The organism is Streptomyces sp. NPDC107498 (assembly GCF_055582805.1).
This window is the reverse complement of the sequence record NZ_JBVJPE010000005.1, coordinates 54938-167373: the sequence shown is the minus strand read 5'-3', so window position 1 is coordinate 167373 and position 112436 is coordinate 54938. Positions and strand designations below refer to the sequence as shown.

104 protein-coding genes (2 of these 104 running past the window's edge) are annotated in these 112436 nt (G+C 72.7%); 77 read left to right on the top strand and 27 right to left on the bottom strand.

The genetic code is table 11. The features are described from left to right. From rplE to truA, 18 genes are all read left to right on the top strand, one after another. Positions 1-453 carry the 3' portion of a 50S ribosomal protein L5 gene (gene rplE, locus ACZ66Z_RS11170; RefSeq protein ID WP_093874534.1) on the top strand. Its footprint begins 105 nt before the window's first position, so 453 of the gene's 558 nt are visible here — the last part of the coding sequence; its start codon lies off the left edge, out of view; it ends in the stop codon at positions 451-453. A gap of 5 nt (positions 454-458) precedes the next feature. After that, positions 459-644 carry a type Z 30S ribosomal protein S14 gene (locus ACZ66Z_RS11165; RefSeq protein WP_003948630.1) on the top strand — a complete coding sequence of 62 codons (186 nt, stop codon included), beginning with the start codon at positions 459-461 and terminating at the stop codon, positions 642-644. Between the two features lie 222 nt (positions 645-866). Further along, positions 867-1265 (top strand): 30S ribosomal protein S8, encoded by a 399-nt coding sequence (rpsH, locus tag ACZ66Z_RS11160; RefSeq protein ID WP_015035585.1) that lies wholly within the window; start codon positions 867-869, stop codon positions 1263-1265. 21 nt (positions 1266-1286) lie between these two features. After that, a complete protein-coding gene (gene rplF, locus ACZ66Z_RS11155) occupies positions 1287-1826 on the top strand; it encodes a 50S ribosomal protein L6 (protein ID WP_469933698.1) in 540 nt (179 codons plus the stop codon). 3 nt (positions 1827-1829) lie between these two features. After that, positions 1830-2213 carry a 50S ribosomal protein L18 gene (gene rplR, locus ACZ66Z_RS11150; protein ID WP_030687809.1) on the top strand — a complete coding sequence of 128 codons (384 nt, stop codon included), beginning with the start codon at positions 1830-1832 and terminating at the stop codon, positions 2211-2213. Between the two features lie 45 nt (positions 2214-2258). Continuing rightward, on the top strand, positions 2259-2861 hold the full coding sequence (gene rpsE / locus ACZ66Z_RS11145) for a 30S ribosomal protein S5 (protein ID WP_007265914.1): 603 nt from the start codon (positions 2259-2261) through the stop codon (positions 2859-2861). Further along, a complete protein-coding gene (rpmD, locus tag ACZ66Z_RS11140) occupies positions 2861-3043 on the top strand; it encodes a 50S ribosomal protein L30 (protein WP_015035589.1) in 183 nt (60 codons plus the stop codon). Before rpsE ends, rpmD begins: the two co-directional genes overlap by 1 nt. A gap of 1 nt (position 3044) precedes the next feature. Continuing rightward, a complete protein-coding gene (gene rplO / locus ACZ66Z_RS11135) occupies positions 3045-3500 on the top strand; it encodes a 50S ribosomal protein L15 (RefSeq protein WP_093874532.1) in 456 nt (151 codons plus the stop codon). Between the two features lie 213 nt (positions 3501-3713). Beyond that, on the top strand, positions 3714-5033 hold the full coding sequence (gene secY, locus ACZ66Z_RS11130; RefSeq protein WP_469933697.1) for a preprotein translocase subunit SecY: 1320 nt from the start codon (positions 3714-3716) through the stop codon (positions 5031-5033). Continuing rightward, complete coding sequence (locus ACZ66Z_RS11125; RefSeq protein ID WP_469933696.1) at positions 5033-5680, top strand: adenylate kinase; 648 nt, start codon at positions 5033-5035, stop codon at positions 5678-5680. The genes secY and ACZ66Z_RS11125 overlap by 1 nt, the downstream gene beginning before the upstream one ends. Before the next feature lie 96 nt (positions 5681-5776). Then, positions 5777-6628: a type I methionyl aminopeptidase gene (gene map / locus ACZ66Z_RS11120; RefSeq protein ID WP_469933695.1), complete on the top strand. Its 852-nt coding sequence runs from the start codon at positions 5777-5779 to the stop codon at positions 6626-6628. A gap of 491 nt (positions 6629-7119) precedes the next feature. Continuing rightward, the gene (gene infA / locus ACZ66Z_RS11115; protein ID WP_003956442.1) at positions 7120-7341 is read left to right on the top strand and encodes a translation initiation factor IF-1; all 222 of its coding nucleotides are present in this window, start codon (positions 7120-7122) and stop codon (positions 7339-7341) included. A gap of 61 nt (positions 7342-7402) precedes the next feature. Beyond that, a complete protein-coding gene (gene rpmJ, locus ACZ66Z_RS11110) occupies positions 7403-7516 on the top strand; it encodes a 50S ribosomal protein L36 (protein WP_003956441.1) in 114 nt (37 codons plus the stop codon). A 191-nt stretch (positions 7517-7707) separates the two neighbouring features. After that, positions 7708-8088 carry a 30S ribosomal protein S13 gene (gene rpsM / locus ACZ66Z_RS11105; protein ID WP_015035595.1) on the top strand — a complete coding sequence of 127 codons (381 nt, stop codon included), beginning with the start codon at positions 7708-7710 and terminating at the stop codon, positions 8086-8088. 66 nt (positions 8089-8154) lie between these two features. Then, positions 8155-8559, top strand: coding sequence for a 30S ribosomal protein S11 (rpsK, locus tag ACZ66Z_RS11100; protein ID WP_003956432.1), 405 nt, complete (start codon positions 8155-8157; stop codon positions 8557-8559). A 131-nt stretch (positions 8560-8690) separates the two neighbouring features. Beyond that, on the top strand, positions 8691-9713 hold the full coding sequence (locus tag ACZ66Z_RS11095; protein WP_004946635.1) for a DNA-directed RNA polymerase subunit alpha: 1023 nt from the start codon (positions 8691-8693) through the stop codon (positions 9711-9713). Positions 9714-9859: 146 nt separating this feature from the next. After that, positions 9860-10330: a 50S ribosomal protein L17 gene (gene rplQ / locus ACZ66Z_RS11090; protein ID WP_469933694.1), complete on the top strand. Its 471-nt coding sequence runs from the start codon at positions 9860-9862 to the stop codon at positions 10328-10330. Positions 10331-10412: 82 nt separating this feature from the next. Continuing rightward, on the top strand, positions 10413-11270 hold the full coding sequence (gene truA, locus ACZ66Z_RS11085) for a tRNA pseudouridine(38-40) synthase TruA (protein WP_469933693.1): 858 nt from the start codon (positions 10413-10415) through the stop codon (positions 11268-11270). On the opposite strand, the gene ACZ66Z_RS11080 is transcribed toward truA, so the two are convergent. Beyond that, positions 11241-12209, bottom strand: coding sequence for a hypothetical protein (locus ACZ66Z_RS11080; protein ID WP_469933692.1), 969 nt, complete (start codon positions 12207-12209; stop codon positions 11241-11243). The two genes, truA and ACZ66Z_RS11080, sit on opposite strands and share 30 nt — an antisense overlap. 56 nt (positions 12210-12265) lie before the next feature. Between ACZ66Z_RS11080 and ACZ66Z_RS11075 the strand changes: the two genes are divergently transcribed. From ACZ66Z_RS11075 to glmM, 4 genes are all read left to right on the top strand, one after another. Then, on the top strand, positions 12266-13888 hold the full coding sequence (locus ACZ66Z_RS11075; protein ID WP_469933691.1) for an ABC-F family ATP-binding cassette domain-containing protein: 1623 nt from the start codon (positions 12266-12268) through the stop codon (positions 13886-13888). A gap of 390 nt (positions 13889-14278) precedes the next feature. Then, a complete protein-coding gene (gene rplM, locus ACZ66Z_RS11070; protein WP_041130788.1) occupies positions 14279-14722 on the top strand; it encodes a 50S ribosomal protein L13 in 444 nt (147 codons plus the stop codon). Positions 14723-14766: 44 nt separating this feature from the next. After that, positions 14767-15279, top strand: coding sequence for a 30S ribosomal protein S9 (rpsI, locus tag ACZ66Z_RS11065; protein WP_015035601.1), 513 nt, complete (start codon positions 14767-14769; stop codon positions 15277-15279). Between the two features lie 130 nt (positions 15280-15409). After that, positions 15410-16768, top strand: coding sequence for a phosphoglucosamine mutase (gene glmM, locus ACZ66Z_RS11060; protein ID WP_469933690.1), 1359 nt, complete (start codon positions 15410-15412; stop codon positions 16766-16768). 86 nt (positions 16769-16854) lie between these two features. Here the strand turns inward: glmM and ACZ66Z_RS11055 are convergent, their stop codons facing one another. Together ACZ66Z_RS11055 and coaA are read right to left on the bottom strand one after the other, a co-directional pair. Next, a complete protein-coding gene (locus ACZ66Z_RS11055; protein WP_469933689.1) occupies positions 16855-17805 on the bottom strand; it encodes a DUF389 domain-containing protein in 951 nt (316 codons plus the stop codon). A gap of 18 nt (positions 17806-17823) precedes the next feature. Next, entirely contained in the window at positions 17824-18891 is a 1068-nt protein-coding gene (gene coaA / locus ACZ66Z_RS11050) for a type I pantothenate kinase (RefSeq protein WP_469933688.1), read from the bottom strand. Between the two features lie 174 nt (positions 18892-19065). Here coaA and ACZ66Z_RS11045 point away from each other — a divergent pair, with 174 nt between their 5' ends. The 9 genes from ACZ66Z_RS11045 (at position 19066) to ACZ66Z_RS11005 (ending at position 27853) form a co-directional block, all read left to right on the top strand. Next, positions 19066-19830 (top strand): hypothetical protein, encoded by a 765-nt coding sequence (locus ACZ66Z_RS11045; protein ID WP_469933687.1) that lies wholly within the window; start codon positions 19066-19068, stop codon positions 19828-19830. Between the two features lie 93 nt (positions 19831-19923). Further along, positions 19924-21771, top strand: coding sequence for a glutamine--fructose-6-phosphate transaminase (isomerizing) (gene glmS, locus ACZ66Z_RS11040; RefSeq protein WP_469933686.1), 1848 nt, complete (start codon positions 19924-19926; stop codon positions 21769-21771). 7 nt (positions 21772-21778) lie between these two features. Further along, entirely contained in the window at positions 21779-22147 is a 369-nt protein-coding gene (locus ACZ66Z_RS11035; protein ID WP_190157440.1) for a holo-ACP synthase, read from the top strand. A gap of 64 nt (positions 22148-22211) precedes the next feature. Continuing rightward, complete coding sequence (locus tag ACZ66Z_RS11030) at positions 22212-23663, top strand: NAD(P)H-hydrate dehydratase (RefSeq protein WP_469933685.1); 1452 nt, start codon at positions 22212-22214, stop codon at positions 23661-23663. A 144-nt stretch (positions 23664-23807) separates the two neighbouring features. Then, on the top strand, positions 23808-24704 hold the full coding sequence (locus ACZ66Z_RS11025; RefSeq protein WP_469933684.1) for a L,D-transpeptidase: 897 nt from the start codon (positions 23808-23810) through the stop codon (positions 24702-24704). A gap of 20 nt (positions 24705-24724) precedes the next feature. Further along, a complete protein-coding gene (gene alr, locus ACZ66Z_RS11020; RefSeq protein WP_469933683.1) occupies positions 24725-25873 on the top strand; it encodes an alanine racemase in 1149 nt (382 codons plus the stop codon). A 6-nt stretch (positions 25874-25879) separates the two neighbouring features. Beyond that, on the top strand, positions 25880-27031 hold the full coding sequence (locus ACZ66Z_RS11015; RefSeq protein WP_469933682.1) for an alpha/beta fold hydrolase: 1152 nt from the start codon (positions 25880-25882) through the stop codon (positions 27029-27031). A gap of 10 nt (positions 27032-27041) precedes the next feature. Further along, positions 27042-27584 (top strand): tRNA (adenosine(37)-N6)-threonylcarbamoyltransferase complex ATPase subunit type 1 TsaE, encoded by a 543-nt coding sequence (gene tsaE / locus ACZ66Z_RS11010; protein ID WP_469933681.1) that lies wholly within the window; start codon positions 27042-27044, stop codon positions 27582-27584. 110 nt (positions 27585-27694) lie between these two features. Further along, on the top strand, positions 27695-27853 hold the full coding sequence (locus ACZ66Z_RS11005; protein ID WP_469933680.1) for a hypothetical protein: 159 nt from the start codon (positions 27695-27697) through the stop codon (positions 27851-27853). A gap of 73 nt (positions 27854-27926) precedes the next feature. On the opposite strand, the gene ACZ66Z_RS11000 is transcribed toward ACZ66Z_RS11005, so the two are convergent. Further along, positions 27927-28469, bottom strand: a complete 543-nt coding sequence (locus tag ACZ66Z_RS11000) for a hypothetical protein (RefSeq protein ID WP_469933938.1) — start codon at positions 28467-28469, stop codon at positions 27927-27929. A gap of 120 nt (positions 28470-28589) precedes the next feature. On the opposite strand from ACZ66Z_RS11000, the gene tsaB reads away from it, so the two are divergent. The 8 genes from tsaB to ACZ66Z_RS10960 all read left to right on the top strand — a co-directional run bounded on the left by tsaB (position 28590) and on the right by ACZ66Z_RS10960 (position 34540). Then, positions 28590-29246: a tRNA (adenosine(37)-N6)-threonylcarbamoyltransferase complex dimerization subunit type 1 TsaB gene (tsaB, locus tag ACZ66Z_RS10995; RefSeq protein ID WP_469933679.1), complete on the top strand. Its 657-nt coding sequence runs from the start codon at positions 28590-28592 to the stop codon at positions 29244-29246. 32 nt (positions 29247-29278) lie between these two features. Then, complete coding sequence (gene rimI, locus ACZ66Z_RS10990; RefSeq protein ID WP_469933937.1) at positions 29279-29743, top strand: ribosomal protein S18-alanine N-acetyltransferase; 465 nt, start codon at positions 29279-29281, stop codon at positions 29741-29743. After that, complete coding sequence (tsaD, locus tag ACZ66Z_RS10985) at positions 29743-30840, top strand: tRNA (adenosine(37)-N6)-threonylcarbamoyltransferase complex transferase subunit TsaD (protein ID WP_469933678.1); 1098 nt, start codon at positions 29743-29745, stop codon at positions 30838-30840. Before rimI ends, tsaD begins: the two co-directional genes overlap by 1 nt. Then, entirely contained in the window at positions 30837-31106 is a 270-nt protein-coding gene (locus ACZ66Z_RS10980; protein ID WP_469933677.1) for a hypothetical protein, read from the top strand. Before tsaD ends, ACZ66Z_RS10980 begins: the two co-directional genes overlap by 4 nt. 46 nt (positions 31107-31152) lie before the next feature. Continuing rightward, entirely contained in the window at positions 31153-32001 is an 849-nt protein-coding gene (locus ACZ66Z_RS10975; RefSeq protein ID WP_469933676.1) for a polysaccharide deacetylase family protein, read from the top strand. Between the two features lie 143 nt (positions 32002-32144). Next, positions 32145-32510, top strand: coding sequence for a YciI family protein (locus tag ACZ66Z_RS10970; RefSeq protein WP_469933675.1), 366 nt, complete (start codon positions 32145-32147; stop codon positions 32508-32510). Positions 32511-32574: 64 nt separating this feature from the next. After that, positions 32575-33804, top strand: coding sequence for an RNA polymerase sigma factor (locus ACZ66Z_RS10965; RefSeq protein WP_469933936.1), 1230 nt, complete (start codon positions 32575-32577; stop codon positions 33802-33804). Between the two features lie 262 nt (positions 33805-34066). Continuing rightward, positions 34067-34540, top strand: a complete 474-nt coding sequence (locus ACZ66Z_RS10960; RefSeq protein WP_469933674.1) for a hypothetical protein — start codon at positions 34067-34069, stop codon at positions 34538-34540. Here the strand turns inward: ACZ66Z_RS10960 and ACZ66Z_RS10955 are convergent. Beyond that, the gene (locus ACZ66Z_RS10955) at positions 34479-35669 is read right to left on the bottom strand and encodes a THUMP-like domain-containing protein (protein WP_469933673.1); all 1191 of its coding nucleotides are present in this window, start codon (positions 35667-35669) and stop codon (positions 34479-34481) included. The two genes, ACZ66Z_RS10960 and ACZ66Z_RS10955, sit on opposite strands and share 62 nt — an antisense overlap. Positions 35670-35799: 130 nt before the next feature. Between ACZ66Z_RS10955 and ACZ66Z_RS10950 the strand changes: the two genes are divergently transcribed. The 4 genes from ACZ66Z_RS10950 to groL all read left to right on the top strand — a co-directional run bounded on the left by ACZ66Z_RS10950 (position 35800) and on the right by groL (position 39252). Beyond that, entirely contained in the window at positions 35800-36711 is a 912-nt protein-coding gene (locus ACZ66Z_RS10950) for a polysaccharide deacetylase family protein (RefSeq protein WP_469933935.1), read from the top strand. Then, positions 36708-37055, top strand: a complete 348-nt coding sequence (locus ACZ66Z_RS10945) for a hypothetical protein (RefSeq protein ID WP_469933672.1) — start codon at positions 36708-36710, stop codon at positions 37053-37055. Before ACZ66Z_RS10950 ends, ACZ66Z_RS10945 begins: the two co-directional genes overlap by 4 nt. A gap of 146 nt (positions 37056-37201) precedes the next feature. Further along, the gene (gene groES, locus ACZ66Z_RS10940; RefSeq protein ID WP_017239619.1) at positions 37202-37510 is read left to right on the top strand and encodes a co-chaperone GroES; all 309 of its coding nucleotides are present in this window, start codon (positions 37202-37204) and stop codon (positions 37508-37510) included. A 119-nt stretch (positions 37511-37629) separates the two neighbouring features. Beyond that, positions 37630-39252 carry a chaperonin GroEL gene (gene groL, locus ACZ66Z_RS10935; RefSeq protein ID WP_469933671.1) on the top strand — a complete coding sequence of 541 codons (1623 nt, stop codon included), beginning with the start codon at positions 37630-37632 and terminating at the stop codon, positions 39250-39252. 64 nt (positions 39253-39316) lie between these two features. On the opposite strand, the gene ACZ66Z_RS10930 is transcribed toward groL, so the two are convergent. From ACZ66Z_RS10930 to ACZ66Z_RS10905, 6 genes are all read right to left on the bottom strand, one after another. Further along, positions 39317-40015, bottom strand: coding sequence for an ester cyclase (locus ACZ66Z_RS10930; protein ID WP_469933670.1), 699 nt, complete (start codon positions 40013-40015; stop codon positions 39317-39319). A 126-nt stretch (positions 40016-40141) separates the two neighbouring features. Further along, entirely contained in the window at positions 40142-41161 is a 1020-nt protein-coding gene (locus ACZ66Z_RS10925) for a hydroxyacid dehydrogenase (protein ID WP_469933669.1), read from the bottom strand. 18 nt (positions 41162-41179) lie between these two features. Then, positions 41180-42031: a carbohydrate ABC transporter permease gene (locus ACZ66Z_RS10920; protein WP_469933668.1), complete on the bottom strand. Its 852-nt coding sequence runs from the start codon at positions 42029-42031 to the stop codon at positions 41180-41182. Further along, positions 42028-42972 (bottom strand): carbohydrate ABC transporter permease, encoded by a 945-nt coding sequence (locus ACZ66Z_RS10915; RefSeq protein ID WP_469933667.1) that lies wholly within the window; start codon positions 42970-42972, stop codon positions 42028-42030. Before ACZ66Z_RS10915 ends, ACZ66Z_RS10920 begins: the two co-directional genes overlap by 4 nt. Positions 42973-42976: 4 nt before the next feature. Beyond that, entirely contained in the window at positions 42977-44290 is a 1314-nt protein-coding gene (locus ACZ66Z_RS10910; protein WP_469933666.1) for an ABC transporter substrate-binding protein, read from the bottom strand. Between the two features lie 100 nt (positions 44291-44390). Then, entirely contained in the window at positions 44391-45524 is a 1134-nt protein-coding gene (locus ACZ66Z_RS10905; RefSeq protein WP_469933665.1) for a substrate-binding domain-containing protein, read from the bottom strand. 296 nt (positions 45525-45820) lie between these two features. Here ACZ66Z_RS10905 and ACZ66Z_RS10900 point away from each other — a divergent pair, with 296 nt between their 5' ends. Beyond that, complete coding sequence (locus ACZ66Z_RS10900) at positions 45821-47641, top strand: DUF2264 domain-containing protein (RefSeq protein WP_469933664.1); 1821 nt, start codon at positions 45821-45823, stop codon at positions 47639-47641. Positions 47642-47652: 11 nt separating this feature from the next. Here ACZ66Z_RS10900 and ACZ66Z_RS10895 read toward each other — a convergent pair whose 3' ends face one another. After that, on the bottom strand, positions 47653-48426 hold the full coding sequence (locus tag ACZ66Z_RS10895; protein WP_469933663.1) for an SDR family NAD(P)-dependent oxidoreductase: 774 nt from the start codon (positions 48424-48426) through the stop codon (positions 47653-47655). A gap of 62 nt (positions 48427-48488) precedes the next feature. Next, the gene (locus ACZ66Z_RS10890) at positions 48489-49163 is read right to left on the bottom strand and encodes an MOSC domain-containing protein (protein ID WP_469933662.1); all 675 of its coding nucleotides are present in this window, start codon (positions 49161-49163) and stop codon (positions 48489-48491) included. Positions 49164-49243: 80 nt separating this feature from the next. On the opposite strand from ACZ66Z_RS10890, the gene ACZ66Z_RS10885 reads away from it, so the two are divergent. After that, positions 49244-50137, top strand: coding sequence for a LysR family transcriptional regulator (locus tag ACZ66Z_RS10885; protein WP_469933661.1), 894 nt, complete (start codon positions 49244-49246; stop codon positions 50135-50137). A 153-nt stretch (positions 50138-50290) separates the two neighbouring features. Here ACZ66Z_RS10885 and ACZ66Z_RS10880 read toward each other — a convergent pair whose 3' ends face one another. Next, complete coding sequence (locus tag ACZ66Z_RS10880) at positions 50291-50656, bottom strand: WhiB family transcriptional regulator (protein ID WP_469933660.1); 366 nt, start codon at positions 50654-50656, stop codon at positions 50291-50293. A 433-nt stretch (positions 50657-51089) separates the two neighbouring features. On the opposite strand from ACZ66Z_RS10880, the gene ACZ66Z_RS10875 reads away from it, so the two are divergent. The 4 genes from ACZ66Z_RS10875 to ACZ66Z_RS10860 all read left to right on the top strand — a co-directional run bounded on the left by ACZ66Z_RS10875 (position 51090) and on the right by ACZ66Z_RS10860 (position 55467). Beyond that, positions 51090-51701 carry a response regulator transcription factor gene (locus ACZ66Z_RS10875; RefSeq protein WP_003948568.1) on the top strand — a complete coding sequence of 204 codons (612 nt, stop codon included), beginning with the start codon at positions 51090-51092 and terminating at the stop codon, positions 51699-51701. A 243-nt stretch (positions 51702-51944) separates the two neighbouring features. After that, positions 51945-52547, top strand: a complete 603-nt coding sequence (locus tag ACZ66Z_RS10870) for a sigma-70 family RNA polymerase sigma factor (protein ID WP_469933659.1) — start codon at positions 51945-51947, stop codon at positions 52545-52547. 187 nt (positions 52548-52734) lie between these two features. Continuing rightward, positions 52735-54237 carry an IMP dehydrogenase gene (gene guaB / locus ACZ66Z_RS10865; protein WP_469933658.1) on the top strand — a complete coding sequence of 501 codons (1503 nt, stop codon included), beginning with the start codon at positions 52735-52737 and terminating at the stop codon, positions 54235-54237. A 105-nt stretch (positions 54238-54342) separates the two neighbouring features. Next, the gene (locus ACZ66Z_RS10860) at positions 54343-55467 is read left to right on the top strand and encodes a GuaB3 family IMP dehydrogenase-related protein (RefSeq protein ID WP_093874493.1); all 1125 of its coding nucleotides are present in this window, start codon (positions 54343-54345) and stop codon (positions 55465-55467) included. A 111-nt stretch (positions 55468-55578) separates the two neighbouring features. On the opposite strand, the gene ACZ66Z_RS10855 is transcribed toward ACZ66Z_RS10860, so the two are convergent. The 3 genes from ACZ66Z_RS10855 to ACZ66Z_RS10845 form a co-directional block, all read right to left on the bottom strand. Further along, a complete protein-coding gene (locus tag ACZ66Z_RS10855; protein ID WP_469933657.1) occupies positions 55579-56070 on the bottom strand; it encodes a hypothetical protein in 492 nt (163 codons plus the stop codon). Between the two features lie 114 nt (positions 56071-56184). Then, positions 56185-56448: a hypothetical protein gene (locus tag ACZ66Z_RS10850; RefSeq protein ID WP_469933656.1), complete on the bottom strand. Its 264-nt coding sequence runs from the start codon at positions 56446-56448 to the stop codon at positions 56185-56187. A gap of 112 nt (positions 56449-56560) precedes the next feature. Beyond that, the gene (locus tag ACZ66Z_RS10845; protein ID WP_469933655.1) at positions 56561-57802 is read right to left on the bottom strand and encodes a nucleotide sugar dehydrogenase; all 1242 of its coding nucleotides are present in this window, start codon (positions 57800-57802) and stop codon (positions 56561-56563) included. A 371-nt stretch (positions 57803-58173) separates the two neighbouring features. Between ACZ66Z_RS10845 and ACZ66Z_RS10840 the strand changes: the two genes are divergently transcribed. The 6 genes from ACZ66Z_RS10840 (at position 58174) to ACZ66Z_RS10815 (ending at position 71565) form a co-directional block, all read left to right on the top strand. Further along, complete coding sequence (locus tag ACZ66Z_RS10840; RefSeq protein WP_469933654.1) at positions 58174-59880, top strand: glycerol-3-phosphate dehydrogenase/oxidase; 1707 nt, start codon at positions 58174-58176, stop codon at positions 59878-59880. A gap of 189 nt (positions 59881-60069) precedes the next feature. Beyond that, a complete protein-coding gene (locus ACZ66Z_RS10835; protein WP_469933653.1) occupies positions 60070-62688 on the top strand; it encodes a serine/threonine-protein kinase in 2619 nt (872 codons plus the stop codon). A 157-nt stretch (positions 62689-62845) separates the two neighbouring features. Beyond that, entirely contained in the window at positions 62846-65965 is a 3120-nt protein-coding gene (locus tag ACZ66Z_RS10830) for a protein kinase (RefSeq protein WP_469933652.1), read from the top strand. A 166-nt stretch (positions 65966-66131) separates the two neighbouring features. After that, positions 66132-67889: a serine/threonine-protein kinase gene (locus tag ACZ66Z_RS10825; protein WP_469933651.1), complete on the top strand. Its 1758-nt coding sequence runs from the start codon at positions 66132-66134 to the stop codon at positions 67887-67889. Between the two features lie 153 nt (positions 67890-68042). Then, a complete protein-coding gene (locus tag ACZ66Z_RS10820; RefSeq protein WP_469933650.1) occupies positions 68043-69710 on the top strand; it encodes a succinic semialdehyde dehydrogenase in 1668 nt (555 codons plus the stop codon). 43 nt (positions 69711-69753) lie between these two features. Continuing rightward, on the top strand, positions 69754-71565 hold the full coding sequence (locus ACZ66Z_RS10815; RefSeq protein ID WP_469933649.1) for a GMC oxidoreductase: 1812 nt from the start codon (positions 69754-69756) through the stop codon (positions 71563-71565). 749 nt (positions 71566-72314) lie between these two features. Here the strand turns inward: ACZ66Z_RS10815 and ACZ66Z_RS10810 are convergent. Continuing rightward, the gene (locus tag ACZ66Z_RS10810; protein ID WP_469933648.1) at positions 72315-72617 is read right to left on the bottom strand and encodes a chorismate mutase; all 303 of its coding nucleotides are present in this window, start codon (positions 72615-72617) and stop codon (positions 72315-72317) included. A 362-nt stretch (positions 72618-72979) separates the two neighbouring features. Here ACZ66Z_RS10810 and guaA point away from each other — a divergent pair, with 362 nt between their 5' ends. The 4 genes from guaA (at position 72980) to ACZ66Z_RS10790 (ending at position 77637) form a co-directional block, all read left to right on the top strand. After that, positions 72980-74581: a glutamine-hydrolyzing GMP synthase gene (gene guaA / locus ACZ66Z_RS10805; RefSeq protein WP_469933647.1), complete on the top strand. Its 1602-nt coding sequence runs from the start codon at positions 72980-72982 to the stop codon at positions 74579-74581. A gap of 151 nt (positions 74582-74732) precedes the next feature. Then, positions 74733-75521, top strand: coding sequence for a class II aldolase/adducin family protein (locus ACZ66Z_RS10800; protein ID WP_469933646.1), 789 nt, complete (start codon positions 74733-74735; stop codon positions 75519-75521). A gap of 186 nt (positions 75522-75707) precedes the next feature. Continuing rightward, positions 75708-76940 carry a hypothetical protein gene (locus tag ACZ66Z_RS10795; protein WP_469933645.1) on the top strand — a complete coding sequence of 411 codons (1233 nt, stop codon included), beginning with the start codon at positions 75708-75710 and terminating at the stop codon, positions 76938-76940. 91 nt (positions 76941-77031) lie between these two features. Further along, positions 77032-77637 carry a DoxX family protein gene (locus ACZ66Z_RS10790; RefSeq protein WP_469933644.1) on the top strand — a complete coding sequence of 202 codons (606 nt, stop codon included), beginning with the start codon at positions 77032-77034 and terminating at the stop codon, positions 77635-77637. Between the two features lie 156 nt (positions 77638-77793). Here the strand turns inward: ACZ66Z_RS10790 and ACZ66Z_RS10785 are convergent, their stop codons facing one another. After that, a complete protein-coding gene (locus tag ACZ66Z_RS10785; protein ID WP_469933643.1) occupies positions 77794-79134 on the bottom strand; it encodes a PspC domain-containing protein in 1341 nt (446 codons plus the stop codon). 156 nt (positions 79135-79290) lie between these two features. Here ACZ66Z_RS10785 and ACZ66Z_RS10780 point away from each other — a divergent pair, with 156 nt between their 5' ends. Further along, positions 79291-80553, top strand: coding sequence for a PspC domain-containing protein (locus ACZ66Z_RS10780; protein WP_469933642.1), 1263 nt, complete (start codon positions 79291-79293; stop codon positions 80551-80553). Continuing rightward, the gene (locus tag ACZ66Z_RS10775) at positions 80550-81266 is read left to right on the top strand and encodes a LuxR C-terminal-related transcriptional regulator (protein ID WP_469933641.1); all 717 of its coding nucleotides are present in this window, start codon (positions 80550-80552) and stop codon (positions 81264-81266) included. The genes ACZ66Z_RS10780 and ACZ66Z_RS10775 overlap by 4 nt, the downstream gene beginning before the upstream one ends. 8 nt (positions 81267-81274) lie before the next feature. Here the strand turns inward: ACZ66Z_RS10775 and ACZ66Z_RS10770 are convergent, their stop codons facing one another. Beyond that, positions 81275-82390, bottom strand: coding sequence for a C40 family peptidase (locus ACZ66Z_RS10770; protein ID WP_469933640.1), 1116 nt, complete (start codon positions 82388-82390; stop codon positions 81275-81277). A gap of 343 nt (positions 82391-82733) precedes the next feature. Here ACZ66Z_RS10770 and ACZ66Z_RS10765 point away from each other — a divergent pair, with 343 nt between their 5' ends. Then, the gene (locus ACZ66Z_RS10765) at positions 82734-83087 is read left to right on the top strand and encodes a hypothetical protein (protein WP_469933639.1); all 354 of its coding nucleotides are present in this window, start codon (positions 82734-82736) and stop codon (positions 83085-83087) included. Positions 83088-83155: 68 nt separating this feature from the next. Continuing rightward, entirely contained in the window at positions 83156-85603 is a 2448-nt protein-coding gene (gene pcrA / locus ACZ66Z_RS10760; protein ID WP_469933638.1) for a DNA helicase PcrA, read from the top strand. 84 nt (positions 85604-85687) lie between these two features. Here pcrA and ACZ66Z_RS10755 read toward each other — a convergent pair whose 3' ends face one another. Both ACZ66Z_RS10755 and ACZ66Z_RS10750 read right to left on the bottom strand, forming a co-directional pair. Beyond that, a complete protein-coding gene (locus ACZ66Z_RS10755) occupies positions 85688-87241 on the bottom strand; it encodes a M23 family metallopeptidase (protein WP_469933637.1) in 1554 nt (517 codons plus the stop codon). Between the two features lie 222 nt (positions 87242-87463). Further along, positions 87464-88255, bottom strand: a complete 792-nt coding sequence (locus tag ACZ66Z_RS10750) for an esterase/lipase family protein (RefSeq protein WP_469933636.1) — start codon at positions 88253-88255, stop codon at positions 87464-87466. 300 nt (positions 88256-88555) lie between these two features. Here ACZ66Z_RS10750 and ACZ66Z_RS10745 point away from each other — a divergent pair, with 300 nt between their 5' ends. Then, entirely contained in the window at positions 88556-88963 is a 408-nt protein-coding gene (locus ACZ66Z_RS10745; RefSeq protein WP_469933635.1) for a cobalamin B12-binding domain-containing protein, read from the top strand. Between the two features lie 155 nt (positions 88964-89118). Here ACZ66Z_RS10745 and ACZ66Z_RS10740 read toward each other — a convergent pair whose 3' ends face one another. Both ACZ66Z_RS10740 and ACZ66Z_RS10735 read right to left on the bottom strand, forming a co-directional pair. Beyond that, positions 89119-90924: a DUF5691 domain-containing protein gene (locus ACZ66Z_RS10740; protein ID WP_469933634.1), complete on the bottom strand. Its 1806-nt coding sequence runs from the start codon at positions 90922-90924 to the stop codon at positions 89119-89121. Positions 90925-90962: 38 nt separating this feature from the next. Next, complete coding sequence (locus ACZ66Z_RS10735; RefSeq protein ID WP_469933633.1) at positions 90963-92309, bottom strand: SWIM zinc finger family protein; 1347 nt, start codon at positions 92307-92309, stop codon at positions 90963-90965. Positions 92310-92553: 244 nt separating this feature from the next. Between ACZ66Z_RS10735 and ACZ66Z_RS10730 the strand changes: the two genes are divergently transcribed. The 5 genes from ACZ66Z_RS10730 to sucD all read left to right on the top strand — a co-directional run bounded on the left by ACZ66Z_RS10730 (position 92554) and on the right by sucD (position 99832). After that, the gene (locus ACZ66Z_RS10730) at positions 92554-93711 is read left to right on the top strand and encodes an ATP-binding protein (RefSeq protein ID WP_469933632.1); all 1158 of its coding nucleotides are present in this window, start codon (positions 92554-92556) and stop codon (positions 93709-93711) included. Continuing rightward, positions 93708-96152: a DUF5682 family protein gene (locus tag ACZ66Z_RS10725; protein WP_469933631.1), complete on the top strand. Its 2445-nt coding sequence runs from the start codon at positions 93708-93710 to the stop codon at positions 96150-96152. The genes ACZ66Z_RS10730 and ACZ66Z_RS10725 overlap by 4 nt, the downstream gene beginning before the upstream one ends. Beyond that, a complete protein-coding gene (locus ACZ66Z_RS10720) occupies positions 96149-97303 on the top strand; it encodes a VWA domain-containing protein (protein ID WP_469933630.1) in 1155 nt (384 codons plus the stop codon). The genes ACZ66Z_RS10725 and ACZ66Z_RS10720 overlap by 4 nt, the downstream gene beginning before the upstream one ends. A 444-nt stretch (positions 97304-97747) precedes the next feature. Then, complete coding sequence (gene sucC / locus ACZ66Z_RS10715) at positions 97748-98926, top strand: ADP-forming succinate--CoA ligase subunit beta (RefSeq protein WP_469933629.1); 1179 nt, start codon at positions 97748-97750, stop codon at positions 98924-98926. A gap of 21 nt (positions 98927-98947) precedes the next feature. Beyond that, positions 98948-99832: a succinate--CoA ligase subunit alpha gene (gene sucD, locus ACZ66Z_RS10710; RefSeq protein WP_190157390.1), complete on the top strand. Its 885-nt coding sequence runs from the start codon at positions 98948-98950 to the stop codon at positions 99830-99832. Between the two features lie 121 nt (positions 99833-99953). Here sucD and ACZ66Z_RS10705 read toward each other — a convergent pair whose 3' ends face one another. Then, positions 99954-101378 carry a sigma factor-like helix-turn-helix DNA-binding protein gene (locus ACZ66Z_RS10705; protein WP_469933628.1) on the bottom strand — a complete coding sequence of 475 codons (1425 nt, stop codon included), beginning with the start codon at positions 101376-101378 and terminating at the stop codon, positions 99954-99956. Positions 101379-101497: 119 nt separating this feature from the next. Between ACZ66Z_RS10705 and ACZ66Z_RS10700 the strand changes: the two genes are divergently transcribed. After that, a complete protein-coding gene (locus tag ACZ66Z_RS10700; protein WP_469933627.1) occupies positions 101498-103201 on the top strand; it encodes a cell division protein PerM in 1704 nt (567 codons plus the stop codon). A gap of 10 nt (positions 103202-103211) precedes the next feature. Here ACZ66Z_RS10700 and ACZ66Z_RS10695 read toward each other — a convergent pair whose 3' ends face one another. Next, positions 103212-103964 (bottom strand): hypothetical protein, encoded by a 753-nt coding sequence (locus ACZ66Z_RS10695; protein WP_469933626.1) that lies wholly within the window; start codon positions 103962-103964, stop codon positions 103212-103214. Between the two features lie 220 nt (positions 103965-104184). Here ACZ66Z_RS10695 and purN point away from each other — a divergent pair, with 220 nt between their 5' ends. The 3 genes from purN (at position 104185) to ACZ66Z_RS10680 (ending at position 107933) form a co-directional block, all read left to right on the top strand. Continuing rightward, positions 104185-104814: a phosphoribosylglycinamide formyltransferase gene (gene purN, locus ACZ66Z_RS10690; RefSeq protein WP_469933625.1), complete on the top strand. Its 630-nt coding sequence runs from the start codon at positions 104185-104187 to the stop codon at positions 104812-104814. Beyond that, positions 104789-106354, top strand: coding sequence for a bifunctional phosphoribosylaminoimidazolecarboxamide formyltransferase/IMP cyclohydrolase (purH, locus tag ACZ66Z_RS10685; RefSeq protein ID WP_469933624.1), 1566 nt, complete (start codon positions 104789-104791; stop codon positions 106352-106354). The genes purN and purH overlap by 26 nt, the downstream gene beginning before the upstream one ends. 145 nt (positions 106355-106499) lie before the next feature. After that, on the top strand, positions 106500-107933 hold the full coding sequence (locus ACZ66Z_RS10680) for a DUF2079 domain-containing protein (protein ID WP_469933623.1): 1434 nt from the start codon (positions 106500-106502) through the stop codon (positions 107931-107933). A 66-nt stretch (positions 107934-107999) separates the two neighbouring features. On the opposite strand, the gene ACZ66Z_RS10675 is transcribed toward ACZ66Z_RS10680, so the two are convergent. Then, positions 108000-108581 carry a hypothetical protein gene (locus tag ACZ66Z_RS10675; protein WP_469933622.1) on the bottom strand — a complete coding sequence of 194 codons (582 nt, stop codon included), beginning with the start codon at positions 108579-108581 and terminating at the stop codon, positions 108000-108002. Between the two features lie 250 nt (positions 108582-108831). On the opposite strand from ACZ66Z_RS10675, the gene ACZ66Z_RS10670 reads away from it, so the two are divergent. The 4 genes from ACZ66Z_RS10670 to ACZ66Z_RS10655 all read left to right on the top strand — a co-directional run. Then, positions 108832-109692, top strand: coding sequence for a bifunctional methylenetetrahydrofolate dehydrogenase/methenyltetrahydrofolate cyclohydrolase (locus ACZ66Z_RS10670; protein ID WP_469933621.1), 861 nt, complete (start codon positions 108832-108834; stop codon positions 109690-109692). 22 nt (positions 109693-109714) lie between these two features. Beyond that, positions 109715-110248: a DUF3017 domain-containing protein gene (locus ACZ66Z_RS10665; RefSeq protein ID WP_469933620.1), complete on the top strand. Its 534-nt coding sequence runs from the start codon at positions 109715-109717 to the stop codon at positions 110246-110248. A 338-nt stretch (positions 110249-110586) separates the two neighbouring features. Continuing rightward, entirely contained in the window at positions 110587-111576 is a 990-nt protein-coding gene (locus ACZ66Z_RS10660; protein ID WP_469933619.1) for a malate dehydrogenase, read from the top strand. 196 nt (positions 111577-111772) lie between these two features. After that, positions 111773-112436: the 5' end (the start) of a hypothetical protein gene (locus tag ACZ66Z_RS10655; RefSeq protein WP_469933618.1), read on the top strand. Its footprint extends 1079 nt past the window's final position; 664 of the gene's 1743 nt are visible here — the first part of the coding sequence; the start codon lies at positions 111773-111775; its stop codon lies beyond the right edge, outside the window.

Here is a 112436-nt window from a genome sequence, read left to right as displayed (position 1 = left end):
CTCGTGAAGATCGTGGTCAACATGGGTGTCGGCGACGCCGCCCGTGACTCGAAGCTCATGGACGGTGCCGTCCGTGACCTGACCACCATCACCGGTCAGAAGCCGGCCGTCACCAAGGCCCGCAAGTCCATCGCGCAGTTCAAGCTGCGCGAGGGTCAGCCGATCGGTGCCCACGTCACCCTCCGTGGCGACCGCATGTGGGAGTTCCTGGACCGCACCCTGTCGCTCGCGCTCCCGCGCATCCGCGACTTCCGTGGTCTGTCCCCCAAGCAGTTCGACGGCCGTGGCAACTACACCTTCGGTCTCACGGAGCAGGTCATGTTCCACGAGATCGACCAGGACAAGATCGACCGTGTCCGGGGTATGGACATCACCGTGGTGACCACGGCGACCAACGACGACGAGGGCCGTGCCCTTCTGCGTCACCTCGGCTTCCCGTTCAAGGAGGCGTAAGCGAGATGGCGAAGAAGGCTCTCATCGCGAAGGCTGCCCGCAAGCCCAAGTTCGGCGTGCGTGGCTACACGCGCTGCCAGCGCTGTGGTCGTCCCCACTCCGTGTACCGCAAGTTCGGCCTGTGCCGCGTGTGCCTCCGTGAGATGGCTCACCGTGGCGAGCTGCCGGGCGTGACCAAGAGCTCCTGGTAATCCCCTTCTGTCCTCAGGACGTTAGGGATTCCCGGAGTCTCTCGGTAAGCATTGGGTCGGCGGAGGCCCACCCCCGCATGCCTTAGGCTTGTGGGGTTGGGCGTCCGCCGCCCGTACGACTTACTACGCCGTAGGTCCCCGCGCCGCACCCGTCCCACCCCTGTGTGGGGAGAGGGATGGCGCATACAGGAAACCCCGGCGAGAGAGGCCGAAGGCCAATTCATGACCATGACTGATCCGATCGCGGACATGCTGACTCGTCTGCGTAACGCGAACTCGGCATACCACGACTCCGTGACGATGCCGCACAGCAAGATCAAGTCTCACATCGCGGAAATCCTCCAGCAGGAGGGCTTCATCACGGGCTGGAAGGTCGAGGACGCCGAGGTCGGCAAGAACCTCGTCCTCGAGCTCAAGTTCGGTCCGAACCGTGAGCGCTCCATCGCGGGCATCAAGCGGATCTCGAAGCCCGGTCTCCGGGTTTACGCGAAGTCCACCAACCTGCCGAAGGTCCTCGGCGGCCTGGGCGTGGCGATCATCTCCACGTCCCACGGTCTCCTGACCGGCCAGCAGGCAGGCAAGAAGGGCGTAGGTGGGGAAGTCCTCGCCTACGTCTGGTAGTCGGGAACGGAGGAATAGCTAATGTCGCGTATTGGCAAGCTGCCTATCCAGGTTCCCGCCGGCGTGGACGTCACCATCGATGGCCGCACGGTCACGGTCAAGGGTTCCAAGGGCACCCTGAGCCACACCGTCGCCGCTCCGATCGAGATCGTTAAGGGCGAGGATGGCGTGCTCAACGTCAACCGTCCGAACGACGAGCGTCAGAACAAGGCCCTGCACGGCCTGTCCCGCACGCTGGTGGCCAACATGATCACCGGTGTGACCCAGGGTTACGTCAAGGCGCTCGAGATCAGCGGTGTCGGTTACCGCGTGGCCGCGAAGGGCTCCGCTCTGGAGTTCCAGCTCGGCTACAGCCACCCGATCCTGGTCGAGGCGCCCGAGGGCATCTCGTTCAAGGTCGAGTCGCCGACCAAGTTCTCGGTCGAGGGCATCGACAAGCAGAAGGTCGGCGAGGTCGCCGCCAACATCCGCAAGCTTCGCAAGCCCGACCCCTACAAGGCCAAGGGCGTGAAGTACGCGGGCGAGGTCATCCGCCGCAAGGTCGGAAAGGCTGGTAAGTAAGCCATGGCATACGGTGTGAAGATCGCCAAGGGCGACGCCTACAAGGGCGCCGCCAAGAAGCGCCGCCACATCCGCATCCGCAAGAACGTGTCGGGTACGGCGGAGCGTCCGCGCCTCGTCGTGACGCGTTCCAACCGCGGTATCACCGCCCAGGTCATCGACGACCTCAAGGGTCACACCCTTGCGTCGGCGTCGACCCTGGACGCGTCGATCCGCGGCGGCGAGGGTGACAAGTCCGCGCAGGCCAAGCAGGTCGGCGCCCTGGTCGCCGAGCGCGCCAAGGCCGCCGGCGTCGAGGCTGTCGTGTTCGACCGTGGTGGCAACAGGTACGCCGGGCGCATTGCCGCTCTGGCTGACGCCGCCCGCGAAGCCGGGCTGAAGTTCTAAGCCCCGGTTCCGGGACTAACGGACGTAACAGAGAGAGGTAATCCAATGGCTGGACCCCAGCGCCGCGGAAGCGGTGCCGGTGGCGGCGAGCGGCGGGACCGGAAGGGCCGCGACGGTGGCGCTGCCGCCGAGAAGACCGCGTACGTTGAGCGCGTTGTCGCGATCAACCGCGTCGCCAAGGTTGTCAAGGGTGGTCGTCGCTTCAGCTTCACCGCGCTCGTCGTGGTGGGTGACGGTGACGGCACCGTAGGTGTCGGTTACGGCAAGGCCAAGGAAGTTCCCGCGGCCATCGCCAAGGGCGTCGAGGAAGCCAAGAAGAACTTCTTCAAGGTTCCCCGCATCCAGGGCACCATCCCTCACCCGATCCAGGGCGAGAAGGCCGCGGGCGTCGTCCTGCTCAAGCCGGCTTCCCCCGGTACCGGCGTCATCGCCGGTGGCCCGGTGCGTGCCGTGCTCGAGTGCGCCGGCGTTCACGACATCCTGTCGAAGTCGCTCGGCTCCGACAACGCGATCAACATCGTGCACGCGACCGTGGAGGCCCTGAAGGGCCTGCAGCGTCCCGAGGAGATCGCGGCTCGCCGTGGTCTGCCCCTCGAGGACGTCGCTCCCGCGGCTCTGCTCCGTGCGCGTGCTGGGGCGGGTGTGTGATGGCTCGCCTCAAGGTCACGCAGACGAAGTCGTACATCGGCAGCAAGCAGAACCACCGCGACACCCTGCGCTCGCTCGGCCTCAAGAAGGTCAACGACGTGGTTGTCAAGGAGGACCGCCCCGAGTTCCGCGGCATGGTGCACACCGTCCGCCACCTCGTGACGGTCGAGGAGGTTGACTGACATGGCGGAGAACAACCCGCTGAAGGCCCACAACCTCCGTCCGGCCCCCGGCGCCAAGACCGCCAAGACCCGTGTGGGTCGTGGTGAGGCGTCGAAGGGTAAGACGGCCGGTCGTGGTACGAAGGGCACGAAGGCCCGCTACCAGGTTCCGCAGCGCTTCGAGGGTGGGCAGATGCCCCTCCACATGCGCCTGCCGAAGCTGAAGGGCTTCAAGAACCCCTTCCGCACCGAGTACCAGGTCGTGAACCTGGACAAGCTCACCGCGCTCTACCCGCAGGGTGGCGAGGTCACGGTGGCCGACCTGGTCGCCAAGGGTGCCGTTCGCAAAAACCAGCTCGTCAAGGTCCTGGGCCAGGGCGAGGTCTCCGTGGCGCTGCAGGTGACGGTCGACGCCGTCTCCGGCTCCGCCAAGGAGAAGATCGCCGCCGCCGGCGGCACCGTCACCGAGCTCGTCTGAGACGACTCGATGGCTTGAACATCCGACCGGGGATGCCTCTCAAAAGGGGCATCCCCGGTTGGTCGTTCCTAGGGGGGCATGGTCGCCGGTAAGGTGGCGTGCACTGTCTAGGCTCCGTGCGGTATGCCCGCACGGAATTGATGACCGATACCCAATCGTCGAACCTCAAGACCGTCACCCTTGACGCATAGCGCGGGGGTCGCAGGAGGCACCGTGCTCACCGCGTTCGCCCGGGCGTTCAAGACGCCCGACCTGCGCAAGAAGCTGCTCTTCACGCTCGCCATCATCGTGCTGTACCGCCTCGGGGCCCACATCCCGGTGCCCGGCGTCAGCTACGAGGCCGTCCAGCAGTGTGTCAAGCAGGCCAGCGAGGGCAACAACAGCCTGTTCGGCCTGGTCAACATGTTCAGTGGCGGAGCGCTGCTGCAGATCACCATCTTCGCGCTCGGCATCATGCCGTACATCACGGCGAGCATCATCCTGCAGCTGCTGACCGTCGTGATCCCGCGCCTCGAAGCCCTCAAGAAGGAGGGTCAGTCCGGCACTGCCAAGATCACGCAGTACACCCGGTACCTGACCGTGGCCCTCGCCATCCTCCAGGGCACCGGTCTCGTCGCGACCGCCAAGAGCGGTGCGCTCTTCAGCGGCTGCATCGTCGCCGACCAGGTCGTGCCCGACCAGTCGATCTTCACCATCGCCACGATGGTCATCACGATGACCGCGGGCACCGGCGTCGTCATGTGGCTCGGTGAGCTGATCACCGACCGCGGCATCGGCAACGGCATGTCGATCCTGATGTTCATCTCGATCGCCGCGGGCTTCCCCGGCGCCCTGTGGGCGATCAAGGAGAGCGGCAAGCTCGCCAAGGGCTGGATCGAGTTCGGCACCGTCATCCTCATCGGCTTCGTGATGGTGGCCCTCGTGGTCTTCGTCGAGCAGGCCCAGCGACGCATCCCCGTCCAGTACGCGAAGCGCATGATCGGCCGACGCTCCTACGGCGGAACGTCCACTTACATCCCGTTGAAGGTGAACCAGGCGGGTGTGATTCCTGTCATCTTCGCGTCGTCGCTGCTCTACATTCCGGCCCTGGTCGCGCAGTTCTCGAACTCCACCGCGGGCTGGAAGACCTGGATCGAAGCCCACTTCGTCAAGGGTGACCACCCCTATTACATCGCCGCCTACTTCCTCCTGATCGTGTTCTTCGCCTTCTTCTACGTGGCGATCTCGTTCAACCCCGAGGAAGTCGCGGACAACATGAAGAAGTATGGTGGCTTCATCCCGGGTATCCGGGCTGGTCGACCTACTGCCGAGTATCTGAGCTACGTGCTCAACCGGATCACTTGGCCGGGCTCGCTGTACTTGGGTCTGATCGCTCTTGTGCCGACGATGGCGTTGGCAGGCTTCGGTGGCGCCAATGCCAACTTCCCCTTCGGCGGGACGAGCATCCTCATCATCGTGGGTGTGGGGCTGGAGACCGTGAAGCAGATCGAGAGCCAGCTCCAGCAGCGCAATTACGAAGGGTTCCTCCGCTGATGCGAATCGTCCTCGTCGGACCGCCCGGTGCGGGCAAGGGCACGCAGGCCGCGTACCTCGCCAAGAACCTGGGCATCCCGCACATCTCTACGGGCGACCTGTTCCGTGCCAACATCTCGCAGGGCACGCCGCTGGGCGTAGAGGCGCAGTCGTACATGAAGGCCGGCCAGCTCGTGCCGGACTCCGTGACGATCGGGATGGCCGAGGACCGCATGCGCCAGGCGGACGCCGAGGGCGGCTTCCTGCTCGACGGGTTCCCGCGGAACGTGGCCCAGGCCCAGGCCCTGGACGCGTTCCTCAAGTCCGACGGCATCGAGCTGGACGCGGTCCTGGACCTCGAGGTCCCCGAGGACGAGGTCGTGAAGCGGATCGCGGGTCGCCGCATCTGCCGCAAGGACTCCTCGCACGTGTTCCACGTGACGTACAACGCCTCGAAGACCGAGGGCGTCTGCGACGTCTGCGGCGGCGAGCTGTACCAGCGCGACGACGACACGGAGGAGACCGTCCGCAAGCGCCTGGCGGTCTACCACACCGAGACCGAGCCGATCATCGACTACTACCGGGCGCAGAACCTGGTCGAGACGATCTCGGCGCTCGGCAAGGTGGACGAGGTCACGGCCAAGGCGATGGCCGCGCTCAAGAAGTAACCCCGGTTCGTTCGACACGGCCGCGGTGCCCCTCGGGGGCGCCGCGGCCGTATCGTTGTTCTGTTCCCCGTACTCGATGGAAAGGCCGCGGCCACGATGGTGCAGATCAAGACCCCCGAGCAGATCGCGAAGATGCGCGAGGCGGGGCTGGTCGTCGCCGCCATCCACGCGGCGACCCGTGAGGCGGCCGTGCCGGGCGCCACGACGAAGGACCTCGACGAGGTCGCGCGGAAGGTCATCGCCGATCACGGGGCGAAGTCGAACTTCCTCGGGTACGGCGGCTTCCCCGCGACGATCTGCACCTCGGTGAACGAGGTCGTCGTCCACGGCATCCCCGACGAGAAGACCGTCCTCAAGGACGGCGACATCATCTCGATCGACTGCGGCGCGATCGTGGACGGCTGGCACGGCGACGCGGCCTACACGGCCTTCGTCGGCACCGGTCACGCCCCGGAGCTGATCGAGCTCTCCCGGGTGACCGAGGAGTCGATGTGGGCGGGCATCGCGGCGATGAGGCTCGGCAACCGTCTGGTGGACATCTCGCGGGCGATCGAGACGTACATCAAGCGGCAGCCGCGGCCGGCCGTGGGCGACCACAGCCTGGGCCGCTACGGGATCATCGAGGACTACGGCGGCCACGGCATCGGCACCGAGATGCACATGGACCCGCACCTGCTGAACTACGTCTCCCGCAAGCGCGGCAAGGGCCCGAAGCTGGTCCCCGGCCTCTGCCTGGCGATCGAGCCGATGGTCTCCCTGGGCACCCCGCACACGGAGGTCCTGAAGGACGACTGGACGGTCATCACGACCGACGGCACCTGGTCCTCCCACTGGGAGCACTCCATCGCCCTGACGGAGGAGGGCCCGCTGGTCCTCACGGCCGTGGACGGCGGCAAGGCGAAGCTCGCCGAGCTGGGCGTGACGGCGGCGCCGGACCCGCTGGCGTAGGCGGCTGCCGGCCGGCCGGGTCCGAGTGGGCCGCGGTCGGGTTCCGTCCGGCGGACGGAGTCCGGCGCAGCGGGTCGAAGCCCGTGAGGCGCCCCGGGCGCCGAGCCCGCGAGGGCCGCGTCGGGGATCGGGTCGGCGGCAAGGCGAAGCTCGCCGAGCTGGGCGTGACGGCGGCGCCGGACCCGCTGGCGTAGGCGGCTGCCGGTCGGCCGGTCCGAGTGGGCCGCGGTCGGGTTCCGTCCGGCGGACGGAGTCCGGCGCAGCGGGTCGAAGCCCGTGAGGCGCCCCGGGCGCCGAGCCCGCGAGGGCCGCGTCGGGGATCGGGTTCGTGGCGTCGGGGTTGCTGGGGTAAGGATCTTCCGCCTTGGGCAGACTTCCCGATTCGTCTTTTCCTGGGGCCTGACGTAGACTGATGCGTCGGCTCTCGTGTACCCGTGTGCCTGCACACGGCGGCGGGAGTCGATCAAGGTAGCCGATTCGAAAGGCGAAGCGTGGCCAAGAAGCAAGGTGCCATCGAAATCGAGGGCACCGTGATCGAGTCCCTCCCGAACGCCATGTTCAAGGTGGAGCTCCAGAACGGTCACAAGGTCCTCGCGCACATCTCCGGCAAGATGCGGATGCACTACATCCGAATCCTCCCGGACGACCGGGTCGTCGTGGAGCTCTCTCCGTACGACCTGACGCGTGGCCGGATCGTCTACCGCTACAAGTAGATCTTGCCCGCACCCGCCTTCCGCGCGGGTGGTGGCACTGACCCGGAGAACCTCACATCCCATGAAGGTCAAGCCGAGCGTCAAGAAGATCTGCGACAAGTGCAAGGTGATCCGCCGTCACGGCCGGGTCATGGTCATCTGCGACAACCTGCGCCACAAGCAGCGCCAGGGCTGACGCACGCCGACCGACCTGCAACTTCGCAGTTCTTCGCGCGACGCATAGCAATACGTACATACGCAGAGCCCGTCGGGCCGTTTCTCAACGGTTGACGGCACCTCCGGCGGGGGCCGGGGACCCGACCTGTACCTCATACGGCAGCCGGGAACGGTTCTGTAGCAGACCCCCGAGAACACAGGAGCCATTGAATGGCACGCGTTTCCGGTGTTGACATCCCGCGCGAAAAGCGTGTGGTGGTCGCACTCACCTACGTCTTCGGCATCGGGCGTACCCGGTCCGAGGAGATTCTCGCCGCGACCGGCGTGAACCCGTCCACCCGTGTCCGCGACCTCGCCGAGGAAGACCTCGTCAAGATCCGCGAGTACGTGGACGCCAACCTCCAGACCGAGGGTGACCTCCGCCGCGAGATCGCCGCCGACATCCGCCGCAAGGTCGAGATCGGCTGCTACCAGGGCCTGCGTCACCGTCGTGGCCTGCCCGTCCGCGGTCAGCGCACCAGCACGAACGCCCGTACCCGCAAGGGCCCGCGTCGCGCCATCGCCGGCAAGAAGAAGCCGGGCAAGAAGTAGTCCTCAGCGGACGCTTGACCAAGCGGTCTTCGCTGTAGGACCGACCACCTCCCGTAGGAGTAAGAGATGCCCCCCAAGGGACGTCAGGGCGCTGCCAAGAAGGTGCGCCGCAAGGAAAAGAAGAACGTCGCTCACGGCCACGCGCACATCAAGAGCACGTTCAACAACACGATCGTCTCGATCACGGACCCCTCGGGCAACGTGATCTCCTGGGCCTCCGCCGGCCACGTCGGCTTCAAGGGCTCGCGCAAGTCCACCCCCTTCGCCGCGCAGATGGCCGCCGAGTCGGCCGCCCGCCGCGCGCAGGAGCACGGCATGCGCAAGGTCGACGTCTTCGTCAAGGGTCCCGGCTCCGGCCGTGAGACCGCGATCCGTTCCCTCCAGGCCACGGGCCTCGAGGTCGGTTCGATCCAGGACGTCACCCCCACGCCGCACAACGGCTGCCGTCCCCCCAAGCGCCGCCGCGTCTGACGCACGGGCTGCTTGAGCAGGACCTTTCGGGCGGTGCGTCCCTTCGCGGGACGTACCGCCCGTACCCTTGCAGTACGCAGTACCCCGAGGACGTCAAATAGTGGGCGTCCACGACTGAAGGACACACAGACATGCTTATCGCTCAGCGTCCGTCGCTGACCGAAGAGGTCGTCGACGAGTTCCGCTCCCGGTTCGTGATCGAGCCGCTGGAGCCGGGCTTCGGCTACACCCTCGGCAACTCCCTCCGCCGTACCCTCCTCTCCTCGATCCCGGGTGCCGCCGTCACCAGCATCCGCATCGACGGCGTCCTGCACGAGTTCACCACCGTGCCGGGCGTCAAGGAGGACGTCACCGACCTCATCCTCAACATCAAGCAGCTGGTCGTCTCCTCGGAGCACGACGAGCCGGTCGTGATGTACCTGCGCAAGCAGGGCCCGGGTCTGGTCACCGCCGCCGACATCGCGCCCCCGGCCGGTGTCGAGGTGCACAACCCCGACCTCGTCCTGGCGACTCTGAACGCCAAGGGCAAGCTGGAGATGGAGCTGACCGTCGAGCGCGGTCGCGGCTACGTCTCCGCCGTCCAGAACAAGCAGGTCGGCCAGGAGATCGGTCGCATCCCGGTCGACTCGATCTACTCGCCGGTCCTCAAGGTCACCTACAAGGTCGAGGCGACCCGAGTCGAGCAGCGCACCGACTTCGACAAGCTCATCGTCGACGTCGAGACCAAGCAGGCCATGCGCCCGCGTGACGCCATGGCGTCCGCCGGCAAGACCCTGGTCGAGCTGTTCGGTCTGGCGCGCGAGCTCAACATCGACGCCGAGGGCATCGACATGGGCCCGTCCCCGACGGACGCCGCCCTCGCCGCCGACCTGGCGCTGCCGATCGAGGAGCTCGAGCTCACCGTTCGTTCGTACAACTGCCTCAAGCGCGAGGGCATCCACTCCGTGGGTGAGCTCGTCGCCCGCTCCGAGGCGGACCTGCTCGACATCCGCAACTTCGGTGCGAAGTCGATCGACGAGGTCAAGGCGAAGCTGGCCGGCATGGGCCTCGCGCTCAAGGACAGCCCGCCCGGGTTCGACCCCACCGCCGCCGCCGACGCCTTCGGCGCCGACGACGACGCGGACGCCGGTTTCGTCGAGACCGAGCAGTACTAGTCGCAGTCTTGCTGCGGGCCGGTTCCGGCTGGCCGCGCAGTTCCCCGCGCCCCTTTCGGGGCGCGGGGTCTCCGACGGGTGACCGCCCGCTCGGACACTGACACCGGTACCTCATACGGCCGGTGCAGATCACAAGGAGAAACACCATGCCGCGTCCCGCGAAGGGTGCCCGCCTCGGCGGTTCCGCCGCGCACGAGAAGCTGCTCCTCGCCAACCTGGCGAAGTCGCTCTTCGAGCACGGCCGCATCACCACGACCGAGGCCAAGGCCCGTCGCCTGCGTCCGGTCGCCGAGCGTCTGATCACCAAGGCGAAGAAGGGCGACATCCACAACCGTCGCCTGGTGCTGCAGTCGATCACCGACAAGGGCATCGTCCACACGCTCTTCACCGAGATCGCCCCGCGCTACTCGGAGCGCCCGGGTGGCTACACCCGCATCACCAAGATCGGCAACCGTCGTGGCGACAACGCCCCGATGGCCGTGATCGAGCTGGTCGAGGGCGAGATCGCCAAGAAGGCGACCGTCGCCGAGGCCGAGGCCGCCACCAAGCGCTCCGTCAAGGAGGCCGACGAGGCCGCCGCCGTCGAGGCGACCGAGGACGAGGCGAAGGACGCGTAAGCGTTCCGCCGACGTTTCTCGTGAGCGGGCCCGTACCCCCTGGGGTGCGGGCCCGTTCCCGTGTGTTTGAGAGGATCTCCGCGTGAGCGATGACGTGCAGGACGGTTTCGTACGGGTTCGGCTGGACCTCTCGTACGACGGCAAGGACTTCTCCGGCTGGGCCAAGCAGGCCCGGGGACAGCGGACCGTGCAGGGAGAGATCGAGGACGCCCTGCGGACCGTGACCCGGTCGAAGGAGACGTACGAGCTGACCGTCGCCGGCCGGACCGACGCCGGGGTGCACGCGCGCGGCCAGGTCGCCCACGTCGACCTCCCCGTGGAGGTGTGGGAGGAGCACCGCGACAAGCTGCTCCGGCGGCTCGCCGGGCGGCTCTCGCACGACGTGCGGGTGTGGTCCGTCGCCGAGGCCCCCGCGGGCTTCAACGCCCGGTTCTCCGCCGTCTGGCGCCGCTACGCCTACCGCGTCACCGACGACCCCGGCGGCGTCGACCCGCTGCTCCGCGGGCACGTGCTGTGGCACGACTGGGCCCTCGACATGGACGCCATGAACGAGGCCGCCACCGCGCTCGTCGGCGAGCACGACTTCGCCGCGTACTGCAAGAAGCGCGAGGGCGCCACCACCATCCGCACGCTCCAGGTGCTGCGCTGGGAGCGGCGCGAGGACGGGGTCCTGGAGGCGACCGTCAAGGCGGACGCCTTCTGCCACAACATGGTCCGCTCGCTGGTCGGCGCCCTGCTCTTCGTCGGCGACGGCCACCGGCCGGTCGACTGGCCCGGCAAGGTGCTCGCCGCCGGCGTCCGCGACTCGGCCGTCCACGTCGTGCGGCCGCACGGCCTCACCCTCGAAGAGGTCGGCTACCCGGAGGACGCGCTGCTCGCCGCCCGCAGCAAGGAGGCCCGCAACAAGCGGTCACTCCCGGGGAGCGCCGGCTGCTGCTGAGGCCTGGGCGCGGCCCCGGGCGTAGATCTGGTTGAAGGCGAAGGTGCCGAGGTCGTCGCTGGCCCGGAAGACGGCCTGGTCGGCCTTGGTGACCTTCTTGCCGTTGCCGAACCCGGCCTGGGTGAAGTACGCGTACCGGCCGATCGCGTTCGAGCGGCGCAGACAGACCGTGGCGTGGCAGAAATCACCCACGCCCGCGCCCGTCAGGGGCGCGATGCCGCCGGTGGCCTGGTCCTTCGCCTTCTGGGCCGTCGCCTCGGACGGGAAGACGGCGACGCCGACGGTGATCGCCACGCCGTCCTTCACATAGGTCGCGCGGAGCACCCGCTGGCAGCCGTTCCGCTGCAGGACGCCGCCGAGGCCGCCCTGCGTGACGGCCGCGCAGTTCGTCGTGGCGGAGGTCGCGCCCTTCTTGTACGCGCGGCCGCTCATGGTCAGCTTCTTGCCCGGGAAGAGGCCCTCGGCGCTGAGCGGGGCCTTGTCCTTCTTCGGGTCCGAGATGTAGTCCTTCGGGTTCGGCGGGGGCGGCGGGGCCACCGAGGAGAAGGTCGGCTCGGGGGACGGCGTGCCGGTGGGGGAGACCGTGCCGGTGGGGAGCGGGCCGTTCTTGGCCTCGTCGTTCTTCCTGTCGGCGCTCACGACGGCTGTCGCCACGATCGCGCCCACGGCCACCGTGGCCAGGACCCCGCCGCCGACCAGCAGGAGGCGTCGGCGGCGCCCGCGCGAGGCCGAGGCGTCGGCCAGGGCGCTCCAGTCGGGCGTCTCACCGCTGCCCTGCGCACCCGGGAACGGGTTCGGCTGCACCGGCTGCCCAGGCCCCGGGTACCCGTACCCCTGCTGCTGTCCCGGTGCCTGCTGTCCGTACCCGGGCTGCCGTCCGTACCCCTGCTGCCCCTGCTGCTGCGGCTCCTGCGGCCACTGCGGTCCCCCAAAGCTCATGCCGCGCATCCTAAACCGGTTGGGCGGGGCCCCGGCGGGCGGTGACAATGCATCCCATGGGACACGTCGAGGCCGCGCATCTGGAGTACTACCTTCCCGACGGGAGGGTCCTGCTCGGGGACGCCTCCTTCCGGGTCGGGGAGGGCGCCGTCGTCGCCCTCGTCGGGGCCAACGGCGCCGGCAAGACCACACTGCTCCGGATGATCGCCGGGGAGATCCAGCCGCACGGCGGCACCGTCAGGGTCAGCGGCGGCCTCGGCGTGATGCCGCAGTTCGTTGGTTCCGTACGGGACGGGTCCACCGTCCGCGACCTGCTCGTCTCCGTCGCCCAGCCCCGGATCCGGGAGGCCGCGAAGGCGGTCGACGAGGCCGAGCACCTGATCATGACGGTCGACGACGAGGCCGCGCAGATGAAGTACGCGCAGGCCCTCAGCGACTGGGCCGAGGTGCAGGGGTACGAGGCCGAGACCCTCTGGGACATCTGCACCACGGCCGCGCTCGGCGTCCCGTACGAGAAGGCGCAGTTCCGGGAGGTCAGGACGCTCTCCGGCGGCGAGCAGAAGCGGCTCGTCCTGGAGTCGCTGCTGCGCGGCCCCGACGAGGTGCTGCTCCTCGACGAGCCGGACAACTACCTCGACGTGCCCGGCAAGCGGTGGCTGGAGGAGCGGCTGCGGGAGACCCGCAAGACCGTGCTCTTCATCTCCCACGACCGTGAGCTGCTCTCCCGGGGCGCCCAGAAGATCATCGCGGTCGAGCCCGGCCCGGCAGGCTCGGACGTCTGGGTGCACGGCGGCGGCTTCGACACCTTCCACGAGGCCCGGCGGGAGCGGTTCGCCCGCTTCGAGGAGCTGAAGCGGCGCTGGGACGAGAAGCACGCCCAGCTGAAGAAGCTGGTGGTCACCCTGCGGCAGGCGGCCGCGGTCAGCCACGAGATGGCCTCCCGGTACGCCGCCGCGCAGACCCGGCTGAAGAAGTTCGAGGAGGCGGGACCGCCGCCGGAGCCGCCGCGCGAGCAGGACATCCGGATGCGACTGCGCGGCGGACGGACCGGGGTGCGGGCCGTGACCTGCGAGAACCTTGAGCTGACCGGTCTGATGAAGCCGTTCTCGCTGGAGATCTTCTACGGGGAGCGGGTCGCGGTCCTCGGCTCGAACGGCTCCGGGAAGTCGCACTTCCTGCGGCTGCTCGCGGGGGACCCGTCGGTCGCGCACACGGGCGACTGGAAGCTCGGCGCCCGGGTCGTGCCGGGGCACTTCGCGCAGACCCACGCGCACCCGGAGCTGACCGGACGGCCGCTCGTCGACATCCTGTGGACCGAGCACGCCAAGGACCGGGGGGCGGCGATGTCGATGCTGCGGCGGTACGAGCTGGAGCGGCAGGGGGACCAGTCGTTCGACAAGCTGTCGGGCGGGCAGCAGGCGCGGTTCCAGATCCTGCTCCTGGAGCTGGCGGGCACGACGGCGCTGCTGCTCGACGAGCCCACGGACAACCTGGACCTGGAGTCGGCGGAGGCGCTCCAGGACGGTCTTGAGTCGTACGACGGGACGGTCCTCGCGGTCACGCACGACCGGTGGTTCGCGAAGAGCTTCGACCGGTTCCTGGTCTTCGGCTCGGACGGGGTCGTACGGGAGACGCCGGAGCCCGTGTGGGACGAGCGGCGGGTCGAGCGGGTGCGGTGACCTCGGCGGGCGGCGGGCGGCGGGCGGAGTCCGGCGCAGCCGTGCGAGCGCGGCGTCGGGGAGAGGCCGAGCGGGTCCGGCAGGTGGTCGCGGGGCGGGCCGGGGCGCGGGAGGCGCGTCCGGGGCCGTGCCCACCCGTTCCGCCCCGCGGAACGATCGCCCACGGCCGGGGCACCGGCCGTTTTGACCCTGGCGGGGGCGCGCGGGTACTGTTGCGGTTTGTTATGCGTATCGGCTTCGACGTTCTCGTGCGAACGGCCCTTACGTAAGTTCCCTGGAGCAGTTACCAGTGGCTCGCATACGGGCGGTGTCCCGGCAGTGCAGGCCCCAGCTGCATGATCGCTTCAGGTGTGTCTGGACTCCATCCACTGAAGAAGCGAAGGCTACGAAGTGCGTACGTACAGCCCCAAGCCCGGCGATGTCACTCGCCAGTGGCACATCATCGACGCGCAGGACATCGTCCTGGGCCGTCTGGCGACGACGGCTGCGAACCTCCTGCGAGGCAAGCACAAGCCGGTCTACGCCCCGCACATGGACATGGGCGACTTCGTCATCATCATCAACGCCGACAAGGTCCACCTGTCCGGCAACAAGAAGACCCAGAAGATGGCCTACCGCCACTCTGGCTTCCCGGGTGGTCTGCGCTCCGTCCGTTACGACGAGCTGCTCGACAAGAACCCCGAGAAGGCCGTCGAGAAGGCCATCAAGGGCATGATCCCCAAGAACTCCCTGGGCCGTCAGATGCTCTCGAAGCTGAAGGTCTACGCGGGCGAGAACCACCCGCACGCTGCCCAGCAGCCGGTCCCGTTCGAGATCACCCAGGTCGCGCAGTAGTTCCGGCCACACCCCCTAAGAACGAAAGAAATCTGAGGAGAATCGTGGCCGAGACCACCCCCGAGACCCCCGTCGACGAGTTCGAGGGCGTCGAGGAGTACACCACCGAGACCGAGCTCGTCGAGGGTGAGTACACCTCCGAGTCGCTCGCGTCCCGCTTCGGCGACCCGCAGCCGGCCGCCGGCCTGGGCCGTCGCAAGAACGCCATCGCCCGCGTCCGGATCGTTCCGGGCACCGGCAAGTGGAAGATCAACGGTCGCACCCTTGAGGACTACTTCCCCAACAAGGTGCACCAGCAGGAAGTCAACGAGCCCTTCAAGGTGCTCGAGCTCGACAACCGCTACGACGTCATCGCCCGCATCGCGGGTGGCGGTGTCTCCGGCCAGGCCGGCGCCCTGCGCCTCGGCGTGGCCCGTGCGCTGAACGAGGCGGACGTCGAGAACAACCGCCCGGCGCTGAAGAAGGCCGGCTTCCTCTCCCGTGACGACCGTGCGGTCGAGCGGAAGAAGGCCGGTCTCAAGAAGGCCCGCAAGGCTCCGCAGTACAGCAAGCGTTAATCGCCTGCGGTCTGCTTTCGTACGCCCCGGCGGCACTGCCCGTGCCGTCGGGGCGTACGTTTTTTCATAACCTCTTGCGTCACCTCTTTCACCTTTCATCAGCTTGGGCACGTATTTTCGGAGGACAGCTGTGGGACGACTCTTCGGCACGGACGGCGTACGCGGCGTCGCCAACGCGGACCTGACGGCGGAGCTGGCGCTCGGCCTGTCGGTCGCGGCCGCGCACGTGCTCGCCGAGGCGGGCACTTTCGAGGGCCACCGGCCGACCGCCGTGGTCGGGCGGGACCCGCGCGCCTCCGGAGAGTTCCTCGAGGCGGCCGTCGTCGCGGGCCTCGCCAGCGCCGGCGTCGACGTGCTGCGCGTCGGCGTCCTGCCCACCCCGGCCGTGGCCCACCTCACCGGCGTCCTCGGCGCCGACCTCGGCGTGATGCTCTCCGCCAGCCACAACGCCATGCCCGACAACGGCATCAAGTTCTTCGCGCGCGGCGGCCACAAGCTCGCCGACGAGCTGGAGGACAAGATCGAGGCCGTGTACGAGGAGCACCGCACCGGCGCCCCCTGGGAGCGTCCGACCGGTGCCGGCGTCGGCCGCGTCCGCGACCACCAGGAGGGCTTCGACACGTACGTCGCCCACCTCATCGCCGTCCTGCCCAACCGCCTCGACGGCCTGAAGATCGTCCTGGACGAGGCCCACGGCGCCGCCGCCCGCGTCTCGCCCGAGGCCTTCGCACGGGCCGGGGCCGAGGTCGTCACCATCGGTGCCGAGCCGGACGGCCTCAACATCAACGACGGCTGCGGCTCCACCCACCTGGAGCTGCTCAAGGCCGCCGTCGTCGAGCACGGCGCCGACCTGGGCATCGCCCACGACGGCGACGCCGACCGCTGCCTCGCCGTGGACGCCTCCGGCGAGGAGGTCGACGGCGACCAGATCCTCGCCGTGCTCGCCCTCGCCATGCGCGAGGCCGGCACCCTGCGCGGCGACACCGTCGTCGCCACCGTCATGTCCAACCTGGGCTTCAAGCTCGCCATGGAGCGCGCGGGCCTGAACCTCGTCCAGACCGCGGTCGGCGACCGCTACGTCCTGGAGGCCATGAAGGAGAACGGCTTCGCGCTCGGCGGCGAGCAGTCGGGTCACGTCATCGTGCTCGACCACGCCACCACCGGCGACGGCACCCTCACCGGTCTGATGCTGGCCGCCCGCGTCGCCGCCACCGGCAAGTCGCTCGCGGACCTCGCCGGGGTCATGGAGCGGCTGCCGCAGATCCTCATCAACGTCAAGGACGTCGACAAGTCCCGGGTGACCACCTCCGGCGAGCTCGCCGCCGCCGTCACCGAGGCCGAGCGCGAGCTCGGCTCCACCGGCCGCGTCCTGCTGCGCTCCTCCGGCACCGAGCCGCTGGTCCGCGTCATGGTCGAGGCCGCCGACATCGAGCAGGCCCGCGCGGTCGCGCAGCGCCTCGCGGACGTCGTGAAGTCCGCGCTGGGCTAGCCTTCCCGAGGCGCCGTCCCGCTCAGGGGAGAGGCCCCGCCGTACCGGACTCCGGTACGACGGGGCCTCTTCGCGTCGGGCCGGGATCAGCCCCTGCGCAGGCGGCGCTTCAGACGGCCGCGCTGGGTCCGCCACAGCCTCTTCTGCAGGGACAGGGTCGCCGTCCCCGCCAGCATGATCCCCAGCAGGTTGAGCAGCAGCTGCTGGATCGACCCCCACATCTGCCCGACCTCGCCGTAGCTGAGCGCCACCGCCGCGTTCGCCGCCGCCGGGACCGTCGTCACCGAGATCGCCACCCCCACCAGGGCGCCCGACTTGGACGAGGTCAGCGAGAGCGTGCCGGCGGCGCCCGCGAGGAGCGCCACCACGAAGGAGAACGGGTCCGGCTGCCAGATGAAGCTGGTCTGCGGCCGCTGCGCGTCGAGCATGGACTGGCTGAACAGGCCCATCCAGTCCATGAGCAGGCTGAACAGGGTGGTCACCAGGATCGCCGACGCGAAGCCGACGAGGAGCGCCACCAGCGAGCGTGCCGCCAGTCTCGACGCCCGTTGCACGATCGCCGTGCACACTCCGGCGAGCGGGCCGAACTCCGGGCCGACCGCCATGGCGCCCACGATCAGGATCGCGTTGTCCAGGACGACACCGCAGGCCGCGATCATCGTCGCCAGGCCCATGAAGGAGAAGTACGTGAAGGAGAGCGTCGACTCCTCGTGGGTCGCCTCCGCCAGCTGTTCCCAGAGGACGGCGTCCGCGCCCTCGCCCGGGGCCTCCTCCTCGGCGGTGTCGGCCCGGGTGGACAGCGACAGGTCGATGTTCTCCACCGCGATCGAACCGTCCCGGTCGATCCCCAGTTCCCGCAGTCCGTGCAGCAGTTCGTCCCCCGCCTCGCGGGCCGCGTCGCACAGCACCAGGTCGCCCGCGGGGTCCCGGGCGGCTCCGGGCAGCACCACCAGATGGGTGGTGCCGACCGTCGACTCGATCAACCGGACCGCGGCGGAGGTGCGGTCGGACGGGACGATCATCCTCAGATGCAGCATGGGGAGAGCGTACGGAGGTCAGAGCTTCCGGAGGCTCAGACGCTGCACCTTGTGGTCGGGGCCCTTGCGGACGACGAGGGTCGCCCGGCCGCGGGTCGGGGCCACGTTCTCCAGCAGGTTGACCTTGTTGATGGTCCGCCACATCGTGCGGGCGTAGTCGAAGGCCTCCTCCTCGGAGACCTGCGTCCAGCGCCGGAAGTACGAGGACGGGTCCTGGAAGGCCGTGTCGCGCAGCTTCCGGAAGCGGTTCAGGTACCAGCGCTCGATGTCCTCCGGCCGGGCGTCCACGTACACCGAGAAGTCGAAGTAGTCGGCGAGGCCGACGCGGGTGCGGCCGTCCTTGCCGGGGAGCGCGGGCTGGAGGACGTTCAACCCCTCCACGATGAGGATGTCCGGGCGGCGGACGACGAGCCGCTCGCCGGGCACGCGGTCGTAGATCAGGTGCGAGTAGACCGGGGCCGAGACCTCGTCCTTGCCCGCCTTGACGTCCGCGACGAAGCGGGTCAGGGCCCGGCGGTCGTACGACTCGGGGAAACCCTTGCGGGACATCAGACCGCGCGCCTTCAGCTCCTCCATCGGGTACAGGAAGGCGTCCGTGGTCACCAGTTCCACGCGCGGGTGCTCCGGCCAGCGGGCGAGCAGCGCCTGGAGGAGCCGGGAGACCGTCGACTTGCCGACCGCCACCGAACCGGCGACCCCTATGACGAAGGGGGTGCCGCGCTGCTCGGCGCTCTCGCCGAGGAAGGTGTTCAGCGCGCCGCGCAGACCACTGGTGGCCTGCACGTACAGGTTGAGCAGCCGGGACAGCGGGAGGTAGACGTCCCGCACCTCGTCGAGGTCGATGACGTCCCCGAAGCCGCGGAGCCGCTCGACCTCGTCGGCGGTCAGCGGGAGCGGCGTCTTGTCGCGCAGGGCGCTCCACTCGGCCCGGGTGAGGTCGACGTAGGGGGTCGCCTCGGACGGCCGGCGCTGCCCGGTCCCGTTCCGGGGGCTCCCGTGGCCGGCGGCCTCTCCGGTCCCGGCACCGTTGCCGGGGTCCGGGTCGGGGCCGTCCCCGTTGGCGCTTCGTGGCGGCGAAGTGATCACCCCGCCATTGTCGGGGGTCGGCGGGCCGTGTGGGCCGTGGGGTCGGTCACGCCGCAAAAGCCGTTGTCACACCCCTGTCCTGAGGTGATCATGCTGATGCCGCGTGGGCTCCTGTCCTTCACGCGGGGGGAGCCGCCCCGAGGCGGCACGAAGAGAACAGAGAGCCGTTCACCGATGCGTACGTCCATCCGCAGCACCGCCGTCGCCGTCACCGCCGTCTCCCTCGCGCTGCTGGTCACCGCCTGCGGCGGCGGGGAGAAGAGCGACGGGAAGGACACCGGCGGGGCCGCCGCCCCGAGCGCCTCCGCCACGAGCAGCGCCCCGGCCGCGAAGGCGCTGTCCGCCGCCGAGCTGGAGAAGCTGATCGTCGAGCAGGCCGACCTGCCGGGCCACCAGGTCCAGAAGGCCAAGGCCGCGGACGTCGTGAAGGCCGACGCCGTCTCCGCCGACAAGGCCTCCTGCACGCCCCTCGCCCACGCGATGTCGTCCGTCGCCACCGGAGACCCGGGCGCGTCCGCGCAGCGCAAGACCATCGAGGTGCCGAAGGGCGAAGGGGCCTCGGCCTCGCCGAAGGACGCCCTCGGGGCGCTGGCCGCGCCCGTGACGAGCGTGACCCTCGGCTCGTACGACGGGCGGGGCGCCCAGGAGGCCTTCGCCTCCCTGAAGGCCGCCGGCACCGACTGCGCGGGCGGCTTCACGCTCCTCGGCGGCGGAGAGAAGACGAAGATCGCCGAGGTCGCGCCGGAGGCGGTGTCGGCCGGTGAGGAGTCGCTCGCCTGGACGGTGACCACCGACGTGGACGGCGAGCCGTTCGTCACCAAGCTGGTCGTCTTCCGCAAGGGCAACACCCTGGCCTCGTTCTCCACCCTCAGCCTCGGCGGCACGGTCAAGGCCCTGCCGAAGGCCGTGATCGACGCGCAGGCCGCCAAGCTCGGCTGACCCCGGAGCCCCGGCGCGCCCCCGCGACACGGGCGGAGGCGCGCCCCGCGTCGACTCCGGCCGGCGGGAGGGGTTCCGGCGTAGCCTGCCGTCATGTGCGGAATCGTGGGTTACGTCGGCGGGCAGTCGGCGCTTGATGTGGTGGTCGCGGGCCTCAAGCGGCTCGAATACCGGGGCTACGACTCGGCCGGTGTCGCGGTGCTCTCCGACGGGGGGATCGCCGCGGCCAAGAAGGCGGGCAAGCTCGTCAACCTGGAGAAGGAGCTCGCCGACCGGCCGCTGCCCGGCGGCTCCGTCGGCATCGGACACACCCGCTGGGCCACCCACGGCGGGCCCACCGACGCCAACGCGCATCCGCACCTGGACAACGCCGGGCGCGTCGCCGTCGTCCACAACGGCATCATCGAGAACTTCGCCGCCCTCCGGGAGGAGCTCGTCGAGCGCGGTCACGCGCTGCTCTCCGAGACCGACACCGAGACCGTCGCCCACCTCCTCGCCGAGGAGTTCTCCTCCGCCGGGGACCTCGCCGAGGCCATGCGGCTCGTCTGCCGCCGCCTCGACGGGGCCTTCACCCTCGTCGCCGTCCACGCCGACCAGCCCGACGTCGTCGTCGGCGCCCGCCGGAACTCGCCGCTCGTGGTCGGCGTGGGGGAGGGGGAGAACTTCCTCGCCTCCGACGTCTCCGCGTTCATCGCCCACACCCGCTCCGCCATCGAGCTCGGGCAGGACCAGGTCGTCGAGCTGACCAGGGACGGCGTCACCGTCACCGACTTCGACGGCGTGCCCGCCGACGTCCGGGCCTACCACGTCGACTGGGACGCCTCCGCCGCCGAGAAGGGCGGCTACGCCTCCTTCATGCTCAAGGAGATCGCCGAGCAGCCCAAGGCCGTCGCCGACACCCTCCTCGGGCGGATCGACGGCTCCGGCCGGCTCGCCCTCGACGAGGTGCGCATCCCCGACGCCGTGCTCCGCGAGGCCGACAAGGTCGTCATCGTCGCCTGCGGCACCGCCTTCCACGCCGGGCTCATCGCCAAGTACGCCATCGAGCACTGGACCCGCATCCCCTGCGAGGTCGAGCTCGCCAGCGAGTTCCGCTACCGCGACCCGATCCTGAACCGGCGCACCCTGGTCGTCGCGATCTCCCAGTCCGGCGAGACCATGGACACCCTCATGGCGCTCCGGCACGCCCGGGAGCAGGGCGCGAAGGTGCTCGCCGTGTGCAACACGAACGGCTCGACCATCCCCCGGGAATCGGACGCGGTGCTCTACACGCACGCCGGGCCCGAGGTCGCCGTCGCCTCCACCAAGGCCTTCCTCACCCAGCTCGTCGCCTGCTACCTGCTCGCCCTCTACCTCGGCCAGGTGCGCGGCACCCAGTGGGGCGACGAGATCCACGCCGCCGTCCGCGACCTCGCCCGGATCGGCGACGAGGTCGAGCGCGTCCTGGAGACCATGGAGCCGGTACGGGCCCTCGCCCGGTCCCTCGCCGACAAGGACACCGTGCTCTTCCTCGGCCGGCACGTCGGCTACCCGGTGGCCCTGGAGGGCGCGCTCAAGCTCAAGGAACTCGCGTACATGCACGCCGAGGGCTTCGCGGCGGGCGAGCTCAAGCACGGGCCGATCGCGCTCGTCGAGGAGGGCCTGCCGGTCGTCGTGGTCGTGCCGTCGCCGCGCGGGCGTTCCGTCCTCCACGACAAGATCGTCTCCAACATCCAGGAGATCCGGGCGCGGGGGGCGCGGACCATCGTCATCGCGGAGGAGGGCGACGAGACCGTCGTCCCGTACGCCGACCACCTCGTCCGCATCCCCGTCACGCCTACGCTGCTCCAGCCGCTGGTCGCCACCGTGCCGCTCCAGGTCTTCGCCTGCGAGCTCGCCACCGTGCGGGGCAACGAGGTCGACCAGCCGCGCAACCTGGCCAAATCGGTGACCGTGGAGTGAGTGGGAAATGATCATTGGGGTGGGGATCGACGTGGCGGAGATCGACCGCTTCGCCGCGTCCATCGAGCGGACACCGGGGCTGCTCCAGCGCCTCTTCGTCGAGCGCGAGGTGCTCCTCCCGAGCGGCGAACGGCGCGGGCCCGCCTCGCTCGCGGTGCGCTTCGCCGCGAAGGAGGCGCTCGCGAAGGCGCTCGGCGCGCCGGGCGGACTGCACTGGACGGACGCCGAGGTGTACGTCGAGGGCAGCGGGCAGCCGCGGCTGCGGGTCCGGGGGACGGTGGCGGCGCGGGCGGCGGAACTGGGCGTTCGGCACTGGCACGTGTCGCTGAGCCATGACGCGGGGGTGGCGTCGGCGGTGGTGATCGCGGAGGGGTGAGCCCGCGCGGCGGGGACGGGCGGGGGTGCGGGAGGATCGTCCGCGTCGCGGGCAGACTGCTGGCATGCGTACCGCTTATCGCGTGGAGACCGTCCGGGCCGCCGAGGCCGACCTCATGGCCCGCCTGCCGCACGGCGCCCTCATGCAGCGCGCCGCCGCCGGCCTCGCCGCCGCCTGTTGCTCGCTGCTCGGGAAGGGGCGGGTGTACGGCGCCCGGGTCGTCCTGCTCGTCGGCAGCGGCGACAACGGCGGCGACGCCCTGTACGCCGGGGCCCGGCTCGCCCGGCGCGGCGCCGGCGTCACGGCGGTGCTGCTCGGGGAGCGGGCGCACGACGGCGGGCTCGCGGCGCTCCGGGCCGCCGGGGGCCGCGTCGCCGACGAGCCGTTCGCCCCGCTCGCCGGCGCCGACCTCGTCCTCGACGGCATCACCGGCATCGGAGGACGCGGCGGCCTGCGCCCCGACGCGGTGCCCGTTGCCCGGGCCGCGCGCGGCTCGGACGCCGTCGTCGTCGCCGTCGACCTGCCGAGCGGCGTCGACGCCGACACCGGCGAGGTCCACGGCGAGGCGCTGCGGGCCGACGCGACGATCACGTTCGGGGCGTACAAGCCGGGCCTGCTCGTCGACCCGGCCCGGGAGTACGCGGGGGCGCTGCGCCTCGTCGACATCGGGCTCGGCGCCGCGCTTCCCGGAGTGCCGGACCTGGAGGCCCTCCAGCACGAGGACCTGGCACGGCTGCTGCCGGTACCGGGCGCCGAGAGCGACAAGTACCGGCGGGGCGTCGTCGGCGTCCTCGCCGGCTCCGCCCGCTACCCCGGCGCCGCCGTCCTCGCCGTGGCGGGCGCGCTGCGCGGCGGCGCGGGGGCGGTGCGGTACGTGGGCCACGCCGGCGACGCCGTGATCGCCGCGCACCCCGAGACGCTGGTGCACCCCGGACCCCCCGACAGGGCGGGGCGGGTCCAGGCGTGGGTCGTCGGACCCGGTCTCGGGGAGGGCCCGGGCGCCGGGGTCGCGGTCTCGGAGGTCCTCGCCTCCGACGTTCCCGTGCTCGTCGACGCGGACGGCCTGCGGGGGCTCGCGCCGGACGCCGTCCGGGCCCGTACGGCTCCGACCCTGCTCACCCCGCACGCCGGCGAGGCGGCGGCGCTGCTCGGCGTCGCGCGGGAGGAGGTCGAGGCCGGGCGGCTCGCGGCGGTGCGCGAACTGGCGGGCCGCTTCGGGGCGACGGTCCTCCTCAAGGGGTCGACGACGGTGGTGTGCGGGCCGGACGGCGGGCCCGTGCGGGTCAACCCGACCGGGACGTCCTGGCTGGCGACGGCCGGCAGCGGCGACGTCCTCTCCGGACTCGCCGGCTCCCTCCTCGCGGCGGGCCTCCCCGCCCTGGACGCGGCCTCCTGCGCGGCCTACCTGCACGGACTCGCGGCGCGGCGGGCGTCGGAGGGGGGCGCGCCGGTGACGGCCACGGAGGTGGCGGACGCCCTGCGGAGGGCGTGGCGGGACGTGACGGCGGGGGCGTAGGAGCGGGCCCCGGAGGACCGGCCGGGGCCTCTGGGGGCACCCCGCGGGACCGGCCCGGGCCCGACCCCCACTCGGGCGAACGCCGTTGACCCAGCCGTGGGTTACCGCGTGCAGGCGGGGCGCGGGGCGGATTGGGTGGGTGGGGTGACCAGTTGGAGAACTCGTACCGCGCCCGTGTTGCTCGTCCTCGCCGCCTCGCTCGCGCTGGGCCCCGTCGCCCTCGCCGCCCCGTCCGTCCCCGGAGCCGCTTCCCCCGCCGCCCCTCCCGGCGGCGATCCCGATCCGCTCGTGCCCGGGGTCGTCGGGGGCGGGCGGGTCGAGTACCCGATGGACACGCCCGATCAGGTCCTGCCGCCCCTGCGGACGGAGGAGGACGTGGCCGTGCCCGAGCCCGAGGAGGAGGTCGACGAGCTGGTCGAGTACCTGCCGCGCAGCGCCGTCGGGTCCGTCGGCGCCGCCTGCACCGCGAAGGCGAGCGCCTACCAGCGGCAGGTCGAGCGGCTGCTCGGACTGCGGGTCGACGGGAAGCAGTCCACCGCCGACTGCCGGGCGATCCGCGCCTTCCAGGTCAAGGAGAAGATCAAGCCGGCCGTCGGCTACGCCGGGCCCGTCACCTGGGCCCGCGCCGAACTGCTCGCCGCCCGGAAGAACCTCGACCCGGGCCGGCGCTGCCCGGTGAAGACGTACGCCGTCGCCTGCGTCGACCTCGACCGCCAGCTCATGTGGGTGCGAAAGGGGAAGAAGGTGACGTACCCGGTCGTCAACGTACGGACCGGACGGCCCGGTTACGCCACCCGCACCGGCTGGCACACCGTCTACTGGCGCCACAAGGACCACTGGTCGTCCCTCTACGACACCCCCATGCCGTACGCCCAGTTCTTCAGCGGGGGCCAGGCCTTCCACGCCGTCTACGGGCAGCTCGCCACGCCCGGTGGCAGCCGTGGCTGCGTCAATCTGAGCCACGGCGACGCGCGCAGGCTCTGGGACGTCCTCCGCAAGGGTGACCGGGTCTACATCTGGGGAAAGCGGCCCGGGAGCTGACACCTGAGAGACTGGGCGCGATGACTGAGACACCTCCGCCCCCCAGGGCTCGCGCCGAGATCGACCTCGGTGCGCTGCGTGCGAACGTCCGCACGCTGCGCGCCCGTGTCGCCCCCCACGTCCGGCTCATGGCCGTGGTCAAGGCCGACGCGTACGGACACGGCGCGCTGCGCTGCGCCCGCGCCGCCCTGGAGGCCGGCGCGGACTGGCTGGGCACGGCCACCCCGCACGAGGCGCTCGCGCTGCGCGCCGCCGGGATCACCCACGTGCCCGTGCTGTGCTGGCTGTGGACCCCCGGCGACCCCTGGGACCGGGGCATCGAGGCCGGGCTGGACATGTCCGTCAGCGGGATGTGGGCCCTGCGGGAGGTCACCGAGGCGGCCAGGGCGGTCGGCGCGGCCGCCCGGATCCAGCTCAAGGCCGACACCGGCCTGGGCCGCAACGGCTGCCAGCCCGCCGACTGGCCCGAGCTGGTCGCCGCCGCGCTGAAGGCCGAGGCCGACGGGCTGGTCAAGGTGACCGGCCTGTGGTCGCACCTCGCCTGCGCCGACGAGCCGCACCACCCCTCCATCGCCGCCCAGCTCGCCCTCTTCGGCTCGATGCTGGAGCACGCCGAGCAGGCGGGCGTGCGGCCCGAGGTCCGGCACATCGCGAACTCCCCGGCCACCCTGACCCTGCCCGGGGCCCACTTCGACCTGGTCCGGCCGGGCATCGCGATGTACGGCCTCTCGCCCAGCCCCCAGCTCGGCACCTCCGCCGAGCTGGGCCTGCGGCCCGTGATGTCGCTCAAGGCGGGCGTGGCGCTGGTCAAGCAGGTGCCCGCCGGGCACGGGGTGAGCTACGGCCACCACTACGTCACCGAGGAGGCCACCACCCTGGGGCTGGTCCCGCTGGGCTATGCCGACGGGGTGCCCCGGCACGCCTCCGGGCGCGGCCCGGTCCTGGTCGGCGACCGGCTGCGCACGGTGGCCGGGCGGGTGGCCATGGACCAGTTCGTGGTCGACCTCGGCGGGGACACCCCCGAGCCCGGCACCGAGGCGGTCCTCTTCGGCCCCGGCGACCGGGGCGAGCCGACCGCCGAGGACTGGGCGGCGGCCGCCGACACCATCGCCTACGAGATCGTCACCCGGATCGGGGCGCGCGTCCCGCGGGTCTACCTGGGGGAGTAGCCCGCCATGGCGGAGTCGAGCGGGAGCAGTTGGAGGCGTGCCGGGGGGTTCGCCGGTGCCGCGATAGGCGTCCTCGCCGCCGGAGCGGCCGCCGGGGTCGCCGTCGAGCGGCTCACCGTCGGCCGTTCCGTACGGCAGAAGGCACGGCTCGCCCTGGACGCCACCGGCCCGTACGGCGGGCTGCGCGGCACGCCCGGCCGAGCGCTCACCGACGACGGGACCGTCCTCCACTACGAGGTGGACGAGGTCGAGCCGGACGCCCCGCCGGCCCGTCGGCGGAGGCTCTTCGGGCGCCGGGAACCCGCCCCCGTCACCGTCGTCTTCAGTCACGGCTACTGCCTCAACCAGGACTCCTGGCACTTCCAGCGGGCCGCCCTGCGCGGGCTCGTCCGCACCGTCCACTGGGACCAGCGCAGCCACGGCCGCTCCGGGGCCGGGACCGACGGGGCGCCCGTCTCCATCGACCGGCTCGGGCGCGACCTCAAGACCGTCCTCGACGTCGCCGCGCCCGAGGGGCCGCTCGTCCTCGTCGGGCACTCCATGGGCGGCATGACGGTGATGGCGCTCGCCGAGCAGTACCCGGAGCTGATCCGCGACCGGGTCGTCGGCGTCGCCCTCGTCGGCACCTCGGCGGGGAAGCTGGCGGAGGTGTCGTACGGGCTGCCGATCGCCGGCGTCAACGCCGTCCGGCGGGTCCTGCCGGGCGTCCTGAGGGCCCTCGGCTCCCAGGCGGAGCTGGTCGAGCGCGGGCGCCGGGCGACCGCCGACCTCTTCGCGGGGCTGATCAAGAAGTACTCGTTCGCGTCGAAGGACGTGGACCCGGCGGTCGCCCGCTTCGCGGAGCGGATGATCGAGTCGACCCCGATCGACGTGGTCGCCGCCTTCTACCCGGCCTTCGCCGAGCACGACAAGGCCGCCGCCCTCGCCGTCTTCGGCGAGCTGCCGGTGCTCGCGCTCGCCGGGGACAACGACCTGGTCACCCCCAGCTCGCACACCGAGGCCATCGCCGCCCTGCTGCCGGACGCGGAGCTGGTCATCGTCCCGGACGCGGGCCACCTGGTGATGCTGGAGCACCCCGAGGCGGTCACCGACCGGCTCGCCGACCTGCTGGTGCGGGCCGGGGCCGTCCCGGCCGGGGAGTCCTTCCCCACGAGCTAGATTTGCCGTCATGGAAGCAGCGCACCCGCCCGTTCCCGGCGCCGACCCGTCCGTCTCCGAGACTTCGCAGCCCGTCTCCGAGACCACCCTTTCCGTCGAGTCCCCGCAGCAGATGCAGGAGCTCGGCCGCCGGCTCGCGAAGATCCTCCGCCCCGGCGACCTCGTCATGCTCACCGGCGAGCTCGGCGCCGGGAAGACGACCCTGACCCGTGGCCTCGGCGAGGGGCTCGGCGTGCGGGGCGCCGTCACCTCCCCGACCTTCGTCATCGCCCGCGTCCACCCGTCCCTGGCCGGCGGCCCGGCGCTGGTCCACGTCGACGCGTACCGCCTCGGCGGCGGCCTCGACGAGATGGAGGACCTGGACCTGGACGTCTCGCTGCCCGAGTCCGTGGTCGTCGTCGAGTGGGGCGACGGCAAGGTCGAGGAGCTGACCGACGACCGGCTGCACCTCCTCATCCACCGGGTGACCGGCGACACCGACGACGACCGGCGCACGGTCGTGCTGCGCGGGATCGGCGGGCGCTGGGCCGAGGAGGACCTCGCACTGGTCTGAACGCACGTAGGTTCCGACAACCTGTCGGGAAAATGTTGCGTGGGTCCCACGAGCCGTGGTCACATGGAGGCACGAGCTGGTTAGGTGTACCTAACCTACGGGAGGCATGCATGGCGACGCCCGAACGCGCGGAACCCGCCCGGGACCACGTCCCGATGAGTGAGCTGCTCGCGTCCTGCGCGGCCGCCCGGACCCTCTCGACCCCGCCGCCGGAGCCGCCGGGGCAGGGGGAGGAGGACGCCTCCGCCGTGCGGGACGAGGCCGCCTAGACCGTCGCCGGGACCAGGGCCGCCCGGACCGGAACGTCGTCGGAACCGGAGGCCGTCCGGGCCGTCCCGGGGGTCAGGCGACGACGACGACCTTCGCGCCGATCACCGCGAACGTCCACATCGCGTCGCCGTCGGCCCGCTTCATCCGGATGCCGCCGGTCTTCCGGGCCGGGTCCGGGGACGGCGTCGAGCCGTCGACCGCCGCGCTGAAGCCGATCGCCACGTCCTGGGCCGTCGCGAACCGCACCACGTGCTCGATCTGCACCCCGTCGGAGCCGCGCACCGAGCCCGAGCGCGAGCTCACCGCGTACGAGCCGGGGACCGGGTCGACCGTGCTCGGCCACACCGTGAACGTACGGGTCGCCCGGCCCGCCCCGTCCACGAGCCACACCCGGCGGTCGGCGAGCGAGTACACCACCCGCTCGCCGCTGCCCGAGCCCACGGGGACGGCGAGGGGGTCCTTGGCCGGCTGCTTCGGGCCGCCGCTCGGCGAGGCGGAGGGGGCGGCCGTGCCCGAGGTCCGCGGCTTCGTCGACAGGTCGGCCGGTGCGTTCGCCGAGGCCTGGTAGGCGAGGACGCCGACCGCGACGACGGCCGCCGCGGTGAGCCCGGCCACGAATCCCGAGCTGCTCCTTGCCACCGTGCCCACCTCTCGTACGTACGTATCGAAGGGTGACGGTAGCAGCCGCTGCCCCGAGGTTCGGGGCAGCATGCCCGGGAGCCGTAGGCTGTTCGCGTGCTGTTGCTCGCCATGGATACCGCCACCCCCGCCGTCACCGTCGCCCTCCACGACGGCGAGGCCGTCGTCGCCTCGTCGAGTCAGGTCGACGCCCGCCGCCACGGGGAGCTGCTGCTGCCCGCCGTCGACCGGGTCCTGAAGGAGGCCGGGCTGAAACTCGACGCGGTCACCGGGATCGTCGTCGGCGTCGGCCCCGGCCCGTACACCGGCCTCCGCGTCGGCCTCGTCACGGCCGCGGCCTTCTCGTCGGCGCTCGGCGTGCCGGTGCACGGCCTGTGCACCCTCGACGGCCTCGCGTACGCCTCCGGGATCGACGGGCCCTTCGCCGTCGCGACGGACGCGCGCCGCAAGGAGGTCTACTGGGCGCGGTACGAGGACTCCCGCACCCGCGTGGGCGACGCGGCCGTCGACCGGCCCGCCGACATCGCGGGGCAGCTCGCCGGGCTCCCCGTCGTCGGCGCGGGCGCCCGCCTCTACCCCGAGGCGTTCCCCGACGCCCGCGACCCCGAGCACCAGTCGGCCGCCGCGCTCGCCGGGCTCGCCGCCGAGAGGCTGGCCGCGGGCGGCGACGGCTTCCTCGACCCGCTGCCGATGTACCTGCGGCGCCCCGACGCGCAGGTGCCGAAGAACTACAAGGTGGTCACCCCCAAGTGAGCGCCGCCGTGACCGGGGCCGTGCTGCGCGAGATGCGGTGGTGGGACATCGGGCCCGTGCTCGCGCTCGAAGCCGAGCTGTTCCCCGAGGACGCCTGGTCCGAGGGGATGTTCTGGTCGGAGCTCGCGCACGCCAGGGGACCGCGGGCCACCCGCCGCTACGTCGTCGCGGAGGACCCGTCCGACGGCCGTCTCGTCGGGTACGCCGGGCTCGCCGCCGCCGGCGGACTCGGCGACGTGCAGACGATCGCCGTCTCCCGCGACCAGTGGGGCACGGGCCTCGGCGCCCGGCTCCTCACCGACCTGCTGAAGGAGGCCACCGCCTTCGAGTGCGAGGAGGTCCTCCTCGAAGTGCGCGTGGACAACACCCGGGCCCAGAAGCTCTACGAGCGCTTCGGCTTCGAGCCCATCGGTTTTCGGCGCGGCTACTACCAGCCGGGCAACGTCGACGCGCTCGTGATGCGACTGATCGTTCAAGGAACTGGGACTGAGATCTGATGGCTGCTGACGAACCGCTGGTACTCGGCATCGAGACCTCCTGCGACGAGACCGGCGTCGGCATCGTCCACGGGACCACGCTCCTCGCCGACGCCGTCGCCTCCAGCGTCGACACCCACGCCCGCTTCGGCGGCGTCGTGCCCGAGATCGCCTCCCGCGCCCACCTGGAGGCCATGGTCCCGACGATCGAGCGCGCCCTGAGGACGGCCGGGGTCTCCGCGAAGGACCTCGACGGCATCGCCGTCACCGCCGGCCCCGGCCTCGCGGGCGCCCTGCTCGTCGGCGTCTCCGCCGCCAAGGCGTACGCCTACGCCCTGGGCAAGCCGCTCTACGGCGTCAACCACCTGGCCTCGCACATCTGCGTCGACCAGCTGGAGCACGGCAAGCTGCCCGAGCCGACGATGGCCCTGCTGGTCTCCGGCGGACACTCCTCGCTGCTGCTCTCCACCGACATCACCTCCGACGTGCGGCCGATGGGCGCCACCATCGACGACGCGGCCGGCGAGGCCTTCGACAAGATCGCCCGGGTCCTCGACCTCGGCTTCCCCGGCGGACCGGTCATCGACCGGCTCGCCAAGGAGGGCGACCCCGCGGCGATCGCCTTCCCGCGCGGCCTCAGCGGCTCCCGCGACCCCGCCTACGACTTCTCCTTCTCCGGCCTCAAGACCGCCGTGGCCCGCTGGATCGAGGCCAAGCGGGCGGCCGGCGAGGACGTGCCCGTACGGGACGTCGCCGCGTCCTTCCAGGAGGCGGTCGTCGACGTGCTCACCCGCAAGGCCGTCCGGGCCTGCAAGGACGAGGGCGTCGACCACCTGATGATCGGCGGCGGCGTCGCCGCCAACTCGCGGCTGCGGGCCCTCGCCGAGGAGCGCTGCGAGCGCGCCGGGATCCGGCTGCGGGTGCCCCGGCCGGGCCTGTGCACCGACAACGGCGCGATGGTCGCGGCCCTCGGCTCCGAGATGGTCGCCCGGGGCAGGGCGGCCTCCGACCTGGAGCTGTCGGCGGACTCGTCCCTGCCGGTGACGGACCCGCACGTCCCGGGGGCGCACGGCCACGACCACGTGCACGAGGTCAGCAAGGAGAACCTGTACTCGTGAGGCTCGCGCTCATGTGGGAGGCCAGGGCCGCCCAGGGCCGGGGCGCCGAGCTCCTGGAGTGGGCGCGGTCCCGGGTCCTCGTCCGTGAGCCGGTCCGCCGGGAGGTCTTCCGGGCCCCGCAGGACCGGGTCCTCGTCCTCACCTGGTGGGAGGCGGAGGCCTTCGACGCCGAACTGCCCGAGCTGCCGGAGCCGGACGCGGAGCTGATCTCCCGTCCGGTCCACCGCTGGCGCTTCGAATCGGTCGAACAAGAATCGGTCGAATAAGCGGGGACCGGGCAACCTTTCGACTCCCTGGGGCATCCCACAGCGCGTGAAGAAGACGATCGCGCTGTGGGCGGCCCTGACCACCGTCGCCCTCCTGGTGACCGGCTGCACGGTGGAGGAGCCCTCCGCGGCCGCCGCCCCGACGGCTTCCCCGGCCACCCCGCCCACCAGGGAGGCCGGGCGCAAGGCGCCCGAAGCCCCGGGAGCCGCCGCTGCCGCCGCGTACCGGAGATGGGGCCTGAAGCCCCTCGCCGCCCCGCCCGCCCCGCCCGCGGTCAAGCCCGTGGTCCGCGCGGCCGGCGGACCGGTGCCCGTCATCAGCGAGATACCCACCCACGAGAAGATCGTCTTCCTCACGATCGACGACGGGGCCGAGAAGGACCCCGAGTTCGTCCGGATGATGAAGGACCTCGACGTCCCCTTCACGATGTTCCTCACGGACGCCGCCGTACGCGCCGACTACCGGTACTTCGAGCCGCTCCTCGCCCAGGGCCACGGCCTCGCCAACCACACCCTCACCCACCCCGACCTGCGCACCCTCTCCCCGGAGGCCCAGCGCCGGGAGATCTGCGGCCAGCAGACGAAGCTGAAGCAGCGGTACGGCACCACCCCGCGGCTCTTCCGGCCGCCGTACGGCAACTGGAACGAGGCCACGCGCGCGGCGGCGGGGGAGTGCGGGCTCGACGCGATCGTGCTGTGGCGCGAGTCCATGCAGATCAAGAACATGCAGTACCAGCGCGGCGACCGGAAGCTGCGCCCCGGCGACATCGTCCTGGCCCACTTCCGGGGCCCGTCCGAGCTCAAGGGCCGGACGATGACCGAGATGACGGCGACGCTGCTGCGGAAGATCCAGGAGCAGGGCTTCACGGTGGCGCGCCTGGAGGACTACGTCTAGGGGGCGTCCTGCCGGCCCGGCCCGGCCGGCAGGACACCCCCCCCGGAAATTCTCCGGGCGCGGTGTCGATGCGGACGGACCCCGTTCGACGTATGTGTGGACGGCGGGGAACGGCCCCGCCCACCGCACCCCGAGGAGTCGTCATGCCCCGCTTCCTGTCCCTCGTCCGCATCGAGGAGAACACCATCGACATGGAGAGCGCCGACCCCGGCTTCGAGCAGCGCATGGGCGCCCTCTTCGAGGAGATCACCAAGGCCGGCGCCATGGTGGACACGGCCGGTCTCAAGCCGACCGCCGAGGCCACCCGGATCACCTGGTCGGACGGGGCGCTGTCGTTCACCGACGGCCCGTTCACCGAGACCAAGGAGGTCGTCGGCGGCTACGCGATGCTCCAGTGCAAGGACATGGCCGAGGCCGTCGAGTGGGGGAAGCGGTTCCTGGCCGTCCACCCGACGCACTGGAAGGTCGGTCTGGAGGTCCGCGAGGTCGAGGAGATGCCGGAAGGCTGACCCGGGCCGTGCTGTCATGTGAGACGTGACGGTGGTGGAGAGCACGCTGGAGACGGTCTTCCGGATGGAGTCGGCGCGGATCATCGCCACGGTGGCGCGGATCGTCCGGGACGTCGGCATCGCCGAGGAGCTCGCGCAGGACGCGCTCGTCTCCGCCCTGGAGCAGTGGCCGCGGTCGGGCGTCCCGGACAACCCGGGGGCCTGGCTGACGACCGCCGCGAAGCACCGCGCCGTCGACCTCGTGCGGCGCCGCGAGACATACGCCCGGAAGCTCGCCGAGGTGGGCCGGACGCTCGACCTCGGCGAGGTGTCGTACGACCCGGAGCCGTCCGGCCCGGGCGACATCGACGACGACGTCCTCCGGCTCGTCTTCACCACCTGCCACCCGGTGCTCTCCGCGGACGCCCGCGCGGCGCTCACCCTGCGGCTCGTCGGCGGGCTGCGGACGGACGAGATCGCCCGCGCGTTCCTGGTGCCGGAGGCGACGGTCGCGGCGCGGATCACCCGCGCCAAGCGGACGCTCGCGAAGGCGGGCGTGGAGTTCGAGGTGCCGTACGGGCGGGAGCGGGCGGCCCGGCTCGGCTCCGTCCTGGAGGTCGTCTACCTGATCTTCAACGAGGGGTACGCGGCGACCGCCGGCGACGACCTGCTCCGCCCCGGCCTGTGCGAGGACGCGTTGCGGCTCGCCCGGGGCCTGTCCGCCCTGATGCCGGGGGAGAGCGAGGCGCACGGCCTCTGCGCGCTCCTCGAACTCCAGGCCTCCCGCACCGCCGCCCGCACCGGCCCCGACGGGCGGCCGGTGCTCCTCGCCGACCAGAACCGCAGCCGCTGGAACCGGCTGCTCGTGCGCCGCGGGTACGCCGCCCTCGCCCGTGCCGGGGACGGCCGCTCCTACGGGCCGTACGCCCTCCAGGCCGCGATCGCCGCCTGCCACGCGCGGGCCGCCTCGTACGAGGAGACGGACTGGGCGACCATCGCCGCGCTCTACGGACGGCTCGGCACCCTCGCGCCCTCCCCGGTGGTCGAACTGAACCGCGCGGTCGCCGTCTCGATGACCGAGGGTCCCGCCGCGGCCCTCGCCCTCGTCGACGCCCTCGCCGCCGAACCGTCCCTCGCCCGCTACCACTTGCTCCCGAGCGTCCGCGGCGACCTGCTCGCCCGCCTCGGGCGGACGGAGGAGGCCCGCGCGGAGTTCGTGCGCGCGGCCACCCTCACCCGGAACGAGAGCGAACGGGAACTGCTGCTCGGGCGGGCCCGGAAGTCGGACGGGGCGCAGGGGAGCCGGGCGCGGTGACGGGAGCCCGCGGAGGAGACACCGGGGGCGTCCGGCCGTCCCGGCAGGACACCCCCTAGGGTGCTGGGCATGTCCCCGCGCGCCCCGCTTCCTCCCCCCGCCTCCGCCCGCCGAACTCCAGAGCTGGCCCGACCGGGAGGCACGGCTCGCCGACCGGGCGCTGGCGCTCGACGAACTCGGCAGGCGGCTGCTCGGCGGCGGGCGACTCGCGCTGTTCCTGCTCTGGTTCCTCCTGCTCGAACTGGGCTGGTCGCTGATCGGCGTGCTGCTCGTCGCGATCGGCGCGCCGCTCCCCGACCCGATGACGACGATGTTCGGGCTCTTCGCGGCGGTCCCCGGCATCGGGATCCTCGTCCCGGCCGTGTGGCTGACCGTCCGCAGCCTGCGGCGCGACCGGACCGTCCGTGAGCGCCTCGTCCTGTGGGCGGCCCTCGACCGCCACGGTCCGACGGACGCCCGGCTGCGCGCCCCCGTCCTCAGCGTCTGCTGGCTGCTGCTGTCCTTCGTGATGTGCGGGGCCGGCCTCTGGCTGGGCTTCGCGGTCCCGGCGCGCGCCGACCGGGAGGACGGTTACGGCGTGGTCGCGTACGGCATGGGCGTCGCCCTGCTCCTCTGGGTCACGGGGCTGACCGGCCTGGCGAAGGCCGTCGGCCACTACCGCTTCGCGGTGCGGCTCACCGGCCCCCGCCCGCCGGCCGACCGATCAGCATCGTCGGGGCTCCCGCGACCCGAGTGAGCAGGACCGTCGCCGCGTTGGGGCCCTTCGGCTTCACCTTGCGGCGGATCTCCTCGGGTTCGACCGCCGAGCCGCGCTTCTTCACGGTGAGGGTGCCGACCTCGCGCTCCCGCAGCAGAGCCTTCAACTTCTTCAGGTTGAAGGGGAGTTCGTCGGTGATCTCGTACGCGGCGGCGTACGGCGTGGCGACGAGCGCGTCCGCCGTCACGTACGCGATCGTCTCGTCGATCAGACCGCCGTCCACCTCCCCGGCCACCTCGGCGACGAGGTGCGCGCGGATCACGGCGCCGTCCGGCTCGTACAGATAGCGGCCGACCGGGCGGACCGCCGGATCGGGCAGCCCCCGGCCGACGAGTCCGGCGCCGGAGGGCAGCAGAGTGGCCCGGCGCGCGCCCGGCTCCGTGCCGAACCAGAGCACGGCCTCCTTCACGTCCCCGCCGTCCGAGATCCACTCCGCCTCGGCCTCCTCGGGGACCGCCTCGTGCGGGATGCCCGGCGCCACCTTCAGCGCGGCGTGCGGCGCCCGGCGGGCCGCGCCGGTCGCCCAGGAGAGCGGCGGGGAGTACGCCTCGGGGTCGAAGATCCTGCCCCGGCCACCGCGCCGCGCCGGGTCGACGAAGACCGCGTCGTACGGGCTCGTGTCGATCCCGGTCACGTCCGCGCACCGCACCTCGATCAGGTCGGACAGGCCGAGCGCCTCGGCGTTGGCCCTCACCGCCTCGGCGGTCAGCGGGTCCCGGTCGACGGCGAGGACGGAGATCCCGGCGCGGGCCAGCGCGATCGCGTCGCCGCCGATCCCGGAGCAGAGGTCCGCGACGCTGCCGACGCCGAGCGCCTTCAGCCGGGCCGCCCGGTACGTGCCGACCGAGGCGCGGGTCGACTGCTCGACGCCGTGGGGCGTGAAGTACATCCGGTACGCGTCCTCGGCGCCGAACTTCGCCACCGCCCGCTGCCGCAGCCGCGCCTGGCCGAGGGCCGCGGTGACGAGCTCGGCGGGGTGGTCGCGGCGCAGCCGGGAGGCGACCGCCAGCTCCTGGGCGGGGTCGTAGTCGCGCAGGGCGGCGAGGAGCGCCTGCCCCTCGGGGGCGAGCAGGGCGGCGAAGGAGGCGAGGTCGGTCACCCGTCCCATTCTGGCCCCTGGGCGGGTGTGGGCCGGCCGGGGGACGGCGGGCGCGGTACGGCGGTGTCGCGGCCCGGAAGGGGCTCCCGCGCTGACAGGATGCGGCGCCATGCAGCTCGTACGACAAAAGGACCAGATGATGGCAAAAGGTGCGCATCGCTCCCGTCGGACGCTCGGGGCGGCGCTCGCCGCGACCGCCCTCGCCTCCGCCGCCACGGCCTGCTCCGGCGGCGCCGCACCCGAGCGCGGCGCACCCGCACCCGCCGCCGGACAGCAGGCCCCGGCCGCCGGAGCCCTCGACGCGTACGTCGAGAGGGTCCGCGCGCAGCGGGCCGCCCGCGTGCTCGCCGCCAGGAAGTGGGGCCTCGCCAAGCCCCCGCTCGAAGCCCCCGCCCCACCCGCCGTCAAACCGAGGATCACCACCCGCAAGGGCTTCGAGACGGACGGGGAGGGCCTGCCGCCCGTCTTCACCACCGTGCCGACCAAGCAGAAGGTCGTCTTCCTGACGATCGACGACGGCGCGGAGAAGGACCCCCGGCTGCTCGCGATGATGAAGGAGCTGCGGATCCCCTACAGCGCCTTCCTCAGCGACTACGTCGTCAAGGACGACTACGGCTACTTCGCGAAGATGCAGAAGTCGCAGGAGTCCGGCGTCTCCCTGCACAACCACACCCTCCACCACCGCTACCTGCCCGCGCTCTCGTACGCCGAGCAGAAGCACGAGATCTGCGACATGCAGGACGTCATCGAGAAGCGGTTCGGCAAGCGGCCCCCGCTCTTCCGCCCGCCGTACGGCAACTACAACGAGGACACCCTGCGCGCCGCGAAGAGCTGCGGCGTCAAGGCCGTCCCGCTCTGGGCCGCCGAGGCCTTCCCCGACCACATGGAGTGGCGCGAGTGGGACCGGGACCTGCACCCCGGCGACATCGTGCTCACCCATTTCCGCGGCAAGGAGGACTGGAAGGGCACCATGCCGGACATGATCCGCCGTGTGATGAACGTGATCACGGCCAAGGGGTACGCGGTGGCGAAGCTCGAGGACTACGTATGACCCGAGGGCCGCGCACGACCCGGGGGCCGGGTGCGAGGTGGGCCGCCGCCCTCGCCGTGACCGGCGCGCTCCTCGCCCTCCCGGCCTGCGCCTCCTCGGTCGACCCGATCGAGCGGCTCGGACGGAAGGCGGCGGAACGGGTGGGCCCCCACCCCTCGCCGGTCCGGCGCGCGCGGGCGGCGGTGGACGCGAAGCGCTGCGAAGAGACCCGGGCGCCCCGGGCGGTCCCGCCCGCCGCCGCACCCGCCGCGCCGCCCGTCGTCAGGCCCGTCCTCGGGCCCGCGGGCCCGCCCGTCGTCACGCCACGGGGCGATGAATTGGCACTCCGCTTGACCGAGTGCTAATCGCGGTCATAGTCTCGGCTCTGGCACTCCCCACCGGAGAGTGCCAACACAGCGACGGGCAGGTCCGGCACCCGCGACGACGGATCCACCTGGTCGCCACCTCAGACAGTTAACCCCGTGAGATCTCCGAAGGGGGAGGTCGGATCGTGACGACCACCAGCTCCAAGGTTGCCATCAAGCCGCTCGAGGACCGCATCGTGGTCCAGCCGCTCGACGCCGAGCAGACCACCGCCTCTGGCCTGGTCATTCCGGACACTGCCAAGGAGAAGCCCCAGGAGGGCGTCGTCCTGGCCGTGGGCCCGGGCCGCTTCGAGAACGGCGAGCGTCTGCCGCTCGACGTCAAGACCGGCGACATCGTGCTGTACAGCAAGTACGGCGGCACCGAGGTGAAGTACAACGGCGAGGAGTACCTCGTCCTCTCGGCTCGCGACGTGCTCGCGATCGTCGAGAAGTAATTCTCCGAAGTACCGAAGTACCTGAAGCAGATGCTTTGAGCTGCGCCCCGAGGCCCCTTTCCCAGGCGCCCCGGGGCGCGGTTCGTTCCACCTGAATCCGAGAGGGCTGAACCGCTCCCATGGCGAAGATCCTGAAGTTCGACGAGGACGCCCGTCGCGCCCTTGAGCGCGGCGTCAACAAGCTTGCCGACACGGTGAAGGTGACGATCGGCCCCAAGGGCCGCAACGTCGTCATCGACAAGAAGTTCGGCGCCCCCACCATCACCAACGACGGTGTCACGATCGCCCGCGAGGTCGAGATCGAGGACCCGTACGAGAACCTCGGCGCCCAGCTCGTGAAGGAGGTGGCGACCAAGACCAACGACATCGCGGGTGACGGCACCACCACCGCCACCGTGCTCGCCCAGGCCCTGGTCCGCGAGGGTCTGCGCAACGTCGCCGCCGGCGCCTCCCCGGCCGCCCTGAAGAAGGGCATCGACGCCGCCGTCAAGGCCGTCTCCGAGGAGCTCCTCGCCACCGCGCGCCCGATCGACGACAAGTCCGACATCGCCGCCGTCGCCGCGCTCTCCGCGCAGGACCAGCAGGTCGGCGAGCTCATCGCCGAGGCGATGGACAAGGTCGGCAAGGACGGCGTCATCACCGTCGAGGAGTCCAACACCTTCGGCCTGGAGCTCGACTTCACCGAGGGCATGGCCTTCGACAAGGGCTACCTGTCCCCGTACATGGTGACCGACCAGGAGCGCATGGAGGCCGTCCTCGACGACCCGTACATCCTGATCCACCAGGGCAAGATCTCCTCGATCCAGGACCTGCTGCCCATCCTGGAGAAGGTCATCCAGGCCGGCGCCAGCAAGCCGCTCCTGATCATCGCCGAGGACGTCGAGGGCGAGGCCCTCTCCACCCTCGTCGTCAACAAGATCCGCGGCACCTTCAACGCCGTGGCCGTCAAGGCCCCCGGCTTCGGCGACCGCCGCAAGGCGATGCTCGGCGACATGGCCACCCTCACCGGTGCCACCGTCATCGCCGAGGAGGTCGGCCTCAAGCTCGACCAGGCCGGTCTCGACGTGCTGGGCACCGCCCGCCGCGTGACGATCACCAAGGACGACACCACCATCGTCGACGGTGGCGGCAACTCCGAGGACGTCGCGGGCCGCGTCAACCAGATCAAGGCCGAGATCGAGTCCACGGACTCCGACTGGGACCGCGAGAAGCTGCAGGAGCGCCTCGCGAAGCTCGCCGGCGGCGTCTGCGTGATCAAGGTCGGCGCCGCGACCGAGGTCGAGCTCAAGGAGAAGAAGCACCGTCTGGAGGACGCCATCTCCGCGACCCGCGCCGCGGTCGAGGAGGGCATCGTCTCCGGTGGTGGCTCCGCGCTCGTCCACGCCGTCAAGGTCCTCGAGGGCAACCTCGACAAGACCGGCGACGAGGCCACCGGTGTCGCCGTCGTCCGCCGCGCCGCCGTCGAGCCGCTGCGCTGGATCGCCGAGAACGCCGGCCTCGAGGGCTACGTCATCACCTCGAAGGTGGCGGAGCTGGAGAAGGGCAACGGCTTCAACGCCGCCACCGGCGAGTACGGCGACCTGGTCAAGGCCGGCGTCATCGACCCGGTGAAGGTGACGCGCTCCGCCCTGGAGAACGCCGCCTCGATCGCCTCCCTCCTCCTCACCACCGAGACCCTCGTGGTGGAGAAGAAGGAAGAGGAGCCGGCGGACCACGGCCACGGTCACGGCCACTCGCACTGAGCTCCTTAGCGCGTGATCGAGGCCCGGTGCTCCCGTCGCGGGAGCACCGGGCCTCATCGCTTTCCTACGGCTCCACGGCCCCGAGCTGCTCCATCAGCCCGAGCAGGTCGTACTGCCACCAGCCCTCGACGGCCTTGCCGTCCTCCCGGAAGCGGTGGACGAGCATCCCGGTCATGCTCACCTCCATCCCGGTCGGCTGGATCCCCATGAAGTCGCCGACGTGGGCGCCCTTCCAGGTCCAGCGCGTGCAGACCCGGTCGCCGTCGGCGATCTGGTCCTCGAGGGTGAAGGCGAAGTCGAAGGCCGCCCGCCACATCTCGGCGTCGCGCCGCAGCGCGTCCATGCCGTACGAGTCGTTCGGGGTGCCCGGATTGTGGTCGTGGTACCCCTCGTCGAGCACCTCGTCGAGCGGCGGGAGCTCCCCGGGCTCCGAGAGCAGCTCGAAGAACCGGCGGGAGGCCGCCTTGTACATCTGCTCGTCCCGGACCACGTCCAGATCGGTGAAGGTCGGCATCTCGTCACAGAGCGCGACCATCTCCCGGAAGATCCGGTCGGTCTCGGGGAGCTGCGAGTTGAGCATGGCCACGTCGTACGAGGGGAACTCGACGATCTCCACGACGTGCGAGGCGTCGGAACGGTCCTTGCCGACGATGCTGTGCGTCGCGGTCCGCTTGCCCTTGGTCTGCTCGACCCACCGGTCCATGAGCCGGTCGAGGTCCTCGACCCGGCTCGTCCTGCAGTCGATGATCTGCACGAATGTCATGACGCCTCCCGACCCAGACCCCAGGTAGGACCTTTCCAGTCTAGGTCCGGGCGCGGGAGATGCCCTGGCAGCACGGGGGGCGTGGACCCGGGGCCGCCGGCTCCACGAACGGTCCCGGGACGATCCCTACGCCGAGTGCTGGAGGTCCGATGCCCGGACCTCCTCCGCGAAGGGCTCTCCGCGTCCGTAGCGGGCCACCTCCTCGATCGCCTGGTCCGCCATGCGGTGGAGTTCGTTGCCGAGCGAGCCGGCGACGTGGGGGGTGAGGAGGACGTTCGGGAGGGTCCACAGCGGTGAGCCGGGCGGGGGGAGTTCCGGGTCCGTCACGTCGAGGATCGCGTGGAGGCGGCCCGAGACGAGGTGGGGGAGGAGGGCCTCCTCGTCGATCAGGGAGCCGCGGGAGGTGTTGACGAGGGTCGTGCCGTCCGGCATCGCGGCCAGCTGTCCGGCGCCGATCATGCGGTACGTGGAGGGCAGTTGCGGCGCGTGCACGGAGACCACCGTGCTGCGGGCGCAGAGTTCGTCGAGGCCGACGAGCTCGGTGCCGGGCGGCGGGGCCGTCACGTACGGGTCGTACAGCAGGACCTCGAAGTCGAAGGGGCGGAGGAGTTCGAGGACCCGCCGGCCGATGCGGGAGGCCCCGACGACGCCGATCGTGCGGCGGTGGTTGCCCCAGGCGGTGGACTCCTCCAGCCAGGCGTGCCCGGTGCGCAGTTCGGCGTACCGCTGGGCCGAGCGGAGGACCCGCTTCCCGGCGAAGAGGATCGCGGCGAGCGTGTACTCGGCGACCGGCAGCGCGTTGGCGGCGGCGGCCGAGGTGACGCGCAGGCCCCGCTCCCAGCAGGCGTCGGTGACGTGGTGCTTGACGGAGCCGGCCGCGTGGACGACGGCTGCGAGCCGTGGGGCGCGGGCCAGGACCTCGGCCGTCAGCGGGGGTGCTCCCCAGCAGGTCAGGAGGACTTCGGCCTCGGCCAGGGCGGCGGCGACCCGCGGGTCCGGGGCGGTCAGGTCGTGGGCCACCAGGTGGGGGTCGGTGCGCGCGAACCGGGTCAGGAGGGTGCGGTGGGCGGGCGTGAGGAGGCGTTCGTCGACTCCGGGGCCCATGGCGAGGAGGAGGGTCGGGCGGTTGTCAGTGGTGGGGTGCATCGTGGGTACTGGCCTTCCTCACTTGACGCTGCCGGCCGTCAGGCCGGCCTTCCAGTGCCGCTGGAGGGAGACGAAGGCGATGACGAGGGGGACGACGGCGAGCAGGGATCCGGTGACGACGAGGGGGTAGTAGTCGGGTTCGGCGTGGGCGTTGCTGTTCCACGCGTACAGGCCGAGGCTCAGCGGGTAGAGCTTCTGGTCCGAGAGCATCACCAGGGGGAGGAAGAAGTTGTTCCAGACGGCGGTGAACTGGAAGAGGAAGACGGTCACGAAGCCGGGCATGACCATGCGCAGGCCGATGGACCAGAAGACGCGCATCTCCCCGGCGCCGTCGATACGGGCGGCTTCGAGGGCCTCGTCGGGGACGTAGCCGGCGCAGAACACCCGGGAGAGGTAGACCCCGAAGGGGTTGACGAGGACCGGGACCAGGACCGCCCAGTGGGTGTTGACGATGCCGACCTCGCTGGCGAGGAGGTACATCGGCAGGGCGAGCGCGGTGGTGGGGACGAGCACGCCCAGCAGGACGAGGCCGAAGAGCTTCTCCTTGCCCCGGAAGTCGTAGACGTGGAAGGCGTATCCGGCGGCGACGCTGATCAGGGAGCAGGCGAGGGCGCCGAGGCCCGCGTAGAGGAGGCTGTTGGCGTACCAGTGGAAGTAGATGCCGTCGTTGTACTCGGCGAGCCGGGAGAGGTTGCCGCCGAGGTCGAAGCCCTCGAAGGAGAAGGCGTTTCCGGCGAGGAGGCCTCCGGCGTCCTTGGTGGCGGCGGTGAGCAGCCAGACCAGCGGGAAGAGCATGTAGACGACGGCGAGGACGAGGGCGCCGTTGACGGCGGTCCTGGACAGCCATCGGTGGGGGGAGCGGTTACTCATGCCGGCTGCTCCTTCCGCGCCGTGACCGCCTTGCGCACGGCGTCCGCCGTGCCCGCCGCGCCCGCCTTGCGGCGGCCCGTCAGCCGGGTCACCGCGAAGGAGAGCAGCGCCGCCGCCAGGGCGAGGAGCACGGAGGCCGCGGCGGCGAGTCCGTAGTCGTTGCGGTCGAAGGCCGCGGTGTAGGCGTACATGTTCGGCGTCCAGGTGGAGGTGACGGCGGAGCCGGTGCCCTTGTTGAGGATGAGCGGCTCGGTGAAGAGCTGGAGGGAGCCGATGACCGTGAAGAGGCCGACCATCGCGAGCGAGGACGTGATGAGCGGGACCTTGATGGCGAAGGCGATGCGCCAGGCGCTCGCGCCGTCGACGGTGGCGGCTTCGAGGACGGAGCGGTCGATGGCCTGGAGGGCGGCGTAGAAGATGACCATGTTGTAGCCGAGCCATTCCCACAGGGCGATGTTGACGACGGAGGGCAGGGTGCCTCCGGGGGAGAAGAAGTCGAAGCCGACGCCTCCGGCGTCCATGGCCTGGACGACCGGGCTGAGCTGGGGCGTGTAGAGGTAGACCCAGATCAGGGCGGCGATGATGCCGGGGACGGCGTGCGGCAGGAAGAGCGCGAGCTGGAAGAAGCGGCGGGCGCGGGCGAGCGCCGAGTCGAGCAGGAGGGCGAGGCCGAGGGCCCCGGCGAGCAGCAGCGGGATGTAGAGCAGGCAGTACCCGAGCAGGACGCCGAAGCCCTCGAGGAAGGCCCGGTCACCCAGCGCCGCGGTGTAGTTGTCGAGGCCGGTGAAGACGGTCTCGGTGCCGCCGAAGCCCAGTCCGGACTGCTTCTCGGTGAAGAGGCTGAGCCAGACCGCGTATCCGATCGGCACCACCATCACCGCGGTGAACAGGACGAAGAAGGGGGTCAGCAGGAGCGTGGCGGCGCGGGTGCGGGCCTTCATCCGGTCAGCCCTCGACCTTCAGGCCGCGCTTGGTGAGCTCGGCGACGGTGGCGTCGTGGCCGGCCTCGACGGCGTCGGCGAGGGACGGGCCGCCCCGGGCGATCGTGCCGAACCTGTCCTTGATCGCGGTGTTGGTGGTGCCGGTGGTCGGGCCCCAGGACCAGTGGGGGTTGATGGAGGCGCCGGCGGACTCGAAGAGGGCGTAGATGTCCTGGCCGCCGTAGAAGCCGGCGTCGAAGGCCTTCTTGGCGACCGGGCGCAGGGCCGCGGCGGCGGGGAAGGCGGAGGAGGTGCCGGAGGCGATCCGGGCCTTCACGCCCTCCTCGGTGGTGGACATCCACTCGGCGAAGGCGACGGCGGCGGCCTTCTGCCCGCTGTCCTTGGTGACGGCGAAGGAGGTGCCGCCGAGCATGCCGCTGGCGGGCTTGCCGTCCCAGGTCGGGACGGGGGCGACGGCCCACTTGCCGCTCATCTCGGGGACGTTGCCCTTGAGGGCGCCCGCTCCCCAGGAGGCGCCGAGGTAGCCGACGGTGGTGCCGTTCTTGAGGGAGCCGACCCACTCGGGGCTGAAGGAGGCGTCCTTGTGGACCAGGTCGGCGTCGAGGAGGCCCTGCCAGTAGTCGGTGACCTTGGTGGTGGCCGGGTCGGTGGTGTTCACCTTCCAGGTCTCGTCCTCGGCCTTGAACCACTGGGCGCCGGCCTGCCAGGCCATGGCCTCGAAGGTGGTCGGGTCGTCGGGGAAGAAGGTGGCGATGCGGGCCTTGGCGTCGGCCTTCTTGACCTGCTCGGCGGCCTTCCTGAACTCGTCCCAGGTGGTGGGGACCGCCACCTCGTACCGGGCGAAGAGGTCCTTGCGGTAGAAGAAGGCCTGCGGGGCGGCGTCGAAGGGGACGGCCCAGGACTTCCCGCCGAGGGTGGTGAGTTCGACGGACTGCGGGAGGAACTTGGCGCGGTCGGCCTCGGTGAACCGGTCGCCGATGTCCTGGAGGGCGCCGGAGCTCACGAACTCGGGGAGCGAGGAGTACTCGATGGAGACCAGGTCGGGGGCGTTGCCCGCCTTCACGGCATTGGAGATCTTGGCGTAGCCGCCCGCGGTGCCGGAGGGGATCTCCTCGAACTTCACCCGGATGTCGGTGTGGGAGGCGTTGAAGGCGTCCACGACGTCCTTGGTGCCCTTGGCCCAGCCCCAGAAGGTGATGGTCACGGGCCCGTTCGGCTTGCTTGCGGTGTCGCCGCCACCGCCGCAGGCCGTGAGGACGGCCAGGGCGGTGGCGGTGCCGGCTATGACGCGGGACGTTCTGCTCCAAGTACGGGACACGGCGCGGCTCCTGAAGGCGGGCGGCTGGAGGTTGTGGCCGTGATCCTGTGACCGTTCGTGACCGAAGTCAAGAGCGAAAGATTGATTGATCGAAAAGAGATCAGATCGAAGGTGTGGAGTCCCCGGTGGCGCGCGCCCCGCAGGAGTCCCGCACCCGCAGCCGCGGCAGCAGGCTCAGATGCCGCCGCGCCGCCTCCTCCCCGGACCCCTCGCCCGGGCCCCCTCCGTGCCCCTCCGTGAGTCGCTCCACCAGGAGCTCCGTGGCGTGTCGCCCCACCTGCCGCTTCGGCGGCGCGACCGCCGTCAGCGGGGTGTCGGCGAGGGCGGCGACCTCGTCGTCGTACGCGATCAGGGCCAGGTCCTGCGGCACCCGCACGCCCAGCTCGGCCAGGCGCTGCACGATCTCGATCGCGTCCACGTCGTTGTGGACCAGGGCCGCGCTCGCCAGGCCCGAACCGACGGCCTCGTGCAGCGCCCGCACCGCCCGCTCGAAGCCCTCCGGATCCGCCTCGGCCGGTACGGAGTCGATGACCGGGCGGGGCTCCCCCAGGCCCAGCGTCCCCAGCGCCTCGGCGTAGCCCGCGCGCACCGCGAGCGCGGTCGGGGAGTCCCGGCGGGCCACGAGCAGCGGTGTCGCGTGGCCGAGCGAGAGCAGGTGGCGCAGGGCGAGCAGCACGCCGTGGGCGTGGTCGGAGGAGACCCGGTCCAGGCCGTCGAGCGGGCTCCCGGGCTCGGCGCGGCGCTCCAGGAGCACGGTCGGCACCGGCAGCTCGGCCAGCCAGTCCCCGTACGCGAGCCGGTCCTCGGGCCCCCGCCAGCCGGGCGCGACGAGGACGCCCTCGGCGCCGGCCGCGAGGAGGCCCTCGGTGCGGGCGCGGTCCTCCTCCGGCCGGTAGTCGGAGATCCGCAGCACGAGCCGCGCCCCGGCGCGGGCCGCCGCCTCGTGCGCCCCCCGGATGACCTCGGCGAAGTAGTACGTGGCGGAGGGGGCGAGCAGGCCGAGGACCAGGCCCTCGCCGGGGCGGCCGCCGCCCGGGGCGCCCTGCCGCCGGGGCCAGGAGACCTGGCCGTGCACCCGGTCGAGCAGGCCCCGGCCGGCCAGGACCTCGACGTCGCGGCGGGCGGTGACGGGGGAGACCCCGAGGCGTTCGGCCAGTTCGGAGACGCGGGCGGTGCCGCGCTCGCGCACCAGGGCCAGCAGTCGGTCGTGTCGTTCGGCAGCACTCTCGCGCACGGCGCGGTTCCCCTCGCGGTGGTGGTGGTCCGTCGGCCCCGGTGGTGTGTCGCCCCTGCGGCGCCTCGGCTCCGGTGGGGCTTCGGTTCCGGCGGAACGTCGGCCCCGGCGGTGTCCTGGCTCCGGCGGTGCCTCGGCTCCGGTGGTGCGGAGACCCCGGGGTGGGTCACCCTAACCCAGAAATGATCGAACGACGGTACTTTCGATCATTCGCTCCAAGACTCTTGACGTTCGATCGGAGTCTGTTCAGGATTCCGACGACGCAGAGGCCGTCGCAGGGAGCCCCAGGGAGCATCATGCCCACGCCGCCCGAGAACCGCGGGCTCAGCCCGTACACCGGCTGGACCCGTGCCCACTGGGAGGCCACGGCCGACCGACTCCTCCTGGACGTGCGCCCGTTCGCCTCCCCCGGGTACGGCCTCGTCGACCTCCCCGGACCGCGCCCCAGCTGGTCGGGCCCCCGCTCCGACGGCCTGGAGGGCTGGGCCCGCACCTTCCTCCTCGCCGCCCTCCGCGTCGCGGGCGCCCACGGCGAGGACCCGGGCGGCCACCTCGACCGGTACGCCGCGGGGCTCGCCGCCGGCACCGAGGAGCCGGGGCGGGAGGACCGGGACTCCTGGCCCCCGATGGCCGACACCCGCCAGGCGGTCGTCGAGTCCGCCTCGATCGCCCTCGGCCTCCGCCTCACCCGCCCCTGGCTCTGGGACCGCCTCGACGACCGCACCCGACAGCGGGCCGTCGACTGGCTCCTCCCCGCCCTCGGGCCGTCCCCCGTCGACAACAACTGGTGGCTCTTCGGCCTCACCGTGGCCGGCTTCCTCCAGGACGCCGGCATCGAGACCGACCGCGCCGCCGCCACCGTCGACCGCTCCCTCGCCCGCGTCGAGGACTGGTACCTCGGCGACGGCTGGTACAGCGACGGCGACAACCGCGCCTTCGACCACTACAACGCCTGGGCCCTGCACTTCTACCCCGTCCTCCACGCCCACCTCGCCGACGACCGGGACCTCCTCGACCGGTACGGGCCCCGGCTGCGGGCCCATCTCGACGCGTACGTCCACCTCTTCGACGCGAACGGCGCCCCCGTCCCGTACGGGCGGTCCCTGATCTACCGCTTCGCCGCGGCCGCCGCCCCCTGGCTCGGCGCCCTCACCGGTCACACCCCGCTCGCCCCCGGCGCCACCCGCCGCCTCGCCTCCGGAACCCTGCGCTACTTCCTCGACCGCGGCGCCACCGACGAGCGCGGACTGCTCGGCCTCGGCTGGCACGGCCCGTACCCGCCGCTCGTCCAGGAGTACTCGGGGCCCGGTTCCCCCTACTGGGCGTCCAAGGGCTTCCTCGGCCTCCTCCTGCCCGCCGGCCACCCCGCCTGGACCGACCCCGAGGAACCCCTGCCCGCCGAACGCGCCGACGCGGTCCGCGCCTTCGCCCCCGCCGGGCTGCTCGTCCAGACCACCGCGGCCGACGGACTCGTACGCCTCCACAACCACGGCAGCAACCACGTGGGCAGCGCGGCGGGCGAGGAGGACGACCCCGGCTACGCCCGCCACGCCTACTCCACCCGTACGGGACCCACCACCGGGGCCGCCCCCGCGGACAACCACTTCGCCCTGATCGTCGACGGGAAGGCCACCACCCGGGGCCCCGCCGTCCCGGTCGGCACCGGCCCCGACCGGGCCGCCTCCCTCCACCGCCCGCTGCCCGGCGTCCGGGTGCTGTCCGCGACCCTCGTCCACGGCCGCGCCGAGCTCCGCGCCCACCTCGTCCTCGGCGCCCCGGAGGGGACCCCCGTACGGCAGACCGGCTGGGCCGTCACCCCCGACGGCCCGCACGCCCAGCTCCATCCGGTCCACGGCTACCGCCCCGGGACGACGGAACTCCCCACGGGGGAGACCCTTCAGGGGCCCGGCAGCCGCGCCTTGGCCCTGCACGGCGCCACGAGCGGCCCGGCCGCCCTCTTCGTGGCCCTCGCCTCCCTCACCGCCGAGCCCGCCCCCGCTCCCGCACCCACCCTCGCGAACGTCCGGATCACCGGCCACGCGCTGCACGTGACCTGGCGGGACGGCACCACCGCACACCTGGACGTCGGTGCGTACGAGGAGGCGGGCCCGAGCTGACGGCCGGACGGCTACTGCGGGCCGTACCTGCGGCCCGCCCTGGAGGACACCCCGCCGAGCAGGCCGCGCGGCGCCAGCTTCACCACGCCCATGAGGGCCTTGTAGCGGGGGTCCGGGATCGACAGGGTCCTGCCCCGCTCCAGGTCGTGCAGCGCCGCCGCCACCAGCTTGTCCGCGTCCAGCCACATCCAGCCCGGGATGTTGTCCGTGCCCATCCCGGCCCGCTCGTGGAACTCGGTCCGGACGAAGCCGGGGCAGAGCGCCATCAGCCGCACCCCGCTGCCCGCGAGGTCCCGCGCCGCGCCCTGCGTGAACTGCACGACCCAGGCCTTCGAGGCGCCGTACGTGCCCCGGGGCACGAAGGCCGCCACCGAGGCGACGTTCACCACGGCGCCCCGGCGGCGGTCCCTCATCGAGGCGGTGGCGGCCGAGGTCAGCCGCAGCACCGCCTCGCAGTGCACCGTCAGCATCTTCAGCTCGTCGGCCATGGAGACCTCGAGGAACCGGCCCTTGTTGCCGAAGCCGGCGTTGTTCACCAGCACGTCCACCGGCTGCCTCCGGTCCGAGAGCCGGGCCTCGACGGCGGCGATCCCGTCCTCCTCGGAGAGGTCCGCCGCGAGCACCTCGGCCTCGACGCCGTGCCGGTCGTGCAGCTCGGTCGCCTGCTCCCGGAGCCGCTCCACGTCCCTGGCCACGAGCACGACGTCATGGCCGTCCGCCGCCAGCCTCCGTGCGAAAGCGGCCCCGATGCCCGCGGTGGAGCCCGTAATCAGTGCAGTCGTCATACGGGCAACCTAGTGCCTGTCCTCCGGGCCGGGCCGGGCCCGTGGGGCCCCGCTCCCGCGGGCTACGCCGTGGCGTACTTCTCCGTGTACTGGCGGGCGAGCGCGAGGAGCCCGGACTCCATCCACTCGGCGGCGACCAACGTGGAGGGCAGCAGGGCGCGTTCGGTGGTCGCGGCGCGGTGCAGGAGCGCCACGGTGATCTCGTGGTCCGGCCGGTGCAGCACCGTGATCGGGTCGCCGGCCCGCACCTCGCCCGGCACGATCACCCGCAGCAGCGCGCCGGGACCGGCCTCCGCCTGCGTGAACCGCTTCATCCAGCCCTTCTCCCCGAGGAAGCCCGCGAACGTGCGGCACGGGATGCGGCCCCCGGTCACCTCCAGGACCACCTCCCCGCCGATCCGCCACCGCTCGCCGATCAGCGCCCCGTTCACGTCGAGGCCGCGGGTGGTGAGGTTCTCGCCGAAGGAGCCGTTGGCCAGCTCGCGGCCGAGCTCCCGCTCCCACAGGTCCATGTCCTCCCGGGCGAAGGCGTACGCCGCCCGGTCGTCGCCCCCGTGGAAGCGGAGGTCGCAGACCGAGTCCCCGGCGACCCCGCTCGCCCCGACGCCGGGCGCCCCCGGCGCCTCGATGCGCACGGCCCCCTCGACGGGACGCTTGTCGATGCCCGTCATTCCCGAGGCCGCGTCCGTGTAGTCCACGGCCCTGGCACGGCCCACATTCACACTCAGCAAGGTCATGCGGGCACTGTACGACCGGCGATCTCAAAGGCGCCCGCGAGAACGGGCAGCTTCACCCAAGAGTCGCTTATGCTGGACGCATGATCGAGGCCCGCCACCTCCGCGTCCTGCGTGCCGTCGCCGCCACGGGCTCCTTCTCGGCCGCCGCGCGCGAACTCGGCTGCACCCAGCCCGCCGTCAGCCAGCAGATGAAGGCGCTCGAAGCCTCCGCCGGCACGCCGCTGCTGATCCGCACCGGACGCGAGATGCGCCTCACCCAGGCCGGCGAGGTCCTGGTCCGGCACGCCTCCGGCATCCTCGCCGGGCTCACCGCCGCCGAGGAGGAGGTCGCCGCCATCGCCGGGCTCCGGGCGGGCCGGGTCCGCCTGGTCTCCTTCCCGAGCGGCAGCTCCACCCTCGTGCCCACCGCCCTCGCCGCGCTGCGGGCCGCGCACCCCGGCACCCGGGTCTCCCTCGTCGAGGCCGAACCGCCGCGCTCGATCGAGATGCTCCGCGAGGGCGACTGCGACATCGCCCTCGCCTTCCGGTACGGGGCCGGGCAGGCCGAGTGGGACGACCTGGTGGTCCGCCCGCTCCTCGCCGACCGGCTCGTCGGCCTGGTGCCCGAGGGGCACCGGCTCGCCGGGGCCGAAGCGGTCGGCATCGCGGAGCTCGCGGACGAGGCCTGGATCGCGGGCTGTCCGCGCTGCCGCCGTCAGCTCGTGGACGTCTGCGAGGAGGCGGGCTTCACCCCGCGCATCGACTTCGCCACCGACGACTACCCGGCCGTGGTGGGCCTGGTCGGCGCCGGTCTGGGCGTGGCCGTCCTGCCGGAGCTGGCCATCGAGTCCGTACGCCCCAAGAGCGCGCGGACCGTGGCCGTGGAGCCGGCCGTGGAGCGGGAGATCGTGGCCCTGACGCTGCCGGACCTCGCTCAGGTCCCGGCCGTCGCCGCCACGCTCGACGAGCTGATCCGCGCCGCCGCGCGCGTGTAGCCGGGCCGGTGCGCACAGCCGAGCCGAGCCGGCCCGTGTGGTACGCGCGTGGTCGGTCACGACGTACGCGGGCGCAGTCGGGTCACGACGTACGCGGGCGCGTGGGTCCGTTCATCGTCCAACTGCTGCTCGACGCAAGAGAGAAACGTTCCTTCACATACGTTCCCCGAGCGACGTCATGGATGTCGCGGACGCGCCGGACGCGGCCGGCGCGGAGGTGGGCGCCGCCGCGATCAGGCGATTGCGCGCGCGTCCCATGAGTTCTTCGCGTTCGTCCTCGGTGAGGCCGCCCCATACGCCGTAGGGCTCCCGCACGGCGAGTGCGTGTGCCGCGCACTCCGCGCGCACCGGGCACCGCATGCAGACCTCTTTCGCCGAGTTCTCACGCGCACTCCGTGCCGCGCCGCGCTCTCCCTCGGGGTGGAAGAACAGGGAGCTGTCGACCCCGCGGCAGGCCGCGAGCAGTTGCCAGTCCCACAGATCGGCGTTGGGTCCGGGAAGGCGGGAGAAATCTGCCATTGCGCTTGTCCCCTTGAAACCGTGTCGAACGGATAGGTGGGCGGGTGGATGGCTGATGGCCGGGGTTCCTCGTCTTCCCCGACAGGTCCGGGCGATACACCTACTGTCTAAGTAGATGTAAATATGACTCATTGCGAATCTAGCCACAGACACTGCGAAAAGGGAAGAAATCCCGCTAAATGGGGCATAGCTTTCGATGTTGGGACGAACGACCTGCGTCACTCTCCTCCGCGCACGCCCCCTCACGTAGAGTGCCGAAGACGCCGTCCGACCCGTAACTCTTTCGAGTGACCGTCGTTGAGAGTGCGGAGGCGGTTGAAGGAACAAGCGCTCGGGCACATGTCCGAGAGCGTCAACCGCACAGGTGACGATACGTACAGCCCTGGAGGCTCAAGGTGACGCGCAACAGCTGCGAGAGCCGCGGAGGTCAGGCATGACATCCGTCCTCGTCTGCGACGACTCCCCGCTTGCCCGAGAGGCGCTCCGCCGCGCGGTCGCGACCGTGCCCGGCGTCGAGCGCGTGACCACCGCGGCCAACGGCGAGGAAGTCCTCCGCCGCTGGGGCGCGGACCGCTCGGACCTGATTCTGATGGACGTGCGCATGCCCGGCCTGGGCGGCGTGGAAACCGTCCGCCGGCTGCTCTCCGCGGACCCCGGCGCCCGCATCATCATGCTCACGGTCGCCGAGGACCTCGACGGCGTGGCGCTCGCCGTCGCCGCGGGTGCCCGCGGATACCTGCACAAGGACGCCTCGCGCGCCGAGCTGCGGGCCACGGTCACGCAGGCGCTCGCCGACCCGACCTGGCGGCTGGCCCCGCGCCGGCTCCGTTCGGCCGAGATGGGCGCCGCGCCCACCCTCACCGCGCGCGAGATCCAGGTCCTCGAAGGCATGAGCCACGGCCGGTCCAACGCGGAGATCGGGCGCGAGCTCTTCCTCTCCGAGGACACGGTCAAGACGCACGCCCGGCGCCTCTTCAAGAAGCTCGGCGCCTCCGACCGGGCGCATGCCGTCGCCCTCGGATTCCGCTGGGGCCTGGTCCGCTGAATCGCAGGTCACCTGCCGTCTCCCCGTCCTCGCCCGCGTCCGTCGTGGGGTGGACGGGGTGGGCTTGTGTCACTTCCCCGCGGAATGCCGCATCCTTGAGATGTGGAGTTCCTCGGGGACGAGTCGATCGAGCGGGAGGGGAGGGCGCGGGAGATGAGTGCCGGCGCACCTGCTCATAACGCTTCGGTGCACAACTACGGACGCGGTGCCGCGAACCGAGAGGCATCGGGGCACCATGGAGCGATGCGCGACGACGAGACCGTGGGTACCCCCGTGCCTGCCGGGCAGGGGGAGATCGGCGCGCTCGTGCACCGCGCGGTCGACGGTGACGCGCAGGCCACCCACGACCTGCTCGCGCGCGTCCACCCGCTCGCCCTGCGGTACTGCCGCACCCGCCTCAACCGGCTGCCGGGCGACGCCCGGCACTTCGTCGAGGACCTCGCCCAGGAGGTCTGCGTCGCCGTCCTGATGGCGCTGCCGCGCTACAAGGACACGGGCAGGCCCTTCGAGGCCTTCGTCTTCGCCATCGCCGGACACAAGGTCGCCGACCTCCAGCGGGCCGCCATGCGGCACCCGGGTTCCACCGCCGTGCCCTCCGACGAGATGCCCGAGCGGCCCGACGACTCGCTCGGCCCCGAGGAGCGCGCCCTGCTCAGCGACGACGCCGAGTGGGCCAAGAAGCTGCTCGCCAACCTCCCGGAGAACCAGCGCGAACTGCTCGTGCTGCGGGTCGCGGTCGGACTGACCGCCGAGGAGACCGGCCAGATGCTCGGCATGTCCCCGGGCGCCGTCCGGGTCGCCCAGCACCGCGCCCTCAGCCGGCTGCGCGCGCTCGCCGAGCAGTGAGCCCGGCGCCCGTCGGCCCCCGGCCGCACGCACTGGCCGACCAGGAGGCCTTGCCGGGTCCCGTCGTCCCTTTCGTACACGTGTGAACGTCCAAAGCTGCCCGCTGATCTTGCTCGTGGAATGAGACACCGCTCCAGCCCGTTAGCATGGACATCCCGCACCGATCAAGGCCATTTGGGAAGGTGTCATGACTGCCAACGTCGACGGAGTGCCCGAGAAATTCGCGACACTCGGGCTGACCTACGACGACGTGCTGCTGCTGCCCGGCGCGTCCGACATGGCGCCCGACCAGATCGACACCGCCTCGTACATCTCGAAGAACGTGCGGGTGAACATCCCGCTGCTCTCCGCCGCGATGGACAAGGTCACCGAGTCCCGCATGGCGATCGCCATGGCGCGGCAGGGCGGTGTCGGCGTGCTGCACCGCAACCTCTCCATCGCCGACCAGGCCAACCAGGTCGACCTGGTGAAGCGGTCCGAGTCCGGCATGGTCACCGACCCGATCACGGTCCACCCGGACGCCACGCTCGCCGAGGCCGACGCGATCTGCGCCAAGTTCCGCATCAGCGGCGTCCCCGTGACCGACCCGGCCGGCAAGCTCCTCGGCATCGTCACCAACCGCGACATGGCCTTCGAGTCGGACCGCGCCCGCCAGGTGCGCGAGGTCATGACCCCGATGCCGCTGGTCACCGGCCAGGTCGGCATCTCCGGCGTGGACGCCATGGAACTGCTGCGCCGTCACAAGATCGAGAAGCTGCCGCTGGTCGACGAGGCGGGCCTCCTCAAGGGCCTCATCACGGTCAAGGACTTCGTCAAGGCCGAGAAGTACCCGAACGCCGCCAAGGACAAGGAGGGCCGGCTGCTCGTCGGCGCCGCCGTCGGCGTCGCCGGTGACGCGTACGAGCGCGCCCAGGCCCTGATCGAGGCGGGCGTCGACTTCATCGTCGTCGACACCGCGCACGGCCACTCCCGCCTGGTCGGCGACATGGTCGCCAAGATCAAGTCGAACTCCTCGGTCGACGTCATCGGCGGAAACGTCGCCACCCGCGACGGCGCCCAGGCGCTGATCGACGCCGGTGTCGACGGCATCAAGGTCGGTGTCGGCCCGGGCTCCATCTGCACCACCCGCGTGGTCGCCGGCATCGGTGTCCCGCAGGTCACCGCGATCTACGAGGCCTCCCTCGCCGCCAAGGCGGCCGGCGTCCCGGTCATCGGCGACGGTGGCCTGCAGTACTCCGGCGACATCGCGAAGGCCCTGGTCGCCGGTGCCGACACGGTGATGCTCGGCTCGCTGCTCGCGGGCTGCGAGGAGTCCCCGGGCGAACTGCTCTTCATCAACGGCAAGCAGTTCAAGTCGTACCGCGGCATGGGCTCGCTCGGCGCCATGCAGTCCCGCGGCGAGCAGCGCTCCTTCTCCAAGGACCGCTACTTCCAGGAGGGCGTCGCCTCCGACGAGAAGCTCGTGCCCGAGGGCATCGAGGGCCAGGTGCCCTACCGCGGCCCGCTCTCGGCCGTCGTCCACCAGCTGGTGGGCGGTCTGCGCCAGTCGATGTTCTACGTCGGCGGGCGCACGGTGCCGGAGCTCCAGGAGAACGGCCGCTTCGTCCGGATCACCTCGGCGGGCCTCAAGGAGAGCCACCCGCACGACATCCAGATGACGGTCGAGGCACCGAACTACAGCAGGAAGTAACACAGCGCGACGCGCGGGGCGGTTCCGGCATGTGGCCGGAGCCGCCCCGCGCGCTTGTGTCGGGGATACTGGTAGGCGCAGACGTAGAGGGAAAGGCCACACATCGTGACTGAGATCGAGATCGGGCGCGGCAAGCGCGGCCGCAGGGCGTACGCGTTCGACGACATCGCCGTCGTGCCGAGCCGGCGCACCCGGGACCCGAAGGAGGTCTCGATCGCCTGGCAGATCGACGCCTACCGCTTCGAGCTGCCGTTCCTGGCCGCCCCGATGGACTCGGTCGTCTCGCCGCAGACCGCCATCCGCATCGGCGAGATGGGCGGCCTGGGCGTGCTGAACCTGGAGGGTCTCTGGACCCGGTACGAGGACCCGCAGCCGCTCCTCGACGAGATCGCCGAGCTGGACGAGGCGACCGCGACCCGTCGGCTGCAGGAGATCTACGCCGCGCCGATCAAGGAAGAGCTGATCGGGCAGCGCATCAAGGAGGTGCGCGACTCCGGTGTCGTCACCGCCGCCGCGCTCTCCCCGCAGCGCACCGCGCAGTTCTCCAAGGCCGTCGTCGACGCCGGCGTGGACATCTTCGTCATCCGCGGCACGACGGTCTCCGCCGAGCACGTCTCGGGCGCGGCCGAGCCGCTGAACCTGAAGCAGTTCATCTACGAGCTGGACGTCCCGGTCATCGTCGGCGGCTGCGCCACGTACACCGCGGCCCTGCACCTGATGCGCACCGGAGCGGCCGGCGTGCTGGTCGGCTTCGGCGGCGGCGCCGCGCACACCACCCGCAACGTCCTGGGCATCCAGGTCCCGATGGCGACCGCGGTCGCCGACGTGGCCGCGGCCCGCCGCGACTACATGGACGAGTCCGGCGGCCGGTACGTGCACGTCATCGCCGACGGCGGCGTGGGCTGGTCCGGCGACCTGCCGAAGGCGATCGCCTGCGGCGCCGACGCCGTGATGATCGGCTCCCCGCTGGCCCGTGCCACGGACGCGCCCGGCAAGGGCCACCACTGGGGCATGGAGGCCGTCCACGAGGACGTGCCGCGCGGCAAGCTGGTCGACCTGGGCATCGTCGGCACCACCGAGGAGATCCTCGCGGGCCCGTCGCACACCCCGGACGGCTCGATGAACTTCTTCGGCGCCCTGCGCCGCGCGATGGCCACCACGGGCTACAGCGAGCTCAAGGAGTTCCAGCGCGTCGAGGTCACGGTCGCGGACGCCCAGCACAAGCGCTGACCCGTTTCCGCACGCAGGAGGGGCCCCGCACCGGGTGGTGCGGGGCCCCTCCTGCGTACGGGGGACGGCGCACCGGGTGGTGCGGGGCCCCTCTCCTCCGTACGGGGACGGCTACGCGGCGGCCTTCTTGGCGCCGGAGAACGCGGCGAAGGCGGCGAGCGCGAAGAACAGGAAGGTCAGCGGGTCCGCCTCCGTGCTCCACACCTCCGTCACGGCGCCGAACTCCTGGAAGAAGAGGTCCGAGGCGGAGACGTTCAGGTCCTCGGCCCCCAGGATCGCGATGCCCACGAGCTGGCCGAGGTAGACGGCACCGAGGGAGATCACGGCGCCGGCGACCGGCAGGACGGGGTTGCGGCCGCCGACCTTGCCGGCGGCGAGGCCGACGAGGAAGCCGACGCCGACGGCGGCCCAGCCGATCTCGCGCTCGGTGCCGCCGATGACGGCTCCGTACACCACGCCCGCGACGATCGCCGCGACCACGGCGGCGACGAGGCCGAGCGCCACGTTGCCACGGGCCGGGGCCGGCGGCGGGGCCATCGGGTACTGCTGGGGCGCGGCGCCGTCGGCGAACGGGTTGCCGGGCGGCGGAACGGGCTGGCTCATGCGGATTCCCCCCCAGGGAACGGTGAAGAGCGGATGGTCGGTCAGGTGTGGGCGGTCGCCGCGGGTTCGCGGGCGCGGGGTCGCGCCGGGCCGGGATGCGGGCCGCCGGGGGCGTCAGGCCGAGAACGCCACGATCAGCAGCGTGGCGGGCAGCCCCAGCCCGCACAGGGCCAGGGTTCCGCCGAGCAGGCGGAAGCCGACGGCGGGGAGGAACCGGTCGGGCGGCCCCAGGTCGCCCCGTGCCTGCGCGCGCAGTGCGTGGTTGCGCAGCTGGTTCTGTTCCAGCCGCACGGCCGAGTCCTTGATGTTCAGGGCCACATAGAGGCCTGCCGCCCCCACCGCAAGGAAGAAGACGAGCAGCAGCAGAGCGATGATCACATGGGCCCCCGGGACGGTGCGCGCGGTGCGGACGCGCGCGATTGCCCCGGAGGCTAGCAGTCGGCGATGACAGTGGCATAGGCGAATTCGGTGCGGGCGGCCCCGGCCGCGCTCACAGGCGGTGGGCCGCTCCGGCGGGCGTCGCCCCCCGCGTGTCCAGGAGGAGCTGCGCCTTCACCGAGAGGCCCTGCAGGTCGTACGTGCGGTGGTGCTGGAGAAGGACCGTCAGGTCGGCGTGGGCGGCGGCCTCGTAGAGGGAGTCCGCGCGGGGGACGGGCAGCTCGCGGACGCGCCAGTCGGGGACGTGGGGGTCGTGGTAGCTGACGGCGGCGCCCAGGTCCATGAGGCGGCGGGCGATCTCGTCGGCGGGGGAGCCCTGCCGGTCGGGGAGGTCGGGCTTGTACGTGATGCCGAGGAGCAGGATCCGGGCGCCGCGGGCCGACTTGCCGTGCTCGTTGAGGAGGGTGGCGGCGCGCTGGACGACGTACTGCGGCATGCGCTCGTTGACCTGGCCGGCGAGTTCGACGAGGCGGAGCGGGCGGTGGGCGCCGACCGTGTCGACGGGGACGCCGTGGCCGCCGACGCCGGGGCCGGGGCGGAAGGCCTGGAAGCCGAAGGGCTTGGTCTCGGCGCAGCGGATGACGTCCCACAGGTCGACGCCGAGTTCGTGGCAGAGGACCGCCATCTCGTTGACGAGGGCGATGTTGACGTGCCGGAAGTTGGTCTCCAGGAGCTTGACCGTCTCCGCCTCGCGGGGGCCACGCGCGCGTACCACCTTGTCGGTGAGCCGGCCGTAGAAGGCGGCCGCGGACTCGGTGCAGGCCGGGGTGAGGCCGCCGATGACCTTGGGGGTGCCGGCGTAGCCGTGGGTGCGGCTGCCGGGATCGAGGCGGCCGGGCGAGTACGCGAGGTGGAAGTCGCGTCCGGCGCGCAGTCCGGAGCCCGCCTCCAGGGTCTCGCGGAGGAGGCCCTCGGTGGTGCCCGGGGGGACCGGGGACTCCAGGAGGACGGTGGTGTGCGGGCGCAGCCGGGCGGCGAGCGCGCGGGCGGCGTCGGTGACGGCGGTGAGGTCGAGCGTCCGGTCGGGGCCGAGGGGGGTGGGGGCGCAGAGGACGGCGGTGCGGACCCGGCCGAGCTCGGCGGGGTCGGCGGTCGGCCGGAAGCTTCCCGAGAGCATCCGGCGGATCTCGGGGGCGGTGAGGGGGCCGTCGACCGGGGAGCGGCCGGCGGCGAGTTCGGCGACGGGGTGGGGATCGGTGTCGTAGCCGATGGTGTCGATGCCTGCGGCGGTGGCGGCCTGGGCCAGGGGGAGTCCGTGGTGGCCGAGGCCGATGACGGCGAGATCAGCGGGCATGGAGGGTGGGCCGTCCTTCCCAGTAGCCGGAGGGGGCGCGACGCGCAAGCCCGGTGGACAGAACGGGTCGAGCGCAATGTCAGACTAGGCGTAAATATGACCGATATGCGGCATTGCGGAGCCGAAGATCGCCGAGTGTTATCCACAGGTCGGCGGTGAGGCGGTGGCTGAAGTCGCGGGAGCGGGACAGAATCGAGCTGTGAGCCGGACCGCACGGGCCCGGTTCACGGCTTGTGCGCGTTCCGCCCGCGGACGTCCGCGACGTCCGTGAACGCTCGCGAACGTCCGCGAACAAGGGGCGGTGGCGTGCGGGGCCCGTGCGGGACGGACGGGACGGACGGGACCGACGGGGGACGACGGGAGGCAGCAGCATGAGGACAGCGACACTGGGACCCGCCGAGCGCGCCGAGGCGCTCGCGGCCATGGCCGAGCGAGAGCTGGACGTGCTGGTCGTCGGCGCCGGAGTGGTCGGCGCCGGAACCGCCCTCGACGCCGTCACCAGAGGGCTCTCCACCGGCATCGTGGAGGCCCGCGACTGGGCCTCCGGCACCTCCAGCAGGTCCAGCAAGCTCATCCACGGCGGCCTGCGCTATCTGGAGATGCTGGACTTCGCCCTCGTGCGGGAGGCGCTCAAGGAGCGCGGACTGCTCCTGGAGCGGCTCGCGCCCCACCTGGTGAAGCCGGTCCCCTTCCTCTACCCGCTCCAGCACAAGGGCTGGGAGCGGTTCTACGCCGGCTCGGGAGTCGCGCTGTACGACGCGATGTCGCTCTCCTCCGGCCACGGCCGCGGGCTCCCCGCCCACCGGCACCTCTCCCGCCGCGGCGCCCTGCGCGTCGCGCCCTGCCTGAAGAAGGACGCTTTGGTCGGCGCCCTCCAGTACTACGACGCCCAGATGGACGACGCCCGCTTCGTCACCACCCTCGTGCGCACCGCCGCCTCCTACGGCGCCAGGGCCGCCAGCCGGGCCCGCGTCATCGGCTTCCTCCGCGAGGGCGAGCGGGTCGTGGGCGCGCGCGTCCAGGACGTGGAGGCCGGGATCGCGTACGAGATCCGGGCCAAGCAGATCGTCAACGCCACCGGCGTGTGGACGGACGACACCCAGGCCCTCATCGGAGAGCGCGGCCAGTTCCACGTCCGTGCCTCCAAGGGCATCCACCTCGTCGTGCCCAAGGACCGCATCCACTCGACCACCGGACTGATCCTGCGCACCGAGAAGTCCGTGCTCTTCGTCATCCCCTGGGGACGCCACTGGATCGTCGGCACCACCGACACCGACTGGGACCTCGACAAGGCGCACCCCGCGGCCTCCAGCGCCGACATCGACTACCTCCTGGAGCACGTGAACACCGTGCTCGCCACCCCGCTCACCCGGGACGACGTCCAGGGCGTCTACGCCGGCCTGCGCCCCCTCCTCGCCGGCGAGTCCGACGCCACCAGCAAGCTCTCCCGCGAGCACACCGTCGCCCACCCGGTCCCCGGCCTCGTGGTCGTCGCCGGCGGCAAGTACACGACGTACCGCGTGATGGCGAAGGACGCCGTCGACGAGGCGGTGCACGGCCTGGACCAGCGTGTCGCCCCCTGCGTCACCGAGGACACCCCGCTCCTCGGCGCCGAGGGCTACCGCGCCCTGTGGAACGCGCGGGCGAGAATCGCCGCGAGGACCGGGCTGCACGTCGTCAGGGTCGAGCATCTCCTCAACCGCTACGGCTCCCTGACGGAGGAGCTCCTCGACCTCGTCGAGGCCGACCCGAGCCTCGGCGAACCGCTCGCGGCGGCCGAGGACTACCTGCGCGCCGAGATCGTCTACGCCGCCTCGCACGAGGGGGCGCGCCACCTCGACGACGTCCTCACCCGGCGGACCAGGATCTCCATCGAGACCTTCGACCGGGGCACGCTCAGCGCCCGCGAGTGCGCGGAACTCATGGCGCCGGTCCTCGGCTGGGACGAGCGGCAGATCGAGAAGGAGGTCGAGCACTACGAGAAGCGGGTGGAGGCGGAGCGGGAGTCGCAGCGGCAGCCCGACGACCTGACGGCGGACGCCGCACGGCTCGGGGCGCCGGACATCGTGCCCATCTGACAAGGCGTCCGGGGGGTCCGCGTCCGGCGGGAACCCCGGGGGTGCGCGGAGGCGTCGTATCCCGGAGTGCGGACCCGGGGGCGTCACCCGCCCCGAGGTGAGAGACAATGGCCTCTCTTCCAGGGCGGGTTACCGCATCGCGAGGGAAGCGGCAGACGCGGCGGAGATCAGGGATCGCAGAGGGGACGCATGTCGGAGGCGGAGCAGTCGCGGGACAAGGCGAGGGACCCCAGGCGGGACGCCGCCGCGGGGGCCGCGACCGACGGCGACCGAGGAGCGGTCCCGGCCGCGCGCGAGTCGGAGCGAGACATGGAGGACGCGCAGGTCAGCCGGGGTGCACAGGCCCCGGAGGACGGGCGGGAGACCGGGCGGCAGACCGAGGACGAGAAGCCCGCGGAGACCGTGGAGACCGCGGAGTCGGAGGGGTCCGTGGAGTCCACGAGGCGCCTGACGGCCGCGAAGCCCGCGCCGGGCGCCGCGGTTCCCGAGTCCAGGAAGTCCGAGAAGTCCGTGGAGTTCGCGAAGTCCGAGGAGTCGGCGAAGTCCGGGAAGTCCGTGAAGCCCGTGGAGTCCGTGGAGTCCGTGGAGTCCGCGAAGGCGGTGGAGTCCGCGAAGGCCGTTCCGGAGGTGCCGGACGTCGCGATTCCGGCGGCCCGGGAGTCTGGTTCGGACGTGAAGGGGCCTCAGGACGCGCCGCCCGCCCGGCCTACGGGTTCGAGCGCGGCGGCTTCGAGCGCGGCGGGTTCCGGGACCGGTGGCGACGACGCCGTCGTGGCCGGGCGGCTGCGCGGCACCGAACCCTCGACCGGGCGCGCCGGTTTCGGAGCCGGTGACGGAGACGGCGAGGGTGACCGCCGGACCGGTGCGGCCACCGCGCGCGGCGGCGACAGGCTCCGCAAGACACCGGTCGGCGAGGGACGGCTGCTCGCGGGCCGCTACCGGCTCGGCGCGGTCCTCGGCCGCGGCGGCATGGGCACCGTGTGGCGCGCCGTCGACGAGACCCTCGGCCGCACCGTCGCCGTCAAGGAACTCCGCTTCCCCACGAGCATCGACGAGGACGAGAAGCGCCGCCTCATCACCCGGACCCTGCGCGAGGCGAAGGCCATCGCCCGGATCCGCAACAACGGCGCCGTCACCGTGTACGACGTCGTCGACGAGGACGACCGCCCGTGGATCGTCATGGAGCTCATCGAGGGCAAGTCGCTCGCGGACGCGGTCCGCGAGGACGGCACCCTCACGCCCCGGCGCGCCGCCGAGGTCGGCCTCGCCATCCTCGACGTGCTGCGTTCGGCGCACCGCGAGGGCATCCTGCACCGCGACGTGAAGCCGTCCAACGTCCTGATCGCCGAGGACGGCCGGGTCGTCCTCACCGACTTCGGCATCGCCCAGGTGGAGGGCGACCCCTCGATCACCTCCACCGGCATGCTCGTCGGCGCCCCCTCGTACATCTCCCCGGAGCGCGCCCGCGGCCACAAGCCCGGCCCGGCAGCCGACATGTGGTCGCTGGGCGGCCTCATCTACGCGGCGGTCGAGGGCAGTCCGCCGTACGACAAGGGCTCCGCCATCGCCACCCTCACGGCCGTGATGACCGAGCCGGTCGACCCGCCGAAGAACGCCGGTCCCGAGCTGGAGCAGGTCATCTACGGCCTGCTCGCCAAGGATCCGGCGCAGCGGCTCGACGACGCCCGCGCCCGGGTCCTGCTGCGGGCCGTGCTCGACGCGCCCGAGCCGGCGCCCGTGGCCTCGCCCGAGGTCACCACCGTCGTACCGCTGCCGCCGCGCCCCGAGGGGGCTCCGGGGGCCCCGGCGGGCGAGAAGGGCCCCGACGCGGCCGCGGAGCGGATGAGGGGCGCGCTGAAGTCCGTACGGAACGCGGCGGCCTCCGTGAAGGCCGAGCCGGCCCAGGCCCCGAGGCTCGCGACCGAGCCGCTGCGGGGCGGCGGCAGGCCCGCCCCCGCCCGTGCGCCGCTGACCGACGTCGTGCCGCGCCGCACCCTGGTGATCATCGCCGCGGTCGCCGTCCTCGCCGTGCTCGGGACGATCCTCGCGGTCTCCCTCGGCGGCGGGGGCGACGAGGGCAACCAGGGCAAGGGCGACGGGGGCACCACCGCCTCGGCCGGTGCCACGGCCGGCGGTGACGGCTCCGGAGGCGCCGACGGTTCCGGCGGTTCCGGCGGTTCCGGTGGAGCCCAGGGCCAGGCCTCGGGCGGTCCCGGCCAGCAGGGCGGCGTGCAGCCCGGCGGCGACGGCAGCACGGGAACGACGGGCACCGACGGCACGACGGGGTCCACGGGTGGGGGGAACGGCACCACGCCCACCGGTAAGCCCGGCGGCGAGACGGGCGCGAAGCTGCCCGCCGGCTACGGCCTCGTCACCAACGACCGGCTCCACTTCTCGATGGCCATGCCCTCGACCTTCACGTTCCACTCGATCCCGGGGTACTCCCTCGGCGGGATATACAACGAGAGCGGCGGCTTCCCGCGCGTCCAGGTCGACTACAACGGCAGCCCGAAGGACGACGCCGCGCACGCCTGGGAGCTGGCCCGGTACGGCGTGGCCGCCACCAGCCAGAACTACAAGCACCTCGGCATAAGGCCGGTCTCCTACAAGGGCTACCCGACCGTCGCCGACTGGGAGTTCGAGCGCACGCAGAAGGGCGTCCGCGTCCACGTGCTCAACCGCGGCTTCAAGGTGGACGCCACGCACGGCTACTCCATCATGATCAGCTGCGCGTCGGACGAATGGAACGGCGCGGAGTGCAGGACGCTGCGGGAGACGGCGTTCGTCACGTTCAGCCCCAAGGACTGACCGGTGGCACGTATCGTGAGGTTCTCGGACCGAAAACAGCCGAACAGAGCCGACAACTGCACGGTGCCGGACCGGAACTGACGGACTCGCGTGATCCCGCCCGATCCCGAGGGATCCGCGGGTCCACGGGGACATCGTGCGCGCGTGGGGAGGCGTCGTGGACGACTACGCGGGAAGGGTGCTCGCCGACCGCTACCGCCTGCCGTTGCCGCCGGCGGGCGCCGACGCGTACGACCCGGTGGAGACGCGCGCCTTCGACACGTACAGCGGGCAGGAGGTGCTGGTCCGCCAGGTGCCGCTGCCGGAGTTCGTCGACGCCGAGGTGCTCGACGGGCAGGGCGGTCCCGCCGGTTCCAGCGGCGGCGCGGGCGCGGCCACCCGCCGACCGGCCGAGCCCGTCGTGCGCCGGGCCATCGAGGCCGCCCAGGCCGCCGCGCAGATCCCCGACCACCCCCTGCTCGACCAGGTCTTCGACGTCTTCGCGGAGGCCGGCTCGCTGTGGATAGTGAGCGAGCGCGTGGCGGCCAGACCACTGGCCGCGCTCCTCGCCGAGCGCCCCCTCAACCCGTACCGCGCGGCCGAGATAGGCGCCGACGTCCTCACCGCCCTGCGCGCCCTCCACGCCCACGGCTGGGTGCACCGGAACATCACCGCCCGGACCGTGCTCGTCTGCGACGACGGCCGCGTGGTCCTCAGCGGCCTCGCGGTGGGCGCCGCCGAGGAGGCCCTCTGCGGCTACGCGGCGGTCCCGGAACCGCCGGACGAGTTCGCACCGCCCCCGATGACCGAACCCGGGGAGCACGAGCCGACGGTGCCCGGACAGGTCGCTCACGCGGCTGATCCGTACGCGCCCGAGGCGTACGGGGCGGAGGAGGACGAGTCCGAGGGGTACGGGACGGAGGAGTACGGCTCCGAGGGGTACGGGACCGAGCAGTACGGATCGGAGGAGTACGGATCGGAGGAGTACGGGACCGAGCGGTACGGATCGGAGGAGTACGGCTCCGAGGAGTACGGCTCCGAGGCGTACGGATCGGGCGGGTACGAGGCCGACGAGTACGGCTCCGAGACGTACGAGGTGGAGGTGTACGAGGAGGGCGACGAGGCCGAGGAGGACCACGGGTTCGGCGGCGAGCCGCACCCGGACGACACCGCCCCCGACACTGGCACCGGCACCGCCCTCGCCATCGGTCCCGGCCCGGACGGGCCCGCCGCCCCCGGCTCCTACGGTGTCGACCCCTACGGGCAGGCCACGCCCGCCGCCGCCGAGACGCGACCCGTGGTCGCGCCGCCCACCGCCGATGTGCGGGCCGCGCGCGCCGGGGCCATCGCCGCGTACCGCGCCGGTGCGCGAGCCGCCGCCCGGCTCGGCGAGACCGGGGCGCTTCCGGCCCAGCGCCCCGCACTGCCGGAGCCGCCCGGGCCGCCCCCGCCGCCGACGGCGCAGGCGTCCGGCGCGCCCGAACCGCAGTGGTGGGCGCGGGTGGCCGAGGACGAGGACGACGAGGACGACGGCGACGGCAACGGCGACGAGCCGTACGGCGGCGGTCCGCAGGCCGGTCCGCCGCCGCGCGTGATGCTGACCGGCAGCTGGAGCGACGGGCCGCACGTCGCGCGCGACGCCTCCGGGCCGGTCCCGGCCGGGGGCGGCCCCCTGCTGCCCGGTTCGGGCCGTCCGGCCCTGCCCGCCGGTTACACCGCGGCGACCCCGGACACCACTCCGCTCCCGGTCCCCGCCGGCACCGGGGCCGAAGCGCCGGTCGCGATCCCGGCCCAGGCGCACCGGGGGCCGACCACGCGGCTCGCCGCCGAGCGGGCCCGCCAGACCCGGATCGCGGTCGTCGGTGCCGTGACCGAGCGCTGGGCGCCCGAGCAGGCCGGGCCCGTGCACGAGAACTGGCGCCTCGCCCCGCCGATCGGCCCCGCCACCGACCTGTGGGCGCTCGGCGCGCTCCTCTACCGGGCCGTCCAGGGCCATGCCCCGTACCCCGAGGACAACGCGACCGAGCTGGTCCAGCTGGTCTGTGCCGAGCCGCCGGCCTTCGCCGAGGAGTGCGGGCCCCTGCGGCCGGTCGTGGAGTCACTGCTGCGTCAGGACCCCACCGAGCGGCCGGACTTCGAGGAGCTGCGCGGCTGGCTGCGCTCCCTCGTCCGTTCGGCGCCGGAGCCGGACGCCGGGCTCGGGGTCGTACCGCTGCCGTCCTTCGACGAGGCGCGGTTGCCGATCGTGCGCCGGCGCGGCGAGCTGGTGCGCCGGTGGCGCGGGGGAGCGGGGGCGGGCCGTCACCGTCACAAGCGCGGCAAGGACCCGCGCCCCGCGAGCCGGCACGAGGCCTCGCAGGGACCCGACGCGTACGGCCGGGGGCACAGTCACGAGTACGGCCGTGCGAACGTCCGGCCCGATGACCGCGAGGAGTTCCACGAAGGGCCCCGCGAGGACTTCCGTGAGGAATTCCGCGAGGACTTCCGTGACGAGTTCGACGGAGAGATCCCGCAGCGCGCCCCGCGCACTCCACGGTCTTCCGCGCGCCCCTCGTCCTCCAGGGCCCCGGGTTCCCCGGGGGCCCTGGGCCGTACGCTCCTGATCCTCGTCCTCCTGCTGCTCGTGGGGGCCGTCGCGTACGCCGTCCTGTTCATGCCGGGGAAGGGCGAGGGGTCCGCCGCGCCGACGACGCCCACGACCGCGACGGGCCCGGCGCCCGGTACGACCGCGCCCGCGCAGCCGACCGCCGAACCGACCGGGAGACCGCCGGGGGCGCCGACCACGAGACCGGCCACGAAGCCGGCCACCACCCCGCCTCCGGCGGGCCCTTCGGCTCCCGCGCTCGCCGCCGGGTACGAGCTGCGCCAGGACCCCGAGGGCTTCCGGATCGGGGTCCCGAAGGGGTGGCGCCGCAGCCCGATCAACGACGCCGGTCAAGTGCGCTACACCGGCGGGGACTTCACTCTGGTCGTCGTGCCCGGCCGGGACGGCGTCCGGGACAACGGCGCGGACCCGCTGGAGTACCAGAACGCCAAGGAGCGCGAGCTGGAGCCGTACCGGTCGTCCAGCTGGTCGCAGGTGGTGAGGGCGCGCCGGGTGGACATCGGCCGGACGCCGACGGCGGAGGGCGACTACACCTGGCTGGACAGCACGGGGCGCGAGGTGTTCGTGCGCAACCTCGCCCTGATCGACGGCGGTCGGTACCACGTCGTCCAGGTCATCGGACCGGAGAGCGAGCGCGACAAGGTGTCCGAGGTCTACGAGCAGGCCACGAAGGCGTTCCGCCCGGGACGTTGAGGGCACCGGCACGCCGGGCACCGGGGCGGTGAGGGCGCCGGGACGTCGGGCACCGGGACGGTTGCCACCGTCCCCCGGTCACAGTGCTGTTCCTATGACCGCCCCGAGGTTCCGTCGCCCGCACCCCCCTCCGTAACCTGGCATCAGAAGGAACGGGCGGGGGCAAGTGGAACATTCTCAGAGCACAGGGTCGGGGCTGCTGCTCGCCGGTCGCTACCGGCTGGGCGAGTCCATCGGGCGCGGCGGCATGGGCAAGGTCTGGCGCGCGCACGACGAGGTGTTGCACCGCGTGGTGGCGGTGAAGGAGCTGACGGCGGGTCGTTTCGTGGCCGAGGCCGACCGGCTCGTGCTGCACGCCCGCACGCAGAAGGAGGCGCGGGCCGCCGCACGGATCACGCACCCCGGTGTGGTGACCGTCCACGACGTCCTGGAGCACGACAACCGGCCGTGGATCGTGATGCAGTACGTCGACGGGCCCTCGCTCGCCGACGCCGCCAAGGAGGCCGGCACGATCGAGCCCCGCGAGGCGGCCAGGATCGGGCTGCACGTCGTCGGCGCGCTGCGCGCCGCGCACGCGGCCGGTGTGCTGCACCGGGACGTCAAGCCGGGCAACGTGCTGCTCGCGCGGGACGGGCGCGTCCTCATCACCGACTTCGGGATCGCGGCGATCGAGGGGGACTCGACGATCACGCGGACCGGCGAGATCGTCGGTTCCATCGACTACCTGGCGCCCGAGCGGGTGCAGGGCGGCGACCCGGGTCCCGCCTCCGACCTCTGGTCCCTCGGCGCCACGCTGTACACGGCGGTGGAGGGCACCTCGCCGTTCCGCCGCACCTCCCCGATCAGCACCATGCAGGCCGTGGTGACCGAGGAGCCGCCGCGTCCGGAGAAGGCGGGGCCGCTGGCCTCCGTCATCGTGGCCCTGCTGCGCAAGGACCCGGCGCAGCGGCCGCGCGCGGACGAGGCCGAGCGGATGCTGCTCGACGCGATGGAGGGGCGCACGCCGACGGCGGCGCAGGCGTACGTGCCGACCCAGCGCGTGGCCCGGGAGGACCTGGGCTTGGAGGCGGACGCGAGCGGCCCGGCCGGCGACGCGCGTAGCGCGGACGGCACGGGAACCGGCACCGGCACCGGCACGGGCCCGGGCACCGGCACCGGCACGGGCACCGGTACGGAGGGCCTGACGCCCGGCGGGCCGCGGAAGGTCACCGCGCAGTGGCCCCACGCCCCTCAGCAGCCCTATCCGCCCCACCCGTCCCATCCCTCCCCCGCACCCCCACAGCACCCCACGCTCGCCCCGGCCTCCGCCCCCGGTCGTGGTCGCTGGCGTTCCGCCGTGCTCGCGGCGCTGCTCGCCGGCGTCGTCGCGGGCGGTGCCGTCTTCGCGGCCATGAACCACGCGGGCGGCGACCACGGCGGCGGACGGACGACGGCGGCGACCCCCGTCACCAAGAAGGACGCGGGCGACGACGTCCCGGCCGGCTGGCACCGGGTCAAGGACCCGGAGGGCTTCAGCCTCCTCGTACCGGACGGCTGGAAGCGGCAGACGGAGGGCGACCAGATCGACTACACCCCGGACAACGGCCGCCACCGCATCCGCATCAGCATCGACCGCAGCCCCGACTTCGAGAACCCGTACATGCACGCCCTCGACCTGGAGGTCCTCCTCCAGAAGCGCATGGACTACCAGCGGGTCAAGCTCGACCAGGTCACCTACCGCGACCAGGTCCGCTCCTGTCTGTGGGAGTTCACCTGGACCGAGAAGAAGAACTTCCCCGGGCCGCGGCACGCGATCGACCAGATGTACTACGAGGACGACGGCACCGAGTACGCCCTCTACATGTCCTCGCCGGAGTCGAGCTGGGAGACCACCCGGGAGCAGTTCGACATCGTCGTCCAGCACTGGCGGGCGCCGGGGGACTGAGGGGGCGGAAAAATCTCCACTGGTGGCCTCCGCCAGCGGTAAGCCCCTGATCAGGACTTATGTGCCAGTGATCGCTGGCGTGATGTGTGCGGGCGGTGAAAACGCGTTACCGACGGGTACCCAAAGGTCGGAACGCGGCCTACGCTCGGCCCCATGACGGACTCGCAGGCCCCCGCCGCCCCCACGGTTCCCGCCGACACCGCCGCCGAGGCGGCCCGCCCGGCCGCGCCCGCCGGCGCGACCAACCCGGTCGCGCCCGCGCCCGCCGGCGTGCGGACCGCCGCCGACGTCGTGACGCCCGAGCTGGTCGCCCGGCTCACGCGCGGAGTCGTCGGCTCCGGCCGGACCGCCAACCACACCCCCTTCACCGGGGAGAAGCTGGCCGACCTGCCCGAGTCCACCCCCGAGGACGTCGCCGAGGCCTTCACGTGCGCGCGTGCCGCCCAGACCGCCTGGGCCGCCACCCCGGTCCGGGCCCGCGCCGCCGTCCTCCTGCGCTTCCACGACCTCGTCCTCCAGCGGCAGGCCGAGGTCCTCGACCTCATCCAGCTGGAGACCGGCAAGGCCCGTCTGCACGCCCACGAGGAGGTGCAGGCGGTCGCCGTCGCCGCCCGCCACTACGGCCGCAAGGCCGCCTCGTACCTGCGCGCCAAGCGCCACACCGGCGTCGTGCCGACCCTCACCAAGGTCACCGAACTGCGCCAGCCGCGCGGGGTCGTCGGCCAGATCGCCCCCTGGAACTACCCCCTGGAGCTCTCCGTCGGCGACGCCCTCCCCGCCTTCGTCTCGGGCAACGCCGTCGTCATGAAGCCCGACACGGAGACCGCGCTCACCGCGCTCTGGGCCCGTGACCTGCTCATCGAGGCCGGACTGCCCGCCGAGGTCTTCCAGGTCGTCCTCGGCGAGGGCCCGGTCGTCGGCCCCGAGGTCGTCGCCCACGCCGACTACGTCTCCTTCACCGGCTCCACCCGCACCGGCCGCGAGGTCGCCCGGGGCGCCGCCGCCCGCCTCGTCGGCGTCTCGCTCGAACTCGGCGGCAAGAACGCGATGCTCGTCCTCGAGGACGCCGACGTCGAGAAGGCCGCCGCCGGAGCCGTCCGCGCCTGCTTCTCCTCCGCCGGACAGCTCTGCATCTCCATCGAGCGGCTGTACGTGCACGAGTCGATCGCCGACGCCTTCCTCGACCGCTTCGCCACCCGCACCCGGGCCATGCGCCTGGGCAGCTCCCTCGCGTACGGGGCGGACATGGGCTCCCTGGTCGGCGAGCGGCAGCTGGAGACCGTCACGAAGCACGTGGAGGAGGCCGTCGCGAAGGGCGCCACGCTCGTCGCCGGCGGCGTCGCCCGCCCCGACGTCGGCCCCCTCTTCTACGAGCCGACCATCCTCGACGGCGTCGAGGCCCCGATGGCCGTCTGCGGCGAGGAGACCTTCGGCCCGGTCGTCTCCGTCTACCGCTTCACGGACGAGGACGAGGTCGTCGAGCTCGCCAACGCCACCCCGTACGGCCTCAACTCCTCCGTCTGGACGAAGGACTCGCGCCGCGGCCACGCCGTCGCGGCCCGGCTGCGCACCGGCACCGTCAACATCAACGAGGGGTACGCCCCGGCCTACGGCAGCGTGCAGTCCCCGATGGGCGGCATGAAGGACTCCGGGCTCGGCCGCCGGCACGGCTCCGAGGGCATCCTCAAGTACACCGAGGCGCAGACCGTCGCCCAGCAGCGGCTGATCCCGCTCGCGCCCTCCTTCGGGATGGACGACGAGAAGTACGCCGCGTTCATGAGCGTGTCCCTGAAGGCGATGAAGGCCCTGCGCCTGCGCTGACGCCGCCCCGTCCCTTTCCACACCTTTCCGTACGAGGAGAGCCATGGCCGCGGTACCCCCTACCCAAAATCAGGAGCTCGCGGACGACACCGCGTACGACTACGACGTCCTGGTCGTCGGCTCCGGCTTCGGCGGCTCGGTCACCGCCCTCCGCCTCACCGAGAAGGGCTACCGGGTCGGCGTCCTGGAGGCCGGGCGCCGCTTCACCCGCGCCACCCTGCCCAAGAACTCCTGGGACCTGAAGAACTTCCTGTGGGCCCCCGCCCTCGGCCTCTACGGCCTCCAGCGCATCCACCTGCTCGGCAACGTCATGGTGCTCGCGGGCGCCGGCGTCGGCGGCGGCTCCCTCAACTACGCCAACACCCTCTACGTACCGCCCAAGCCCTTCTTCGACGACCCGCAGTGGAAGGACATCACGGACTGGCAGGACGAGCTGCGGCCGTACTACGACCAGGCGAAACGGATGCTCGGAGTCCGCCTCAACCCGACGATGACCCCCTCCGACGTGCACCTGAAGTCCGCCGCCCAGGCCATGGGCATCGGCGACACCTTCCACATGGCGCCGGTCGGCGTCTTCTTCGGGGACGGCGACGACGCCGACGGCACGTCGACGGCGAAGCCGGGCGGGGAGGTCCCCGACCCCTACTTCGGCGGCGCGGGCCCGGCCCGGCGCGCCTGCACCGAGTGCGGCGAGTGCATGACCGGCTGCCGCCACGGCGCCAAGAACACCCTCAACGAGAACTACCTGTACCTCGCCGAGAAGGCGGGCGCCACCGTCCACCCCATGACCACGGTCGTCACCGTCACCGAGGACTCACGGGGCGGCTTCGCGGTGAAGACCCTGCCCACCGACAACCGGAAGAAGGGCAGGGGGCGCACCTTCACCGCCCGCCGCGTGGTGATCGCCGCCGGCACGTACGGCACGCAGACCCTGCTGCACCGGATGAAGGACAGCGGACTGCTGCCCCGGATCCCGGACCGGCTCGGCGAGCTCACCCGCACCAACTCCGAGGGCCTCGTCGGGGCCCAGACCACCGACCGCCGTTACCGCAAGCGGCACGGCAAGGAGAAGGCCGACTTCACCAGGGGCGTCGCCATCACCTCGTCCGTCCACCCGGACGAGAACACCCACATCGAGCCGGTCCGGTACGGCAAGGGCTCCAACTCGATGGGCAGCCTGACCGTCCTCCAGGTGCCCTACGGCGCCCACCGGGTGCGCGCCTGGTTCCTCAACCTGCTCAGGCACCCGGCGCTGGCCGTCCGCTCGCTCTCCAACCGGCACTGGTCCGAGCGGACCATCATCGGTCTGGTCATGCAGTCCCTCGACAACTCCCTCACGACCTACCGCAAGCCCGGCGGCCTCGGAAAGGGCCTGCTCACGGCCCGCCAGGGGCACGGCGCCCCGAACCCGGTCCAGATCCCCGAGGCCACCCGGGCCGCCACCCTCCTCGCCGAGGAGATCAACGGCTTCGCCGGCTCCAACGTCGGCGAACTGATGGGCACCCCGCTCACCGCGCACTTCCTGGGCGGCTGCCCGATCGGCGCCGACGGCGCGACCGGCGTCATCGACCCGTACCACCGGCTCTTCGGCTACCCGGGGATCTCCGTCGTCGACGGCGCGGCCGTCTCCGCCAACCTCGGCGTCAACCCGTCCCTGACGATCACGGCCCAGGCGGAGCGCGCCATGTCCTTCTGGCCGAACAAGGGCGAGGAGGACCCGCGCCCGCGGCAGGGCGAGGCGTACGTGCGGATCTCGGCGGTCGAGCCGAAGTCCCCCGCCGTCCCGTCCGAGGCCTTCGGCGCCCTGCGGCTGCCGTTCCTGGGGATCCCGGCGGTTCCGCCGAAGAAGGACTGAGCGTCGCCGACGCACAGAAAGGGCGCTGCACCCCCCTCCGAGTGCAGCGCCCTTCCGGCTTTGGTGTTGCTGCATAGATGACCTCCGGACCCCGCCCTTGGTTGTAGCGGTTGCCCGGGATCTTTGTGTGACGCGCGTCACGTCCTGTCGCGGACTGTGCCGCCGGAGGTGAAGAGCGGGCGCAAGGGCGGAGGTGGAGGCCGGGCGCAAGGGGGAGGTGGAGGCCGGGCGTGAGGGCGGAGGCGGAGGCCGGGCGTGAGGGCGGAGGTGGAGGCCGGGCGTGAGGAAGGGCCCCGCGCCCGCGATTCCGGTCGCGGCGCGGGGCCCTCGGGTCGGCACCGGTGTCAGGGCAGCGGCGGTGCCGAGCGGGGCGGCGCCGGGGGGTTGCGCCGCGGGGGAGGGGATCGGAGAGGGCGGGGTCGGGATCAGGGGGACGGGGAGGATCGGGAGATCGGCCGGTTGCGGCCGGTCCCGGGCGTCCCCGGGACCGACCGCCCTTTCTGGGTGACCGGGCTGCTGTCCCCTGCTGTCCGGTCACACGCGCTGGTGCGAGGTCCCACGACGTACCCGAGAGGTACGCCACACGCCCCAGCGAAGCCACGCGTGGTTTCTTTCGGGCCCGCCCCTGGCTGGCACGGACAACCGGACCAACGAAGCCCGGCCGGAGCCGGTCACGCGCCGTACGGGTGAGAGCCGTACCGAACTCCGGTACGGGCACGCACCCGGACGCGCTCCGGACGCCGCGTCCCTCAGACGCGGCCCCGGCAGAGCTCCAGCACCGTCATCGCCAGCGCCGTGCCCGGCTTGCCCAGCGCGTCCCGGTAGTGGCCGAGGACCTCCATCTCGCGGGCCAGGTTCACCCGGCGGCCGCCCGAGGAGATCCGGGCCTCCTGGATGACGGTCGAGACGGCCGTCCGTTCCTGGATGAGGCCGATGATCCGGTCGTCGAGGGAGTCGATGCGCTCGCGGGCGTCACCGATCAGCGTCGCCGCCTCGTCGGTGCGGGCGCCGGTCTGCTCGGTGATGGTCTTCGCGGTGGCGGTGGTCGTCATGGGGGCTCCTCGTGGTGTCGGGTCCGGGAGCCCCGGGGCGACATCGCCCGGAGACAAGCAGAACGCCCCGGGCCTTGTCGGCCCGGGGCGCCTGGGAAGTCGCTTGTCAGTGGCTCAAGCAGCACGACCATGGCAGCCGGTGGGCCGGTTGCCATAGGTAAAGACGAAGGTCGAGTGCTTGTGCATGGCGACAGTATGGACCCCTCCGCACACCCCGTCACAACCCGGGTTCGGATGGTGAGACGAAAAGGAGTCACCGGCGCGCCGGTAGAATCGACAAATAGCCCCCCTTTCGAGGGAACCCCGGGGAGCCTCCGGGGGACCTCCGAGGGAACCTCTCCTACCGCCGGAAGGCCGCCGTAGTGTCATCAGCGACTCCCGCTGCCGCGCCCGACGTCTCCAACCCGGACGTAGTCCTCGTTGTCGACTTCGGCGCCCAGTACGCCCAGCTCATCGCCCGTCGCGTCCGTGAGGCGCGGGTCTACAGCGAGATCGTCCCGTCCACCATGCCGGTGGCCGAGATGCTGGCCAAGAAGCCGAAGGCGATCATCCTCTCCGGCGGCCCGTCCTCCGTGTACGCCGAGGGCGCCCCCCGCCTCGACCGCGCCCTCTTCGAGGCGGGCGTCCCCGTCTTCGGCATGTGCTACGGCTTCCAGCTGATGGCGACGACCCTCGGTGGCACCGTCGACAACACCGGCGCCCGCGAGTACGGCCGGACCCCGCTGCACGTCTCCAAGGCCGGCTCCACCCTCTTCGAGGGCACCCCGGTCGAGCAGTCCGTGTGGATGTCGCACGGCGACGCCTGCTCCGCCGCCCCCGAGGGCTTCGCCGTCACCGCCTCCACGGACGTCGTGCCGGTCGCCGCCTTCGAGAACGACGAGAAGAAGCTGTACGGCGTCCAGTACCACCCCGAGGTGCTGCACTCCACGCACGGCCAGCAGATCCTCGAGCACTTCCTCTACCGCGGCGCCGGCATCGAGCCCAGCTGGACCACGGGCAACGTGATCGAGGAGCAGGTCGCGGCCATCCGCGCCCAGGTCGGCACCAAGCGCGCCATCTGCGGCCTCTCCGGCGGCGTCGACTCCGCCGTGGCCGCCGCGCTCGTGCAGAAGGCCATCGGCTCGCAGCTCACCTGCGTCTACGTCGACCACGGCCTCATGCGCAAGAACGAGACCGAGCAGGTCGAGAAGGACTTCGTGGCCGCCACCGGCGTCCAGCTGAAGGTCGTCGACGCGCAGGAGCGCTTCCTCACCGCCCTCGCCGGCGTCTCCGACCCGGAGACCAAGCGCAAGATCATCGGCCGTGAGTTCATCCGCGTCTTCGAGCAGGCGCAGGCCGAGATCGTCGCCGAGGGCGCCGCCGACGGCGAGGAGGTCGCCTTCCTCGTCCAGGGCACGCTCTACCCGGACATCGTCGAGTCCGGCGGCGGCACGGGCACGGCCAACATCAAGTCCCACCACAACGTGGGCGGCCTCCCCGAGGACCTGGAGTTCGAGCTCGTCGAGCCGCTGCGCCAGCTCTTCAAGGACGAGGTCCGCATGGTCGGCCAGGAGCTCGGCCTGCCCGAGGAGATCGTCCAGCGCCAGCCGTTCCCCGGCCCCGGCCTCGGCATCCGCATCGTCGGCGAGGTCACCAAGGAGCGCCTGGACCTGCTGCGCGAGGCCGACGCCATCGCCCGCGAGGAGCTCACCGCGGCCGGCCTCGACCGCGAGATCTGGCAGTGCCCGGTCGTCCTCCTCGCCGACGTCCGCTCCGTGGGCGTCCAGGGCGACGGCCGCACCTACGGCCACCCGATCGTGCTGCGCCCCGTCTCCTCCGAGGACGCCATGACGGCCGACTGGTCGCGCCTGCCCTACGAGGTGCTCGCCAAGATCTCGACCCGCATCACCAACGAGGTCGCCGACGTGAACCGTGTCGTCCTCGACGTCACGAGCAAGCCGCCGGGCACCATCGAGTGGGAGTGACCCCTCCCGCACGCGCACGAGGCCGCCGTCCCGCACCCCGGGACGGCGGCCTCGCCGCTTCCCGCCCACGGCTTCCCGACTCACCGCTTCCCGGTCGGGAGGTCCGTCCGGGCTCTGGTGACTTGACCGGCCGGGCGTTACCTTCCGGCGCATGAGCGTGATACCGGACCCCGTCCCCGTCGAACGGCTCCACTTCGCCCTGCCGCCCGTCCACGCGACGGCCGAGGAGGAACGCACCCACCGCAAGCAGCGGCTCGCCGGCGCGCTCCGGCTCTTCGGACGGCTCGGGTACGAGGAGGGCGTCTCGGGCCACATCACCGCCCGCGACCCGGAACACCCCGACTGCTTCTGGGTGAACCCCTTCGGAGCCCCCTTCGAGGAGCTCACCGCGAGCGACCTCATCCTCGTCAACGGCGACGGACAGGTCCTCCGGGGCGGCCACCACGTCAACCAGGCCGCCTTCACCGTCCACGCCCAGGTCCACCGCGCCCGGCCCGACGCCGTCGCCGTCGCCCACACCCACTCCGTCCACGGCCGGGCCCTCGCCGCGCTCGGCGAACTCCTCGACCCGATCACCCAGGAGGCCTGCGCCTTCTACCAGGACCACGCCCTCTACGACGCCTACACCGGCGTCACCGTGGACGCCGAGGAAGGCCGCCGGATCGCCGTCGCCCTCGGCACCTTCAAGGCGATCGTGCTCCGCAACCACGGGCTGCTCACCGTCGGCACCTCCGTCGACGCGGCCGCCTGGTGGTTCATCGCCCTCGAACGCTGCGCCCGGGTGCAGCTCGCCGCACGAGCGGCCGGCAAGCCGGTGCTCATCGACCACCGCGAGGCGGTCGCCACCCGGGAACAGCTCGGCAGCGACCTCGTCGCCTGGATCAACTACCAGCCCCTGTGGCGCAGGATCAGTCGAACGGACCCCGAACTCCTGTCGTAACACCATCGCTTCACCCTTCTGTACGTCAATGGGATGACGCGGCAATCACTCTCCGGCGGGGCGCGCGCGGCGGGCGCGAGAGTCGTCGGTACGGCACAATTCCGTTGAATCAACGGCTGGTTGGCCCTTCGAGGCGCTCCGGTACGCATCGAAGCGGGCCGTGAAGTGAGCTCGGGAGTGAGCACCGTGGCGGTTCAAGGGGCGAGACAGTACGGCGAGCACGCGACGGCCTGTACCGGCTGCGCCCACTGCGGGCAGGCCGGGCACCGGCGCGCCGTCGCCGCCTTCCTGGCCCGGCGCGACGAGCTCGCCGCCGGACACGGCGTCCCCGCCGCCGTCGCCCACTCCCCGGTCGCCGCCCGCCAGTGGGTCTCCGACGAGCTCGCCCAGTCCGCCCGCGCGGTGGCCGTGCGCGGTCGGGAAGCCGGGCTCGCCCGGCTCGACCGCGTACGCCGCGGCGGTCTCGGCGCCGTCTGGGGCGCGGTCCTCGCCCTCCTCCTCGGTCAGGCACTCACCGCCGTCGGCGGCGGCTGGACCGGCGCCCGCACGGCCGGCCTCTGCACCGCCCTGGTCCTCGCCGTCCTCCTCAGCGCCGCCGCCCACGCCCACCGTGCCCGGGGCGGCCTCCTCGCCCCGCTGATCGGCGAGGACAACCGGCTCTCCACCACCCGCGCCGTCGCCGCCGGCTGGTTGCTGCTCCTCGGCTTCGCCCTCCTCTTCCTGGCCTTCCGGTCGCCCGGCGCGACCGCCTTCGCCCTGGCCCGGGGCGCCGGTCTGCTGACCGTCCTCGCCCTCGTCGCCTCCGTCACCGTCACCGCCCGTCTCGTCGTCGTCCTGGGAACCGCGGCCGGACGCCTCCAGAAGGTGCGCGCCGACCGTCCGCGCGCCGCCGACCTGGTCTGCGACGACAGCGGCCGGGCCGCCCTCGCCGACGTGCAGTACCTCCTCGTCTCCGGCGCCGTCCTCGCCCTGGCCGCCGTCGGTCTGGCCCGCGACCCCGACCGGCTCCCCGGGGTGCCCTGGTCCCTCGTGCTGCTCGTCGGCGTCTCGGCGGCCTGGCACCTCGCCGCGAAGGCCACCGAGGGCGTCCGTCCCACGATCCACTCCGTGGTCCGGTCCCGGGAGGCGGGCGACCTCGACGCCCCGATCCGTACGGGCGACGACATCGAGATCCGCGGCCGCGGCTTCGTCCCGCCCGGCGCCGGTGCCCCCGACCCGCTGACCCGTCTGGTCGTCCGCATCGGCCCCGTCCACGCCCACGTGCCGCTGGTCCCGGTCCCGGGCGGCTTCGCCAACCCCACCGACGCGGCCCTGACCGTCCCCCTCCCGGCGGACGTGGAACCGGGCCGGGTGGAGGTCTCGGTCGTCACGGCGGCCGGCGTGGAGACCAACCGGGTCACGATCGACGTCGTGGACTGAACGTCCGGGCCCCCTTCCCGTGTCCTGGGCGCCTGGTGCGAGGAGAATCGTTCCGCGAGCAGTCGTCCGGGGCGTGGAGAGGTGACCGACGATGACGGGACAGACGAACCGACCGCACGACACGGGCGACGACCCGAGCGGCACCGGCCCCACCGGCGGTCGGGGAGGGCCCGGCGGCACCGGCGACCCGGGTGAGGCGGGCGGGCGTCCCGCCGAGCGGAGGGCCACCTTCGACGTGTGGAAGGCCACCGCCTCCCGCTACGCCCTCCTTCCGCTGCGGATCTTCCTCGGGGTCACCTTCATCTACGCCGGCCTCGACAAGCTCACCGACTCCGGCTTCTTCGCCGCCACGGGCAGCGGCTCCATCGGCGAGATGATGCGCGGCGTCCGCGACAGCTCCGCGATCCCCGCCCTCGTCGACCTCGCCCTCAAGAACCCGGCCGGCTTCGGGTACGCCATCGCCTTCGGCGAGCTCGCCGTCGGTCTCGGGACCCTCTTCGGTCTCTTCGCCCGACTGGCGGCGCTCGGCGGCGCACTGATCTCGCTGAGCCTCTGGCTGACCGTGAGCTGGCAGGTGCACCCGTACTACCTCGGCAACGACCTGGCCTATCTGATGTCCTGGCTCCCGCTGCTGCTGGCCGGGGCCCCGGTGCTCTCGCTGGACCGGCTCCTCGCCGAACGACGCCGTATTCGATAGGCGACCCAGGTCACGAGGGCGGCGGTGCCGAGACCGCCGCCGAGCACGGGGAACGCCGCGTACCACGGGGTCGTCCAGGCGTCTGCGGCGTCACCCGCGTAGGCCGCGGCCACGGCGAGGGCGGTCAGGCCGACGAGCAGCCGGCCGGGGCGGAACTCATGAAGCAGCACGGGTGACCTCCACCTGTCCGAGTCCGACCTCCAGCGAGAGGTCCAGGGTGCCCGCCGGGGCGGTCCCGGCCGGCGGGGTGAGCGTCCGGGTCACGTCACGGTCCGGCGAGATGTCGATGTCGTCGGCGGGCGCGCCCGGCAGCTGCAGATCGCCCAGACCCACCTGGGCGTGCAGCTTCACCACCGCGCTCTTCGGGACGATCACCTTGATCCGCCCGGCGCCCACCTCGACGTGTGTCGTCGCCGTCGTGCCGGCCGGGAGCGGGAGCCGGGACAGGTCGAGCGTGCCGACCCCGGTGCCCAGCTCGTAGTCCGGCCGCACGGCGGCGACCGAGGCGGGCCGCCAGGTCTCGCGGACCCAGTCCGTGGTGATCCGGTCGGGCAGCGCCGTCGCCAGGGCCAGCAGGCCCGCCGTGATCACGGTCAGGAAGACCGTGCCGAAACCGGTCCGTCCGAGGAAGCTGCTGACGACGAGACCCAGGCCGAACACCGCGAGCGCGGCTGCCAGCCCGATCTGGAGGCTGGTGCCCAGCGGGTGCGTCTCCCAGGTCAGAGCGACACCGACGACGGACGCGATCACCGCGAACAGATGGACGAGTCCACCGATGGAGACCGGGCTCAGGCGGACCGAGGGCGTCGGACGCCCGGGAGCCGATGGTCCCGGGCCCCACTGACTGCCCGGCTTCGGCACCTCGCCGTTCACCCGGCCGCCCTCGTCCAGGATTCCGTGCGGACCCCACAGGTAGCCGACGGCGATCCTGCCCGTCGAGCCGTCCTTGACGATCGGGTCCTTCCACCAGGAGGGGAACTCGACGAGCGGCGGCGCCTTGGTCTCGGGCGGCGCCTCGGCGACCGCGAGGACGGCCGCCGCGTCCGCTCTGCCCTCGGCCTCGCCGCCGACCCGCCGACGCTGCGACCAGACCGCCGCCCCGCCCACCGCGAGCGACAGCGTGAGCGTGAAGCCCAGCAACTCCCCGCTGTGCAGCGTCGACAGGAAGATCCCGCAGCCGATCAGCGCCATCAGCAGGGCCGCCAGGGAAGCCCCGGACACCCGTCCCGTCAGCAGCCCGCGTCCCTCGCTCTCCTCCTCGCCCGCGAGCGGGATCAGCAGCCACGCGAAGCCGTAGAACACCAGCCCCAGGCCGCCCGTCACCGACAGCACGCCGATCACCACCCGGAATATCACCGGGTCCAGGTCGAAGCGCCGCCCGAGACCTCCGCAGACGCCGCCCACGACGTTGCTCCCGCGCGAGCGCCGGAGCGGCGGTGCGGGATCGGCCTCCGCCCCCGGCGGGGCCTCGTGCTGCGAAGGCATCGAACTCGTCATGCCTCCATGGTGACGGCCCGTGACGTCCTGCGGCACCGGGTCCGACCCTGGCCCGACCCTGATATTCACGGGGCCTTCGCCCCCGAGCCCGTACCGGGGACGATCTCAGGGCCGACCCTGATGTCCGGGGCGGGCCGAACGTGTGACGATCGGTGCATGTCCGCAACCGCTCGTGTCACCGAGACCGACGAACCGCCCGTGCGCAGGCTCTACCGGAGCGCCGACGGGCGGTGGCTCGGCGGTGTCGCGCGCGGCCTCGCGGGCCACCTCGGCCTGCCGGTCGTCTGGGTGCGCGCGCTCTTCGTGGTGCTGTCGTTCTCGAGCGGCCTGGGCATCGTGCTCTACGCGGTCTTCTGGATCGTCGTCCCGCTCGGCGTCGGCGGAAGGTCCGCCCCGCGCTCCCTCTTCGAGACCACCTCGGACGGCCGCCGCAGACTGCGCAAGCCCGACCGGGGCCAGGTCGTCGCCCTGATCGCGCTCGGCATCGGCCTCGCGGCCCTCGTCGGGAACGTCAGCGTCGACAACGAGACCGGACGCTACATATGGCCGCTGATCCTCATCGCCGTCGGCGTCGTCCTCGTCTGGAGACAGGCGGACAACGCCCGCCGGGCCAGCTGGACCGATCCCGGGCACCGCAGGCGCGCGTTCCAGCTCGTCCGCGGTCTCGTCGGCGTCGGTCTCGTCGGCACCGGTCTCGCGGTCTTCCTGGTGGTCCGCGGCTCCGTCGCCCAGCTCGGCACGGCGGTCACCGCCGGCGTCGCCGTCCTCACCGGCATAGCGCTCCTCGCCGGCCCCTGGCTGGTCCGCATGTCGCAGGACCTCAACGACGAGCGGACCATGCGCATCCGCGCCCAGGAGCGCGCCGAGGTCGCGGCGCACGTCCACGACTCCGTGCTGCACACCCTGACCCTGATCCAGCGCAACGCCGACGACCCCGGCGAGGTGCGCCGCCTCGCCCGCGCGCAGGAGCGCGAGCTGCGGAACTGGCTCTACAAGCCCGAGGGCACCGGCAGGGACGAGGAGCCCGAGACCCTCGCGGAGGCGGTGAAGAGAGCGGCGGCCGAGGTCGAGGACAAGCACGGGGTCCCGCTGGAGGTGGTCGTCGTCGGGGACTGCCCGCTCGACGAGAAGCTGACCGCGCAGATCCAGGCCGCGCGCGAGGCGATGGTCAACGCCGCCAAGTACGGTGGCAAGGGCGGGGCCGTGCAGGTGTACGCCGAGGTGGAGGGGCGTACGGTCTTCGTCTCGGTGCGGGACCGGGGGCCGGGCTTCGACCTGGATTCGGTGCCCGAGGACCGGATGGGCGTACGAGAATCGATCATCGGCCGTATGCAGCGCAACGGCGGCACGGCCCGGCTGAGATCACCGCAGGGCGGGGGCACCGAAGTGGAGCTCGAGATGGAGAGGGCGGACGGATGAGCGACGAGACCGGAGCGACGACCGGAACCGATGCGGGGGCGCCGGGCGCGGAGCGCCGGGTGCGGGTGGTGCTCGTCGACGACCACCGGATGTTCCGCACCGGGGTGCAGGCCGAGATCGGCCGGACCGAGGTCACCGGCGTCGAGGTGGTCGGTGAGGCCGCCGACGTCGACCAGGCGGTCACGGTCATCACCGCGACCCGCCCCGAGGTCGTCCTCCTCGACGTGCACCTGCCGGGGGGCGGCGGGGTCGAGGTGCTGCGGCGCTGCGCGAGCCTGATGGGCGCGCCCGAGGACCCGGTCCGTTTTCTGGCCCTGTCGGTGTCGGACGCGGCCGAGGACGTCATCGGGGTGATCCGGGGCGGCGCCCGCGGCTACGTCACCAAGACGATCACCGGGACCGACCTGGTCGACTCGATCTTCCGGGTCCAGGAGGGCGATGCCGTCTTCTCGCCGCGCCTCGCCGGCTTCGTCCTGGACGCCTTCGCCTCGACGGACGCGCCGCCGGTGGACGAGGACCTGGACCGGCTCACCCAGCGGGAGCGCGAGGTGCTGCGGCTGATCGCCCGGGGGTACGCGTACAAGGAGATCGCCAAGCAGCTCTACATCTCGGTGAAGACGGTCGAGTCGCACGTCTCGGCGGTGCTGCGGAAGCTCCAGCTCTCCAACCGCCACGAGCTGACCCGCTGGGCCACCGCCCGCCGTCTGGTCTGAGCGGGGGCTCAGCCGATCCGGGTGGCCCCGGCGAAGGGCATCTCGTCGACGGGGGCGATGCGCACCGGGGCGCCGGGCCGGGGGGCGTGGATCATCTGGCCGCCACCGATGTAGAGCCCGACGTGGCTGATCCCGGAGTAGAAGAAGACCAGGTCGCCGGGGGCGAGCTGGGAGCGGGAGACCCGTCGGCCGGCGTTGATCTGGGTGTACGTCGTGCGGGGCAGGGAGACACCGGCCGCGCGCCAGGCCGCCTGGGTGAGACCGGAGCAGTCGTAGGCGGAGGGGCCCGTCGCTCCCCACACGTACGGTTTGCCGAGCTGGGCGCGGGCGAAGGAGACGGCCTCGGCGGCCCGTCCGTCCGGGGCGGTGACCGGTTCGCGCTCGCCGCCCGAGGAGCGGTCGGCCCGTACCGTCGGGGAGGCGCCGGACGTGCCCGTACGGCTCGGGGCGTCGGTCCGGGCCGAGGCGCCGGAGCCGTCCCGGGCCGTGGCGGCGGCCTCGTACCGCGCGCGTTCCTCCTCGGTCAGCCGGGCGAGCAGCGCCCTGGCCTCCGCCAGCTTGCCGACGACGACGGCCTTCTGCCGTCGCAGCTCCGCCTCGTGCCCGCGCAGTGCGGTCAGCTTCCCCGCCGATTCGCCGCGCAGCCGCCCGATCGCGGAGAGCTCGTGCCGTACGGCCGTGACGGCGGCCGCCTGGCGGTCCCCGGCCTTCTCGACGAGCGCGGCCCGTTCCAGGTACTGGTCGGGGTCGGAGGTGAGGGCGAGCTGGACCGCGGGGTCGAGCCCTCCGGAGCGGTACTGGGCGGCGGCCATGGAACCGAGCGCGTCCCGGGCGGTGTTGAGGCGTTCGGTCCTGCGGGCGGCCTCGTCGCGCAGCCGGTCGAAGGCGGCGCGCGCCTCGTCGGCCTTCTCCTTCGCCCCGTTGTACCGCTCCGTGGCGGCCTCGGCCTCCTCGTAGAGCCGGTCGACCTTCGCCCTGACCTGGGCGGTGGTGGGCCGGGGGTCCGCGTGGCCGGACCCTTCGAAGAGCGTCGCCGTCGCCGCGGAGGCGAGGGCGAGGGTGGCGGCGGTGCGGACCGCCGAGGCGCCGAGCGGGGACTGTTTGGACTTCCGGTGCGCTGCCACGAGGGCGGGTCACATCCTCTTCCCTGAGGGGGCCGGTGCCCGCCGGGCCGGCGGCGGGCCGCACAGGGGAGACGGACCGCCGCCGGGTTTTCTCGGCGGGGGTGACCGACGCCGCCGGAACACCGGCGGAGGTGGGGAGCCGGTCACCTGGTGGAGGACGCTAATCCTGGGGTCACGGCCGGACGAGGAGTTGACCGCTATTGACGGCGGTTGATGTGTCGGGACCGGTTTCTTTCGTCCGGGGGGAGGGGTCGGGGTCATTCCGGCGGCTGTCCGACCGAAGCGGCGGGGGGAGTGGACCCGGCCGGAGAGCGGTGCTAAGGCCCCGGTTAGGCTCCGCCCCATGGACGTACTCATCAATGTCTTCGTCGCCCTGCACATCATCGGTATCGCCTCCCTCCTCGGCGGCTTCCTCACCCAGATGAAGGCGATGGGCGCGGGTACGGCCCGCTTCAGCCCCGCGATGCTGCACGGCGCGCTGACCATGCTGATCACGGGCGTCGCGCTCGTCGGACTCAACCAGGCCGACGACCACTCTCCGAACAACCTCAAGATCGGCATCAAGCTGGCGATCCTCGTCGTGATCCTCGGCCTCGTCTACGTCAAGCGGGACGAGGAGCGGGTCGACAAGGGCCTCTTCGCCGCCGTCGGCGGCCTGACCACGGCGAACATCTTCATCGCGACCCTCTGGGTGTGAGCCCTTCCACAACCTCCGTCCCGAAGGCGGACCCGGATGTCGGCGGGGCGTCCTAGACTCGTGAGGCGATGAGCAGCCTCTTTGACGACAGCTTCCTGGCCGGCCTCCAGAACCACTCGGAGGAGCCCCCGCCCCACCCCGAGGACGACGAGCACGGCTCCCCGGCCGCGGAGGAGGTCCCGCACGACCTCTTCGGGGAGCACTTCGACGCGCCCCCGCCCGCCCGGGAGACGCACTACCGCGACGGCCACCCCCGGCCCGTCGTGGACGCCGCCGCGCTCCTGGAGGGGCTGAACGAGCAGCAGCGCGCCGCCGTCGTCCACACGGGCACCCCGCTGCTCATCGTCGCCGGCGCCGGCTCCGGCAAGACCCGGGTCCTCACCCACCGCATCGCCCACCTCCTGGGCACCCGGCACGTCCACCCCGGCCAGATACTGGCGATCACCTTCACGAACAAGGCCGCCGGCGAGATGAAGGAGCGCGTCGAGCAGCTCGTCGGACCGCGGGCCAACGCGATGTGGGTCATGACCTTCCACAGCGCCTGCGTCCGCATCCTGCGCCGCGAGTCGAAGAAGCTCGGCTTCACCTCCTCCTTCTCGATCTACGACGCCGCCGACTCCAAGCGGCTGATGGCACTGGTCTGCCGGGACCTGGACCTCGACCCGAAGAAGTTCCCGCCGAAGTCGTTCAGCGCCAAGATCTCGAACCTGAAGAACGAGCTGATCGACGAGGAGTCCTTCGCCGACCAGGCCGTCGACGGCTTCGAGAAGACGCTCGCCGAGGCGTACCGGATGTACCAGGCGCGGCTGCGCGAGGCCAACGCCCTGGACTTCGACGACATCATCATGACGACGGTCCACCTGCTCCAGGCGTTCCCCGACGTCGCCGAGCACTACCGGCGTCGCTTCCGCCACGTCCTCGTCGACGAGTACCAGGACACCAACCACGCCCAGTACACGCTGGTGCGCGAGCTCGTCGGCACCGGCTACGAGGACCTCGGCCCGGCCGAGCTGTGCGTCGTCGGCGACGCCGACCAGTCGATCTACGCCTTCCGCGGCGCGACCATCCGCAACATCCTCCAGTTCGAGGAGGACTACCCGGACGCGACGACGATCCTCCTGGAGCAGAACTACCGCTCCACCCAGACGATCCTCTCCGCGGCCAACGCCGTCATCGAGCGCAACGAGTCCCGCCGCCCCAAGAACCTGTGGACGAACGCGGGCGCGGGATCGCAGATCACCGGCTACGTCGCCGACACCGAGCACGACGAGGCCCAGTTCGTCGCCGACGAGATCGACCGGCTCACCGACGCGGGCGAGGCCAAGGCCGGGGACGTCGCCGTCTTCTACCGGACCAACGCCCAGTCCCGCGTCTTCGAAGAGATCTTCATCCGCGTCGGCCTGCCCTACAAGGTCGTCGGCGGCGTGCGCTTCTACGAGCGCAAGGAGGTCCGGGACGTCCTCGCGTACCTGCGCGTCCTCGCCAACCCCGAGGACAACGTCCCGCTGCGCCGCATCCTCAACGTCCCCAAGCGCGGCATCGGCGAGCGCGCCGAGGCGATGATCGACGCCCTGTCCCTGCGCGAGAGGATCACCTTCCCGCAGGCCCTCAAGCGGGTCGACGAGGCGTACGGCATGGCCGCCCGCTCGGCGAACGCCGTGAAGCGGTTCAACGCGCTCATGGACGAACTGCGCACGGTCGTCGAGTCCGGCGCCGGCCCCGCCGTCGTCCTGGAGGCCGTCCTGGAGCGGACGGGCTACCTGGCCGAGCTCCAGGCCTCGACCGATCCGCAGGACGAGACCCGCATCGAGAACCTCCAGGAACTCGCCACTGTCGCCCTGGAGTTCGAGCAGGAGCGCGGCGAGGAGCCCGCCACCCTCGCCGAGTTCCTGGAGCAGGTCGCGCTCGTCGCCGACTCCGACCAGATCCCCGACGAGGACGAGGAGGGCCGGGGCGTCATCACCCTGATGACCCTGCACACCGCCAAGGGCCTGGAGTTCCCGGTGGTGTTCCTCACCGGCATGGAGGACGGCGTCTTCCCGCACATGCGCGCCCTCGGGCAGACGAAGGAGCTGGAGGAGGAGCGGCGCCTGGCGTACGTGGGCATCACGCGCGCGCGTGAGCGGCTCTACCTCACCCGCTCGTCGATGCGCAGCGCCTGGGGCCAGCCCTCGTACAACCCGGCCTCGCGCTTCCTGGAGGAGATCCCGCCCGCGTACCTGGAGTGGAAGCGGACCGGCCCGATGGCCAAGCCCGCCGGGCCGACCTCGGGGATCACCTCCTCGCTCTCGTCCTCCCGTTCGCGCTCCGGCCCCTCCGGCTTCGCCACCCGGCGCGCCGGCGAGAAGCCGGTCATCTCCCTGAAGGTCGGAGACCGGGTCACGCACGACCAGTTCGGCCTCGGCACGGTCATGGCGGTGCAGGGCGACGGCGGGGACGCCCAGGCGACGATCGACTTCGGCGACGAGAAGCCGAAGCGGCTGCTCCTGCGGTACGCGCCGGTCGAGAAGCTGTAGCCGGACGGTACGAGGAGGGCCCCGGCGTCATCCGCCGGGGCCCTCCTCGTGGGTGCTTCTCGTGGGTGCTTCCCGTACGGGAGCTCAGCCGAGCGGGTTGAGGCCGTGGCTCAGCAGCCAGGGCAGCGGGTCGATCGCGGAGCCGCCGCCCGGCCGGACCTCGAAGTGGAGGTGCGGGCCGGTGGAGTTGCCGGAGTTGCCGGAGTAGGCGATGACGTCGCCGGCCTTGACGTAACCCGAGCGGATCTTGGTGCTGCTCAGGTGGCAGTACCAGGTCTCGGTGCCGTCGGGGGAGGTCACGATCGCCATGTTGCCGTAGGCGCTGTTCCACTGCGTGCGGACGGTGCCGTCGGTGGCGGCCATGACGGGGGTGCCGTACTGCACGGGGAAGTCGATGCCGGTGTGCAACGACATCCAGTTGACGCCGGCCTGGCCGAAACGCGCGCTGAGCTGGTGCAGCTTCACCGGCAGCAGGTACTTGGGGCGCAGCGCCTCCTTGCGGGCCGCCTCCTCCTCGCGCTTCTTCTTCTCGGCCGCCTGGCGGGCGCGGAGGTCGATGCGCTCCTGGGTGCGGCTGGCGCGGTCGCCGAAGTCACGGGCGTCGGCGCTGAGCGCGGCGAGCTGGGTGTCGAGCGCGCTGTTGGCGGCGACCTGCTCGACCGAGGCCGGGTCGGCGGCGGCGAGCGCGGTCGTGTCGTCCTTCTGCCCGCCGGGCGTGGTGGAGCCGGTGAGACCGCCGACGGAGGCGGCGGCGATGCCGGCGACGCCCATGACGCAGGCGGAGGGGACGGCGACGGTCAGCAGCGCGGACCGTTTGGCGGGGGTACGGCGACGGCCGCGGCTGCCGCCGGGGGCGCGGCGCACGGGGCGGCCGGCGAGGGGCGGCTCCGTACGGAGTTCGACGGCCGGTCCTGCGGTCGGCTCGTCGTGGCCGTGGGTCTCGTCCTCGGCGTCCTCGCCGTCGAGGGCCTCCGGGGCTCCGGCGTCGGCCCCGGCCGGGTCGTAGGCCCCGTCGGCCTCGTAGGTCTCGTCGGAGACGAGTCCCTGGTGTTCCCGGTGTTCCTCGTGCTCTGCGGGGACGTACTCGAAGGCGAACTCGGCCGTGTGCTCGGCCTGCGGGGCGTACTGCTGGGGTACGACCGGCTCGGGCTCCGGGGTCGCGTGGTTCCACGCGGTCGCGTCGAAGGTGCCGGTCTCGGTCGCGAAGGCGGGGGCGGCCCACTGGCCGGTGGCGTCGTAGGCCTCGTAGCCGTACGTGCCCTGGGCGGCGTACGCGCCGGTGTGGGCGGTCTCGTACTGGCCGGTGTGCTGGGCCTCGGTCCAGGCGGAGGCGTCCCACTGTCCGGTGGTGTCGTACTGCGTCGCGGTGGTCTCGTACGCGCCGGTGGTCTCGTAGGAGCCGGCGGCGGTCCACTGGCCCGTGGTCTCCCACTGGCCCGTGGTGTCGTACTGCCCGGTGGTGTCGTACTGCCCCGTCGTCGGGTACGTGCCGGTGGCCGCGTACGGGCCGAGGTCCCACTGGCCGCTGTGGTCGGCCTGACCGTCGGGGTAGGCGCCGAACAGCGGGTCGATGGCGAAACTGCCGGTGGTGTGGGCGCCGTCGCCGACGTACCCGGCGTTGGGGTGCTGGTCGTTCACCAACGTCTCTCTCGCCTCGGCAGCAGGACCAGTCCGGGGCGGGCCCGTGAGGGGTGTCCCGGGGGTAAGCAGTGGCGCGACTGTACCCGGCGGTATGCGCGGCGGACAATCTTCGGAGGGGTTTGGGCCTGTAGGAAACGGGCAATCGGTCGCGTTTTGCCAGGTCGCGTGGAGAGCTTTGGCCTTGTGTTCGATGAACGTTCGAAGAACGGTGCCGTGAGGTCAGGCGACGGAGGTGGCGCCGGGTCCTTCCTCCCGCGTTCCGACGGCCACCGGACCGCCCGCGTCGAGGGCCTCCCGGACCCCGACGGCCACCGTCGGATGCACGGGCAGCGCGAGATGGCCGATGCCGCTCACCCGCACGTTGTGCACGAGCAGGTCGGGATGGTCGAGACGGGCGGTCTCCGCCGGCACCATCACCTGGTCCAGCTCGCTCCAGAAGCTCACGAACCGGGTCCGGCAGCCCGGCGCGGGCCCGGCGAGCTCCCGCAGGACCTCCGAACCGGGCCGCATCTGCCGCACCAGCGGATGCGCGTCGGCGAGCGGGGCCACCGTGGTGCCCGCGTGCGGGGTGCCGAGCGTGACCAGGGTGCGCACCCGGGAGTGGCCTTCCAGTCGCTGTACGTAATAACGGGCGATCAGCCCGCCCAGACTGTGCCCGACGATGTCGACCTCGGCGTGTCCGGTGCGGGCGCGGACCTCGTCCACCCGGCGGCCCAGCAGCTCGGCGGCGGTCCGCAGGTCGCAGATGAGCGGGGAGTAGTTGAGCGACTCGACGCAGTCACGGCCGTGCCGGAGGAGGGAGCGACGGAGCATGACGAAGACCGACCGGTTGTCGACGAGGCCGTGCAGGAGGATCACCGGCCGGTTGCCCGAGGCGGTCGTCGTGGGCGGCTGGGCGGGGGAGAGCCGCTCGGCGACGATCCCGGACGGGTAGAGGACGAGATGGCCGGTGAGGATCGCGACTTCCAGCGCGGTGGCCTTCATGAGGGCGGTGACCTTGGCGAGCTCCATGGCCGGCCTCCCGAACGGCACGCGGGGCCGAACGGTACGCCCGGTCCTCCGCGCATCGCACCGCCCGGACGGCGGCACGGGCGCGGCGACCTCGTCGCGGCTCCCTTCGCGACCGGCCCCGCTCGCGGCTGGTGGGCCCAGGAGGAGGGCCCGAAAGCGGGGACGGCGCAGAGCGAACATGTCCCAATGTGTGATTTCCCCCTCGGGCGGCATCGCGAAACAGCCCGGTGCAGGATGCTGGGGACAACGTTCGTTCACCTCCCCGGCAGTCAGGCGCGGGGGTCGCATGTGGAGGCAGTGATGGGTGTGAGCGGTCCGATCCGTGTGGTCGTCGCCAAGCCGGGTCTCGACGGCCACGATCGCGGAGCCAAGGTGATCGCGAGGGCGCTCCGCGACGCGGGCATGGAGGTCATCTACACCGGGCTCCACCAGACCCCCGAGCAGATCGTCGACACCGCGATCCAGGAGGACGCGGACGCGATCGGCCTCTCGATCCTCTCCGGAGCGCACAACACGCTGTTCGCGAAGGTCCTGGAACTGCTCAAGGACCGCGACGCGGAGGACATCAAGGTCTTCGGCGGCGGCATCATCCCCGACGCGGACATCCCGCCGCTCAAGGAGAAGGGCGTGGCGGAGATCTTCACGCCGGGCGCGACGACCGCGTCCATCGTCGCGTGGGTGAACGCGAACGTCCGCGCCGCCGCGTAGTCCGCCGCGCGGCGCGCCCTGAGCCCGCGCCTTCACCGACGGGGCCCTCTCTGACGGGCCCCGTCGGCGTCCCGGGGCGCGCCGGTCGACCGGGCCGCCTTCGGCGGGGGCCGCCACGGCCGCCTTCCCGGCGGTCGCCGACCGGGCCGCCCCCCTCAGGAGCCGGGCGTCGGTACGGGACCGGGGGCGGGGGCGGATGCGGGTGTCGGTACGGAACCGGGCGTCGGTACGGGGGCGGGCGTCGGTACGCGGGCGGATGAGGGCGTCGTTACGGAACCGGGCGGCGGTGAGGGGGCTCGGGATGGGGGCGGGGTGAGTTCGGCGTGCATCGTGGCGCGGAGCCGGAGCGTGGAGACCAGGCGCTGGAAGGCCTCCGTCCAGTAGTCGCCCGCGCCGGGGGAGCTGTCCTCCGACTCGTCCGGGCGGGCCGTCAGGGCCTCCAGCCGGTGCGCCGCCTCCGGGGCGAGGCAGCGCTCCGCCAGGCCCATCACCCCACTGAAGCTCCACGGGTAACTGCCCGCCTCGCGCGCGATGTCGAGCGCGTCGATCACCGCGACACCGAGCGGCTCCGCCCACGGGACGGTGCAGACGCCGAGCAGCTGGAACGCCTCCGACAGCCCGTGGGCCGAGACGAACGAGGCGACCCAGCAGGCCCGTTCCTCCACGGGCAGCGTCGACAGGAGCTGGGCGCGCTCGGCCAGGGACGAGGTGCCGGGGCCCGTCGCGGGCGGGACGGCCGGGGACCCGAGCAGCGCGCGCGACCACGCCGGGTCCCGCTGTCGCACGGCGGCCCGGCACCAGGCCGCGTGCAGTTCGCCCTGCCAGTCGTCGGCGACCGGCAGCGCCACGATCTCCTCCGGGCCGCGTCCCCCGAACCTGGCCGGCCAGGAGGGCAGCGGCGTCGCCTCGACGAGCTGGCCCAGCCACCAGGAGCGCTCGCCCCGGCCCGCCGGAGGCGTCGCCACCAGTCCGTCCCGCCGCATCGCCGCGTCGCACTCGTGCGGGGCCTCGACGGTGATCGTCGGCGTCGGGGCCGTCCGGTCCAGGCCGACGCAGGTGGCAGCCCGGGCCGCCATCCGGTCCGCGAGCGCGGAGGCCGGCAGGGCGGAGAGCAACTCGGCGGCGGTGGCCCGGACGTTGCGGCTGCGGTCGTCGAGGGCCTCCTCCAGGAACTCCTCGTCGGTGTCGGAGAGCCCGGCCCGCAGCGAGTCCAGGAACATCAGCCGGTCCTCCGCCCGCTCGGTGGACCAGGTCGAGGCGAGCAGCGCGAGACCGGCGGCCGGGTCCTCGCTCCGTACGGCGGTGAGCAGGGCGACCCGCTCGGCGAACAGGCCCTCGTCCCACAGTGCGCGGACCCCCTCGGCGTCCTTCGGGGACGGGAGGCGGCCGCTCGCGCCCCGGCCCCGGAGGGCGAACCTCCACTCGGGGTTGAACCGGGCCAGCCACAGGCCGCGCGGACCCGCCAGACGCAGTGCCTGGGGGCGCAGGTCGGTGCGGGCCCTGGCCGCGTCGAGCAGCGCGGGCAGGGCGGCGGCCGGCGCCTTGTAGCCGTGCCGGTCGGCGAGGGCCAGCCACTGGGGGAGCAGCTCGGCCAGGTCGGGGGCGGCTCCCCGCCGCCCGGCGGGCGAGGGCGCGGCCCGGTCGGCGAGCAGCTGGTCGAGACGGAGCCGGGCGGCCTCGGGCAGCGGCGCGCGCGGATCCTCCGGAGCGGGCTCCGGCAGGGGAGCGGCGGGTCCGGGCCGCAGCCCCGCCCTGCGCCGTACGGTGTGCAGCGCGGCGGCGTCGAGCAGGGCACCCGGCAGGTCCTGCGGCGCGACGGAGCCCGCGAGCGCGGAGGGAGACCGACGGTCCGTCCCCAGCGTCGCCGAGCTGACGAGCTCCTCCCAGGACGGGGCGGACGCCCTGTCGTCGGCGGTCGTCCCCCCGGCCGGCGCGGCGGGGGCGGTCGCGGTCGTGTCCATCGGGCTCCTCCGGTGGGTCGGTGCGCGGTGGCCGGACGTCATATGAGGGGGACCGTCTCGCCCGGGGTCTCCGGCGACCAGGCGGCGAGCGGGGCGAACCCCCGGTGCCCGACCTCTCCGAAGACGGTCACCGGGGCGCCGCCGGACAGGGCGACCAGGCGCCAGAGGCCGGGCCGGGACTGGGCGGCGGGCGTCAGGGGCAGCGCCTCGCGGCCGTCGGCGTCGGCGAGCTGCCAGCCGTACTCCGCGCGCACCGGTACGACCTGACCCAGCGTCACGGGCCAGGCGTCCAGCCACGGGTCCCCGCCCAGCGCGCGACCGTACGCGTCGAGCGCCGCGCCGACCGGGCCGCCCGCCGGCGGGGCGGTGGGGCCCGCGACCGGGACGAACCGCTCGCCCGGCTCCGCCCGCACCTGCCCCGAGCCGGTGTGCGGCGTCAACTCGCCGTCGAGCAGCGCGCCCACGGGGAGCGCGAGCTGCGGTGCCCGGCCCGCCGCGCCGAAGGAGAGCAGGAGCGCGGTGCGCCCGGTCGTGGTGCCGTGCAGCCAGATCCGCCGGGTCGTCAACCGGGCGTCGGCCGCGTCGTACTGCGCGAGGACCAGCCAGTGGTCGCGCACCGGGGCGCCGTCGGCCGGGGACGGGAGGCCCACCCGGGTCCGTACCGTCGTCGCGAACGGGGCGGGCAGCCGGTCCGTCGCCAGCCACGCCCGGTCGAGGAGGTGCGTCAGCGCGCACTCCTCCAGGAGCCGCACCGGCCAGCCCGGCCCCGACCCCGGTATCGCCCCCAGCTCCCGGACCCGTCCGGCGAGCCCCGGCGCCTGGGCGTCGACCATGCGGGCCGCCGTCTCCTCCCACAGGCCGTACCCCGCCTGCCCGGCCACCGCCAGGCCGCCGCGCAGCAGATCGGCGAGCCGCTGCTCCAACTCCCGCGCGCCCGAGGTGATCCGGGCCGCCCTGCGCTCGGCCCTGCGGCGCGCCGCCTCCGGATCCGCCGTCGCCCCCGGGGTCCCCTCCCCGGCCCGGGGGTCCGCGCTCGCGGTCCGGCCGCGCCGCGCGGTGATCCACTGCGCGGCCCAGTCGGGCGCGGGGCAGCCCTCGGCGGTGATCCCGTCCGCCGCCCGGAGCAGCAGCAGGCCCAGCACGTGCTTGCAAGGGGACTTCCGACTGGGGCAACCGCAGGAGTACGCGGGCCCCGTGGTGTCGACGACCGTCCGGTACGGCGTGCTTCCGCTGCCCTTGCACAGGCCCCAGACGGCGCCGTCGCCGCACCCCGTCTCCGACCAGGGCCCGGCCGTGCCGAGCTTGCTCCCCGCTCTGCGCGACGCTTCGTCAGGTGCCAGCGCGAGCACCTGTTCCGCCGTCCGACGCACCCCCATGGCATTCATGTCGTCGACGGTAGAGGCCGCCACTGACAACGTCCCCGACCCGGCGGTTTCAGCGAACGAGACCCGCGAGGCCGCGCGTGAGGTCACGTGCGAGGTCGGCGGCGGGAGCGTCGAGCCGATCGTCGATCGCCGGCTGACTTCCCCCCACCTCTCCAACCGGTCCTGACCTGCGGTGACATCCGATTGTCAGTGGCATGGTGCACGGTGGATCGCACAGCAGGTCGAACGATCTGGAGGGGGAGCCATGCCCGTGCCCGAAACCATCGCGAAGCCCGGTTCCGGTGTCGAGACGGACACCGGACCGGGACGGCCGCGGACCGCCACCGAGGCCCTGCGGCCGCACGCGGAGCACGCCTTCGCCCACGAACTCGCGGCCCTCGCCGCCGCCGACGACCGGCCCCGGCCCGCCCGCTGGCGCCTCTCCCCGTGGGCCGTCGCCACCTACCTCCTCGGCGGCACGCTCCCCGACGGCACCGTCGTCACGCCCAAGTACGTCGGACCGCGCCGCATCGTGGAAGTCGCCGTCACCACGCTCGCCACCGACCGGGCGCTGCTCCTGCTCGGCGTCCCCGGCACCGCCAAGACCTGGGTCTCCGAGCACCTCGCCGCCGCCGTCAGCGGCGACTCCACCCTCCTCGTCCAGGGCACCGCCGGGACCCCCGAGGAGGCCGTCCGGTACGGCTGGAACTACGCGCGGCTCCTCGCCCACGGCCCCAGCGGGGACGCCCTCGTCCCCAGCCCCGTGATGCGCGCGATGTCCCGGGGCATGACCGCCCGGGTCGAGGAGCTCACCCGCATCCCCGCCGACGTGCAGGACACGCTCATCACGATCCTGTCCGAGAAGACCCTGCCCGTCCCCGAGCTGGGCGAGGAGGTGCAGGCCGTCCCCGGCTTCAACCTGATCGCCACCGCCAACGACCGCGACCGGGGCGTCAACGAGCTCTCCAGCGCGCTGCGCCGCCGCTTCAACACCGTCGTGCTGCCGCTGCCCGCGACCCCCGAGGACGAGGTCGACATCGTCGCCCGCCGGGTCGAGCAGCTCGGACGCTCCCTGGAACTGCCCGCCCTGCCCGACGGCGTGGACGAGATCCGCCGGGTCGTCACCGTCTTCCGCGAGCTGCGGGACGGCGTCACCACCGACGGCCGGACGAAGGTCAAGTCCCCCTCGGGGACGCTCTCCACGGCCGAGGCGATCTCCGTCGTCACCGGCGGACTCGCCCTCGCCGCCCACTTCGGCGACGGCGTCCTGCGCCCCGGCGACATCGCCGCCGGCATCCTCGGCGCGGTCGTCCGCGACCCGGCGGCCGACCGGATCGTCTGGCAGGAGTACCTGGAAACGGTCGTCAGGGAGAGAGACGGCTGGAAGGACTTCTACCGCGCCTGCCGCGAGGTGAGCGCATGACGTCCACGGCCACGGTCCCGGGGACCTCCCGCCCACCGGACCCGCCCCGGAACACGGCCCGTGGGCCGGTCGCGTCCCCGGCCCCCGCCCCCGGCACCCCGGGCCCGGGCGTCGGTTCCCGGCCTCGTGGGAGCGGTGGGCGGCGGGGGGAGCCCCTGCTGCTCGGGGTGCGGCATCACGGGCCCGGGTCCGCGCGCGGGGTGCGGGCGGCGCTGGAGGCGGCGCGGCCCGCCGCGGTGCTCGTCGAGGGGCCCGCCGAGGCCGACGCCCTCGTGGCGCTCGCCGCGGACCCGGACATGCGGCCGCCCGTCGCGCTGCTGGCCCACGCCGTGGACGATCCGGGGCGGGCCGCGTTCTGGCCGATGGCCGCGTTCTCGCCCGAGTGGGTCGCGATCCGCTGGGCCCTCGACCACGGCGCCGCCGTCCGCTTCGTCGACCTGCCCGCCGCCCACACCCTCGCCGCCGCCGACCCCACCTGGAGGGACGAGGAGGAGGTCACGGGCGGCGGCCCGCGGATCGACCCGGTCGCCGAACTCGCCGGGGCCGCGGGGTACGAGGACGCCGAGCGCTGGTGGGAGGACGTCGTCGAACTGCGCGGGGACGGCGACCCCACCGCCCCCTTCGAGGCCCTCGCCGAGGCCATGGGCGCCCTCCGCGAGACGTACGGGCACGGCGGCCACCCCCGCGACCTGGTGCGCGAGGCGCACATGCGGCTCCGGCTGCGCGCCGCCCGCAAGGAGTTCGGGGACTCCGTCGCCGTCGTCTGCGGCGCCTGGCACGTGCCCGCCCTCACCCGCAGGACCACCGTCGCCGCCGACAGGGCCCTCCTCAAGGGCCTGCCCCGGGCGAAGGCCGAGCTGACCTGGGTGCCCTGGACCCACCGCAGGCTCGCCCGCCGTTCCGGCTACGGCGCCGGAATCGACGCGCCCGGCTGGTACGGACACCTCTTCGCCGCCCCCGACCGGCCCGTCGAGCGCTGGATGACGAAGGTCGCCGGGCTCCTCAGGGCCGAGGACCACCCCGTCTCCTCCGCCCACGTCATCGAGGCCGTCCGGCTCGCCGAGACGCTCGCCGCCCTGCGCGGCCGCCCGCGCCCCGGCCTCGACGAGACGACCGACGCCGTCCGCGCCGTCCTCTGCGAGGGCTCCGACGTGCCGCTCGACCTCGTCCGCGACCGCCTCGTCGTCGGCGACGTCCTCGGCGAGGTGCCGGCCGGCGCCCCCGCCGTGCCGCTCCAGCGCGATCTGGCCCGCCGCCGGCGCACCCTGCGCCTCAAGCCCGAGGCCCAGGAGCGCGAGCTCGTGCTCGACCTCCGCAAGGAGACCGACGGCGAGCGCAGCCGTCTGCTGCACCGGCTGCGCCTCCTCGGCGTCCACTGGGGCGAGCCGGCCGCCGGGCGGGCCGGCACCGGCACCTTCCGGGAGACCTGGCGGCTGCGCTGGGAGCCCGAGCTGCACGTCCAGGTCGCCGAGGCCGGCGTCTGGGGCACCACCGTCGAGGCCGCCGCCACCGCCAAGGCCGAGTCCCGCGCCCTCGCGGCGACCGCCCTCGGCGACGTCACCGCCCTCGCCGAGCAGTGCCTCCTCGCCGGACTCACGGACGCGCTGCCGGTCGTCATGCGGGCGCTCGCCGACCGGGCCGCGCTCGACACCGACGTCGCCCACCTGGCGCAAGCCCTCCCGGCCCTGGCCCGCGCCCTGCGCTACGGCGACGTCCGCGGCACCGGCACGGCGGCCCTCGGCGAGGTCGCCGCCGGGCTCGCCGAGCGGATCTGCGTCGGCCTGCCGCCCGCCTGCGCCGGACTCGACACGGACGCCGCCGCGCAGATGCGGGACCGGCTCGACGCCGTCCACACGGCGATCGGTCTCCTCCCGGACCGCCCCGACCTCGTCGACCGGTGGGCCGGGGTGCTGCGCCGGCTCGCCGACCGCGACCGGATACCGGGCGTCCTGCGGGGGCGGGCCGCCCGGCTGCTGCTCGACGAGGGCCGGATCGACGACGGCGAGGCCGCCCTGCTCATGAGCCGCGCCCTCTCGCCCGGCACCCCGCCCGCCGACGCCGCCGCCTGGATCGACGGCTTCGTCGGCGGGGCCTCCGGCGGCGGGCTGCTCCTCGTCCACGACGAGCGGCTCCTCGGACTGGTCGACGCCTGGCTGTCGTCCGTCCCGGCCGGGACGTTCACCGACGTCCTGCCGCTGCTGCGGCGCACCTTCTCCGGTTACGAGCAGGGCGTGCGGCGCACCCTCGGGGAGCTGGTCGCGCGGGGTCCCCGCGCCGGCGGTCCGGGGCCCGCCGCGCCCGGCGTGCCCGGCTTCGCCCCGACACCCGACCCCGAGCGGGCGGACGCCGTGCTGCCGCTGCTCCACCTCATCCTCGGAGCCCCCGGGATCCCCGCAACCCCCGCAACCCCCGCGACCCCCGGAACGGAGGCCCTCACATGACGCTCACCGACGACGAGCGGCTGCGGCGCTGGAGGCTGGTCCTGGGCGGAGGGGAGGCCGACGGCACCGGCCGGGCGCTCACCGGCACCGACGCCGCCATGGACGGAGCCCTCACCGCGCTCTACGAGCGCCCGGGCGGGAGCGGCCCCCGCACCGGACGGGACCGTTCGGCCGGGCTCGGCGCGTCCGCGCCCTCCGTCGCCCGCTGGCTCGGCGACATCCGCACGTACTTCCCGAGCTCCGTCGTCCAGGTCATGCAGCGCGACGCCATCGACCGGCTCGGGCTCGCCGCCCTCCTCCTGGAGCCGGAGATGCTGGAGGCCGTCGAGGCCGACGTGCACCTCGTCGGCACCCTGCTCTCCCTCGGCAGGGCGATGCCCGAGACGACCCGGGAGACCGCCCGGGCCGTCGTCCGCAAGGTCGTCGACGAGCTGGAGAAGCGCCTCGCCGCCCGCACCCGCGCCACCCTCGACGGCGCGCTCGACCGCTCCGCCCGGATCAGCCGCCCCCGTCACCGGGACATCGACTGGGACCGCACGATCCGCGCCAACCTCAAGCACTACCTGCCCGAGCACCGCACGGTCGTCCCCGAGCGGCTCGTCGGCCACGGGCGCGCCTCCCGGGGCGTCAGGAAGGAGGTCGTGCTCTGCGTCGACCAGTCGGGTTCCATGGCCGCCTCCGTCGTCCACGCCGCCGTCTTCGGCGCGGTGCTCGCCTCGATGCGGTCGCTCGCGACCCGCCTCGTCGTCTTCGACACCTCCGTCGTCGACCTGACCGAGCAGCTCGACGACCCGGTCGACGTCCTCTTCGGCACCCGGCTCGGCGGCGGCACCGACATCAACCGCGCCCTCGCCTACTGCCAGTCGAGGATCACCCGCCCCGCCGACACCGTCGTCGTCCTCGTCAGCGACCTCTACGAGGGGGGCATCCGGGACGAGATGCTGAAGCGGGTCGCGGCCATGAAGGCCTCCGGCGTCCAGTTCGTCGCGCTGCTCGCGCTCTCCGACGAGGGCGCCCCCGCGTACGACCGGGACCACGCGGCGGCGCTCGCCGCGCTCGGCGTCCCGGCCTTCGCCTGCACCCCCGACCTGTTCCCGGAGATCATGGCGGCCGCCCTGGAGAAGCGCCCGCTCCCGATACCGGAGGGTTGAGACCGGAAGGCTGACACCGGAGGGTCGGAGGGCCGATGCCGGAGGGCCGGGGCTGCGGAATCCGTCGTCGCGGGACCACCCGCACGGGCGCGCGCGACCCGACTGAGGTCCATATCACACGGGTGGCGGAGCGGTCCTCACCTCGACCCCCGGCGCGTCGTGAGAACCCCGCAGGCCAGTCGCCGCCTGCCACGAGGGGCCTCCGGGCCCGTCCCGCCACCCCTACGCACAGCCCCCCGGCCCGTACGTTCTGTGACCCGTATCACCGCTCTGTTGTGATCTGCGATTTAGGGACCCACGGCCCACGGGGATAACCTGCGAGACGGACATGCCGCGTCCACGGACTCCGTGAACGCCTCCCTTGTGACAGCGCAGTCACGTTGCCCTTCGCGGCACGCCCACGCAGACAACGAACCGCGATCATCAGAAAAGGGACGGACGCGCGTGGACCTGTTCGAGTACCAGGCGAGGGACCTCTTCGCCAAGCACGGTGTACCGGTGCTGGCCGGTGAAGTCATCGACACGCCTGAGGCGGCGCGCGAGGCCACCGAGCGTCTTGGCGGCAAGTCGGTCGTCAAGGCGCAGGTGAAGGTCGGCGGCCGCGGCAAGGCCGGCGGCGTCAAGCTGGCCGCCACCCCGGACGAGGCCGTCGCCCGAGCGACGGACATCCTCGGGATGGACATCAAGGGCCACACGGTCCACAAGGTGATGATCGCGGAGACCGCTCCGGAGATCGTCGAGGAGTACTACGTCTCGTACCTCCTCGACCGCACCAACCGCACCTTCCTCGCCATGGCGTCCGTCGCCGGCGGCATGGACATCGAGGAGGTCGCCGCGACGACCCCCGAGAAGCTCGCGAAGGTGCCGGTCGACTCCAACAAGGGCGTCGACATCGAGAAGGCCCGCGAGATCGTCGCCCAGGCCGAGTTCCCGGCCGAGGTCGCCGAGAAGGTCGCCGAGGTCCTCGTGACCCTGTGGGACACCTTCGTCGCCGAGGACGCGCTCCTCGTCGAGGTCAACCCGCTGGCCAAGGTCGCCTCCGGCGAGGTCATCGCCCTCGACGGCAAGGTCTCCCTGGACGCCAACGCCGACTTCCGCCAGCCCGAGCACGAGGCGCTCGAGGACAAGGCCGCAGCCAACCCGCTCGAGGCTGCCGCCAAGGCCAAGGGCCTCAACTACGTCAAGCTCGACGGCCAGGTCGGCATCATCGGCAACGGCGCGGGCCTGGTCATGTCGACGCTCGACGTCGTCGCGTACGCCGGTGAGAACCACGGCGGCGTGAAGCCGGCCAACTTCCTCGACATCGGCGGCGGCGCCTCCGCCGAGGTCATGGCGAACGGCCTGGAGATCATCCTCGGCGACCCGGACGTCAAGTCCGTGTTCGTCAACGTCTTCGGTGGCATCACCGCCTGTGACGAGGTCGCCAACGGCATCGTGCAGGCCCTGGAGCTCCTCGCCTCGAAGGGCGAAGAGGTCACCAAGCCGCTGGTCGTCCGTCTCGACGGCAACAACGCGGAGCTGGGTCGCAAGATCCTGTCGGACGCCAACCACCCGCTCGTGCAGCGCGTGGACACCATGGACGGCGCGGCCGACAAGGCCGCCGAGCTCGCGGCTGCGAAGTAAGGGACAGGGGAAACCACAGCCATGGCTATCTTCCTCAACAAGGACAGCAAGGTCATCGTCCAGGGCATGACCGGTGCCACGGGCATGAAGCACACCAAGCTCATGCTCGGTGACGGCACCAACATCGTCGGCGGCGTGAACCCGCGCAAGGCCGGCACCAAGGTCGACTTCGACGGCACGGAGATCCCGGTCTTCGGCACCGTCGCCGAGGCCATGAAGGAGACCGGCGCCAACGTCTCGGTCCTCTTCGTGCCGCCGGCCTTCGCGAAGGCCGCCGTGGTCGAGGCGATCGACGCCGAGATCCCGCTCGCCGTCGTCATCACCGAGGGCATCGCCGTCCACGACTCGGCCGCGTTCTACGCGTACGCCGTCGAGAAGGGCAACAAGACCCGCCTCATCGGCCCGAACTGCCCCGGTCTCATCACCCCGGGCCAGTCCAACGCCGGCATCATCCCGGGCGACATCACGAAGCCGGGCCGCATCGGCCTGGTCTCGAAGTCCGGCACGCTGACGTACCAGATGATGTACGAGCTCCGTGACCTCGGCTTCTCGTCCGCCGTCGGCATCGGTGGCGACCCGGTCATCGGCACCACGCACATCGACGCCCTCGCGGCGTTCGAGGCGGACCCCGACACCGACCTGATCGTCATGATCGGCGAGATCGGCGGCGACGCCGAGGAGCGCGCGGCCGACTTCATCAAGGCCAACGTCACCAAGCCGGTCGTCGGCTACGTCGCGGGCTTCACCGCGCCCGAGGGCAAGACCATGGGCCACGCCGGCGCCATCGTCTCCGGCTCCTCCGGCACCGCCCAGGCGAAGAAGGAGGCCCTCGAGGCCGCCGGCGTCAAGGTCGGCAAGACGCCGACCGAGACCGCCAAGCTGGCGCGCGCCATCCTCGCGGGCTGAACGGGCTGACACGCACAGCGGCCTGACAGGCAGTACGCGAGCGGGCCCCGCCCCTCCCGGGAGACCGGGAGGGGCGGGGCCCGCTTCGTGTCCGTCGGCCGGGGACCGGCCCGGACGGGCCCTAGCTGACCGCCGGGACCAGTCGCTCCGGGCCCGGGTTGGGCTCGGAGCGCAGCTTGTCGCGGAGCTCCAGGTCCTCCGGGCGGAGCTTCTGCGGGCCGCCGCGCACGGGCACGCCTTCGACGGCCTCGCCGGGGACGTTCACCGGGATGTAGCGGGTCGGCGCGGTCACCACCGTGAACCCGGTCACCGCGACGAGGACCGCCGTCGCCCCGAGCACCGCCCGCGTCCAGCCGCGGATCCGGCGCTCGCTGCCCGCCCGGACCGCGCGGGCGGGCGGCAGCGTCACCGTCGGCGCCTCCGCGACCAGCGCGCTCAGACGCCGGTGCAGGACCTCCGGCTCGGTGAGCTCGGGGACCCGCTCGCCGAGGACCGTCCGGGCGTGCAGCAGCCGGTTGGCGGCGGCGGGCGTGCTCGCCTCCGTCTCGGCCGCCGTCTCCGGCAGGTCCAGGCCGAGCCCGTCGTAGAGCAGGACGGTACGGCGGTACGGCGGCGGCAGTTCGAGGAGCGCGCCGAGCAGCGCCCGACGGCTCGCCTCGGCCGGCGGGGCGTCGGGGTGCCGGTGGGCGCGCCGGAACCGGTGCCAGGGGGAGAGGGCGTACTCGTACGCCGCCGCCCGCACCCAGCCCACCGGGTCCGCGTCCACGGCGACCTCGGGCCAGCACTGCCAGGCGTGGTGGAAGGCGCGCTCGACGGCCTCCCGGGAGAGCCGGCGACGGCCGGTGAGCAGGTACGTCTGGTGGACGAGACCGGGCGCGGCGTACGCGTACAGCGCGTCGAAGGCCTCCTCGGGGGTGAGGGACGACGGCCCCGCGGGGGCGTCCGGTTCCGCAGGAGCGTCCGGTTCCGCGGGCGCCTCCGCCGTCGCCACCGGTTTCAGCCGCTCCGACGGCTTCGAGGGGGCCTTGCGGGCGGGGCCCGGCGCGATGGCCGGCGCGGGGGACGGGGCCCGCGGCGGCTTGGCGGCCCGCTTGACGGCGGCCCGGGGCCGCACGCTGCCCGGAGCCGACGACTGCGACGGCGAGGGCGGCTGCGACTGTTGCTGCTGCTGAGGCTGGGAGTGCGCCTGCACCTGCGGCCGGGCCGCGCGGGTCTCGTCCGGCGCCTCCGCCCGTGTCTGCGATCCGGTCTCCCGGGCCGCCCGGGCCCGGGGCTCCGCCTCGGAGCGGGTGAGGCCCGTGGGCCGGGGCCCGGTCGGGAGCGGGCGCTCCGGCTCGGGGGTGCCGAGCAGCTTCGCGTACGCCTCGCGCTTGCGGCCCCGGGGCGCCGAGCGCCCGGTCTCCCACGACCGCACCGTGGCCTTCGTGACGCCCATGGCCTCGGCGACCTGCTCCTCGCTCAGGGCGAGGGCCTCACGCAACCTGCGCCGCTCCTTCGGGGTCGGCAGGGGGGCGGAGGATGCGGAATCCGCGGTGCTCCGGCTCATCGGTCTCGACCTCCCGCAGAGCTGCTCTGGGCGGAAAAGTACATAAACGTATATTGAGCGACACAACGGATGTTTGCCTGTTACGCGGCGAAAGCGCGTGTCGTTGGCAGCATGGCCCCGTGACCCACGTGACCGAGCACCCCCTGGTCCAGGGCGGCCGTTCCGCCGCGCTCGCCACCGCCTGCGTCCGGGGCGGAGTCGCCGCCGGACTCGGCCTGGGCGTCCTCGCGGTCCTGGTGATCGCGGCCTGGATCGGCTCCCCGTACCCCGACAGCGGTCCCGTCGGCGCCCTGCACGTCGCCGCCGGGCTCTGGCTGCTCGCCCACGGCGTGGACCTGGTCCGCACGGACACCCTGTCCGGCCTGCCCGCCCCCCTCGGCCTCGCCCCGCTGCTGCTCACCGCCCTGCCCGTCTGGCTCGTGCACCGGACCGCCCGCGACACCCTCGATCCGGGGGGCGACGGGACCCGGCCGCGACCCGCGCCGGGCGGCGCCGTCGCCGCCGTCGCCGGGGGATACCTGCTGGTGGCGGCTGCCGTCGTGGTCTACAGCGAGAGCGGCCCGCTGCCCGCCGACCTCGTCACGGCCGGTCTCTGGCTGCCCGTCGTCGTCACCGGCGCGGCGGGCGCGGGCGTCTGGACGGCGCTCGGTCGCCCGCTGCCCGGGCAGCGGCAGGCGGCCGCCGCCCTGCGCGCCGCCGGGCTCGGAACGCTGACGCTGCTCGGCGGCGGCGCGGTGGCCGCGGCGGTCTCGCTCGTCTGGCACGCGGGCCCGGCGCAGGCCTCGTTCGAAGGCCTCGCGGGGGAGTGGTCCGGTCGGGTGACGGTCCTGCTGCTCGCCCTGGCGCTGCTGCCGAACGCGGCCGTCTGGGGAGCCGCGTACGGCCTCGGACCCGGCCTCGTCCTCGGTACGGGGGCGCTCGCGACCCCCCTGGGCCTCAGCGGCGACCCGGCCGTGCCGCCCTTCCCGCTCCTGGCGGCGCTGCCCGCGGAGGGGCACGGCACCTGGGTCCGCTGGGCGACCGCCGCGGTCCCGCTGGCCGCCGCGCTGCTCCAGGGCCACCACGCGGGCCGGGCCGCCCGGACCTGGTCGGCCCGGGACGCGGCCCTGACGGCGCTCGGCGCGGCCGGCGGGTGCGGGGCGGCCGTCGCCTTCCTGGCGGCCGCGGCGGGCGGCCCGCTCGGCACCGGCCGGCTCTCGGCGTTCGGCCCCGTGTGGTGGCAGACGGGCGCGGCGGCGATGCTGTGGGGAGCCTGCGCGGGGGTCCCGGTGGCACTCGGGGTACGGGCCTGGGGCCGCCGGGTGCCGCGCTCCAGGAAGTCCCGGGCCTCGGCCGCGCCCGTGCCCGCGCCGTCGTTCGTGCCCGCGCCGTCGTTCGTGTTCCCGCCGTCGCCCGCGTCCCCGCCGATGCCCGCCCCTCCGCCGATGCCCACGTCGCCGCCGACGCCGGTGGCCGCGTCCGTCGCGGCGGCCGGTCCCGTGGAGGCCCGGGCGGAGGCCCCCGGACCCCAGGCGCAGGCACCGACCGGACCCGACGCCCAGGGGGAGGACGGGGCGGACGGGGGCGACAGGGCGGACGGGGGCGCCGGGCTCGGGACGGAGCCGGGCCCCCGGGGCGGCGCGCCCGCCGCCCCGGGGGCCGAGGGGCCCGCGGCACCGCCCGCCGCCCCGCCCGCCGACGCGCGCCCCGGCCCGTACACCGGTCCGTACACGGCTCCGTCCACCGTCCCGTACGCCGATCCCTTCGGCGACGACCCCGGTGACGAGTCCTACGGCTGCCTCCCGGCGGCCTGGGAGCCCTCCCCGCCGTCCGCCGCCGACTGACGCCGGCCGGCTACTCCCGCACTCCGAAGCCCGCGCGCAGCGGCTTCGGCAGGAGGTCGTTGCAGGCCAGCTGGCCCGCGTGGGTCAGCGCGTCGTCGCGGCACTCGTAGAAGTCGCGGTAGACGAGCTGCATGGTGAAGCCCACCGCCACGATCATCAGCGCCAGGCTCGCCGCGACGAGACCGCTGATCGCCGCCGTCCGCATCGAGCGGAGCGGCGCGGTCGCGGCGGACGCGCCCTGCCCCGAGGGACGTCCCGGGGAGGGCTGCGCCGACGGGGGCTGTGCCGACGGGGGCTGTGACGTCGGCGACAGTTCCGCGGCCGCCTTCGGCTTGGCGCGCAGCGAGCTGATCGCCCAGTAGAGACCGAGGGCGCCGAGCAGCAGCGCCAGCTCCGGGATCTCGAAGATGGCGAAGAAGAAGCCCCACATGCCCGAGAGGATCGCGTACCGCGCCCTCCGCTGGGCCGGGTCCGTCGGGTCCCAGCGGATCCCCGGGCCGCGTCCGGGCCCGCCCTGTCCGGGGCCGCCCTCCGGCCCGCCCTGGCCGCCTCCCTGCCGCTCCGGCCCCCGGCCGAAGCCGTCCTGCGAAGGGCCCGGTTGGCGCGGGCTCCAGCGGCCGTCGGACGGCCCCGACGAGTCCGGGGAACCGGACGCGTCGTCGTCCGGGCCCTCCGGTCGCCGCGGCTGCCACGGCTGATCCGGCCTGCCCTCGGGCGGCGGCGCGAACGGGTTGTTGTCGTCCGTGGACTGGCGTTCCGGCATCTGCTGAACGTCTTCCCTCTGTCGTCGTGACCGCGGCCGCACCCACGGCCCCTGCTGGCGTCGGACCCTGACGCTACCGCCCTGGTCCGCCCCCGTCCCGTGGGGGCCGTCCGGTGTGCCGGTATCGTTGCTGACGGTCGAGCCATTCGTAGGGTTCCCCGTATCGAGGGGCACGATTCGTTCGTACGACCGCACAAACACCACGGAAAGAGTGACCCCTGTGGCTGCCGCCCGCCTCGTCGTCCTGGTCTCCGGGTCCGGTACCAATCTGCAGGCCCTCCTCGACGCCATCGCCGCCGACCCCGAGGGCTACGGCGCCGAGATCGTCGCCGTCGGCGCCGACCGCGAGAACATCGTGGGTCTGGAGCGGGCCGAGCGGGCCGGGCTGCCGACCTTCGTGTGCAGGGTGAAGGACCACGCGACCCGCGAGGAGTGGGACCGCGCGCTGACCGAGGCCACCGCCGAGCACGAACCGGACCTCGTCGTCTCGGCCGGTTTCATGAAGATCGTCGGCAAGGAGTTCCTCGCCCGCTTCGGTGGCCGGCTCGTCAACACCCACCCGGCGCTGCTGCCCAGTTTTCCCGGTGCCCACGGGGTGCGCGACGCCCTCGCCTACGGCGCGAAGGTCACCGGATGCACCGTCCACTTCGTCGACGACGGTGTCGACACCGGCCCGATCATCGCCCAGGGCGTGGTCGAGGTGCGGGACGAGGACGATGAAGCCGCTCTGCACGAGCGCATCAAGGAAGTCGAGCGCTCGCTGCTCGTCGACGTCGTGGGGCGCCTCGCCCGGCACGGCTACCGCATTGAGGGACGAAAGGTTCATGTCGGTGAACACGGACACCGTTAAGCCCATCCGCCGCGCGCTGGTCAGCGTCTACGACAAGACGGGGCTCGAGGAGCTGGCCCGCGGTCTGCACGAGGCCGGTGTCGAGCTCGTCTCCACCGGCTCCACCGCCGGGAGGATCGCCGCCGCCGGGGTCCCGGTCACCAAGGTCGAGGAGCTGACCGGCTTCCCCGAGTGCCTCGACGGGCGCGTCAAGACGCTGCACCCGCGCGTGCACGCGGGCATCCTCGCCGACCTGCGCCTGGAGTCGCACCGCGCGCAGCTCGCCGAGCTCGGCGTGGAGCCCTTCGACCTCGTCGTCGTGAACCTGTACCCGTTCCGCGAGACCGTCGCCTCCGGCGCCACCCCGGACGAGTGCGTCGAGCAGATCGACATCGGCGGCCCGTCGATGGTCCGCGCCGCGGCCAAGAACCACCCGTCGGTCGCGATCGTCACCAGCCCCGACCGGTACGCCGACGTGCTCGCCGCCGCCCGGGCCGGCGGCTTCGACCTGACCGCCCGCAAGCGGCTCGCCGCCGAGGCCTTCCAGCACACCGCCGCGTACGACGTGGCCGTGGCCTCCTGGTTCGCCGACGACTACGCGGCGGCCGACGACTCCGGCTTCCCCGACTTCCTGGGCGCCACGTACGCGCGCAAGAACGTCCTGCGGTACGGCGAGAACCCCCACCAGGGCGCCGCGCTCTACGTCGACGGCACGGGCGGCCTCGCCGAGGCCGAGCAGCTGCACGGCAAGGAGATGTCGTACAACAACTTCACGGACACCGACGCCGCGCGCCGGGCCGCGTACGACCACGTCGAGCCCTGCGTCGCGATCATCAAGCACGCCAACCCGTGCGGCATCGCGGTCGGCGCGGACGTCGCCGAGGCCCACCGCAAGGCGCACGCCTGCGACCCGCTCTCCGCGTTCGGCGGCGTCATCGCCGTCAACCGCCCGGTCTCCGTCGAGATGGCCGCGCAGGTCGCCGAGATCTTCACCGAGGTCATCGTGGCCCCCGGCTACGAGGACGGCGCGGTCGAGATCCTCGCCAAGAAGAAGAACATCCGCGTCCTGAGGGCCGAGGGCGCCCCGGCCGGCCCGGTCGAGGTCAAGCCGATCGACGGCGGTGCCCTCCTCCAGGTCACCGACCGCCTCCAGGCCGAGGGCGACGACCCGGCGCACTGGACCCTCGCGACCGGCGAGGCGCTCTCCGCCGAGGAGCTCGCCGAGCTGGCCTTCGCCTGGAAGGCGTGCCGCGCGGTCAAGTCCAACGCGATCCTGCTCGCCAAGGACGGCGCCTCGGTCGGCGTCGGCATGGGCCAGGTCAACCGGGTGGACTCCGCGAAGCTGGCCGTCGAGCGGGCGGGCGAGGAGCGGGCGCGCGGCTCGTACGCCGCCTCCGACGCCTTCTTCCCCTTCCCCGACGGTCTGGAGATCCTCACCGCGGCCGGCGTGAAGGCGGTCGTGCAGCCGGGCGGCTCGGTGCGCGACGAGCTCGTCGTCGAGGCGGCGGAGAAGGCGGGCGTGACGATGTACTTCACGGGCACGCGCCACTTCTTCCACTGACGGTGACCACCGCGGAGCGGCCCGTCGGCACCTCACGGGTGCCGACGGGCCGCTCCCGTTCCCGGGCCCGCGGCAGATCCTCCGAACGGGTGGAATCTGGTCTAATGGGTTGCTCTTTTGTCGGCCGCCGGTAGTGGGGGACGTGGTGTTGGACGTACTGAACAGGCCCCCGGCGGAGACCACCGACACGGAACCGTCCGACGGCCCGGCCCCGGCGCCGCTCCGTCCGTACCTGATCCTCGCCGGCGTCCTCTGCGGCCTGTACTTCCTCTACTCCTGGGTGCAGTACGCGCACTTCCGCACGCCCTCCTGGGACCTCGGGATCTTCGGGCAGTCCGTCCGGGCGTACGCCGAGTTCCGGGCCCCCGTCGTCGACATCAAGGGACCCGGCTTCCAGATACTCGGCGACCACTTCAGCCCCGTCACCGCCCTGCTCGCGCCGCTCTACCGGATCTGGCCCTCGCCGGTCTCCCTGCTCTTCGGGCAGGCCGCGCTCTTCGCCGCCTCCGCCGTCGTCGTCGGCCGCACCGCGCAGCAGATCCTCGGCAGCCGGGCCGCCGGCATCGGGCTGACCGTCGCCTACGGCCTCTCCTGGGGGCTCCAGGAGGCCGTCAGGTCCGACTTCCACGAGATCGCCTTCGCCGTCCCGCTGCTCGCCCTGGTCTGCCGGGCCCTCCTCTTCGGGCGCTGGACCGCGGCCGCCGCCTGGTCCGCCCCGCTCGTCCTCGTCAAGGAGGACATGGGCCTCACCGTCGCCATGGTCGGCGCGGTCCTCTTCCTGAAGGGTCAGCGGCGGCTCGGCGCGGCCCTGGCCGGCTTCGGCGCGGCGGCCTTCGCGCTGACGGTGCTCGTCCTGATCCCGGCGGCGAGCCGGCTCGGCCAGTACGACTACTGGGCCAAGATCGAGAAGACCGGCCAGGGCGCCGACACCTCCTTCGGGCAGGTCATCGGCGACGCCCTCGTCTCGGGCGAGCGCTGGGAGATGGTGTTCTACCTGCTCGCCGTCACCGGCTTCCTGGCCCTGCGCTCCCCGCTGGTCCTGCTCGTCCTGCCGACCCTGGGCTGGCGCTTCCTCTCCCAGGACGCCAACCACTGGGGCATGCACTGGCACTACAGCGCGGTCCTCATGCCGATCGTCTTCCTGGCCCTCGTGGACGGCGTCCGTTCGGCCGGCACCTCGCCGCGCGCCTGGCTCGTCTCGTACGGCAAGGTCGTGATCCCGGTCGCGACGGCGGTCGCGCTCGTCCTCGCCGCGAACCTGCCGCTGCGGGAGCTGCTGAAGCCGGAGACGTACCGGACGGACAGCCGGACCCTGGAGGCGCGGGCGGCGGTCGACGCCGTGCCGGAGGGGGCGAGCGTCGAGGCGGACGTCCCGCTCCTCGCGCACCTCACGGCGGAGCACCGGGTCTACTGGGTGGGCACGGCCAAGGGCGCCACCCCGGACTACCTCGCCTTCGACCTGCGCGGCTGGGGGCAGCAGGTGTCGGATCCGGCGCAACTGGCTTCGCAACTGCACCCGGAGGCGCGGTACGAGATCACCCACCGCTCGGACGGCTTCGCGGTCCTGAAGCGGCGCTGACGGCCGCGGTGACGTGCGTGAGGGGCGGGACCCGTACGGGTCCCGCCCCTCACGCACGGGTCAGGCTCAGTACTGCTGCCTGTTCCGGTTGAACCAGGCAGAGCCGTCCGACTTCGCCACGAAGACGATGATCAGGACGCCGAGGGCGAGGCTCACGATGCCGAGCGGCAGCGAGAAGAGGCTGAACAGCACCGCGAACGAGGCCCAGACGATCGCGCCGATCCGGACGCCGTTGCCGCCGGACTTGAACTTGGCGGCGAGCACCATGCCGAGGACCGCGAAGATCAGCGAGATGATGCCGGCGCCGATCATGATGCCCTGGCCCAGGTCCGCGAAGGCCTCGGTGTCGGCGGACGTGCCGTACGAGTTCTCGAGATCGCCGTCGAAGGCGAAGGACACGGCGATCGCCGCGATGCCGCCGATCACGTTGAACGCGCTCATGATCCACAGCATCACGCGCGCGCCCTTGACGCTGCCCGGCATCTCCATGGCCGCGCCCGGGTAGCCGCCGCCGTACGGCGGGGCCGCCGGGTAGCCGTAGCCCTGCTGCGGCACGCCCTGCGGGGTCTGCTGCGGGTAGCCGTAGCCCGGCTGCTGTCCCTGGCCCTGCTGCTGGCCGTAGGGGTTGTTCGGATCGCCGAAGCTCATCGCGGGGTTCCTCCGTGAATTTCTCTGTGCGGGGACGACGCGGCCCGCGCGGAGGACTTTCACGGCATTTGAGCGGATTTCCCCCCGGCACTTTCCGCGGTACTACGCGGAGCATCGTCGTCGCTACGCCGACCGCTTGTCCAGTCGATACGCAGCGGAGTTGTGCAAGTGCAACCTCCCGCTCCGCATCACCGATCTCTCCTCGCGGGCGAATTGGAACAAGGCGGGGGTCATCCGGGAGGATGTCTCCATGAGCGCCCAGATTCTCGATGGCAAGGCCACCGCAGCCGCGATCAAGTCCGATCTGACCGTCCGTGTGGCGGCCCTCAAGGAGAAGGGCGTCACGCCCGGCCTCGGCACGGTCCTGGTCGGCGACGACCCGGCCAGCCAGAAGTACGTCGCCGGAAAGCACCGCGACTGCGCGGAGGTCGGCCTCGCCTCCATCCAGCGCACCCTGCCGGGCACCGCCACCCAGGAGGAGATCGAGGCGGTCGTGCGGGAGCTCAACGAGGACCCGGCCTGCACCGGTTACATCGTCCAGCTGCCGCTGCCCAAGGGCATCGACGAGAACCGCATCCTGGAGCTGATGGACCCGTCCAAGGACGCGGACGGCCTGCACCCGACCAACCTCGGCCGGCTCGTCCTCAACGAGCCCGCGCCGCTGCCCTGCACGCCGAACGGCATCGTCACCCTGCTCCGTGCCCACGGCGTGGAGATCAACGGCGCCGAGGTCGTGGTGGTCGGCCGCGGTGTCACCATCGGGCGTCCGATGCCGCTCATCCTGACCCGCCGCTCCGAGAACGCGACCGTGACCCAGTGCCACACCGGCACCCGGGACCTCTCGGCGCACCTGCGCAACGCCGACATCATCGTCGCGGCGGCCGGCGTGCCGCACCTCGTCAAGCCGGAGGACGTGAAGCCGGGCGCGGCCGTCCTCGACGTCGGCGTCTCCCGCAACGACGAGGGCAAGATCGTCGGCGACGTGGACCCGGGCGTCGCCGAGGTGGCCGCCTGGATCTCCCCGAACCCCGGCGGCGTGGGCCCGATGACCCGTGCGCAGCTCCTGGTCAACGTCGTCGAGGCCGCCGAGCGCGCGGCCGCGGCGCTCTGAGGTGACCTCCGGGACCCCGGGTGTGCCCGGAAACCCGGACGGCGCGGACACCGTGGCCGACACGGACGTCGTCACCGGCGCGGATGCCCTCGACGGTACGGACGGCTCGGACGCCGCGGGCGGCTCGGACACCGCGGACGGTGCGGCGGAGGGCGGGGTGAAGCGCGGTCCGCGGCAGCGGCTCACCACCGACACCGCGCGCCCCGAGGGCGGCGGCCGGGCCGCACCCCGCGACGCGCCGGCGCCCGCGCGCCAGTGGCCGCTGCTCACCGTCCTCGTGCTCGCGGGGCTCGGCCTGCTCGTGGTGGGGACGGATCCGTTCCCGCAGTCCTTCCGGATCGGGGCGGTCCTGGTCGGCGCGGCGCTCCTCACGGGAGCGGCGCTGCGGCGGGCGCTGCCGTCCGTCGGCATGCTGGCCGTCCGCTCCCGCTTCACGGACATGATCACGTACGGGGTGATGGGCGGTCTGATCGTGCTGCTCGCGCTCATGGTGCAGCCGGGGCCGTGGCTGCGGATCCCGTTCCTGGAGGACGTACTCCACCTCACGGTGACGTAACCGTCCGGCTCGTGGGCACGGCGCCCGCCCTCTCCCCCGTGGGAGGGCGGGCGCCGGCACGATCAAGAGTCATGTACGCACCAAGGCTGTTCAAGCTCCGTCGGGGCGCTGTGGCACGGAAGTGACCATTCCGCTACCTCGGCCCGGCGTCGGGGCGGGCGGCGGTCCCCGGACGGGTGGCAGTGAGCCGGACCACAAGGGGTCGGGGATTCGCGAGGGCCCGGGTCGGATAGCCTGACCGCTGGATATCTCTTCATGTCGAGACACCGATCGATCAAGAGAGCTATCCCGCACCAGGGGCAGGGACCCCCACCGCCAGCTGTCTTACGGAGATCGCCATGACCCGCACTCCCGTGAATGTCACCGTGACCGGCGCGGCCGGCCAGATCGGCTACGCGCTGCTCTTCCGCATCGCCTCCGGCCACCTGCTCGGCGCGGACGTGCCGGTCAAGCTGCGCCTCCTCGAGATCCCGCAGGGCGTGAAGGCCGCCGAGGGCACCGCCATGGAGCTCGACGACTGCGCCTTCCCGCTGCTCAAGGGCATCGACATCTTCGACGACCCGAACAAGGGCTTCGAGGGCGCCAACATCGGCCTGCTCGTCGGCGCCCGCCCGCGCGGCCCGGGCATGGAGCGCGGTGACCTGCTCGCCGCCAACGGCGGCATCTTCAAGCCGCAGGGCGAGGCCATCGCCGCCCACGCCGCGGACGACGTCAAGGTCCTCGTCGTCGGCAACCCGGCCAACACCAACGCCCTGATCGCCCAGTCCGCCGCCAAGGGCGTCCCGGCCGAGCGCTTCACCGCGATGACCCGCCTGGACCACAACCGCGCGCTGACGCAGCTGGCCCAGAAGACCGGCTCCTCGGTCACGGACATCAAGCGCCTCACCATCTGGGGCAACCACTCCGCGACCCAGTACCCGGACGTCTTCCACGCGGAGATCGCCGGCAAGAACGCCGCCGAGGCCGTCAACGACGAGGCGTGGCTGGCCGACACCTTCATCCCGACCGTCGCCAAGCGCGGCGCCGCGATCATCGACGCCCGCGGCGCGTCCTCCGCGGCCTCCGCCGCCAACGCCGCCATCGACCACGTCCACACCTGGGTCAACGGCACCGCCGAGGGCGACTGGACCTCCATGGGCGTCCCGTCCGACGGCTCCTACGGCGTACCGGAGGGCCTCATCTCCTCCTTCCCCGTCACCTGCAAGGGCGGCACGTACGAGATCGTCCAGGGCCTGGAGATCAACGACTTCTCCCGCGCCCGCATCGACGCCTCCGTCAAGGAGCTCTCCGAGGAGCGCGACGCGGTCCGCGAGCTCGGCCTGATCTGAGCCCGGCCGGCTCGGTCCCGTCCGAAGCCGACCGCAGCTCCGCACACCCGGCGCCCCCGGGCCGTACGACCGACCGTACGGCCCGGGGGCGCCGTTTTTCGGGCCGACACGGAACTCCCGCCTCCCCTATGCTGTCCCCTCGGTTCCCGGCCGACCGGGCCGGAAACACGGGCGGTTCCACACCATCGGGGGAGTCTTGGCGCAGTCGTTCGTACCTCACCAGTCCGGCGGGCCGTCGCCCGCCGTCGACCCGCGCCGCTTACCGGCCGCCAGCGAGGCGACCCGGCTGCTCTGCGCCGGCACGTACCTCGACGACGGCTTCCGTGACGCGGTCATCGACCAGCTGTACGTCCACGAGGAGCGTTTCGCCGCCCCCTCCCTCGGCTACGACGCGAGCCGCGTCCTCGCCCACGCGCTGCGCGCCCGCCGCGTCGAACTCGCCTGGGCCGCCGGGATCCTCGCCCTCTGGATCGTCGCGATCCCCCTCACCAAGGGCCTGGTCGCGCTCCTCCTCGCCCCCTTCCTGGTGCTCGGCGTCGCCCGCTGGGTGCGCGGCCGGTCCGCGACCGCCGCGGCCCCCGTCTACCGGGTCGTCCTCGCGTTCCTGCTGCGCTGGTACGGCCGGCTCATGTTCCTGCAGTCCGCGCTGTTCCTCCTCTTCCTCGCGCTCGGCGACGACGAGTCCGGCGGCGAGTTCCTCGGCGAGGTCTCCGACACGGCCGGCTTCCTCGACCTCGCCGTCGGCCTCGCCGCCCAGGAGATGTGGGGCATCGGCCCCTTGGAGGTGTGGATCACCATCGCCGTGCCGCTCCTCGTGGCCTGGGCGGTGGCCGCCCAGCGCGGCCAGTTCGCCCGCGCGC

Bases quoted from the DNA above. Each gene is read 5' to 3' on its own strand.
- ACZ66Z_RS10810 (WP_469933648.1), bottom strand. From the start codon at position 72,617: ATGACGACCACCGCCACCGCGAAGACCATCACCGAGCAGACCGGCGCC.
- ACZ66Z_RS10725 (WP_469933631.1), top strand. From the start codon at position 93,708: ATGACGTCCACGGCCACGGTCCCGGGGACCTCCCGCCCACCGGACCCG.
- sucD (WP_190157390.1), top strand. From the start codon at position 98,948: ATGGCTATCTTCCTCAACAAGGACAGCAAGGTCATCGTCCAGGGCATG.
- ACZ66Z_RS10705 (WP_469933628.1), bottom strand. From the start codon at position 101,378: ATGAGCCGGAGCACCGCGGATTCCGCATCCTCCGCCCCCCTGCCGACC.
- ACZ66Z_RS10740 (WP_469933634.1), bottom strand. From the start codon at position 90,924: ATGGACACGACCGCGACCGCCCCCGCCGCGCCGGCCGGGGGGACGACC.
- ACZ66Z_RS10915 (WP_469933667.1), bottom strand. From the start codon at position 42,972: ATGAAGGCCCGCACCCGCGCCGCCACGCTCCTGCTGACCCCCTTCTTC.
- ACZ66Z_RS11045 (WP_469933687.1), top strand. From the start codon at position 19,066: ATGCGTACGTCCATCCGCAGCACCGCCGTCGCCGTCACCGCCGTCTCC.
- ACZ66Z_RS11055 (WP_469933689.1), bottom strand. From the start codon at position 17,805: ATGCTGCATCTGAGGATGATCGTCCCGTCCGACCGCACCTCCGCCGCG.
- ACZ66Z_RS10880 (WP_469933660.1), bottom strand. From the start codon at position 50,656: ATGGCAGATTTCTCCCGCCTTCCCGGACCCAACGCCGATCTGTGGGAC.
- guaB (WP_469933658.1), top strand. From the start codon at position 52,735: ATGACTGCCAACGTCGACGGAGTGCCCGAGAAATTCGCGACACTCGGG.
- ACZ66Z_RS10775 (WP_469933641.1), top strand. From the start codon at position 80,550: ATGAGCGACGAGACCGGAGCGACGACCGGAACCGATGCGGGGGCGCCG.
- ACZ66Z_RS11035 (WP_190157440.1), top strand. From the start codon at position 21,779: ATGATCATTGGGGTGGGGATCGACGTGGCGGAGATCGACCGCTTCGCC.
- rplF (WP_469933698.1), top strand. From the start codon at position 1,287: ATGTCGCGTATTGGCAAGCTGCCTATCCAGGTTCCCGCCGGCGTGGAC.
- ACZ66Z_RS10675 (WP_469933622.1), bottom strand. From the start codon at position 108,581: ATGAGCTTCGGCGATCCGAACAACCCCTACGGCCAGCAGCAGGGCCAG.
- rpsK (WP_003956432.1), top strand. From the start codon at position 8,155: ATGCCCCCCAAGGGACGTCAGGGCGCTGCCAAGAAGGTGCGCCGCAAG.
- rpsM (WP_015035595.1), top strand. From the start codon at position 7,708: ATGGCACGCGTTTCCGGTGTTGACATCCCGCGCGAAAAGCGTGTGGTG.
- ACZ66Z_RS10765 (WP_469933639.1), top strand. From the start codon at position 82,734: ATGGACGTACTCATCAATGTCTTCGTCGCCCTGCACATCATCGGTATC.
- ACZ66Z_RS10670 (WP_469933621.1), top strand. From the start codon at position 108,832: ATGAGCGCCCAGATTCTCGATGGCAAGGCCACCGCAGCCGCGATCAAG.
- ACZ66Z_RS11095 (WP_004946635.1), top strand. From the start codon at position 8,691: ATGCTTATCGCTCAGCGTCCGTCGCTGACCGAAGAGGTCGTCGACGAG.
- ACZ66Z_RS10720 (WP_469933630.1), top strand. From the start codon at position 96,149: ATGACGCTCACCGACGACGAGCGGCTGCGGCGCTGGAGGCTGGTCCTG.
- rplO (WP_093874532.1), top strand. From the start codon at position 3,045: ATGGCGGAGAACAACCCGCTGAAGGCCCACAACCTCCGTCCGGCCCCC.
- ACZ66Z_RS10785 (WP_469933643.1), bottom strand. From the start codon at position 79,134: ATGACGAGTTCGATGCCTTCGCAGCACGAGGCCCCGCCGGGGGCGGAG.
- ACZ66Z_RS10730 (WP_469933632.1), top strand. From the start codon at position 92,554: ATGCCCGTGCCCGAAACCATCGCGAAGCCCGGTTCCGGTGTCGAGACG.
- ACZ66Z_RS10820 (WP_469933650.1), top strand. From the start codon at position 68,043: ATGACGGACTCGCAGGCCCCCGCCGCCCCCACGGTTCCCGCCGACACC.
- ACZ66Z_RS10845 (WP_469933655.1), bottom strand. From the start codon at position 57,802: ATGCCCGCTGATCTCGCCGTCATCGGCCTCGGCCACCACGGACTCCCC.
- ACZ66Z_RS10855 (WP_469933657.1), bottom strand. From the start codon at position 56,070: ATGAGCCAGCCCGTTCCGCCGCCCGGCAACCCGTTCGCCGACGGCGCC.
- ACZ66Z_RS10870 (WP_469933659.1), top strand. From the start codon at position 51,945: ATGCGCGACGACGAGACCGTGGGTACCCCCGTGCCTGCCGGGCAGGGG.
- ACZ66Z_RS10660 (WP_469933619.1), top strand. From the start codon at position 110,587: ATGACCCGCACTCCCGTGAATGTCACCGTGACCGGCGCGGCCGGCCAG.
- rpsE (WP_007265914.1), top strand. From the start codon at position 2,259: ATGGCTGGACCCCAGCGCCGCGGAAGCGGTGCCGGTGGCGGCGAGCGG.
- alr (WP_469933683.1), top strand. From the start codon at position 24,725: ATGACTGAGACACCTCCGCCCCCCAGGGCTCGCGCCGAGATCGACCTC.
- ACZ66Z_RS10835 (WP_469933653.1), top strand. From the start codon at position 60,070: ATGTCGGAGGCGGAGCAGTCGCGGGACAAGGCGAGGGACCCCAGGCGG.
- ACZ66Z_RS11165 (WP_003948630.1), top strand. From the start codon at position 459: ATGGCGAAGAAGGCTCTCATCGCGAAGGCTGCCCGCAAGCCCAAGTTC.
- ACZ66Z_RS10965 (WP_469933936.1), top strand. From the start codon at position 32,575: ATGGAGTCGGCGCGGATCATCGCCACGGTGGCGCGGATCGTCCGGGAC.
- ACZ66Z_RS10695 (WP_469933626.1), bottom strand. From the start codon at position 103,964: ATGCCGGAACGCCAGTCCACGGACGACAACAACCCGTTCGCGCCGCCG.
- ACZ66Z_RS10950 (WP_469933935.1), top strand. From the start codon at position 35,800: ATGGCAAAAGGTGCGCATCGCTCCCGTCGGACGCTCGGGGCGGCGCTC.
- ACZ66Z_RS10945 (WP_469933672.1), top strand. From the start codon at position 36,708: ATGACCCGAGGGCCGCGCACGACCCGGGGGCCGGGTGCGAGGTGGGCC.
- rpsH (WP_015035585.1), top strand. From the start codon at position 867: ATGACCATGACTGATCCGATCGCGGACATGCTGACTCGTCTGCGTAAC.
- groL (WP_469933671.1), top strand. From the start codon at position 37,630: ATGGCGAAGATCCTGAAGTTCGACGAGGACGCCCGTCGCGCCCTTGAG.
- tsaD (WP_469933678.1), top strand. From the start codon at position 29,743: ATGGCTGCTGACGAACCGCTGGTACTCGGCATCGAGACCTCCTGCGAC.
- ACZ66Z_RS11075 (WP_469933691.1), top strand. From the start codon at position 12,266: ATGGGACACGTCGAGGCCGCGCATCTGGAGTACTACCTTCCCGACGGG.
- rplR (WP_030687809.1), top strand. From the start codon at position 1,830: ATGGCATACGGTGTGAAGATCGCCAAGGGCGACGCCTACAAGGGCGCC.
- ACZ66Z_RS10970 (WP_469933675.1), top strand. From the start codon at position 32,145: ATGCCCCGCTTCCTGTCCCTCGTCCGCATCGAGGAGAACACCATCGAC.
- ACZ66Z_RS11005 (WP_469933680.1), top strand. From the start codon at position 27,695: ATGGCGACGCCCGAACGCGCGGAACCCGCCCGGGACCACGTCCCGATG.
- ACZ66Z_RS10930 (WP_469933670.1), bottom strand. From the start codon at position 40,015: ATGACATTCGTGCAGATCATCGACTGCAGGACGAGCCGGGTCGAGGAC.
- ACZ66Z_RS10890 (WP_469933662.1), bottom strand. From the start codon at position 49,163: ATGACCTTGCTGAGTGTGAATGTGGGCCGTGCCAGGGCCGTGGACTAC.
- ACZ66Z_RS10800 (WP_469933646.1), top strand. From the start codon at position 74,733: ATGAGCGTGATACCGGACCCCGTCCCCGTCGAACGGCTCCACTTCGCC.
- ACZ66Z_RS10885 (WP_469933661.1), top strand. From the start codon at position 49,244: ATGATCGAGGCCCGCCACCTCCGCGTCCTGCGTGCCGTCGCCGCCACG.
- ACZ66Z_RS10895 (WP_469933663.1), bottom strand. From the start codon at position 48,426: ATGACGACTGCACTGATTACGGGCTCCACCGCGGGCATCGGGGCCGCT.
- ACZ66Z_RS10790 (WP_469933644.1), top strand. From the start codon at position 77,032: ATGACGGGACAGACGAACCGACCGCACGACACGGGCGACGACCCGAGC.
- ACZ66Z_RS10815 (WP_469933649.1), top strand. From the start codon at position 69,754: ATGGCCGCGGTACCCCCTACCCAAAATCAGGAGCTCGCGGACGACACC.
- ACZ66Z_RS11015 (WP_469933682.1), top strand. From the start codon at position 25,880: ATGGCGGAGTCGAGCGGGAGCAGTTGGAGGCGTGCCGGGGGGTTCGCC.
- ACZ66Z_RS10955 (WP_469933673.1), bottom strand. From the start codon at position 35,669: ATGGGACGGGTGACCGACCTCGCCTCCTTCGCCGCCCTGCTCGCCCCC.
- ACZ66Z_RS10840 (WP_469933654.1), top strand. From the start codon at position 58,174: ATGAGGACAGCGACACTGGGACCCGCCGAGCGCGCCGAGGCGCTCGCG.
- rpmJ (WP_003956441.1), top strand. From the start codon at position 7,403: ATGAAGGTCAAGCCGAGCGTCAAGAAGATCTGCGACAAGTGCAAGGTG.
- ACZ66Z_RS10875 (WP_003948568.1), top strand. From the start codon at position 51,090: ATGACATCCGTCCTCGTCTGCGACGACTCCCCGCTTGCCCGAGAGGCG.
- ACZ66Z_RS10745 (WP_469933635.1), top strand. From the start codon at position 88,556: ATGGGTGTGAGCGGTCCGATCCGTGTGGTCGTCGCCAAGCCGGGTCTC.
- ACZ66Z_RS10735 (WP_469933633.1), bottom strand. From the start codon at position 92,309: ATGAATGCCATGGGGGTGCGTCGGACGGCGGAACAGGTGCTCGCGCTG.
- rplQ (WP_469933694.1), top strand. From the start codon at position 9,860: ATGCCGCGTCCCGCGAAGGGTGCCCGCCTCGGCGGTTCCGCCGCGCAC.
- tsaE (WP_469933681.1), top strand. From the start codon at position 27,042: ATGGAAGCAGCGCACCCGCCCGTTCCCGGCGCCGACCCGTCCGTCTCC.
- map (WP_469933695.1), top strand. From the start codon at position 5,777: ATGGTGCAGATCAAGACCCCCGAGCAGATCGCGAAGATGCGCGAGGCG.
- ACZ66Z_RS10900 (WP_469933664.1), top strand. From the start codon at position 45,821: ATGCCCACGCCGCCCGAGAACCGCGGGCTCAGCCCGTACACCGGCTGG.
- ACZ66Z_RS10750 (WP_469933636.1), bottom strand. From the start codon at position 88,255: ATGGAGCTCGCCAAGGTCACCGCCCTCATGAAGGCCACCGCGCTGGAA.
- ACZ66Z_RS10925 (WP_469933669.1), bottom strand. From the start codon at position 41,161: ATGCACCCCACCACTGACAACCGCCCGACCCTCCTCCTCGCCATGGGC.
- glmS (WP_469933686.1), top strand. From the start codon at position 19,924: ATGTGCGGAATCGTGGGTTACGTCGGCGGGCAGTCGGCGCTTGATGTG.
- ACZ66Z_RS10780 (WP_469933642.1), top strand. From the start codon at position 79,291: ATGTCCGCAACCGCTCGTGTCACCGAGACCGACGAACCGCCCGTGCGC.
- ACZ66Z_RS11030 (WP_469933685.1), top strand. From the start codon at position 22,212: ATGCGTACCGCTTATCGCGTGGAGACCGTCCGGGCCGCCGAGGCCGAC.
- ACZ66Z_RS10920 (WP_469933668.1), bottom strand. From the start codon at position 42,031: ATGAGTAACCGCTCCCCCCACCGATGGCTGTCCAGGACCGCCGTCAAC.
- ACZ66Z_RS11125 (WP_469933696.1), top strand. From the start codon at position 5,033: ATGCGAATCGTCCTCGTCGGACCGCCCGGTGCGGGCAAGGGCACGCAG.
- ACZ66Z_RS11080 (WP_469933692.1), bottom strand. From the start codon at position 12,209: ATGAGCTTTGGGGGACCGCAGTGGCCGCAGGAGCCGCAGCAGCAGGGG.
- purH (WP_469933624.1), top strand. From the start codon at position 104,789: ATGTCGGTGAACACGGACACCGTTAAGCCCATCCGCCGCGCGCTGGTC.
- rimI (WP_469933937.1), top strand. From the start codon at position 29,279: ATGCGGTGGTGGGACATCGGGCCCGTGCTCGCGCTCGAAGCCGAGCTG.
- pcrA (WP_469933638.1), top strand. From the start codon at position 83,156: ATGAGCAGCCTCTTTGACGACAGCTTCCTGGCCGGCCTCCAGAACCAC.
- rpmD (WP_015035589.1), top strand. From the start codon at position 2,861: ATGGCTCGCCTCAAGGTCACGCAGACGAAGTCGTACATCGGCAGCAAG.